The 115,343-nt window shown below is 38.5% G+C and carries 114 protein-coding genes, 10 tRNA genes and 3 riboswitches (1 of these 127 running past the window's edge); of the genes, 15 read left to right on the forward strand and 109 right to left on the reverse strand.

From position 1 onward, the window contains the following. Positions 1-284: 284 nt before the first annotated feature. The 7 genes from AC6UDB_RS00005 to ykzS form a co-directional block, all read right to left on the reverse strand. A complete protein-coding gene (locus tag AC6UDB_RS00005) occupies positions 285-2,345 on the reverse strand; it encodes an LTA synthase family protein (protein ID WP_500708822.1) in 2,061 nt (686 codons plus the stop codon). 1 nt (position 2,346) lies between these two features. Next, complete coding sequence (locus AC6UDB_RS00010; protein ID WP_500693602.1) at positions 2,347-3,411, reverse strand: lysylphosphatidylglycerol synthase transmembrane domain-containing protein; 1,065 nt, start codon at positions 3,409-3,411, stop codon at positions 2,347-2,349. A 4-nt stretch (positions 3,412-3,415) separates the two neighbouring features. Further along, positions 3,416-4,438 (reverse strand): glycosyltransferase family 4 protein, encoded by a 1,023-nt coding sequence (locus AC6UDB_RS00015; RefSeq protein WP_500693601.1) that lies wholly within the window; start codon positions 4,436-4,438, stop codon positions 3,416-3,418. 12 nt (positions 4,439-4,450) lie between these two features. Then, the gene (locus AC6UDB_RS00020; protein ID WP_500708823.1) at positions 4,451-5,635 is read right to left on the reverse strand and encodes a glycosyltransferase family 4 protein; all 1,185 of its coding nucleotides are present in this window, start codon (positions 5,633-5,635) and stop codon (positions 4,451-4,453) included. Between the two features lie 102 nt (positions 5,636-5,737). Then, entirely contained in the window at positions 5,738-7,468 is a 1,731-nt protein-coding gene (ptsP, locus tag AC6UDB_RS00025) for a phosphoenolpyruvate--protein phosphotransferase (protein WP_500708824.1), read from the reverse strand. Position 7,469: 1 nt separating this feature from the next. Next, positions 7,470-7,736 carry a phosphocarrier protein HPr gene (locus AC6UDB_RS00030; RefSeq protein ID WP_500693598.1) on the reverse strand — a complete coding sequence of 89 codons (267 nt, stop codon included), beginning with the start codon at positions 7,734-7,736 and terminating at the stop codon, positions 7,470-7,472. Between the two features lie 113 nt (positions 7,737-7,849). After that, positions 7,850-8,044, reverse strand: a complete 195-nt coding sequence (gene ykzS / locus AC6UDB_RS00035; protein WP_500699312.1) for a protein YkzS — start codon at positions 8,042-8,044, stop codon at positions 7,850-7,852. A 163-nt stretch (positions 8,045-8,207) separates the two neighbouring features. On the opposite strand from ykzS, the gene AC6UDB_RS00040 reads away from it, so the two are divergent. Then, complete coding sequence (locus AC6UDB_RS00040) at positions 8,208-10,223, forward strand: ATP-dependent Clp protease ATP-binding subunit (protein ID WP_500708825.1); 2,016 nt, start codon at positions 8,208-8,210, stop codon at positions 10,221-10,223. 90 nt (positions 10,224-10,313) lie between these two features. Then, positions 10,314-11,177, forward strand: a complete 864-nt coding sequence (locus AC6UDB_RS00045; RefSeq protein WP_500708826.1) for a MucBP domain-containing protein — start codon at positions 10,314-10,316, stop codon at positions 11,175-11,177. Between the two features lie 30 nt (positions 11,178-11,207). On the opposite strand, the gene AC6UDB_RS00050 is transcribed toward AC6UDB_RS00045, so the two are convergent. The 7 genes from AC6UDB_RS00050 to recX form a co-directional block, all read right to left on the reverse strand. Further along, positions 11,208-12,629 carry a C69 family dipeptidase gene (locus AC6UDB_RS00050; RefSeq protein WP_500708827.1) on the reverse strand — a complete coding sequence of 474 codons (1,422 nt, stop codon included), beginning with the start codon at positions 12,627-12,629 and terminating at the stop codon, positions 11,208-11,210. A gap of 58 nt (positions 12,630-12,687) precedes the next feature. Beyond that, on the reverse strand, positions 12,688-14,265 hold the full coding sequence (locus AC6UDB_RS00055) for a peptide chain release factor 3 (protein WP_500708828.1): 1,578 nt from the start codon (positions 14,263-14,265) through the stop codon (positions 12,688-12,690). A 75-nt stretch (positions 14,266-14,340) separates the two neighbouring features. Continuing rightward, entirely contained in the window at positions 14,341-16,365 is a 2,025-nt protein-coding gene (locus AC6UDB_RS00060; RefSeq protein ID WP_500708829.1) for a CDP-glycerol glycerophosphotransferase family protein, read from the reverse strand. A 9-nt stretch (positions 16,366-16,374) separates the two neighbouring features. After that, positions 16,375-17,250, reverse strand: coding sequence for a hypothetical protein (locus tag AC6UDB_RS00065; protein WP_500708830.1), 876 nt, complete (start codon positions 17,248-17,250; stop codon positions 16,375-16,377). 59 nt (positions 17,251-17,309) lie between these two features. Beyond that, positions 17,310-17,720 carry a glycerol-3-phosphate cytidylyltransferase gene (gene tagD, locus AC6UDB_RS00070; RefSeq protein ID WP_500693590.1) on the reverse strand — a complete coding sequence of 137 codons (411 nt, stop codon included), beginning with the start codon at positions 17,718-17,720 and terminating at the stop codon, positions 17,310-17,312. A 106-nt stretch (positions 17,721-17,826) separates the two neighbouring features. Beyond that, complete coding sequence (locus AC6UDB_RS00075) at positions 17,827-18,990, reverse strand: AI-2E family transporter (RefSeq protein WP_500693589.1); 1,164 nt, start codon at positions 18,988-18,990, stop codon at positions 17,827-17,829. Between the two features lie 14 nt (positions 18,991-19,004). After that, positions 19,005-19,820 carry a recombination regulator RecX gene (gene recX / locus AC6UDB_RS00080; protein WP_500708831.1) on the reverse strand — a complete coding sequence of 272 codons (816 nt, stop codon included), beginning with the start codon at positions 19,818-19,820 and terminating at the stop codon, positions 19,005-19,007. 84 nt (positions 19,821-19,904) lie between these two features. Between recX and AC6UDB_RS00085 the strand changes: the two genes are divergently transcribed. Beyond that, the gene (locus AC6UDB_RS00085; RefSeq protein WP_500708832.1) at positions 19,905-20,354 is read left to right on the forward strand and encodes a flavodoxin; all 450 of its coding nucleotides are present in this window, start codon (positions 19,905-19,907) and stop codon (positions 20,352-20,354) included. 21 nt (positions 20,355-20,375) lie between these two features. Here the strand turns inward: AC6UDB_RS00085 and AC6UDB_RS00090 are convergent, their stop codons facing one another. Together AC6UDB_RS00090 and wecB are read right to left on the reverse strand one after the other, a co-directional pair. After that, positions 20,376-21,299: a YihY/virulence factor BrkB family protein gene (locus tag AC6UDB_RS00090; protein ID WP_500695211.1), complete on the reverse strand. Its 924-nt coding sequence runs from the start codon at positions 21,297-21,299 to the stop codon at positions 20,376-20,378. A 3-nt stretch (positions 21,300-21,302) separates the two neighbouring features. Next, a complete protein-coding gene (wecB, locus tag AC6UDB_RS00095; protein ID WP_500706350.1) occupies positions 21,303-22,406 on the reverse strand; it encodes a non-hydrolyzing UDP-N-acetylglucosamine 2-epimerase in 1,104 nt (367 codons plus the stop codon). A gap of 192 nt (positions 22,407-22,598) precedes the next feature. Between wecB and AC6UDB_RS00100 the strand changes: the two genes are divergently transcribed. Then, a complete protein-coding gene (locus tag AC6UDB_RS00100; protein WP_500708833.1) occupies positions 22,599-23,537 on the forward strand; it encodes a glycosyltransferase family 2 protein in 939 nt (312 codons plus the stop codon). 96 nt (positions 23,538-23,633) lie between these two features. Here the strand turns inward: AC6UDB_RS00100 and AC6UDB_RS00105 are convergent, their stop codons facing one another. From AC6UDB_RS00105 to AC6UDB_RS00135, 7 genes are all read right to left on the reverse strand, one after another. Then, the gene (locus AC6UDB_RS00105) at positions 23,634-24,995 is read right to left on the reverse strand and encodes a gluconate:H+ symporter (RefSeq protein ID WP_500693612.1); all 1,362 of its coding nucleotides are present in this window, start codon (positions 24,993-24,995) and stop codon (positions 23,634-23,636) included. 134 nt (positions 24,996-25,129) lie between these two features. Continuing rightward, on the reverse strand, positions 25,130-26,017 hold the full coding sequence (locus tag AC6UDB_RS00110; protein ID WP_500708834.1) for a GRP family sugar transporter: 888 nt from the start codon (positions 26,015-26,017) through the stop codon (positions 25,130-25,132). A gap of 132 nt (positions 26,018-26,149) precedes the next feature. After that, positions 26,150-27,037: a GRP family sugar transporter gene (locus AC6UDB_RS00115; protein ID WP_500693583.1), complete on the reverse strand. Its 888-nt coding sequence runs from the start codon at positions 27,035-27,037 to the stop codon at positions 26,150-26,152. A gap of 144 nt (positions 27,038-27,181) precedes the next feature. Continuing rightward, a tRNA-Arg gene (locus AC6UDB_RS00120) sits at positions 27,182-27,254 on the reverse strand. A gap of 50 nt (positions 27,255-27,304) precedes the next feature. Next, complete coding sequence (locus AC6UDB_RS00125) at positions 27,305-28,573, reverse strand: DEAD/DEAH box helicase (protein ID WP_500708835.1); 1,269 nt, start codon at positions 28,571-28,573, stop codon at positions 27,305-27,307. Position 28,574: 1 nt separating this feature from the next. Then, positions 28,575-29,570 (reverse strand): Gfo/Idh/MocA family protein, encoded by a 996-nt coding sequence (locus tag AC6UDB_RS00130; protein WP_500708836.1) that lies wholly within the window; start codon positions 29,568-29,570, stop codon positions 28,575-28,577. Beyond that, positions 29,563-30,375 carry a GH25 family lysozyme gene (locus AC6UDB_RS00135; RefSeq protein ID WP_500708837.1) on the reverse strand — a complete coding sequence of 271 codons (813 nt, stop codon included), beginning with the start codon at positions 30,373-30,375 and terminating at the stop codon, positions 29,563-29,565. Before AC6UDB_RS00135 ends, AC6UDB_RS00130 begins: the two co-directional genes overlap by 8 nt. Positions 30,376-30,580: 205 nt before the next feature. Between AC6UDB_RS00135 and gntK the strand changes: the two genes are divergently transcribed. Both gntK and AC6UDB_RS00145 read left to right on the forward strand, forming a co-directional pair. Then, on the forward strand, positions 30,581-32,146 hold the full coding sequence (gene gntK, locus AC6UDB_RS00140) for a gluconokinase (RefSeq protein WP_500696546.1): 1,566 nt from the start codon (positions 30,581-30,583) through the stop codon (positions 32,144-32,146). Between the two features lie 107 nt (positions 32,147-32,253). After that, on the forward strand, positions 32,254-33,594 hold the full coding sequence (locus tag AC6UDB_RS00145) for an APC family permease (RefSeq protein ID WP_500708838.1): 1,341 nt from the start codon (positions 32,254-32,256) through the stop codon (positions 33,592-33,594). 26 nt (positions 33,595-33,620) lie between these two features. Here the strand turns inward: AC6UDB_RS00145 and rlmD are convergent, their stop codons facing one another. The 10 genes from rlmD to AC6UDB_RS00195 all read right to left on the reverse strand — a co-directional run bounded on the left by rlmD (position 33,621) and on the right by AC6UDB_RS00195 (position 46,600). Next, positions 33,621-34,997 carry a 23S rRNA (uracil(1939)-C(5))-methyltransferase RlmD gene (rlmD, locus tag AC6UDB_RS00150; RefSeq protein ID WP_500708839.1) on the reverse strand — a complete coding sequence of 459 codons (1,377 nt, stop codon included), beginning with the start codon at positions 34,995-34,997 and terminating at the stop codon, positions 33,621-33,623. Positions 34,998-35,039: 42 nt separating this feature from the next. Next, complete coding sequence (locus AC6UDB_RS00155) at positions 35,040-36,059, reverse strand: diacylglycerol kinase (protein WP_500708840.1); 1,020 nt, start codon at positions 36,057-36,059, stop codon at positions 35,040-35,042. A gap of 12 nt (positions 36,060-36,071) precedes the next feature. Next, on the reverse strand, positions 36,072-37,493 hold the full coding sequence (gatB, locus tag AC6UDB_RS00160; RefSeq protein ID WP_500693575.1) for an Asp-tRNA(Asn)/Glu-tRNA(Gln) amidotransferase subunit GatB: 1,422 nt from the start codon (positions 37,491-37,493) through the stop codon (positions 36,072-36,074). A 2-nt stretch (positions 37,494-37,495) separates the two neighbouring features. Next, the gene (gatA, locus tag AC6UDB_RS00165) at positions 37,496-38,950 is read right to left on the reverse strand and encodes an Asp-tRNA(Asn)/Glu-tRNA(Gln) amidotransferase subunit GatA (RefSeq protein WP_500708841.1); all 1,455 of its coding nucleotides are present in this window, start codon (positions 38,948-38,950) and stop codon (positions 37,496-37,498) included. A 2-nt stretch (positions 38,951-38,952) separates the two neighbouring features. Then, positions 38,953-39,261: an Asp-tRNA(Asn)/Glu-tRNA(Gln) amidotransferase subunit GatC gene (gene gatC, locus AC6UDB_RS00170; RefSeq protein ID WP_500693573.1), complete on the reverse strand. Its 309-nt coding sequence runs from the start codon at positions 39,259-39,261 to the stop codon at positions 38,953-38,955. A 31-nt stretch (positions 39,262-39,292) separates the two neighbouring features. Then, on the reverse strand, positions 39,293-40,450 hold the full coding sequence (locus AC6UDB_RS00175; RefSeq protein ID WP_500699295.1) for a CamS family sex pheromone protein: 1,158 nt from the start codon (positions 40,448-40,450) through the stop codon (positions 39,293-39,295). After that, positions 40,431-42,449 (reverse strand): NAD-dependent DNA ligase LigA, encoded by a 2,019-nt coding sequence (gene ligA / locus AC6UDB_RS00180; protein ID WP_500709025.1) that lies wholly within the window; start codon positions 42,447-42,449, stop codon positions 40,431-40,433. Before ligA ends, AC6UDB_RS00175 begins: the two co-directional genes overlap by 20 nt. A 22-nt stretch (positions 42,450-42,471) precedes the next feature. After that, complete coding sequence (gene pcrA, locus AC6UDB_RS00185) at positions 42,472-44,736, reverse strand: DNA helicase PcrA (RefSeq protein ID WP_500708842.1); 2,265 nt, start codon at positions 44,734-44,736, stop codon at positions 42,472-42,474. Between the two features lie 88 nt (positions 44,737-44,824). Then, complete coding sequence (locus AC6UDB_RS00190) at positions 44,825-45,958, reverse strand: ATP-grasp domain-containing protein (protein WP_500696541.1); 1,134 nt, start codon at positions 45,956-45,958, stop codon at positions 44,825-44,827. A gap of 30 nt (positions 45,959-45,988) precedes the next feature. Further along, a complete protein-coding gene (locus AC6UDB_RS00195) occupies positions 45,989-46,600 on the reverse strand; it encodes a glycoside hydrolase family 73 protein (protein ID WP_500708843.1) in 612 nt (203 codons plus the stop codon). 119 nt (positions 46,601-46,719) lie between these two features. Here AC6UDB_RS00195 and AC6UDB_RS00200 point away from each other — a divergent pair, with 119 nt between their 5' ends. Next, positions 46,720-47,031, forward strand: a complete 312-nt coding sequence (locus tag AC6UDB_RS00200) for a DUF2187 family protein (protein WP_500693568.1) — start codon at positions 46,720-46,722, stop codon at positions 47,029-47,031. 28 nt (positions 47,032-47,059) lie between these two features. Here the strand turns inward: AC6UDB_RS00200 and AC6UDB_RS00205 are convergent, their stop codons facing one another. From AC6UDB_RS00205 to rpsL, 39 genes are all read right to left on the reverse strand, one after another. Continuing rightward, positions 47,060-47,641: an ECF transporter S component gene (locus AC6UDB_RS00205; RefSeq protein WP_500696540.1), complete on the reverse strand. Its 582-nt coding sequence runs from the start codon at positions 47,639-47,641 to the stop codon at positions 47,060-47,062. Between the two features lie 66 nt (positions 47,642-47,707). Further along, the gene (gene rpsI, locus AC6UDB_RS00210) at positions 47,708-48,100 is read right to left on the reverse strand and encodes a 30S ribosomal protein S9 (protein ID WP_500696539.1); all 393 of its coding nucleotides are present in this window, start codon (positions 48,098-48,100) and stop codon (positions 47,708-47,710) included. Between the two features lie 13 nt (positions 48,101-48,113). Next, positions 48,114-48,557, reverse strand: a complete 444-nt coding sequence (rplM, locus tag AC6UDB_RS00215) for a 50S ribosomal protein L13 (RefSeq protein ID WP_500693566.1) — start codon at positions 48,555-48,557, stop codon at positions 48,114-48,116. 119 nt (positions 48,558-48,676) lie between these two features. Continuing rightward, positions 48,677-49,477: a tRNA pseudouridine(38-40) synthase TruA gene (gene truA / locus AC6UDB_RS00220; RefSeq protein ID WP_500696538.1), complete on the reverse strand. Its 801-nt coding sequence runs from the start codon at positions 49,475-49,477 to the stop codon at positions 48,677-48,679. Then, positions 49,478-50,260 (reverse strand): energy-coupling factor transporter transmembrane component T family protein, encoded by a 783-nt coding sequence (locus tag AC6UDB_RS00225; RefSeq protein ID WP_500708844.1) that lies wholly within the window; start codon positions 50,258-50,260, stop codon positions 49,478-49,480. It lies immediately after the preceding gene. Positions 50,261-50,273: 13 nt separating this feature from the next. Next, complete coding sequence (locus tag AC6UDB_RS00230; protein ID WP_500695227.1) at positions 50,274-51,137, reverse strand: energy-coupling factor transporter ATPase; 864 nt, start codon at positions 51,135-51,137, stop codon at positions 50,274-50,276. Further along, positions 51,116-51,949 carry an energy-coupling factor transporter ATPase gene (locus AC6UDB_RS00235; RefSeq protein WP_500708845.1) on the reverse strand — a complete coding sequence of 278 codons (834 nt, stop codon included), beginning with the start codon at positions 51,947-51,949 and terminating at the stop codon, positions 51,116-51,118. The genes AC6UDB_RS00230 and AC6UDB_RS00235 overlap by 22 nt, the downstream gene beginning before the upstream one ends. 175 nt (positions 51,950-52,124) lie before the next feature. Then, positions 52,125-52,508: a 50S ribosomal protein L17 gene (gene rplQ / locus AC6UDB_RS00240; RefSeq protein ID WP_500700794.1), complete on the reverse strand. Its 384-nt coding sequence runs from the start codon at positions 52,506-52,508 to the stop codon at positions 52,125-52,127. Positions 52,509-52,526: 18 nt separating this feature from the next. Next, complete coding sequence (locus AC6UDB_RS00245) at positions 52,527-53,477, reverse strand: DNA-directed RNA polymerase subunit alpha (protein WP_500693560.1); 951 nt, start codon at positions 53,475-53,477, stop codon at positions 52,527-52,529. Between the two features lie 61 nt (positions 53,478-53,538). Next, positions 53,539-53,928, reverse strand: a complete 390-nt coding sequence (rpsK, locus tag AC6UDB_RS00250) for a 30S ribosomal protein S11 (RefSeq protein WP_010022745.1) — start codon at positions 53,926-53,928, stop codon at positions 53,539-53,541. A 24-nt stretch (positions 53,929-53,952) separates the two neighbouring features. Then, complete coding sequence (gene rpsM / locus AC6UDB_RS00255) at positions 53,953-54,315, reverse strand: 30S ribosomal protein S13 (protein WP_500693559.1); 363 nt, start codon at positions 54,313-54,315, stop codon at positions 53,953-53,955. A 30-nt stretch (positions 54,316-54,345) separates the two neighbouring features. Then, on the reverse strand, positions 54,346-54,465 hold the full coding sequence (gene rpmJ / locus AC6UDB_RS00260) for a 50S ribosomal protein L36 (protein WP_010022743.1): 120 nt from the start codon (positions 54,463-54,465) through the stop codon (positions 54,346-54,348). A gap of 26 nt (positions 54,466-54,491) precedes the next feature. Beyond that, positions 54,492-54,710: a translation initiation factor IF-1 gene (infA, locus tag AC6UDB_RS00265; protein ID WP_010022742.1), complete on the reverse strand. Its 219-nt coding sequence runs from the start codon at positions 54,708-54,710 to the stop codon at positions 54,492-54,494. A gap of 105 nt (positions 54,711-54,815) precedes the next feature. Further along, positions 54,816-55,475 (reverse strand): adenylate kinase, encoded by a 660-nt coding sequence (locus tag AC6UDB_RS00270; RefSeq protein ID WP_500693558.1) that lies wholly within the window; start codon positions 55,473-55,475, stop codon positions 54,816-54,818. A gap of 13 nt (positions 55,476-55,488) precedes the next feature. Beyond that, the gene (secY, locus tag AC6UDB_RS00275) at positions 55,489-56,805 is read right to left on the reverse strand and encodes a preprotein translocase subunit SecY (RefSeq protein ID WP_500699280.1); all 1,317 of its coding nucleotides are present in this window, start codon (positions 56,803-56,805) and stop codon (positions 55,489-55,491) included. Then, positions 56,805-57,236: a 50S ribosomal protein L15 gene (gene rplO / locus AC6UDB_RS00280; protein ID WP_500693556.1), complete on the reverse strand. Its 432-nt coding sequence runs from the start codon at positions 57,234-57,236 to the stop codon at positions 56,805-56,807. Before rplO ends, secY begins: the two co-directional genes overlap by 1 nt. A 31-nt stretch (positions 57,237-57,267) precedes the next feature. Then, the gene (gene rpmD, locus AC6UDB_RS00285; RefSeq protein ID WP_500693555.1) at positions 57,268-57,450 is read right to left on the reverse strand and encodes a 50S ribosomal protein L30; all 183 of its coding nucleotides are present in this window, start codon (positions 57,448-57,450) and stop codon (positions 57,268-57,270) included. A 17-nt stretch (positions 57,451-57,467) separates the two neighbouring features. Then, positions 57,468-57,971, reverse strand: coding sequence for a 30S ribosomal protein S5 (rpsE, locus tag AC6UDB_RS00290; RefSeq protein WP_500693554.1), 504 nt, complete (start codon positions 57,969-57,971; stop codon positions 57,468-57,470). A gap of 21 nt (positions 57,972-57,992) precedes the next feature. After that, positions 57,993-58,349, reverse strand: coding sequence for a 50S ribosomal protein L18 (rplR, locus tag AC6UDB_RS00295; RefSeq protein WP_500693553.1), 357 nt, complete (start codon positions 58,347-58,349; stop codon positions 57,993-57,995). Between the two features lie 32 nt (positions 58,350-58,381). Continuing rightward, positions 58,382-58,921, reverse strand: a complete 540-nt coding sequence (gene rplF, locus AC6UDB_RS00300; protein WP_500693552.1) for a 50S ribosomal protein L6 — start codon at positions 58,919-58,921, stop codon at positions 58,382-58,384. Between the two features lie 28 nt (positions 58,922-58,949). Then, the gene (gene rpsH / locus AC6UDB_RS00305) at positions 58,950-59,348 is read right to left on the reverse strand and encodes a 30S ribosomal protein S8 (protein ID WP_010022729.1); all 399 of its coding nucleotides are present in this window, start codon (positions 59,346-59,348) and stop codon (positions 58,950-58,952) included. 32 nt (positions 59,349-59,380) lie between these two features. Then, the gene (locus tag AC6UDB_RS00310) at positions 59,381-59,566 is read right to left on the reverse strand and encodes a type Z 30S ribosomal protein S14 (protein WP_010022727.1); all 186 of its coding nucleotides are present in this window, start codon (positions 59,564-59,566) and stop codon (positions 59,381-59,383) included. 11 nt (positions 59,567-59,577) lie between these two features. Next, positions 59,578-60,120: a 50S ribosomal protein L5 gene (rplE, locus tag AC6UDB_RS00315; RefSeq protein WP_500693551.1), complete on the reverse strand. Its 543-nt coding sequence runs from the start codon at positions 60,118-60,120 to the stop codon at positions 59,578-59,580. A gap of 29 nt (positions 60,121-60,149) precedes the next feature. Further along, positions 60,150-60,458: a 50S ribosomal protein L24 gene (rplX, locus tag AC6UDB_RS00320; RefSeq protein ID WP_500693550.1), complete on the reverse strand. Its 309-nt coding sequence runs from the start codon at positions 60,456-60,458 to the stop codon at positions 60,150-60,152. Positions 60,459-60,489: 31 nt separating this feature from the next. Beyond that, complete coding sequence (rplN, locus tag AC6UDB_RS00325; RefSeq protein ID WP_039144780.1) at positions 60,490-60,858, reverse strand: 50S ribosomal protein L14; 369 nt, start codon at positions 60,856-60,858, stop codon at positions 60,490-60,492. Positions 60,859-60,908: 50 nt separating this feature from the next. Next, positions 60,909-61,175 (reverse strand): 30S ribosomal protein S17, encoded by a 267-nt coding sequence (rpsQ, locus tag AC6UDB_RS00330; RefSeq protein ID WP_039144781.1) that lies wholly within the window; start codon positions 61,173-61,175, stop codon positions 60,909-60,911. A gap of 29 nt (positions 61,176-61,204) precedes the next feature. Beyond that, entirely contained in the window at positions 61,205-61,399 is a 195-nt protein-coding gene (rpmC, locus tag AC6UDB_RS00335; RefSeq protein ID WP_010022719.1) for a 50S ribosomal protein L29, read from the reverse strand. Continuing rightward, positions 61,389-61,823: a 50S ribosomal protein L16 gene (rplP, locus tag AC6UDB_RS00340; protein ID WP_500693549.1), complete on the reverse strand. Its 435-nt coding sequence runs from the start codon at positions 61,821-61,823 to the stop codon at positions 61,389-61,391. Before rplP ends, rpmC begins: the two co-directional genes overlap by 11 nt. 2 nt (positions 61,824-61,825) lie before the next feature. Further along, a complete protein-coding gene (gene rpsC, locus AC6UDB_RS00345; RefSeq protein ID WP_500693548.1) occupies positions 61,826-62,491 on the reverse strand; it encodes a 30S ribosomal protein S3 in 666 nt (221 codons plus the stop codon). 11 nt (positions 62,492-62,502) lie between these two features. Next, positions 62,503-62,853 carry a 50S ribosomal protein L22 gene (rplV, locus tag AC6UDB_RS00350; RefSeq protein WP_010022715.1) on the reverse strand — a complete coding sequence of 117 codons (351 nt, stop codon included), beginning with the start codon at positions 62,851-62,853 and terminating at the stop codon, positions 62,503-62,505. A gap of 16 nt (positions 62,854-62,869) precedes the next feature. Further along, a complete protein-coding gene (gene rpsS, locus AC6UDB_RS00355) occupies positions 62,870-63,151 on the reverse strand; it encodes a 30S ribosomal protein S19 (RefSeq protein WP_010022714.1) in 282 nt (93 codons plus the stop codon). Between the two features lie 44 nt (positions 63,152-63,195). Beyond that, a complete protein-coding gene (gene rplB / locus AC6UDB_RS00360; RefSeq protein ID WP_500693547.1) occupies positions 63,196-64,035 on the reverse strand; it encodes a 50S ribosomal protein L2 in 840 nt (279 codons plus the stop codon). A gap of 23 nt (positions 64,036-64,058) precedes the next feature. Then, a complete protein-coding gene (gene rplW / locus AC6UDB_RS00365; RefSeq protein ID WP_500693546.1) occupies positions 64,059-64,346 on the reverse strand; it encodes a 50S ribosomal protein L23 in 288 nt (95 codons plus the stop codon). After that, the gene (rplD, locus tag AC6UDB_RS00370; protein WP_500693545.1) at positions 64,346-64,969 is read right to left on the reverse strand and encodes a 50S ribosomal protein L4; all 624 of its coding nucleotides are present in this window, start codon (positions 64,967-64,969) and stop codon (positions 64,346-64,348) included. The genes rplW and rplD overlap by 1 nt, the downstream gene beginning before the upstream one ends. A gap of 17 nt (positions 64,970-64,986) precedes the next feature. Then, positions 64,987-65,622 (reverse strand): 50S ribosomal protein L3, encoded by a 636-nt coding sequence (gene rplC / locus AC6UDB_RS00375; RefSeq protein WP_500708846.1) that lies wholly within the window; start codon positions 65,620-65,622, stop codon positions 64,987-64,989. A 27-nt stretch (positions 65,623-65,649) separates the two neighbouring features. Beyond that, positions 65,650-65,958 (reverse strand): 30S ribosomal protein S10, encoded by a 309-nt coding sequence (gene rpsJ, locus AC6UDB_RS00380; RefSeq protein ID WP_500693543.1) that lies wholly within the window; start codon positions 65,956-65,958, stop codon positions 65,650-65,652. A gap of 263 nt (positions 65,959-66,221) precedes the next feature. After that, the gene (gene fusA, locus AC6UDB_RS00385; protein ID WP_500708847.1) at positions 66,222-68,327 is read right to left on the reverse strand and encodes an elongation factor G; all 2,106 of its coding nucleotides are present in this window, start codon (positions 68,325-68,327) and stop codon (positions 66,222-66,224) included. Positions 68,328-68,422: 95 nt separating this feature from the next. Then, positions 68,423-68,893, reverse strand: a complete 471-nt coding sequence (rpsG, locus tag AC6UDB_RS00390; RefSeq protein WP_500693541.1) for a 30S ribosomal protein S7 — start codon at positions 68,891-68,893, stop codon at positions 68,423-68,425. Between the two features lie 36 nt (positions 68,894-68,929). Continuing rightward, positions 68,930-69,343, reverse strand: coding sequence for a 30S ribosomal protein S12 (gene rpsL, locus AC6UDB_RS00395; protein WP_010022704.1), 414 nt, complete (start codon positions 69,341-69,343; stop codon positions 68,930-68,932). A 183-nt stretch (positions 69,344-69,526) separates the two neighbouring features. Here rpsL and AC6UDB_RS00400 point away from each other — a divergent pair, with 183 nt between their 5' ends. Continuing rightward, positions 69,527-70,189 (forward strand): prepilin peptidase, encoded by a 663-nt coding sequence (locus AC6UDB_RS00400; protein ID WP_500708848.1) that lies wholly within the window; start codon positions 69,527-69,529, stop codon positions 70,187-70,189. Between the two features lie 21 nt (positions 70,190-70,210). Beyond that, positions 70,211-70,306, forward strand: a riboswitch (purine riboswitch). Between the two features lie 37 nt (positions 70,307-70,343). Continuing rightward, entirely contained in the window at positions 70,344-70,919 is a 576-nt protein-coding gene (locus AC6UDB_RS00405) for a xanthine phosphoribosyltransferase (protein ID WP_500693539.1), read from the forward strand. A 57-nt stretch (positions 70,920-70,976) separates the two neighbouring features. Here AC6UDB_RS00405 and rpoC read toward each other — a convergent pair whose 3' ends face one another. From rpoC to AC6UDB_RS00500, 19 genes are all read right to left on the reverse strand, one after another. Then, positions 70,977-74,627: a DNA-directed RNA polymerase subunit beta' gene (rpoC, locus tag AC6UDB_RS00410; RefSeq protein ID WP_500693538.1), complete on the reverse strand. Its 3,651-nt coding sequence runs from the start codon at positions 74,625-74,627 to the stop codon at positions 70,977-70,979. A 17-nt stretch (positions 74,628-74,644) separates the two neighbouring features. Continuing rightward, complete coding sequence (gene rpoB, locus AC6UDB_RS00415) at positions 74,645-78,283, reverse strand: DNA-directed RNA polymerase subunit beta (protein WP_500695232.1); 3,639 nt, start codon at positions 78,281-78,283, stop codon at positions 74,645-74,647. 258 nt (positions 78,284-78,541) lie between these two features. Beyond that, positions 78,542-81,040: an ATP-dependent Clp protease ATP-binding subunit gene (locus tag AC6UDB_RS00420; protein ID WP_500693536.1), complete on the reverse strand. Its 2,499-nt coding sequence runs from the start codon at positions 81,038-81,040 to the stop codon at positions 78,542-78,544. A 47-nt stretch (positions 81,041-81,087) separates the two neighbouring features. Further along, positions 81,088-81,561, reverse strand: coding sequence for a CtsR family transcriptional regulator (locus tag AC6UDB_RS00425; RefSeq protein WP_500708849.1), 474 nt, complete (start codon positions 81,559-81,561; stop codon positions 81,088-81,090). Positions 81,562-81,658: 97 nt separating this feature from the next. Then, positions 81,659-81,732: transfer RNA gene (locus tag AC6UDB_RS00430), tRNA-Pro, on the reverse strand. 29 nt (positions 81,733-81,761) lie between these two features. Further along, positions 81,762-81,835: transfer RNA gene (locus AC6UDB_RS00435), tRNA-Pro, on the reverse strand. A 5-nt stretch (positions 81,836-81,840) separates the two neighbouring features. Further along, positions 81,841-81,914 (reverse strand) — tRNA-Arg (locus AC6UDB_RS00440). A 109-nt stretch (positions 81,915-82,023) separates the two neighbouring features. Further along, on the reverse strand, positions 82,024-84,228 hold the full coding sequence (gene ppk1 / locus AC6UDB_RS00445) for a polyphosphate kinase 1 (RefSeq protein ID WP_500708850.1): 2,205 nt from the start codon (positions 84,226-84,228) through the stop codon (positions 82,024-82,026). 1 nt (position 84,229) lies between these two features. Next, entirely contained in the window at positions 84,230-85,624 is a 1,395-nt protein-coding gene (locus AC6UDB_RS00450; RefSeq protein ID WP_500708851.1) for a DUF2252 domain-containing protein, read from the reverse strand. Between the two features lie 204 nt (positions 85,625-85,828). Then, positions 85,829-85,914 (reverse strand) — tRNA-Leu (locus AC6UDB_RS00455). Positions 85,915-85,931: 17 nt separating this feature from the next. Next, positions 85,932-86,003: transfer RNA gene (locus AC6UDB_RS00460), tRNA-Gly, on the reverse strand. 3 nt (positions 86,004-86,006) lie between these two features. After that, positions 86,007-86,080: transfer RNA gene (locus AC6UDB_RS00465), tRNA-Thr, on the reverse strand. 10 nt (positions 86,081-86,090) lie between these two features. Further along, positions 86,091-86,172 (reverse strand) — tRNA-Leu (locus AC6UDB_RS00470). 21 nt (positions 86,173-86,193) lie between these two features. Next, positions 86,194-86,266, reverse strand: a tRNA-Lys gene (locus AC6UDB_RS00475). A gap of 3 nt (positions 86,267-86,269) precedes the next feature. After that, a tRNA-Val gene (locus AC6UDB_RS00480) sits at positions 86,270-86,342 on the reverse strand. A gap of 170 nt (positions 86,343-86,512) precedes the next feature. Continuing rightward, positions 86,513-87,802 carry a serine--tRNA ligase gene (gene serS, locus AC6UDB_RS00485; protein WP_500693532.1) on the reverse strand — a complete coding sequence of 430 codons (1,290 nt, stop codon included), beginning with the start codon at positions 87,800-87,802 and terminating at the stop codon, positions 86,513-86,515. A 252-nt stretch (positions 87,803-88,054) separates the two neighbouring features. After that, positions 88,055-88,693 carry a deoxynucleoside kinase gene (locus AC6UDB_RS00490; protein WP_500696526.1) on the reverse strand — a complete coding sequence of 213 codons (639 nt, stop codon included), beginning with the start codon at positions 88,691-88,693 and terminating at the stop codon, positions 88,055-88,057. A 74-nt stretch (positions 88,694-88,767) separates the two neighbouring features. After that, positions 88,768-90,243, reverse strand: a complete 1,476-nt coding sequence (locus tag AC6UDB_RS00495) for an amino acid permease (protein WP_500696525.1) — start codon at positions 90,241-90,243, stop codon at positions 88,768-88,770. Positions 90,244-90,349: 106 nt separating this feature from the next. Beyond that, a riboswitch (Lysine riboswitch) is annotated at positions 90,350-90,519 on the reverse strand. 63 nt (positions 90,520-90,582) lie between these two features. After that, on the reverse strand, positions 90,583-91,248 hold the full coding sequence (locus AC6UDB_RS00500; protein ID WP_500708852.1) for a phosphatase PAP2 family protein: 666 nt from the start codon (positions 91,246-91,248) through the stop codon (positions 90,583-90,585). 135 nt (positions 91,249-91,383) lie between these two features. Here AC6UDB_RS00500 and AC6UDB_RS00505 point away from each other — a divergent pair, with 135 nt between their 5' ends. Together AC6UDB_RS00505 and AC6UDB_RS00510 are read left to right on the forward strand one after the other, a co-directional pair. Further along, on the forward strand, positions 91,384-92,235 hold the full coding sequence (locus AC6UDB_RS00505; RefSeq protein WP_500693528.1) for a sulfite exporter TauE/SafE family protein: 852 nt from the start codon (positions 91,384-91,386) through the stop codon (positions 92,233-92,235). Beyond that, the gene (locus tag AC6UDB_RS00510; RefSeq protein ID WP_500708853.1) at positions 92,232-92,633 is read left to right on the forward strand and encodes a DUF1634 domain-containing protein; all 402 of its coding nucleotides are present in this window, start codon (positions 92,232-92,234) and stop codon (positions 92,631-92,633) included. The genes AC6UDB_RS00505 and AC6UDB_RS00510 overlap by 4 nt, the downstream gene beginning before the upstream one ends. Before the next feature lie 60 nt (positions 92,634-92,693). Here the strand turns inward: AC6UDB_RS00510 and AC6UDB_RS00515 are convergent, their stop codons facing one another. Genes AC6UDB_RS00515 through lysA form a run of 7 tightly spaced genes read right to left on the reverse strand, consistent with a single transcriptional unit; the run spans position 92,694 to position 99,864 of the window. After that, complete coding sequence (locus AC6UDB_RS00515) at positions 92,694-93,866, reverse strand: aminotransferase class I/II-fold pyridoxal phosphate-dependent enzyme (protein WP_500708854.1); 1,173 nt, start codon at positions 93,864-93,866, stop codon at positions 92,694-92,696. A 42-nt stretch (positions 93,867-93,908) separates the two neighbouring features. Continuing rightward, positions 93,909-94,961, reverse strand: coding sequence for an aspartate-semialdehyde dehydrogenase (locus AC6UDB_RS00520; protein WP_500708855.1), 1,053 nt, complete (start codon positions 94,959-94,961; stop codon positions 93,909-93,911). A 14-nt stretch (positions 94,962-94,975) separates the two neighbouring features. Further along, entirely contained in the window at positions 94,976-95,755 is a 780-nt protein-coding gene (gene dapB, locus AC6UDB_RS00525; RefSeq protein WP_500695240.1) for a 4-hydroxy-tetrahydrodipicolinate reductase, read from the reverse strand. Then, positions 95,748-96,644, reverse strand: a complete 897-nt coding sequence (dapA, locus tag AC6UDB_RS00530) for a 4-hydroxy-tetrahydrodipicolinate synthase (protein ID WP_500708856.1) — start codon at positions 96,642-96,644, stop codon at positions 95,748-95,750. Before dapA ends, dapB begins: the two co-directional genes overlap by 8 nt. Before the next feature lie 14 nt (positions 96,645-96,658). Then, positions 96,659-97,843 carry an N-acetyldiaminopimelate deacetylase gene (locus tag AC6UDB_RS00535; RefSeq protein WP_500708857.1) on the reverse strand — a complete coding sequence of 395 codons (1,185 nt, stop codon included), beginning with the start codon at positions 97,841-97,843 and terminating at the stop codon, positions 96,659-96,661. Beyond that, a complete protein-coding gene (gene dapD / locus AC6UDB_RS00540) occupies positions 97,843-98,550 on the reverse strand; it encodes a 2,3,4,5-tetrahydropyridine-2,6-dicarboxylate N-acetyltransferase (RefSeq protein ID WP_500708858.1) in 708 nt (235 codons plus the stop codon). The genes AC6UDB_RS00535 and dapD overlap by 1 nt, the downstream gene beginning before the upstream one ends. A 3-nt stretch (positions 98,551-98,553) precedes the next feature. Next, entirely contained in the window at positions 98,554-99,864 is a 1,311-nt protein-coding gene (lysA, locus tag AC6UDB_RS00545) for a diaminopimelate decarboxylase (protein ID WP_500708859.1), read from the reverse strand. Between the two features lie 98 nt (positions 99,865-99,962). Continuing rightward, positions 99,963-100,136: riboswitch (Lysine riboswitch) on the reverse strand. A gap of 147 nt (positions 100,137-100,283) precedes the next feature. Here lysA and AC6UDB_RS00550 point away from each other — a divergent pair. Together AC6UDB_RS00550 and dapF are read left to right on the forward strand one after the other, a co-directional pair. After that, positions 100,284-101,654: an aspartate kinase gene (locus AC6UDB_RS00550; RefSeq protein WP_500706305.1), complete on the forward strand. Its 1,371-nt coding sequence runs from the start codon at positions 100,284-100,286 to the stop codon at positions 101,652-101,654. An 11-nt stretch (positions 101,655-101,665) separates the two neighbouring features. Next, on the forward strand, positions 101,666-102,643 hold the full coding sequence (gene dapF / locus AC6UDB_RS00555; protein ID WP_500708860.1) for a diaminopimelate epimerase: 978 nt from the start codon (positions 101,666-101,668) through the stop codon (positions 102,641-102,643). Between the two features lie 41 nt (positions 102,644-102,684). On the opposite strand, the gene AC6UDB_RS00560 is transcribed toward dapF, so the two are convergent. Both AC6UDB_RS00560 and AC6UDB_RS00565 read right to left on the reverse strand, forming a co-directional pair. Then, positions 102,685-103,140, reverse strand: coding sequence for a threonine/serine exporter family protein (locus AC6UDB_RS00560; RefSeq protein WP_500693517.1), 456 nt, complete (start codon positions 103,138-103,140; stop codon positions 102,685-102,687). An 8-nt stretch (positions 103,141-103,148) separates the two neighbouring features. Further along, positions 103,149-103,934 carry a threonine/serine exporter family protein gene (locus AC6UDB_RS00565; RefSeq protein ID WP_500693516.1) on the reverse strand — a complete coding sequence of 262 codons (786 nt, stop codon included), beginning with the start codon at positions 103,932-103,934 and terminating at the stop codon, positions 103,149-103,151. A gap of 153 nt (positions 103,935-104,087) precedes the next feature. Here AC6UDB_RS00565 and AC6UDB_RS00570 point away from each other — a divergent pair, with 153 nt between their 5' ends. After that, positions 104,088-104,438, forward strand: coding sequence for a hypothetical protein (locus AC6UDB_RS00570; protein ID WP_500695246.1), 351 nt, complete (start codon positions 104,088-104,090; stop codon positions 104,436-104,438). Between the two features lie 57 nt (positions 104,439-104,495). On the opposite strand, the gene AC6UDB_RS00575 is transcribed toward AC6UDB_RS00570, so the two are convergent. The 9 genes from AC6UDB_RS00575 to helD all read right to left on the reverse strand — a co-directional run bounded on the left by AC6UDB_RS00575 (position 104,496) and on the right by helD (position 114,555). Further along, positions 104,496-105,389, reverse strand: a complete 894-nt coding sequence (locus AC6UDB_RS00575; RefSeq protein ID WP_500693514.1) for a cation diffusion facilitator family transporter — start codon at positions 105,387-105,389, stop codon at positions 104,496-104,498. Between the two features lie 22 nt (positions 105,390-105,411). Continuing rightward, complete coding sequence (locus AC6UDB_RS00580; protein WP_500693513.1) at positions 105,412-105,852, reverse strand: nucleoside 2-deoxyribosyltransferase; 441 nt, start codon at positions 105,850-105,852, stop codon at positions 105,412-105,414. A 21-nt stretch (positions 105,853-105,873) separates the two neighbouring features. Beyond that, positions 105,874-106,275, reverse strand: a complete 402-nt coding sequence (locus AC6UDB_RS00585; RefSeq protein WP_500693512.1) for a hypothetical protein — start codon at positions 106,273-106,275, stop codon at positions 105,874-105,876. Positions 106,276-106,332: 57 nt separating this feature from the next. Beyond that, positions 106,333-107,217: an RluA family pseudouridine synthase gene (locus AC6UDB_RS00590; protein ID WP_500708861.1), complete on the reverse strand. Its 885-nt coding sequence runs from the start codon at positions 107,215-107,217 to the stop codon at positions 106,333-106,335. 54 nt (positions 107,218-107,271) lie between these two features. Beyond that, the gene (locus AC6UDB_RS00595) at positions 107,272-108,459 is read right to left on the reverse strand and encodes an MFS transporter (protein ID WP_500693510.1); all 1,188 of its coding nucleotides are present in this window, start codon (positions 108,457-108,459) and stop codon (positions 107,272-107,274) included. A 106-nt stretch (positions 108,460-108,565) separates the two neighbouring features. Continuing rightward, positions 108,566-110,728 carry a heavy metal translocating P-type ATPase gene (locus AC6UDB_RS00600; protein WP_500708862.1) on the reverse strand — a complete coding sequence of 721 codons (2,163 nt, stop codon included), beginning with the start codon at positions 110,726-110,728 and terminating at the stop codon, positions 108,566-108,568. Positions 110,729-110,742: 14 nt separating this feature from the next. Then, positions 110,743-111,186 carry a CopY/TcrY family copper transport repressor gene (locus AC6UDB_RS00605; RefSeq protein WP_500708863.1) on the reverse strand — a complete coding sequence of 148 codons (444 nt, stop codon included), beginning with the start codon at positions 111,184-111,186 and terminating at the stop codon, positions 110,743-110,745. 143 nt (positions 111,187-111,329) lie between these two features. Further along, entirely contained in the window at positions 111,330-112,244 is a 915-nt protein-coding gene (gene coaA / locus AC6UDB_RS00610) for a type I pantothenate kinase (protein WP_500695250.1), read from the reverse strand. Positions 112,245-112,254: 10 nt separating this feature from the next. After that, positions 112,255-114,555, reverse strand: a complete 2,301-nt coding sequence (gene helD / locus AC6UDB_RS00615; RefSeq protein ID WP_500708864.1) for an RNA polymerase recycling motor HelD — start codon at positions 114,553-114,555, stop codon at positions 112,255-112,257. A 90-nt stretch (positions 114,556-114,645) separates the two neighbouring features. Here helD and AC6UDB_RS00620 point away from each other — a divergent pair, with 90 nt between their 5' ends. Beyond that, positions 114,646-115,343: the start of a cation:proton antiporter domain-containing protein gene (locus AC6UDB_RS00620; RefSeq protein ID WP_500708865.1), read on the forward strand. Its footprint extends 1,168 nt past the window's final position; only the first 698 of its 1,866 coding nucleotides appear in the window; its start codon is at positions 114,646-114,648; its stop codon lies beyond the right edge, outside the window.

The following is a 115,343-nucleotide window of genomic DNA, read 5'->3' on the forward strand; positions in this document are numbered from 1 at the left end:
TTAATTTTAAGTTCTACAACTTAAAATTACCTTACACTTGTAATCAAAATCTTGTTCAGTTTTCAAAGATCTACTCTGACGCAACGTCGTCTTATTGTACCTCAACGCCGCATATAATAATATACCATGTGGTTAATTTATTGTCAATAGAAAAGTTTGACTAATTTTAACCAAATTGTTTTGGCGCACTTAACGACAAGAACTACTATACCAAGGAAACAAAATTACGTCAAGACTTTTTTACAAAAAAAGCACTTAGATCTTTATCTAAATGCTTTTTCTAATTATTTTAGTTCAGGAGCATCAGTATGATACATCGGAACCGTGGATTTGCCACCATTCTGATCAATTAGATCAGTTTTACGTTCTTTGTCAGCCTTATCCAACTGTTCCATTGCATTCTTCGGCTTATAATTATAGTCTTTTCGATCCACAGGCTTAAATCCTTTAGGATGATAGAAACGAAGTAAATCACCATAGATAACTCTATCAGAAAGAGACAAATCACTAGTTACATAGTTCTGAATTCCATCTACTTCCTGTTGTTGTTGCTTATTCGGCTTAATAACTTGACCAGTCTTAGAATCATAGATTGTTCCCCCAACCTTAGTGTATTTAGGAGTTACAAAATCTCCATCCCTAAATGGAACAATTTGATTAGGATTATTCCCCAACAAATCATGTCCAAACTGGATCATATCATCATTCTTAATTCCTAATAAATGAAGCAGCGTTGGTAAGACATCGATTTCTCCACCATAAGTATGATCAACGTGCCCATCCAAATTATCAGCATGGATCATAAACGGCACCTTCTGAAAGTTAGCCAAATCATAGTTATTAACCGACTTTTTACCTAACATCTTAGCAATTGCAGGACGATGATTATTAGAAATCCCATAATGGTCACCGTATAAAACAATGACACTATTCTTCATTAATCCCGTTGCTTTTAGATATGTTTCAAACTCACCAAAAGATTGATCTAAATAATGAGCCGTTTGGACATAAGGATCAACGGTACTATCCCCCGTTTTAAGAGCAGGAAAAGAAACATTTTGTTTATCTAATTCATAAGGATAATGATTAGTCAAAGTGATAATTTTGGCATAAAACGGCTGTGGTAGCTTTTCAAGATAAGGAACTGAATCTTTAAACATAATCTTATCTTTCATTCCATATCCAACATTATACGAAGGTTTCTTCTTATAGTAGTTGCTATCGAAGAAGTACTGATATCCCCAAGACTTATAAGTATTATCTCTATTCCAAAAGCTCGGAACATCTCCATGAAAGACAGCCGTCGAATAACCCTTTTGGTCTAAAATTGCTGGAGCCGCCTGGAAAGTATTCTGCGAACCATAAGTAACCATCGCAGATCCCTGGGGCAATCCATACAATGAATTTTCAAGCATCATTTCAGCATCTGAAGTCTTACCTTGAGCAACTTGATGGTAAAAGTTATCAAACGAAATCGTATGCTTATCACTATAAAACTTATTAATATTCGGAGTAACTTCCTGTCCATCAACTTTATAGTTGATTAAGAACTGTTGAAAACTCTCCAAATGAATAATAAAAACGTTTTTACCTTTTTCTTTCCCAAAATATTTAACGCTTGGATACGTCTGATGTTGATTAATAAATTTCTTGACACTATTCAAATCTGAAGCTTTCGCCTTCGCTCGAGTGGAACTCTCTTGGTGAGTTTGATATGCATTAAAGGCAGCATATTCATTTAAGCCTAAATACTTAACGATATAATTATTGTCAAACGTCCGAGTTAAAAGACCACTCCGATCCGAATTAGCAAGAGAATATTCTCCCCCCATAAGCAAAATCGAAAGTAAAGTAATTCCAATGGCGTAGCGATACTTAAAGGGACGGTAATCGATTTTAATAATCTTGAAGACTAATAGTAAGATTAAAACCACAACATCCAAATAAATCAAAAAATCCGTTGGATGAAGAATTTCCATCATACTCTTGCCCAAATTATTTTGGACGTCTCCGGTTCCTTTAATAATACCAATTGACAAGAAGTCAGAGAATTCTCGATAATATAAAACATTAGCAAACATCCAAGTCGACTGTAGAAAATCAATTATTAGCATCAGCCAATAAGAAAGCTTGCCCCGAAAGTACAGTGCAATCCCAAACAAGAGCAGTCCTGATGGAATTGGATTAACAATCATCAAAAAGGTTTGCATGCCACCCTTAACACCCAAACTAAAGTCGACGTTATAAACAACCAAAGTAGTTATCCAATATAAAACGACTACCAGCACGAAGAAACCGATAGTAGTATTAAAAAAATTACGAATGCTTTTTAATATTCGAGACATTCTAGTTTCCTCCAAAACTCTTATGACTTTCGCTTTTTAGTATTTTCCTATTCTTTTGCGCCTTTTTACTTGGCTTCATCACGAGGGCAAAGGCTCCCAAAATCAAACCTAAGTAATACGTAAGAATCCGCCACAGGATCATCGCAAGTACTAGCTTACTTCCATTAGTAATATAACTTCTAAAAATCATCTCAAAGCTATACTCAGCTCCACCTGCTCCTCCAGGAATGGGAAAAATCGAGATAATCATCACAATCAAAATGTGGAGACTGGTTACCATTACCACATTAGCATTGGTATAACCTAACGAAAGCATAATAAAGTAGGGAATTAAGTAATAAAAAAGCAACTGAAAAAAAGTGATTATGAATATTTTAGCCATCAACTTCCCTTGGTGACCAATTCTCACACTCTCTTTATAAAAGTTATCAATCTTCTTATTTAATGTATTTACTAACTTATAAAATGTAGCATCTTTTACGAACCATTTCACTGGTTTGATACAAATATTAACAAATTTTTTAGTAAATGAATGCCAATACATGATCATAAGTAGTGAGACGATCACAAACATGTGAATTCCAAATCCGAACACAACAAACCATGCCAGAGCGTGCATTTTATCAATAACGTAGTTAAAACCGATTATTAACGCAATAAAAAAATTAATTACTATCATGGCTTGGTAAACAACAAACTTCATAAGTAGTGCAGAACTAGCCCGACCACCATCAACTCCCGATTGAATTAAAACAAATAGTTGAGCCGGTTGACCACCAGATGAAAACGGAGTGATCCCATTAAAAAGTTGCTCCACTAAGGGTACCCGGATTGCATCCCGAAAAGTAAAATTAGGATCACTATTTCGAACTAACATGTAAGTAATCACGGATTCAAGAGCAAAATAAAGCAAAATACACCCTAAAGCAACTAATAACCACCATGGATTAATCTCAACAATATCTCTTATAAGAACGCTAAACTTAATGTCTCTAGCTGCATACCATGAAATAAGTAATCCAAGGGCAATCATGATAAGTAGTGAGACTTTATTTCTCCTGGACATTCAATTACCCCTTTTTCGCCTGGTCAAAATAAAAATCATGCCAAATCTTGGCTAGATGATCCTCGGAATAATAATCAGATGCTTTAAGTGATTTTTCAGCATATGCTTTCAGAAGCTTAGGATCATTTAACAACATCTTAAGTTTTTTATCCATTTCAGCCTCATTATTTGCTGAAATATAATACCCGTCAATAATTTTTTTATAAAGGGATAAATCCCGCAACATAACAGGAATTCCACACGAGAATGCCTCTAAAACAGACATCGGGAATAACTCATTATACGACGGTAAAAGAAATAAATCAGCCATATTATAATAATTTACTAATTCTTTACGATCAACGATTCCGGGAAAACTCAGATTTTGAGGTGGATTATCAACCAATTCTTTCAACTCAGAATATCCAGCTGTCATTTTTCCAAATGAAAATCCTCCTGCCCAAACAAATTGAACGTTTGGATTTTGCATTGCTAATTTACCAAAATCTAGAACGCCCTTTCTGGTCTGAACTTGACCGGTTCCGAGCACCGTAAACCGTTTTGTTTGATAACCATAACTACTTCTAAGAGCTTCTTTCTGGCTCTTTGAAACCGGATAAAACTCTTTTTTACTTACAAAATTTGGAATATATGTAATTTTCTTTTTATCAATCCCATATTTTTCAAGTTTGGGTATAAAAGTTGGATTTACAACGACAATATGATCCATCCGTTTATAAAAGGCAATTACATACTTATAAAAAATTTGTCGAAATGGAGTAGGAATTTTTAAACTCCCCTCAAGCGTTTCCGGCAAAAAATGAACGTATCCAATCTTTCGTCCCATTTTTTTTGAAAATGTAGACAAATAAAACGTTGGATTAATGGTGTGATAATGACTAATGTTCGCTTGATTAAATTTATTAATCTCAATGTCAAACTCGTTTGGAAAATGTTTCTTTAACATCTTAATTAACTCAATGTATGCACTACCAACTCCTTGACCTTTTACTTTGTCAGCAGTTGAAAACATATCGATCTTTAACATCAACAAAACTCCTCAGTCAGATGTGTTAGTTTGCTTAGCTTTAGTTTGATCAAACTCTTTGATTGTATCATCATAAAAGCTCAACATCTGATCCACAAAATACTCAGCTGAAATTTCGTGTAATTTCTCTTCACGGACATTTTCGGAATCGGGGTATTCACCTCGGTGTTGCAAATAATCCACCGTTTCAGAAACAAACCTTTCTTCTGACTCAAACGTCATTCCAATTGATTTATCATCAATTAAGTCATCGGTGTACGGACTTCTTGCAACGACAACTTTGGTGCCAGCAGCAACTGCTTCAATGTACGTTAACCCCTGAGACTCAGAATTAGACGTAGAAACAAAAACATCTGCCATTCGATAATAATCATTGACATGATTATTATTAATTTCTCCGGTGAAAATAACATGGTCGTTAAGTTTCATGTCAGACACTTGCTTCATTAAATCATCTTCGGCAGGTCCTTCACCCACAATTACAAGCATAGCATTTGGAATTTGATCCAAAATTTTAGGTAGTGCATCGATCATTTCGGAGATGTTTTTTTCATACGCAACTCGACTAACGGAAACCATCAATGGGGTCTCATCACTAATGCCTAATTTTTTTCTAATATCAACATGGTCATTTTCTTCATAATGCTTAACGTCAATCCCAGTTGGAATAATTCGAATGGGACTCTTAACCCCATAATCAGTAAGCTTGTCCAAGACACGCTTACTTGGTGCCACCACACCATCCATGTGATGGCAAAAAGCTAACATCATTTCTTTTACGTGTACTGGTTTTAATAATTTGCCGTTAGCAACATAGTGCAAATAATCTTCATACATTGTGTGATAAGTGTGAATACAAGGAATATTCAAATTTTTAGCAACGAACTTCCCGATAATTCCAAGTGAAAATTCAGTTTGGGTATGAACGATATCTAATTTTAATTGCTTAGCAATTTGATAAGCCTGAAATATTCCTCTGACGGCGATTCTTCTTTCGGTAAAAGAAATAAAGGGAACACTTGAAAAACGGTAAATGTCTTTTTCATCGTCATCATTTTTTTCAACGTTAGGATCAGTTGTAGTAAAAATATAGACATGATTTCCACGCCTTTCTAACTCATCTTTTAACGTTTTGATTGACGTAGCAACTCCGCTAACTTGTGGAAAATAAGTATCTGTAAACAAACCAATATTCACGTTGTTTTCCCCTCTCTCTTTAACGTTAAACAAATGTAATTATATGGGTTTCCCGCATGGTTTGCAACTTTGTGCCTAACTACTCAAACCTAAGTAAACCATCTACTCTGGCATCTTAGAGATAAAGTCATCAATCATCTTATTAACGTCACCAGTGGTATCTGCATTTTTAACGACACTATCAGCTAACTTACTTGCTGATTTCGAATTAATTTTACTAATATATGCTTTAGTTTTTAAAATTTGAGTTGGAGTGGCTGATAATTCATCCACTCCTAACCCAATCAAAAAAGGAATCACCTGTGGATCACACGCAACCTCACCACAAACACCCACGGTCTTAGAAGCGCTATGAACGATCCTAACGACCCTTTCAATTAAACGAAGCACGGCTGGATCACAAGCTTGGTACAAATAGGAGACACGCTCATTTAAACGATCAACAGCAACCGTGTACTGAACTAGATCATTAGTGCCAATACTTACAAAATCTACTCTTGAAATGATCTTATCAATCATAATTGCTGCCGCTGGAACTTCAATCATCGTTCCTAATTGAACATCTCCAAGTTTAACTCCTCTATCAATCAAATTCTGGCGTTCTTCAGTGTAAATCGAAAGAACCTGATCCAGCTCTGAGACCGTTGATATCATAGGAAACATGATCCGAATTGGTCCATAAGCTGAAGATCTAAGGAGTGCCCTAATTTGAGTGCGAAAAACCTTGCTTTCACCTAAACTATAACGAATGGCACGATAGCCAAGAAAGGGATTCGTCTCATTATGGGAAATATTAGGCAAATAATTAACTAGTTTATCTCCACCAACATCCATTGTCCTAAAAGTTAACTGCTTTCCTTTTACTTTTGAAACAATGTTTTTGTATATCAAAAATTGTTCGTCTTCGCTCGGGAGATGGTCAGAATCCATGTAAATGTATTCGGTACGAAATAATCCAATTGAATCAGCCCCAACTTCTAAAGCATTATCAACTTCATTTTCGTTACTAACATTAGCCCCCAATAGCAGAGGGTGCTCATCTAATGTCTTGGTCGATTGGCCCTTGAACTTTTCCCATGACCTTTTTTGTTTTCTAAATTTTTCAAGCTTTGTCTGGAATTCCTCGATTTCATCTGAATTGGGACTTTCAATAACGTTTCCACTACTTCCGTCAACAATCAATTGTTCATCATTTTTTAAATGATTTAGGCTGTCCTGCAATCCTAGTACAGCTGGAACGTCCATACTTCTAGATATAATGGCTGCATGAGAATTCTTGGTTCCAACAGCTGTAACAATCCCTTTAATATTTTTCTTTTGAACTTGTGCAATCTGAGTTGGAGAAATGGAATTAGCAACAATAATAACTGGCTGGTTAATAAGTGATAGATCGGGAGTATCGACGCCAAGTAAACGTCCCAAAAGCTGGTCTCTGATATCTTCAATATCATGAACCCGTTCCCTTAAATACGGATCATTCATATTCAAAAAAATAGCTGCATATTGATTGAATACACGATTCAATGCAAATGCAGCATTCTTTTTTTCTTCTGTTATGACTCTTTTAACCTCATTAATCAACTCTGGATCAGATAAAACTTCTAAATAAAAATCTAAAATATCAAGATATTTTTTAGCCATTTCAACTCTATTACTTTGTTTGATTTTTATAATAGTAGTTTTGGTATCTTGAAACGTTTTTTTAAGGCGTGCTTTTTCTTCGTCTATACCCAAAAAGGCTTCTTTATTAAAAGTTAAATCTGGTTTAGTTAAACAATAAGCTTTTCCAAATGCGATCCCATCACTAACACCAATACCCTTAAAGGTAGTCATATTAGTCGATCAATCCTTCATCTTTCATGGTTTTAGCAATTGCATCAAGGGCTTCTTTAGCATCGTCACCATCGGCTGAAATAGTAATATCAGCACCTTGGCCAACTCCTAATGACATAACACCCATGATTGATTTTAAGTTTACAGATTTATCACCATATTCAAGACTAATATTTGAATCAAATTTGCTAGCGGTCTGAACTAACAAAGTTGCTGGACGAGCATGAATGCCAGTTTCTGCCGTGATTTTGAATTGACGTTTCTCCATAATGAACGCACTCCTTTAATCGTTTATTTAACTCTATTTACAGTTTAAGAATATCAATTTATCATCTAAAAAACAAGTAATTATCATAAATCGCTTACATAATTGTTATGACGCTAATTTTCAGACGAATAATGATAGGTTAAAATGCCCTTTTCGCTGGCTTTCCCTACGATTCTTTTCCGTGTTGGAAAGCTCATAAAAGCCTGCTGAAATTTCGGAAAATCCTTTGGTTCAACCGTCAAATCTTTGATTTTTCCATCCTTTAATTGGTTTAAGAGTTCGGTAAAGTCATTTTCGTTTTTATCCATAATTATTGCCTCCTAATCGGTTTCAATGTTACCACATTAAAATAATTTCTAGATCAGTCAAAATACTTGATTGAATGTTATTAGTGCGTATAATATTCATGAATGGTCAATAAAGGTCAGACTTTTGTCTGACAATTTAGTTAAGCAAAAGGAGGCTTAAACTATGGAAGGACAAGGTTCATACGGATTTGGTAGTCTAGATGACTTTCTTCGTGCCATGCAAAATGGCCAAGTCAATGATTATCAAGTTCCACCACAAAGTGGACGCGGTAACGGCCGAAATGGTTCAAAATCAATTCTTTCAACTTACGGAACTGATTTAACTAAAAAAGCTAAAGCCGGAAAACTTGACCCAGTAATCGGTCGTGATAAAGAAACGGCTCGAGCAATCGAGGTTTTAAATCGTAGAGGCAAGAATAACCCAGTCTTGATTGGTGAAGCCGGAGTTGGAAAAACAGCAATCGTTGAGGGCCTCGCTCAAAAAATTGCTGATGGTACTGTTCCAGAAAAACTTCAAAACAAACAGGTAATTCAATTAGACATGGTTTCAATGGTTCAAGGCACAGGTATTCGTGGTCAATTTGAAAAGCGAATGCAACAATTAATTAAAGAGGTTCAGTCAAACCGTAACATCATCTTATTCATTGATGAAATTCATGAAATCATGGGTGCAGGTAATGCTGAAGGTGGTATGGACGCAGGTAACGTCTTAAAACCCGCTCTTGCTCGTGGGGACTTTCAATTAATTGGAGCAACCACTCTAAAAGAATACCGTGACATTGAAAAAGACTCTGCTCTTTCAAGACGACTTCAACCAATCATGGTCAAAGAACCAACGGTTGATCAGTCTATCAAGATCCTAAAGGGTCTACAAAATCGTTATGAAAACTATCATCTAGTCAAGTATACCGATCAAGCAGTGAAAGCGGCAGCTACCCTTTCCGATCGTTATATCAGTGATCGTTACCTTCCGGACAAGGCAATTGATTTACTTGATGAAACTGGTTCCAGAAAGAATTTAACTTTAAACATTGTTGATCCAAAAACAATTGACAAAGAGATTGACAGTGCTGAAAACGAAAAGAAGACGGCTTTAGATAAAGAAGACTACGAACAGGCCGCTTACTACCGTGATAAGATCAAACGACTTCATCAAAATAAGGATAAGGGCGCTACAAGTGAGAAACACAACACCGTTACCGAAAAGGATATGCAACAAGTTGTTGAAGAAATGACCAATATCCCAGTTGGAGAACTACAAACCAAAGAACAACAACAATTAAAGGACTTAGCTCCAAATTTAAAGCAACATGTGATCGGACAGGACAAGGCTGTTGATTCAGTTGCTAAAGCCATTAAACGAAATCGAATTGGTTTTAATGGTAGCGGTCGTCCGATTGGTTCATTCCTATTCGTTGGATCCACTGGGATTGGTAAGACTGAGATGGCTAAACAACTTGCCAAAGAATTATTTGGATCCGAAGATTCAATGATTCGATTTGACATGTCAGAGTATCGTGAACCACAATCAGTTGCTAAATTGATTGGTTCACCGCCTGGCTACATTGGATACGATGAAGCTGGCCAATTAACCGAAAAAGTCCGTCGTAATCCTTACAGCTTGATTCTGTTAGATGAAGTTGAAAAAGCTCATCCAGACGTTCTTCACACATTCTTACAAATCTTAGATGACGGTCGTTTGACTGACTCACAAGGCCGAACGGTTTCCTTTAAGGACACTGTCATCATTATGACTAGTAACGCCGGAAGCGATGCCGAAGCAAGCGTTGGGTTTACACCAGAAGCAACTGGTAAAACTCATTCTGTGATGGATAAATTAGGACTTTATTTCAAGCCTGAATTTCTTAATCGTTTTGATGACATCGTTGAATTCAATCAACTTTCTAAAGATAACTTAAACCAAATTGTCGATCTGATGATTAAAGATATGAATAACATGTTAGCGTCAAGAAACGTTCACATTGATGTTTCCAAATCGGCCAAAGCAAAAATTGTCGAACTCGGTTACAATCCGTCAATGGGTGCCCGTCCGCTTCGACGAGTAATTCAAGAACAGTTAGAAGACCAAACGGCCGACTACTTCTTGAATCATCCAGAAACTAACAATCTTGTTGCTGATACAGACAAGAACAACAATATCGTTATTAGTACTAAGTAGTGAAAGAGACTTAGATTAGAATTCTAATCCAGGTCTTTTTTTATTTCCAGAAATGGTAAAATCAATATAAACCATCTTTGGAGGAAAATTATGTTTAATTGGATGAAAAAAATCTTTTCAAAAAATAATCATAACTACAAGCATTCAAAACATCGGATGAAAAGACCAATCAGACAAAACAACGTTAAAAAGACGACAACCTCCATAGATCCATCCGAAATTTCTTTAAACAAGCCAAAATCAATTCATACCACCACTCCATTACCTGCCGAAAATCATCAATCAACTCCTAAAAAAGAGGTTATCAGAACCCCAAGTACAGTTTTTATGGAATTTGTCGATCAAAACGGGAATCAATTAAAATCAACTGAAATCATTAGTGGTTCAGTTGGCGATCCAATTAATTTCATCGTTCCCAAAATAAAAAACTACATATTAGTTAGTGTTGATGGAATGACTAAAAAAATGCAAGCAAAAAAACAACTAATCAAGTTTCATTACATCCCTAAGTTAGGCCAACCAGTTAGCGTTTACTGCTTTGATTTTGATTCATTTCGCTTGCTTCTCCCTCCCAAAATCGTGAATGGTCCATTAAACCAGCAGTTTACACTAAAGTCTCCTGTGATTCCTAACTACCAGCTTCACCTATCGGTTGGTGACTTAACCGGTCAATTCACAAATAAAACCAAAAATATCATCTTATATTACCGACGTTCTAACTGGAAAGTGGTTCAGTCAGTCAATTATTTAGTCAAAATGAAAATCCCCACTTCCGTTTATGATTCACCCGTGCGAAAGCAAAGATACGATCAAATTTTGCCAGCTGGATCAACTTGGCGTGTCTTTACAGAAATTCGAACTAATCAAGATGATTGGTTAAATCTCGGCGGATCACAATGGATCAAAAAGCAATCCACGATTCGTACCCATAACAATGACAAACGTCTAACCTAAAAAAATCCCACTCTTATTGAGTGGGATTTTTTACAAATTTTTATCCATGTTATACGTCAATTTAGAGAGTGTAAGACCCTTTTCCATCAATTCATGCATAAATTGATAGGTTCGACTCCTCATTTCTTTGACCAATTGCTGATTCTGATCTTTCAAAAATTCAGATGCGTCCTGATCATTCATATTAGCAGCTTGACCCATCGTATCTGATATATGCCCTAAAAATAACTCGTTAGCATGTTTCTTAAAATCACGATCCTGTTGAATAAAATTACTGTAATGAGATTCAACGATCATCGATAGTTTACGATACATCCAGTATGCGCTCTTATCATCCATCGTGAGAGGAGTAACCTCATAACTTGGATCAGTCTCGTCAACGTTAGCAAAAAAAGGAACATATGGACTAAAGGCGGGAATTCCAAAATTTAGCCACATAATTGCCGAACATTTATCACTTACATCATTTCTAATTTGCAGAACATGTGAATTTTGGGTTCGATTCATTGAAATTGGTCTAAATTGAGTATTCGATTCTTTTGGATCTTTAGCCAATGGATCATATTTGGTCTCGTTATAATGAGAACTCAAAATAAACTGAACGTCACTAACTTCAATTTTACGGCTTGCTTTTCTAATAAACGGGAGATCATTTGAGGTTGGCTCCTGCTCAATCTCGGGATTCAGCACCTTTTGCCCATACCAAACTCGAGGTGTGTTGTAATGGTGATCAAATTCATTATGAGTCCCAAAGATATGTCGAAAGTTAAATCCCTCTTTATCAGGATTTAACTGGTACTTTTCAACAAACTCTTGTAACCCATCGGAATACATAAAGTTCTCTGGATCATCAAAATCAACCTGTTGAATTGCAACTTCGTTTGCTACGACCGCATAACAATCGTCAGGAATTCGTTGTGCAACCCAGTGGTGACCAGTAACGATCTCCATATACCAGACTTCGTTCTTGTCACTAAAAAGGACCCCATTTCCCTCTGGTGAACCATACTTTTTGATTAAATTTCCCAGATAAGTAACTCCATCCCTTGCAGAATTAATGTAAGGGAGAACCATCGATTGTAAAGAATCTTCAGCCAGTCCGTGCTGAACAAGCGGATCATGAGCTAAAGCATGCTCGTTTCCATAAACACTTTCAGTGGCACTCATTGCAACATTCTTTTCATTAAATCCACTTTCAGCATAAACGCCTTCTTTTTTAACGTCAGCGTTCGGTGTCATCAAAATTCGGTAACCCGACTTTGGCATTGGAGCAGTAAAGCCGTTTTGGTTGGATTTCCAAACTTTGTCCTCGTTATGATATGCAGGTTGAACATAAAAACGTTGAGGAGTTAATGGTAAAAAGGTATCATCATTTCTAGAAATCATCGTTGACCCATCAACACTAGCGTCTTTACCAACCATCACACTGGTACAAGCACTTAACTTTTTCATAATTCATATCCACCTTTCACAAAAACTAGTTTATATCGAATATTACGTCAATTCAATCCTAAAGATTGGCAGTTAACTTGACATCAGGATATTTATCTTTAAACCAGCGTTCTGCAAACTCATTTTCAAAAAGGAATAACGGATCCCCCTTTTGATCCCGTACTAAAATATTTCTAGACGAAGACATCTTTTCGTCCAGCTGGTCAGGGTCAATCCACCGGGCAATTTTATGCCCCATTGGTTCCATCACAACATCTGAGTTATATTCATTTTTCATTCGAAACTGAAATACTTCAAACTGAAGCTGACCAACTGCTCCCAAGATATACTGTCCCGTGCTGTAATTAGTGTAGAGCTGAATGGCTCCCTCTTGTACTAATTGTTGAATGCCCTTATGAAACGACTTCTGCTTCATAACGTTTTTGGCTGAAACTCTCATAAATAGTTCTGGAGTGAACTGTGGCAGCTTTTCAAACGCAATCGGTTTTTTGCCGGTATAAATGGTGTCGCCAATCTGAAAATTACCAGTATCATAAAGACCAATAATATCTCCAGCAACCGCTGTTTGAACGTTTTCACGCGTATTAGCCATAAATTCAGTAACGTTTGATAAACGGATCGGCTTCTGGGTACGATCAAGGGTAACATCCATGCCCTTTTGAAATTCACCAGAGCAAATTCGTACAAAGGCAATTCGATCACGATGACGTGGATTCATATTAGCCTGAATCTTAAACACGAATCCAGAAAATTCTGGTGCCGTTGGTTCAATTTCATTTCCTTGAAGAGTTTTGTGAGGACCTGGAGCTGGTGAGAGCTTCAAATAAGCGTCTAAAAAAGTTTTAACCCCAAAGTTAACCAACGCTGAGCCAAAGAATACTGGTGTTTGATCACCCTTGGCAATTTTTTCTCTGCTAAATTGATTCCCAGCTTCAGAGATTAAATCCATTTCACTTCTAGCATCTTGATAAATGCTATCGTCTGCTAGTGAGTTATCTCCAATAAGATTGCCATCATCATCTAGTTTAATAAAGTTCTGACCATCCGCTTCTGGTTTATAAAGTTCAACTCGATGATCATAACGGTCGTACAGCCCCTTTAAAATTCGACCAGAGCCAATGGGCCAGTTCATCGGATAAGCCTCAATTCCCAGTACATCTTCCAATTGATCGATTAATTCCATGGGATCCTTGCTATCACGATCAAGCTTATTCATGAAAGTAAAAATTGGAATTCCACGCATTTTACAAATTTTAAATAACTTTTTAGTTTGCGGTTCAATTCCCTTAGCGGCGTCAATCACCATCACGGCAGAATCCACTGCCATAAGAGTCCGGTATGTGTCTTCTGAAAAATCTTCATGTCCCGGTGTATCAAGAATGTTAATCCTTTTTCCCTGATAATCGAACTGCATAACCGAACTAGTAACTGAAATTCCACGCTTCTGTTCAATTTCCATCCAATCTGACTTAGCAAAATTTCCACTTTTTTTAGCTTTAACGGTTCCAGCTTCCCGAACAATCCCACCAAAGAGGAGTAGCTGTTCGGTGATAGTGGTTTTCCCAGCATCAGGATGGGAAATAATGGCAAACGTTCTTCGTTTATCGACTTCTTTTTCTAGGTCTGCTTTTTTCATCTTTACTTCCTTTCTGTTATAGATTAATTGTATACCATCAAACAAACAAAAAATCCGGAAAACTCCGGATTATTTTTAACGAATTTGTTGCATCACATAATCAATCGTCTTAATCGAACTAAGTCCATCGTTAATCCGACAGAAGCGATTGTAAAATTGCATAAATTTAGGATCGTTTTCAACGTTTTCGTCTTTTAAATCAGTTGAGATTCCCTTCATTAACTCATCAGAATCATAGACGATCCTTCCAGGCAAATCTCGTTCATAATTCAAGTAAAAGCCACGCAACTCATCTTTATACACGTGATAGTCATAAGGATAGAACAAAATTGGCCGTTTAAGGTAGGCGTAGTCAAAAAAGACTGAGGAATAGTCGGTTACCAGCAAATCTGAAATTAAATATAAATCAGAAATGTTGGAATAATTCGATAGGTCATAGACGAACCCTTTGTAATCAGAGACGTCTAATGCATTCGAAATCAAGTAGTGCATCCGTAGAATTAGGACAGTATCACTTCCAAAGTGTTGTTTGAACTCTTCCAAACTAAACGGTAGCTTAAAAGTATATTTCCCCTTGCTTTCAAACTGATTATCTCGGTAAGTAGGAGCATATAGGACAACTTTCTTGTCCCGTGGGATTCCCAATCGATCCTTAATCTTATTAATCTCAGTAGGATTATTCCCGTTAATCAATTCATCATTTCTTGGATATCCCACCTTTAAAATCTTGTTTTCATACCCGAAGGCACTTCTAAAGACCTTGGTTGAAAAATCATTTGGTGAAATCAATGCATCCCAACGATTAGCTTCTTTAACAAAGTTATCATGGTACTTATTGGTTGTCGTACCAGGCATTGAAACTCGTTCAATATCTAACCCTAACTTCTTTAATGGTGTGCCATGCCAAGTTTGAACATACGTTACATAGTCTGGTTTAACGACCCAGGCAGGAAATCTAGCATTGCTAATCCATACCTTAGCCTTTCCCATGGTACGAACCCAACGTCCCGTATTTTTAATTACATAGTTAATGTTATGGTCTTTACAAAATTGCCTTTGTGACTTTTGAATGGACCACACAAAGTTAATCTTAGGATGTAATTTTTTAAACACCTGATAGATAGCATAAGGACTATCACTCACCTGACGTCCACCAAAGCTCTCAAACACGATCGTCGTAGTAGCAAATGGTGTATGCCCCCGTTTAAACAACTTTCGTAAGCGCAAACGATTAACTTTACTTAATAAGATTTTAAACGATTTCCACAAATGCTTAGCTTTTCCGTAAAACTTAGTAAGTCTTTTTGTAGGAGACGGCCGTCTTCTTTTAATAACACGAAGTTGACCTTGCTTTCCCGCTTTTAATACTAATTCACGATTATCACCTAAGTGAGAAACGGTTTTAAACGATGAAAGCGAAACATCCATCACCAATCTTTGCTGAAAATGCTTACCATGATAATTATACCTGATATACAAACGATATGTATCTTCATCCTTTAGCTCTTTAAGCGGAATGGTAATCGCAAAAATCCCTTGAAAAGGTGAATCGGTAATCGGATAAAGTCGTTTGCTTTGATCACTGGCTTGCTTAATCATAATTGCCATCTGATCAAGTTTTTTACCGTCAATGTGGTTAAACCCCGTTAATCGTAAATTACCGCCACCAAGCAAATTAACCGAGTTCATCACAAATTGCTTTTTAGATCGGTTCGTTCTGACATAAAAGACCGCCATGCCAGAAGGGTCAATCTCATATTGATAATAAGCATTTAACCCAATCCGCCGAACGGCACTCACGTATTCACTTTCAACTTGAATAAGGGTTCGACGGTCACTATTACCACACGAATAATAGAGTTGCCATTCAAATTCATCCTGTCCGACGGAGTCAAAGTGAAATTTATTTGGATCAATTATAATTGCTGCCTCATTGCCACTTACATCCCCTTTAAGAATAGGGACGGTGATTGAGGCTAAGCTTTCTTTTTCAATCAAAGTAACAGTTGCATCTTCATCAGCGTAACTAGGATTAATTAACTCAAATTCAATTTTCAACTTTGTTTGTTTTGGTATAACGTTAGAAAGTATTGCTCGCATTATTTCTCCTTAATAGTTGAAAATCACGTTTTGACCAAGATATTTAGAAAAGTTAACCATATCATCCAAATCGATAAAAATGGTAGTCTCCTTACCTTCAGCATACTTATTAACTAAAGCAACGTTAAATGCTGAAATATCACTATAACGGCTTGCATTGCCATAGTCTGAAATGACATATGATCGAGCATCTGAACCTTTAGACAAATACTTCAAATTACCAAGATTAACATCATAATCGATTAAATCACTAGTTGGTCTAGCAATCTTTAAACTTGTTTCTGGAGGTGAAACAACCGAGGTTTTACTAAGATAAAAAATCTGAGCTGCTCCACCGTTACTTTGATCCACCCGACATGCCACGTCACCACGTTGATTTAAAAATTTAATTACTTTATGTTCATCATTAATCCGTTTGAAAACAGCAGTAGCGTTATCATGATTGTCATAATAAATCGTTTTACTAACGTAGGGTCCATCATAAAAGATCACTTTGAATAAACCTGACCCAGCCAAAATTTCCTTTCGTTCAGCTCGAACCACCCCATTATGGTTACTGTATACTTGAACGGACTGACCCTTAACCACTCTGTCGTGAACGTCAAATTGGGTTAAATCGTTATTTAAATCATGATTTTGATCAAAAATTCCACGTTGTTTACTAAAAACGTCAAACAATTGGATGATTTCTAATTGCACTTGCTGATGAAAAGAATCAGATAACTTCCTAATCAAAGTGGCCACGTACTGTGATTGATCATAGTTTAAAATGGAAATTACAACTTTAACTGAATTCCCGTCATCGATCATTCTTTCCAATCGTTCTTTAAATCGGGGCTTTTCAGCTCCATGAACTGAAGTTACCAAAAAAAGTGCTTGTTTCATTTTGCTCCCCTTAAACTAAAACATTCTAAGAAATAAAACGAAGAATCCTTGGACTCAAACTAATCTTTCCAATCCTTTTGGCTCGTGACGCCTAAATCAGACTTGATCTTAGACGTTGAAATTCCTTGGGTTCGCGGCAAATAAATTACTTTACAATACTCTTTAAGAAAGTCAAACTTACCCTTCCAATCGTCACCCATCACAAAGATATCAATCTTATGATCTTTAATATCTTGAATCTTCTGGTTCCATCCCTTTTCAGGAATTACTTCGTCAACGTAGCGGATAGCGTCTAAAATGTACTTACGATCCTCATAAGAATTATAAGCACGTTTCCCCTTTACGGCATTAAACTCATCCGTCGAAAGACCTACCGTCAATGAATCACCTAATTCACGAGCACGTTTTAATAAACGCACATGACCCTTGTGAAGCAGATCAAATGTGCCATACGTAATTACTTTCGTCATAATATCTCCTGTCAGAAGACCATAATTAATACTCCTATTTATCAACAACTAAATGTTAGCATATCTTCCATTATCGTCAATAAAATTCACGATCCATAACTAAAGTTTAATTTGGTTCATTTTCAGATGAATTAGTTTTTGCTGAATTAGTGGAGTTCGAATCGTCATGTTGAACTAACCAAATATTGTAACAATATTCAATCACAACCTTCGCAATCGCATAAACTGGAATGGCTAGAATCATCCCAAACAACCCAGCAATGTGACCAGCTGCAAGTAAAATGATAATAATAGTTAGTGGATGAATCTTTAACGATTTCCCAATCACATTCGGGTACACCAAGTTTCCATCAATTTGTTGAACAATAATGACTACCACAATTACCCAGATAACTTGCATAATATTATCTGAAAAAGCAACAAAAAGTGATGGAATAATTCCAATGTAGGGACCAACGTATGGGATGATATTACATAATCCGGCAAAGACCCCGAGCAAAAGAGCATACTTTTGTCCGATCAGAAAGTATCCTAAAGTGGTAAACGTTCCAACAAACAGACACTCAATGACTTGGCCACCGATGTAACGTGAGAGGGTATGATTCATTTTTTTAAGTAGCGTTACCGTTTGTTTCCTGTGGTGTTTGGAAAGTCCGGGAGTTAACTTTTCAATGCTTGGAAGTAGTTTGTTTCCATCCTTTAACATGTAAAACAGAATGACGGGAACAGTAATTGCCGTGATAACCACGTTCGTTGCCATCGAAATAATCGTTCCCGCACTATTCGTCAAATTAGCCAGAACTGTTTTCAAATACGATGAATATGAGGACTGAATCTTGTCAACAATGGGACGCCAGTCCACTTTTTTTAAAAATCCATAACGTGTGATTTTAGTTAGTAATGTCTGCCCTTGTTTAGCAAATTCAGGCGCTGCCCCTACCATGTTAGCCACCTGAGTAATCAACCGTGGTACAAATGAAAACGCCATGTAAACAATAACCCCAATCACAATCAAAAATACGATGGCGGTGGCCCAGGTACGATTAATGTGTTTTGTTTTTGTGATTTTTATTTTCATTAGAAGGTTAACGATCGGATTCAACATGTAATACAAGAATCCCGCTAACAAGAGTGGAACGAAGATCGTTGACACAAAAATTACAATCGGCGAAAAAACAAAACTAATTTTGGAACATAAATAAACGATTCCAACTGCAATCAGAATCTCAACCGTCCAAAAAAATAAAGCCGAATTTTTAAATCTATTCATTTGATTCACTCCAATTAATTTTCTTTTGTGTCCAAGAATTGATCAATATCATCAAGATCAAAGCCCTTTCGATATAACGACTGCTTGACTTTCTGACGTCGACTCATATCATTATACTTTTTATACTTATTCCAAACCTTGTTACCCTCTTTAGCAAGTAACTCATTTTGATGATCAACATCACTTTGAAAGTCTAATTCACTAATGATTGTATCAATATCATCAAATGAGTATCCCTTTCGGTATAAAGCCGTCTTAGTTTTTTGCATCCGTTTGTTAAAGGGATATCGCTGATTATGAGCAAAGATTTTTTGGGCCTGCTTTTTACCATTTTTAAGCGTCATTTCGCTCGAATAATTAACTAAAATTGCCTCATTTATGTATTCATCTGCAATTCCCTTTTGTTTTAAATACCTTGAAACAGCCATGGGACCCTTATTCTGTTGTTCAACAATTCCTTTGGCATAGGTGTCAGCATAATGTTCATCATTAAGTAGATTAATCTGTTCTAGTTTTTCAACCGCTTCATCGACTGCTTCAAGGTTGTCTGAATATGATTTTAACTTATCTCTAACCTCTTTTTTTGAACGAGTCTGATACGAAATAAAATCAATAGCCTTATTATATAACTTTGAAACATCGTCCGCCGCCTTAATTTTGTCAATCTCACTTTGGCTTAACTCAGATCCCTTAAAGATCCCAAACTGAATCATTACTTCTTCACTCACAGGAAAAGCATAATGATCATTGATGTATACGTTATATCTCCCCGGTCTTTTTTGCGAAACAACCTTAGTGACCCTTAATTTATTTGCATTTTGCTTATCCATCAGCGCTAACTCCCATCAAATTAACAATTTGAAACTATTCTGATATACTTATTTGAAAACACTACAAAGGAAGTGGTTTCACTCATGCCAAAAGCACACGTGATTTACGCCACCATTACTGGTAATAACGAAGACGTTGCTGATATCGTCACCGAGGGACTTGAGGACCTTGGCGTAGATGTCGAAGAATCTGAAATTTCTCAAACCGACGCGGACGAACTTAAAGATACCGATATTATTGTTATATGTCCATACACCTACGACGAAGGAGCTCTCCCTGAAGAAGGGATGGACTTTTTTGAAGATTTAGATTCACTGAACCTAAAAGGAAAAGTTTTTGGAGTGGCTGGTTCTGGAGACGTTTTTTATCAAGAATATTATAACGTTGCCGTCGACGCATTTACCAAAGTTTTAAGGAAAACTAACGCTACTCAAGGAGCTAAAAGCGTCAAAATCAATCTTGAACCTGATGAAGATGACATCAAAGTTCTTGACCAGTTTTCTCGTGAACTGGTGAAATCCAGCGAAAAATAATTTAGCAAAAAACATCACCACCTAATTCTGGGTGGTGTTTTTCTTTTTGGAACGAAATTTACGTGCACTAGAAATAATAGACCGAACGGATCCGTTTGTTGATTCAATGTTACCAGTAAAGTACTCTTGTATACTGGCATTAATAACGGCCCCAAACATCAGCACGAGTCCAATAAAATATAACCACAACATCACTACTATAAAAGTTCCTAACGTCTTATAAGCGGTAATATTTCTAAAAAAGTACTCAATGATTAGCGAAAAAGCTTGTGACAAAATCATTAAACCAAGCACAGATATCGCTGATCCTAGAATTGTATAACGAATCTTGGTCTTAACACTTGGCACAAAATAGTACAAAAGCATCACAACTATGAAAGACCCAGAAATAATAAATGGAATTCGAATGGATGCAACCACTTGCGTTGCAATGGTTGAAAGATGCAGAATTGGTCTCAAGTACGTGATAATTTCTTGACCAAACCCTTGCAAAATCATTAAAACAATCAATAAGAGTACCAGTAAAAGCATCCACACAAATGAAATTAAACGATTCGTGATGGCATTCTGAGTGTCAGCTACTCCGTAAGTTCGGTTAACCGTTCGTTGAAATGCTGCCATCGCCTGACTAGCTGACCAAATTACCAGCAACAACCCAATCGATAAGCTACCACCACTATTATTATTATCAAAAGCTGACTTAATCATGGGCAAAAGCATCGTATAAATCGATGACGGAACCGCGGTTCTGATATACATTAAGATATCATTAGGATCTCCATGTAAAAGTTTAATGATGCTACCAATCATAATTAAAATTGGAAACAGTGATAAGAGGGAATAATACGCCAAGACGATGGCAGAATCAGAAACGTTCCCCATCTTAAAATGTTTCATAACTAACTTAACAAATGAAATTACTTTTTGATTTGTTTTTAGTTCCACAAGCTAGGACTCTCCTTTAAAAGTTGCCTCAATTGCAGATAAAATTTGCTTAGCTGCCGTTCCATCCCCATAAGGATTATGAGCATCAGCCATCTTTCGGTATTCATCTGGATTATCAAGTAAGTCCTCCATCGCATCTTTAATGGCCTTAGGATCAGTCCCAACTAATCTCAAAGTGCCCGCTTTAACTCCTTCGGGGCGTTCAGTCGATTCTCTAAGAACCAAAACGGGCTTTCCAAGTGAAGGAGCTTCTTCTTGAACCCCACCAGAGTCAGACATAATAAAATAACTCCGAGCAGCCATATTATGAAAATCAACCACATCTAAAGGTGCAATCAAATGGATACGAGAATCGCCCTTAAAAATCTGTTGGGCCATCTTTTGAACCACTGGATTAAGATGAACCGGGTAAACCACGTCCACATCAGGATGTGAATCAACAACTTGTTTAATTGCCTGAAACGTTCGTTTCATTGGTTCACCTAGATTTTCGCGCCGATGCATTGTAAGTAAGATGATCCGCTGTCCATCATCAATGTTATCTAAGATCGAATGATGATAATCATCACTCACCGTTTGATGAAGAGCATCAATGGCAGTATTTCCTGTAACAAAGATGTTTGACCCCGGATGATTCTCTTTTATTAAATTTTGCTTACTTAACTCCGTGGGTGCAAAGTACAAGTCAGCTAAAACATCCGTTAATTGACGATTCATTTCCTCTGGATATGGGGAATATTTATTATGAGTACGCAGTCCTGCTTCAACGTGACCTAACATTTTTTTATGATAAAAAGCAACCACTGAAGCGGCAAACGTACTCGTAGTATCACCATGAACTAGAATAATATCTGGATTAGTTTTAGAAATAATTGGACCTAACTTAGTGATCACAGAAACAGTAATATCTCCAAGTGTTTGATCATTCTTCATAATGTTTAAATTATAATCGGGAGTGATTTTGAAAATATCGAGAACCTGCTGCAGCATTTCACGATGTTGACCCGTGACCACTGTGATTGGTTTAAACTTGTTTCGATTTCGCTTCATCTCTAAAATAATTGGAGCCATCTTAATGGCCTCCGGTCGAGTTCCAAAAACAGTCATAATTTTAATTGGTCTGGTCACATTTAATCCCTCCCATTTGCCTAGTACCTTAAGTATATCAAAAGATTTACCCAATTCCGATGCCAAACCACTTTAAATAATGATAAAATGATATTAAACAATCTGTAAATAATTGGTAATGTATTTTTGAATTTAAAAGTTTAATTGCCAAGTACTAAGGAGTAATTAATTTTGGAAAAAATTAGTCTGATTGTTCCTTGTTATAATGAACAGGAATCAATTGAACTTTTCTACAAAACTGTGGAAAAGGTTTTTGCACAAATGAATAAAGACGGTGAAAAGTATGAGCCTGATTACCTTTTTATAAATGATGGATCAAGTGACAATACCTTTAAGATCATTAAAAATCTTCACGAAAAACATCCTGACACCGTTCACTTCATCTCATTTTCAAGAAACTTCGGGAAAGAAGCTGGAATGGCTGCTGGGCTAAGAAATGCCAAAGGCAATTACATTGCATTAATGGACGTTGATCTCCAAGATCCGCCGGAACTCCTTCCTAAAATGCTCAAAATTATTCAGACCCAGGACTATGATTGCGTTGGGTGTGTCCAAACAAGCAGAAAGCAGAATCCAGTTCGAGCTTTCTGTTCTTCGATGTTTTATAAAGTCATCGATAAAATGTCAGACGTTAAAATTAAACCTAACGTTCGAGATTATCGTTTAATGTCTCGACGTTACGTCGATGCAGTAAATGAACTAACAGAATACAATCGATTCTCAAAAGGAATCTTTGCTTGGGTTGGTTTTAACACCAAATATTTAGAGTATCAGGGTGTCCCTCGGGCTGCTGGAGAAACTCATTGGTCTTTCTCACAATTGGTAGAATACTCGATGGAAGGAATTATTGATTTCTCTGATGCCCCACTAACCTTTGCCACTTACGTTGGGATAATCTCATTTTTACTCTCACTCGTTGGGATTGCTTTTGTCGTTATCAGGGCATTATTCTTTGGAGGAGCCGTATCTGGTTGGCCTTCTTTAGTATCAATTATTCTCCTAATCGGTGGAATCCAACTCTTCTGTGTGGGCATTCTAGGAAAATACATTGGAAAAATTTATTTAGAAACGAAACACCGTCCTCAGTACATCATTAAGGACGAAGCATAGTTTAACCGGTAGCCACCTATAAAATTATAGGTGGCTTTTTTATACAAAAAAGACTTCACATCATAAAGTGAAGTCTTTTTGAATTTATTAACTAACTTAGAACATTCCCAGAATTCCATTCAGAATCAAGACCATTATTAGCCCCACAACTGAAATCACAGTTTCTAACACCGTCCAAATTGAGAAAGTTTGTTTCATAGTTAAGTCAAAGTATTCTTTGAACATCCAGAATCCGGCATCGTTAACGTGTGATGCGGCAAGTGATCCAGCACCAATGGCTAATGCCATCATTACTGGGTTAACGTTCAATGAAGACATCAGTGGCATAACAAGCCCGGCAGCAGTCATTCCAGCCACCGTAGCTGAACCTAGCGATACACGAAGAATAACGGCAACTAACCATCCAAGGATGATTGGAGATAATGATGAGTGCATCATGATGTTCTTAACGGCATCACCAACACCACCATCAATCAAGACTTGCTTGAAAGCACCACCACCACCAATAACCAATAGAAGCATGGCAATTGATTTAACGGAGGCTTCAATACTCTTAGAAACGTCACTCATTTTCTTACCACGATGGAAGCCCATTGACCAGATGGCAAATACTAAAGCGATTACCATGGCAATCATTGGGTTACCTAACATCGAGATAATAGCATCAAATCCTGATGGCTTAGCAACTGCTTTCCCACCATGAAAAACTAACTGGTAAATGGTATTAACCGCCATGAAAATAGCTGGTAATAATGAAGTTAAAACCGAAAGACCAAAACTAGGAGTTTCATCTAACTTGTATTCTTTAACTTCACCAAAAGCTGGCAGGCTCTTCTTGACTACGAACGCGCTCGGAACAAACTTCTCAGCAAACTTCGTAAAGACAGGACCCGCAATTAAAACAGCTGGAATTGCAACAATGATACCAAAGAGCAATACCTCACCAATATTAGCGCCCAAGGCTGTGGCAACAGCAGTTGGAGCAGGTTGTGGTGGTAAGAATCCCTGGGTTGCTGACAATGCAGCCGCCATTGGAATTCCTAGATAAACAAATGGTACATCGGCTTCAAGGGCAACCGCGAAGACGATTGGAGTAAGTAATACCAATCCAACTTCGAAGAACAATGACATTCCGATAATGAACGAAGCAATTACGATTGCAATCTGTAATCGCTTCTTTCCAAATTTGTCGATCAGCGTCTTGGCGATTCGATACGAACCACCAGAATCAGAAACCAAACGACCGATCATGGCACCGAATCCGAAGACGATGGCCAATTCACCTAATGTACTACCAATACCAGTCTTAATGGCATCGGCAATTGATGCTGGGTTCATTCCTAATCCAAGCGCAACTAAAATAGCTGTGATGATCAAGGAAACAAAAGTATTTAGCTTAAGTTTGATGATCATGAAAAGGAGAAGTGCGATTCCTAAAATCAACACTATGAAGGGCATGTATGACATTTCTTTTCCTCTTTCCAATTATTAAATTAAAACAACGCTATAAATTAATTGTATACGGTTTCATGCCAGTTTTCAACACCATCTTTTAAAATTAAGCTTCAAAATAGCATTGGCCACCTCTTCTTTTACTTAATAAAACTAGTAATGACCCCGCCAATAATGACGAAAATCATTCCAATGGTAATATATAAAAGTTCTCTTTTAGTTTTGTGTTCGTGTAAAAAGATGATTCCACCAAAGGTTGATATGACAACACACATTTGCGAAATTGTAAATCCAGTTGCTACTCCATTTAATTCGGTTGAAATCAAATAGGTTAAAGCACCAAATCCAAACAAGAAACCACTGATAATATTTTTATAGGTAGCCACTTCTTTAAATGGATTAACCTTGGTTTTAAATATTATAAAGCAGGCAAAGATAGTTCCCATCACGACCATTCCAATGGTTTGAGGGAGAAACGCTGCCCATCCATTAGTATTAGCAACTTTTGGGAATGCCGAATAGCCAACATACCCAAAAGTTCCGATGATTAAAACTAAAACACCCTTTCTAATATTAACCTGTTGCTTTTCTTCCTCAGTTTTTGGTGCTAACGTTCTGTCTTTTTTGGTAGTTAGTAAAACACCCAAAATGATTAAAATAATCGATCCGAATCCAGCTAACTTTGGAATCAAACCCGCCCATTCACCAAAAACAATTACTCCAGTTAATGAATTGCCAATCAACTGAAGACCAGTTGACACTGGCATGGATAGCGAAACTCCCATCAGTGAAAATGCCGTGTACTGAGTATATTGTCCAATTGCCCATGCCATCCCAGACAGAAGACAAAGCCAAAAAACTTCTTTTGAAATCACTGGTTGCTTAATGAAATAGACAATAACAGCAATTAAAATGGCTCCATATGTAGAACCCATTAGTTGATTAATTGGCTTTCCACCTAGCAAACCGATTGAAATTGGTAAAATACCCCAAGCAATCGCTGGTAATAATGCAATTATAATATTCAAACTTAATCCCCCGAATTAAAATAATTTCTAACCATTCTCTTCAAGTTCAATATACTACCTTTTAAATCAAACCGATATTCAACTTCACAAAAAAAGGACACTAAATGTGTCCTTTTTTGAAAAGATAAAATTTTAAATAAAACTTGTAATGACACCACCAAGAATGACACAAATCATTCCAAGTGTGACAAATACTAGTTCTTTCTTTGTCTTGTGTTCGTGAAGAATTATAATTCCACCAAAGGTTGAAATGACAACACACATCTGTGAAATCGTAAATCCAGTGGCCACTCCGTTTAATTCAGTCGAGATTAGATAGAAGAAGGCACCAAATCCGAACAAAAATCCGGTAATAATGTTTTTATATGAAACAGCTTGTTTAAACGGATTAACCTTGGTTTTGTAAGCACTAATAATAACAAAGATCGTTCCCATGATGACCATCCCGATCGTCTGGGGCAGAAAGGCTGACCAACCATTGGTATTAGCAATCCTTGGAAAATCAGAGTAACCGATATATCCAAACATGCCAATTACTAACAGAATTAAACCATTCCGAGTATGCTGAGCGGCATTCTCTTCAGCCGTCTTGGGTTCATTACTGCCATTGTCTTTCAAAGTTGTTAGTAAGACCCCAATGATAATCAAAATAATTGATCCAAAACCAGCTAGCTTGGGAATTAAGCCAGCCCATTCACCAAAGAAGATTACTCCGGTAACTGAAGTACCAACTAACTGCAAACCAGTTGAAATTGGCATCGTTCGTGATACACCAATTTGAGTAAAGGCCATGTACTGAGTCATTTGACCAACTGCCCAAGCCATCCCTGAAAGTAAACACCACCAAAAGTCCTGCATGGTGATCACTGGCTGTTTAAAAATAAACACAAGGATGGCAATAATTAACGCTCCATATGTAGTTCCCATCAACTGATTAACTGGTTTACCACCGATTAACCCAGTTGCAATAGGAAGAAGACCCCAACCTAACGCTGGGAGTAAAGCAATTAAGATATTCAATATAATTTCCTCCTAAAATATAAATCCGTGTAGAACCTATTATAATCGCCCATAAGCCCAAAAATCAATTAATTAATTGTCATCACCAACATTTGCCCAAATAAAAAACACCTCATTTAAATGAAGTGTTTTAACGCTTATAGATGACCCCACTCAGACTCGAACTGAGATCGACCGCTTAGGAGGCGGTTGCCCTATCCAGTTGTGCTATGGGGCCAAAAACATTTTCTATTCTCTCACGAATAAAAAATTTAGTAAAGAACCAAACTAATGGTGATTTTTATGACTACTTGGTTTACCCTTATCTTTTTGTTTTCGTTTTCGGTGTTTATTCTTTTTTGGTTTAGCCTGGATAGCTTCGTGCACCTGTCTTTTTTTAGTCAGTGCCTGTTGTTTGATTTCTTTTTGATGTTCTAACTGTGAATCATCAATGTGATCAACGATCTCCCCATTGAAATAATAAATTGGTTTTAATTCATATTCACTATTATCTAAAACGTGCTTTAAATCGCGAAGATCATGGTCATCTCCAAAATTAATTACTAACCCTGGCTCACCCATTCGGCCCGTTCGACCAACACGATGAATGTAGGTATTCGATTCATTTGGCAAATCATAATTAATCACAGCTGGTAATTTTGCAATGTCAAGTCCCCTTGCAGCCACGTCAGTCGTTAATAATAATTTAATTCTTCCCAAACGAAAATCATCCAGCGCCTTTTTGCGGCTCTGTTTACTTTCACCTGCGGCTAATTTTTGTACCTTGCCATTTCCCTCGTGTTTGAAGAAATTAAAAGCCCGATTAAGCGTATCAGTCTGATTAAAAAATACTAATGCTTTAAATCCTTGAATTTTAGATAACCGGTTTAACATCTCATTTCGTTTGGCACGCGAAATTTGAAAGAGGCCATGGGTTACCTTACCCCTGGTTTGATCAACATCCCTAACGTCAATTATGTCGGCACTTTTACCCATTTTTTCCTTTAGATGATACAAAACATCAGTGTCTGTAGCAGAAAAGTAGGCAGCCTGAGCATCTCTAGGAACTGCAGCAATAATATTTTTAACCTGATCTAAAGAAGTATCGTTGAGCAAATCATCAGCTTCGTCAATGACCACTGTTTCAACGTCATTAACCTTTAATTTTCGTTCATTAATCAAGCTAAGAATTCTTCCGGGAGTTCCCACAACAATCTCTGGATGTTTTTTTAACTGTTCCTGTTGCCGTTTAACATTTGCTCCACCAATCAATGGCAAAATTTTCACTTTAAAAGGAACCGCCCAATCTCTAATCACACCTGCCACTTGCATCGCCAGTTCTTGAGTAGGTTCGATCACAATGACCTGTGTGCCAACCCCTGGCATCGAATTAGCCAAAATCGGCATTGTAAACGCCACGGTCTTGCCAGAACCAGTTGGTGATAGTGCGACAATGTCATTTTCACCCTCAATCATTGGTGCATAGACAGCTTTTTGGATGGGCGTCTGGTCCTTATATCCTAATTTTTCAAAACGTTTAACAAATTGTTCGAGCACACTATTCTCCTATTTGTAAATAATGAATTCCAGCACTATCAGCAAGACGTCCCATTAAAGCATTAACTTTCTGCATTAAATTCAGTCCTCCAACGTATCGATTCTCGTAAACAGGATTCCCTGGATGATTTATGACTTCAGCAAAATCATTTGCTTCTGGAATCATCGGATTGTCGGTATAAAGAGGAGAAATCTCACTTTCTTTACCCTCATTCATTAATTTAGCTGCCGTAAACTCACCAGCATTATCAATTAAGACCGTTTGCTTTCCACAGTAGATCTCTGATTGTTGATACGAAGTAATCACCTTACTAAAGTTTAAAGTAACATCAAAAGTACCATAGTTTAAAACAGCGACTCCACCACCATCAGCTCCGGTTTCAATGAATTTAGGATAGTACATCTGTGTTCTTGGTAATCCAAATAGAGCAACGGCATCATACACAGGATAAACTCCGAGGTCTTCCAAGGCTCCGCCACCAAATTTAAGGTTAAAGACATTCGGAACTTCACCCTTAAGAACCTTATCGTATCGAGAAGAATATTTGCTAAAAGTAAATTCTGCCCCATCAATTTTAATATCATCAATTTGATCTTGAACCGCTTTAAAAGCGGGCATGTGAATGTTCCGTGCTGCTTCCATTAAGCGAGCTTTGGGATGTTGCTTTAACGTGTCGATGGCAGACTGGAATTGATATGGTCCAATAAAAGCAGGCTTTTCAACAATGACATTCTTGTCATGCTTAAGTGCTTCAATGACTTGTTGATAGTGAATGGCATTTGGTGAAGCAATATAAACGGTGTCGAATTTGTCAGATTCAAAGAAAACCTGTAAATCATCAAAAATGTTGTCACAATCATTTGGCTGAGCAAATTTCCGCGCCGTATCTAATTTTCTTGAATAAACAGCGTTCAACTTATACTTGCCAGTACTAACAGCAGCATCAACAAACTTTTGTGTGATCCAGTTAGTTCCAATTATTCCTAATTTAATCATTATAATTCTCCCATTGTACTTCTTCATTATTCACAATATTTACCTGACCTAGATACTGATTCCACTGCTTCTGGTTCCCATTAAAAGCTACGGAATCAAAGCTTCCCTTCTGCCCATCAATGTTTAAATGATCGGAAGAATTCATGTTGATAAAGCGCACGTGCGGTTTCTTTGCATCGCTTTCACTATTTAACCAAAAAGCGGCGTGTGGAATTGATCTAAATTCTCGGTACATCTTCTCGTTAGTATTAATAATAACAGGTCGATCGTATCTCTGGTACAAAAACTGAACGAATTCATTAATCCGTTTCTTTTGTTGCTTTAAATTCACGTTGTTTTCATCATACGGATAGTAATATTGAACTTGAATGACGATTGGAAGCGTCCCGGTATTATCTTTGACTTGAGTTATAAAATTACTCTCCTGGTCCTCAATACTACTCTTAAATCCATAGGTATGATAAACCCCAATCTTTAACCCAGATCCCTGACTGCGATTGTAATTATTGTCAAAATTATCGTCAGCAAAGCTTGCTCCTTGAGTAGAACGAATGTACACGAACTTTTGGCCTTTCTGTTTAAGTGCCGTAAAATCGATGTACCCATCGTCTTGATTTACCGTCACACCCTGAACTGGATACTTTTTCAAAAGCAATTCGCGATCACGATTTTTATGGGCAAAGTACATCCAAACGGAAATAACGATAACTAGTAGCAGTACACTAGCCAGTCCAATTAATGCCCACCTAGTTAATTTTTCTTTTCTTGCTTTTTTTCGAAGGTTGGACCGGTTAATCTCAGTCATTTGGACCTCCTCAATCATTTCTTATAATTAGTATAATTATAAATCAATATTATCACTATTTATTGATATTCGCTTGAATTCAAACGTTGATTTCAATATAATGAAAGCGTTATAAGTAGTATAATTTTTTTACTCGATCACTTAATAAAGTTGGCATGAAATCTGTCATAGAGTGCATCAACTAGCATGGAAGGGAAAGATTATAATGGAAAACGTAATTGGGGTCGACATCGGAACTACAAGTGTCAAAACCGTTTTATACGATGACAAAGGTGAAGTTAAAGGTTATTCAAACGATGGATATACTTTGTATCAAGACACTGCCGACATGGCAGAAGAAGATCCAGAGGAGATTTTCTCAGCGATGATTCAAGGTCTACAAAATGTTCTTAAAAAAGTAGACCCTAAAAAAGACACCATCAAGGGAGTTTCATATTCGTGTGCGATGCACAGTTTGATCCTCTTGGATGAGAACCACAAGCCACTCACCCGCGCAATCACTTGGGCAGATAATCGTGCCGTTGAATACGCAGATAAATTAAAAGAAAACGGCATTGGAATGGAACTTTACAAAAAGACTGGTGTTCCAACTCATCCAATGACACCACTTGTAAAGGCCATGTGGCTCAGAAATGAAAAGCCTGAATTGTTTAAAAAAGCCCGTTATTTTGTTGGTGTTAAAGAATACATCAACTATAAATTATTTGGGGTTCTAAAAGAAGACTATTCGATCGCTAATGCAACTGGCCTATTCAATATTTTTGACATGGACTGGGACGATGAAGCATTAAAAGTTGCTGGCATCAAGCGTGATCAACTGCCTGAATTAGTAGACACCACTTATCAATTAAAGGGCTTAAACGAAGAATACGCCAATAAAATTGGAATTGATAAAGATACACCATTTATCATTGGTGCTTCTGACGGTCCTCTGGCTAACTTAGGGGTAGACGCCATTAAACCAGGTGTAGTAGCTGTCACAATTGGAACTTCTGGTGCCGTTCGTGTCGTTAACGACAAGCCAACGATTGATCCTAAGGGTCGTGTATTCTGTTACTACCTAGCTAAGAATATGTGGGTTGTCGGTGGACCCGTTAATAACGGTGGAATTGTCTTCCGTTGGGTTCGTGATCAACTTTGCTTGCCAGAAAAAGTCACTGCCGAACAGATGAATATTGATGCTTACGATCTTCTAACTGAAATTGCTTCTAAGATTCCAGCAGGATCCGAAGGGTTAATCTTCTTACCGTTCTTGGGTGGTGAAAGAGCTCCAATCTGGGATGCCGACGCTCGTGGAACATACTTCGGTTTGACCAGAAAACACACTCGTGCTCACATGATTCGATCTGCTCTTGAAGGAATCGTGTATAACCTCTACACCGTTATGTTAGCCCTTGAAGAAGTTGTTGGCGAACCAAAGAGTATTCAAGCAACTGGTGGTTTTGCTCGTTCAGAACTTTGGCGCCAAATGTTAGCCGACATCTTTGAACAAGACGTCAACATTCCAGAAAGCTTCGAAGGTACGGCTCTTGGAGCTGCTACCCTTGGAATGTACAGTTTAGGCATGATTGACAGCCTTTACGACGTCAGCAAGTTTGTTGGGGTTACCAATACTCATAAACCAAATCCAAAGAATTACCAAGCTTATCGTGAATTGATCCCAATTTACATTCGTCTAAGTCGTCATCTTCAACCAGAATACAAGAACATTGCTAATTACCAACGTGAACATGAAAATGATTGGAAAACCGGTCCAAAAGACGAAGACTAAATCAATATCACTAAAAAGCATCCAATTGGATGCTTTTTTATTTTATGTACTGACTTCGATTTGGCCCCATGCTATAATTAACCATTACGCAAAAAGGAGTGGATCAAATGCCTCAAAGCAACTTAAAGAAAAACATTGGAATCGGTGCTGCCCTGTCAACTGTCATGGGAACCGTGATCGGTGCTGGAGTCTTTTTCAAAACTGCCAGTGTCGTATCTAATACTCATTCTGTCACTCTCACCATCCTAGCATGGATCATTGGTGGCCTTTTAACAATTTGTGGTGGACTAACGGTTTCAGAATTGGCTGCGGCCATTCCTAAAACTGGAGGAACCATTCAATACTTAAAGTATACTTATGGACCGCTAACTGGATTCCTACTGGGATGGGCCGAAATCCTTGTGTATTTTCCGGCCAACTTAGCGGCTCTCTCAATTGTTTTCTCCACTCAACTAATTAATTTGTTTCACTTATCAACATCACTCTCAATTACCATTGCAATTATTTGTGCATTAAGTGTTACGTTAATTAACCTTTTAGGATCAAAAGTGGCCGGAAGAGTCCAATCTTTGACACTAATTGTCAAATTAATTCCTATCTTTATCATTGTAATTGCTGGAATATTACTCCCGGGTCACGTTGATGTATCTTTTTGGCCTCCAATCCAGAACCATGGCTCCACTAAACTATTAACTGCTTTTGGTGGCGGATTACTGGCCACAATGTTTGCCTATGATGGATGGATCAACATCGGAAGCATCGCCGGCGAAATGAAAAATCCCCAAAAGGACCTGCCTAAGGCCATTATTTTGGGTTTAACTTTTATTATGATCATCTACGTTTTGGTAAACTGGGTTTTCTTAAAAAATATGCCACTTGACCAAATTGCAGGAAATCAAAACACCGCCTATGAAGTTGCCATGAAACTATTTGGTGGCATTGGCGGAAAACTAGTGACCATTGGCATCTTAATTTCCGTTTATGGCGCTATGAATGGTTACATCTTAACCGGGATCAGAGTTCCGTATGCAATGGGTAAAGACGATCAATTACCATTTAGTAAATACTTTGCAAAACTTTCTAAACACACTGCTACCCCCTATATTTCGGGATTATTTATGTTTATGATCGCTGTCGTTATGATTTTCATGGGTAGTTTTGATATGCTAACTGATATGTTAGTTTTCGTGATGTGGATATTTAATTGCCTTTTGTTCGTTGCTTTATTCATCTTAAGAAAGCGTGAACCGGAGTTGGTTCGCCCATACAAAGTACCTTGGTATCCAATTGTCCCAATTCTCGCACTAGTCGGGGGGATCTTTATCTTAGTTTCAACGATCCTGACCCAAACCGTTTTGGCTATCATTGGTATCATAGCCACTTTAATAGGAATTCCAGTTTATTACTGGCATAAAATGATGAAAAACAAAACTTCAACTGAAAAATAAAAAGAATCTAGCTAGCTAGATTCTTTTTATTTACTCTTTTCCAACACCGTTACACTTTCAACATGCGGTGTTTGCGGAAATTGATCCACTGGTTGAACGGGTTGTTTAATTTCATAGCCACCATCAATTAAAGCCTGACAATCCCGTACAAGAGTAGCAGGATTACATGAAACATATACTAATCGTTCTGGCTTCATCTCTAAGACACTAGCAATAAAGGTTGGATCAAGGCCCTTTCTTGGCGGATCAACTACCACGACATCTGGTCGAATGTCCTGCTCTACCCACTTCTTCATCTGGTCCTCAGCCTTTGCAACCACAAAGCTAACATTATCAATATGATTTAATTTAGCGTTCTTTCGGGCATCTTCAATTGCCTCAGCAACTACATCAACTCCGTACACATGCTTAACTTTTGGTGCCATTGCCAGTGAAATTGTCCCAATCCCGCAATACGCATCAACCACCACATCATTTTTCGATAATTGCGCCTTATCGATGGCCAAAGAATAAAGTTTTTCAGTCTGAACCGGATTAACCTGGTAAAACGACATTGGTGAAATCAAAAACTTGGTGTTTAAGAGTTCATCCTTGATGTAAGCTTTACCTGATAACAGGATGTTCGTGTCCCCCATCAGTCGATTCCCGTGAGAATCATTAACATTTTGAATTAAACTATCTAAATCAGGCAACTGATCATTAATGGATTTAATAATTTCATCTTTATGTGGCAAGTTTTTACCATTGGTAACCAAAACTACCATCATCTCGCCGGTTGCTTTTCCATAACGGACCATAATATTCCTGATACAACCCTTGTGAGTTCCCTCATTGTAAGCACTAACATGATAATCTCGTAAAACATCCCTAACTTTAATAATGGCTTCATCGATGTGAGGATCTTGAATGTAAAAATCTTCAATTGGAATTAAATCATGACTGTGGCGCCGATAAAAACCCGTTTCCAATTGACCATTCATCTTCCTAACCGGAATCTGAGCCTTATTTCGGTATTTTGATGGATTATCCATTCCAATTGTTTGAGCAACAGCAACGTTTAAATGAGCCTTCTTAAACAATTCCTCAATCTGATGTTGTTTAAACTCTAATTGTTTTGGATATGCAAGGTGTTGTAATGGAGCAATCCCAGACTGCGTATACCGTCGATCAATTGCTTGAACTCGATTGGGACTTGGTTCGATAATCTTTTCTAATTTTCCAAAGGCGAAGTTCTTTTTAACTTTAATCACCCTGATCTGGACTTTCTCACCTGGAAGAGCATCCTCAATGAAAATCGGAAAATCGGAAACCTTACCAACCCCCATTCCCTGGTAAGTCAAATCAATCACGTTTACCGTGAGGTCTTGGTTTTTCTGTACTGGAGCTTCTTTTTTAGCGCTCATTTGTTCTCCTTACTAAAAAGTTTTGCCGTTACACGGCAAAACTTATTTTTTACTATCAGATGGAAGTTCATCGACTTTTCTGACAAACTTCTTTTCAACATTTTTGACCTGAGGAGCGACACTAGCCGACTCACTGATATCATCAGTCTTAAGGTTGGAATAAATACTAATTCGCTGCTTTAGATCGACAAACTTCATCGGAGCATCACCACCGTATTCGCCATCAAGATTAATCTGTAAGCGACTATCATCCCCAGGAAAAGCCTCAAATGTATTGGTCTTTTTGTATATAATCCTAGGATCATCAATGTGCCGACCGCCATTAAACGCTTTAGCAATTAATTGCAACATTTCAACTAAATTACCGGTTTTAACAATAATCATGGTAAATTTACCATCATCCATGGTTGCGTTTGGAACAATTTGTTCAAAACCACCCACTGAATTAGTCATGGCTAAAAAAAACATTGAAGCCTTCCCACGATATTCTCCACCATCATACTTTAATAACATCGGAACTGGCTTCACATTTGGCAACATTTCTGCTCCTTTTACCAGGTATGCAAGATACCCAAAAATAGTCTTTAAATCAGAAGGAACATTGTAAGTTAATTCTGTCATAAACCCACCAGCCGCAATATTAATGAAATAATTAGTCACTTCATCATTGTATGCCTTACCAACGTCCATCTTTGAAACATTGCCCTTAGTGATCACTTTAGCAGCTTCAACGTAATCATCTCGAGGAATGTGCAATGCACGCGCAAAATCATTGGTAGTTCCAGCGGGAATGATTCCTAATTGTGGTCGATAATCACGTGGAGCAATGCCATTAATTACTTCATTGATGGTCCCATCTCCACCTGCCGCAATGATGAGATCAAATCCCTCTTCAGATGCACGGGCGGCTTCATCACGTGCTGAATGTGGTTTGGGAGTGGTCGCAAAAGCACTGGCTTCATATCCATCATTCTCCAAAACATCCAAAATATTAACCAACTGCGGTTTTAACATTTCACGTCCAGACGTTGGATTGTAAATTACTCGTGCTTTTTTGACCATTCTTACATCACCCTATTTATCTAAAGAACCTTTCAATAATTTGTTTACAACTTGCGGATTAGCTTGTCCATGAGTTTGTTTCATAATTTGTCCAACCAAATACCCAACAGCTCGATCTTTACCATTATGATAATCATCAACTGACTGTTGATTATCTTTTAAGACCCCATCAATAATTGGTTGCAGTTTTTTAGGATCAGATAATTGGACCAGTCCTTTTTCTTCAACGAATTTCTTTGGATCTTGCCCCTTAGTAACTGCCTTAAATACTTTTTTAGCCATTTTACTTGAGATGGTATCGTCCATAATCATTTTAATCATGGTAGCCATCGCTTCAGGCGTGATTTTGGTGTCTTCCAAGTTAGCTTGATTATCGTTCAAGTACGCATTGACGTTATCTTGAAGGTAGTTAGCGGCTAATTTAGGATCAGCACCTAATTTAACCATTTTATCATAAAAATCAGACATTTCTTTGGTCTGAGTGATAACCATTGCATCATAATCAGTGATCCCTAATTCATTAACGTAACGATTACGACGTTTGATAGGCATCTCAGGCATGGATTCTTTTAATTCATTAATCCATTCATCAGAAATACTCAAAGTTGGAAGATCTGGTTCTGGGAAGTAACGATAATCATCTTTTCCCTCTTTGACACGCATTAACTCAGTTTTACCAGTAGATTCATCAAAACGACGACTCTCAGAATTAATCTGACCGCCGGACATCAACACCTGTTGTTGACGTTGTTCTTCGTACTCAAGTGATTTTCTGACATGATTAAATGAATTTAAGTTCTTTAATTCAATCTTTTGACCTAATTCTTTGCTACCAATGGGTCGAACTGAGATATTAACATCAACCCGCATTGACCCTTCTTCCATCTTGACATCAGAAATTCCGGTAAATTGAATCCGTTGTCTTAATCCTTCCAGATAATCATATGCCTGTTGCGGAGTTGTCATCTCAGGCTTAGAGACAATTTCAATAAGCGGAGTCCCCTGACGGTTTAAGTCAACGTAAGAATATTTTTGTTCATGGGTATTCTTACCAGCGTCTTCTTCAATATGCATCTCTTCGATTCCAATTTTTTTCTTACCATTTTCGGTCTCGACTTCAATCCATCCGTTTCTAGCAGTGGGTCTCTCGTTTTGAGTAATCTGATACCCCTTCGGATTATCCGGGTAGAAATAATTTTTACGATCAAAATGAGGGTGCTTTTCAATATGAGCATGTAAAGCTAGAGCCGCGGTGATACCATCCGCAACGACCTGCTTGTTAACGACTGGGAGCGTTCCAGGATAACCCCAGTCAATCACGTTAGTATTACTATTGGGCTTGTCCCCAAACTGTGCAGCAGATGGACTGTAAATTTTTGAATTAGTTTTAAGCTCAACGTGGACTTCTAGACCAATGGTCGTTTCAAAATTCATGACTATTTACCTCCCATCTTTGGTGTTTGCTTGTGAAAATCAGTATTCTGTTCAAAAGCGTATCCTGCTTTATAAATGGTACTCTCATCAAACGGTTTCCCCATTAATTGCATTCCGATTGGCAAACCGTTACTGGATCCAGCAATTTGTGACATAGCAGGAACTCCAGCCATATTGGCTGGAATCGTCAAAATATCATTCATATACATTTCAATGGGATCTTGATCTTCTACTCCAATTGTAAAGGCAGTAACTCGAGATGTTGGACTCAAAATTAAATCATGGTCAGCAAAAACCTTTTTAAAATCATTGATGATTAAAGTCCGAATTTTAGCAGCCTGTTTGTAATATTTATCAACATTATCGTAAGAAAGCGATAAGGTACCTAGCATAATCCGTCGCTTAACCTCATCCCCAAACCCTTCTGATCGTGATTTAACGTACAATTCATCAAGTGTTTGAGCATCTGATGCTCGATATCCATAACGAATTCCATCGAATCTTTCTAGGTTAGAAGATGCTTCAGCGGTTTGAAGCGCATTATAAGCAATAACACCATATTTAGAATTAGGCATCGAAACCCAGTCAACCTTTGCACCTAATTTTTTAAACGTTTCTGCGGCATTTTTGATTGCTTTTGAAACATCAGGAGATAACTTATTAACGTATTCCTTGGGAATGCCAATTCTCATCCCCTCGACCCCATCTTTAATGTGTTCGGTGAAATCAGGAACTTCCCGTTTTGAACTAGTTGAATCGTGTTCGTCATGACCTGAAATTGCGTTTAAAACCAGAGCATTGTCAAAGACACTTCTAGTAAGAGGTCCAATTTGATCAAAACTTGAAGCCATCGCAATAAGTCCAAAACGTGATACTCGACCATAGGTTGGCTTCATTCCAACAATTCCCGTGAATGAAGCTGGTTGTCTAATTGAACCTCCGGTATCTGATCCAAGTGCAACTGGAACTTCACCGGAAGCAACTGCGGCAGCCGAACCACCGGACGAACCGCCAGGAACTTTGCTATAATCCCACGGATTGTGAGTGGTTTTAAGGGCTGAATTTTCAGTTGAACTTCCCATTGCAAATTCATCCATGTTGGTTTTACCAACGTTAATGGTACCAGCATTAGAAAGTTTCTTGGCCACCGTTGCATCATAAATTGAAGTGAAATTTTCTAGCATTTTTGAAGATGCAGTAGTTGGTAATTCTTTAGTAATGATATTATCTTTCAAAGCCAACGGAATCCCATCTAAAATATTATTAGGATCAATCCCACGTTCATCAATGGCTTTAGCATTTTCAAGCGCTTTATCATTTAGATTATTAAAAGCATCAATGTTTTGGTCAGTAGTTTTGATGTTGTCCATGGTCTCTTTTACTAAGTCAACGGCCGAAATTTCCTTATTTACCAACATCTGGTGAAGTGAACGCAAATCCTTATCTAAATAGTTCATTATTATTCATCCTCACTTTCGTCAATAATTACTGGAACTTTAATTAAGTCATCTTGAATATCAGGAGCATTCTTTAACAAAGCATCTTGTTCGTGCCAATCTTCTGCCACGTCTTTTCTAGTAACGTCAATTCGATCCGTTACCGTATAAGTGGGCTCAACACCCGATGTATCAACTTTTTCAAGTGTATCCAACATTTTCAACAAATCATTTAATTGTTGGGTGAATTCAGGTAATTCATCTTTTTTTAATTCAAGCTTAGCTAACCCAGCAATATGTTGGGTTTGTTCTTCCGTAATCTTATCAGCCATTTTATCCCCTCTTTTACTAAATCACTAAATCTTAATAGCTATTAAACACATGCGAACTGAAGGACTTTCCTCCCGCATTTCGGTTCAAATAACTTTGAATTCCATCAGTTGATTTTACGGTAATATCAATTGGTACACTGCCAGGAAGATATTTTTGAGCAGCATTCTGTAGGTATTGAGTAAAACTGATGATTTCAGTTTGACTATAAAATTGAGTTGTAATGTTAATGTGCATTCCTTGAAGTTGCTTACCCTTGTATTGAGCCTGTGCAGTAATCCCACTCAAGTTAGGGAAGAAATTTTGAACCTGTGACTTAAATTGATTAAACGCAGATAAATCATTCGTATTAGGTCCCTTAGAACCATTGGCAATCGGGAACACATATGATTTTTCATTAATTGGTTTCCATGAGTTTACAGACGTCGTGCCCGGATTGTTAACCGATGAGGCAAAGAAATTACCACCAGTCAAACTATCGTTTGGAGCTTGCTTGTACAATGCAATCACGATTGGAATATTCTTTAATTCTTTATTCTGTCTCAATCGTTTAAGGATCGTGTTAGCCATCTCCTTACCTTGTTTCTCAACCACATCATCGGGGATCTTCTGTTGATACTGGCTCCCATACTTCTGTTTAGTGTAGTAGTACACTGAATTGATCCCAAGGCCAATGGTCATACCCTTCATGGTCATTTTATTACCATTTGGAACTAAGAAGTCTTGTTCATCCATTTGTTGCAAGTACATTGGGGTTACTTTTCCCTTTTGTTGCGATGGATTTAGTCCCTCCGGGTTTTGCTTTGACTTACGATCAAGCCACTTCTCGGCAGTGTCAGTAGAGATGTATTGTCCCTCCTGAAAAACATACTTATCAGTCGAAAAATTCTGCTTGGAAATTCCAAGCAAACCGTTCTGAAATCCTTTCAAGTTAAACTGATTATCATTTTGTTGAATGTCAACTCCACGCGATTTACTGGTTTGATAATGTCCATCCTTAATAACACTCTGATAATTCTTACCACCAGTTTCCCCGGTTAATTGTGTATTCTTATTATTTGTATTAGTGGTACTCTTGTTAGTACTCCCACAAGCTACTAACATTAATGCGCTAGCCGCCACCATTAAAATTACTTTTAAGCGTCTCAACTTAAATTCCTCCGACTTCTTATCATTCTTTTTGCATTTCATTTTTAAAATGATCTTCATCCCAAACCGGAACCGAAAGAGATTGAGCTTTGGTTAGCTTACTACCTGCATCCTCTCCCGCAATTACTAGGTCGGTATTTTTAGAAACACTACTTGTGACATCCGCTCCATGGTTTTCAAGCCATTCACTGGCTTGACCCCTAGTTAAATCAACCAACTTTCCGGTCAATACAACTCGTTTACCATTGAAAAAGTTATCTGGTTGTACTATCTCTTCATTATTTACATAGTCCATATTAACACCAACATCAACGAGTTCGCCAATTAATTCTCTACTATCAGCGTTTTCAAAATAAGTATGAACACTATCAGCAATAACTTGACCAATGGTGTCAATTGAGGCGATTTCTTCGACACTTGATTTCATGAGAGCATCCATGGTTTTAAAGTGGGCAGCAATTAATCGCGCTGCTTTAGCACCGACGTGTCTGATGCCTAAGCCAAAAAGCAATCTTTCAAGTGAATTGCTCCGACTACTATCAATGGCAGAAAGTAAATTGTTAGCAGACTTGTCACCAAACTTATCAAGAGTGAGTAGTTCATCATAACTAAGGTGATACAAGCTGGCCACCTCCGAGACCATTTTTTTATCAAACAACTGCTTCACAATCTTAGGACCCAAACCATCAATATCCATTGCATTTCTAGAAGCAAAATGATTAATTTGTTCCACCAGCTGTGCTGGACACTTCGGATTAATACAACGTAAGGCAACCTCACCATCTAAGTGGACTAATTTAGCACCACATGAAGGACATCGATCTGGGATAACATATGGCTTAGAATCTTTTGGCCTTAAATCAGGAAGATACCTTTCAACCTCCGGAATAATGTCGCCAGCTTTATACAAAACCACTGTATCATCGACACGGATATCTTTTTTCTCAATATAATCAGGATTATGAAGTGACGCTCTTGAAACGGTAGTACCGGCCAATTGCACTGGATCCATGATTGCGGTAGGAGTTACCACTCCCGTTCTTCCAACGGTCCACTCAATCTTTTTAATTTTAGTATGAACTTCTTCTGGCGGAAACTTGTAAGCGATCGCCCACTTCGGGACTTTAACCGTATGCCCAATTTCCATTTGTAAAGGAAGCGAATTGGTCTTAATCACAATGCCATCGATACCAAAGGTGAGATTATCTCTTGCTGCTGAATACTTTTTAATGTAAGCATCAATCTGATCCATATTGTCAGCCACTTGATAATGCTCATTGATGGTAAAGCCTAATTCTTTTAGTTCCTCTAAAAGTCCACTTTGAGTGGTAGCCTTTAAATCGTCATAATTAGCAACATTATACATAAAAGTACTTAAGTGGCGATCCTTAGTAACTTTTGGATCCAATTGTCGAAGACTCCCGGCAGCAGCATTTCTCGGATTAGCAAACGTTGGTTTTCCGTCATCTTGTCGTCGTTCATTTAACTTTAAAAAGGCTTCTTTTCCCATATAACATTCGCCACGTACTTCAATATCAATGGGTCGACTTAATTTTTTAGGGATTGATGGGATGGTTTTTAAATTTTCAGTGATATCCTCACCAATTTGTCCATTTCCCCTAGTCGATCCCTGCACGAACACCCCATGCTCATAACGAAGTGAAATAGCTAGTCCATCGATCTTCAACTCACAATTATACTCAGTATCTTGAGGATAGTTGTGCTTGAGTCGAACCACAAAATCCTTAAGCTCTTGGGGTGAAAATACGTCACCTAGTGAAAGCATTGGAATCTCGTGATTGACCTTTGTAAATTCATTCGAAGTTGCCCCACCAACGTGCTGAGTCGGTGAATCAGGAGTGATAATTGCTGGAAACTTGGCTTCCAGATCCTGCAAGCGAGCATAGTTTCGATCATATTCCGCATCTTCTACGGTTGGCTGATCCTGTTCATAGTACTGTTTTCCCCACTTAATTAACTTTGGTCTTAGTTCTGAGGCCTCTTTTTTTGCTTCACTTTCATTAACCTGATCCATTGGAATCTTAAACAATCTTACCACTCCCTTACTTAATCGATTGAATTTTTGTTATGGGTGCAAATGCAGCTAATAGACGTTTAATTCCTTTTTCTGGAAAGGCAATGTCAAGTTCCATATCTTCACCGGTTCCATTAATTTTAACAACAGTTCCAGTTCCCCACGCCTTGTGTTTGACTTTATCACCAATATTCCATGACTTCTTGTCAGCACCAGTTCCTTGGGGTTTTTCGGCTCGTTTGTTAGGGCGATGATATGGTTTACTAAAGGCTCGATTGGTTCGTTTATTATACTCACTACTGGTGTCAAATGGAGTCTTAGGTCCCGTTGGAATTGAACTCTCATTATCCAATACATCCGAATTAATTTCATCCATAAATCGTGACTCGGGATTATTTTGCATTCTACCATATAACATTCGTGAATATGCATTTGTCATATAGAGTTTGGTCTGAGCCCGCGTAATTCCTACATAGGCTAACCGTCGTTCTTCTTCTAACTCACTTTCCTTTTCAGTAGCTCGACTAAGAGGAAAAATTCCTTCTTCCATCCCAACCATAAAGACGACTGGAAATTCAAGTCCCTTAGCAGCATGCAAAGTCATTAAAGTCACCTGTTTAGCCGATTCATCAACATCGTCTTGAGCCGATACAAGGGCCAGATCCGCCAAAAAATCTGTCAAACGACTATCACTACTACCAGTCTGTTCATCATACTTTAAATCAGAATCTTTTGTGACAGAAAGAAATTCTTCAATATTCTCAATCCGTGTCTGTGACTCCAGTGAATTGGTTTTCTTTAGATCAGCCATATATCCAGATTGATCCAAAAGGGCTTCGGTAATTTCCGTAACGGTCATATCCTTTTGCTTTTTTTGAACGTTTGATATGACATTAGCAAAATTAGCAATGGCATTTCGAGCACGACTGGAGATATTATTGGCCAAGTCAACATTTTGAGCTGCTTCTAGTAGATTCCATCCATTATCTGCTGCAAACATTCTCAACTTTTCCACACTTGAACTACCAATTCCGCGCTTAGGAACGTTAACAACCCGTTCAAAACTTAATGAATCACTAGGATTAGCAATGAGGGTTAAATACGAAAGAATGTCCCGGATTTCCTTACGGTCGTAGAATTTATGCCCACCAACCATCGTGTACGGAATATTTGATTTTAAGAAGGTCTCTTCGATTACACGCGACTGGGCATTCGTCCGGTACAAGACCGCAAAATCATTATAAGAATAATGATGTTTACTGACCTCATCTTTAATCTTAGACACCACGTAATGGGCCTCACTAGCCTCACTTTGAGCACGATAGTACGTTACCTTTTCGCCAGTATCATTTTCCGTCCACAAATTCTTATCTTTTCTCTCGGCATTGTTTTGAATAACGTCGTTTGCGGCACTTAAAATATTCTTAGTTGAACGATAATTCTGTTCCAGTTTCACAACGTGTGCATTTTTATAGTCATTTTCAAAATCCAAGATATTATTCATGTTAGCACCACGCCAACCATAAATGCTCTGATCAGCGTCACCCACTACACATAAATTCTGATACTTTTTGGCAAGCATTGATACTAATTTATACTGTGCTTCATTGGTATCCTGATATTCATCGACATGGATGTAATGAAACTTATCTTGATAATAATTCAAAACCTCTGGATACTGTTTAAACAATCTAATCGTAAGCATAATCAAATCATCAAAATCGACAGCTTGATTTTCTTGAAGTCGCTTTTGATATTCGAAATATACCTGTGAAACCACTTCTTCAAATGGACTGTTAGCTGAATGTGACTTTTGATAATCTCGTGGAGTCTGTAAATTATTCTTAGCGTTTGAAATGGCATTTAAAATAGCCCTTGGATCATTCTTTTTCGGGTCTAGATCTAAGTCTTTTAAAATTCGTTTTACAAGGGTCTTTTGTTCTCCTGAATCAGTGATAGAAAAAGCACGATTATAACCTAATTTATCAATGTCACGTCTCAAGATTCTCACGCCAAGTGCGTGAAAAGTTGATACCCAAACATCGTCACCACCAACGCCAAGTAATTTACTAACACGTTCCTTCATTTCGCGAGCAGCTTTGTTGGTAAATGTAATCGCCAAAATATTCCATGGCATCACACCTTTTTTCTCAATTAGATAAGCAATTCGATGAGTGAGCACCCTGGTCTTACCACTTCCAGCACCAGCCATAATCAAAAGTGGACCTTCAGTTTGTTCTACCGCCTCTTGTTGCTTATCGTTCATTGTCTTTAGTAGGTCTGTCTTTGACACGTTAACCAATCCTCTCGCTTTGTAAATCCATCATTAATTATAGCAAAATAGAGCCGACAAATTGCCGACTCTTCAATTTTAATAACATTTAATTTTTGGTCCAAATTCCTGTATTCACAATTCGATTAAACGTCTCTTCGACCGAATTGGTTGGAATTAAAATCACTCCAACCACATCATCATCACGTGCATTACTGTGATAATTAAAATAAAATTGCCAGTTTGGTTGAAGGATTCGTTGTCTAAGAACCTGTTCATATTGCTTTTTCGTAAACAAGCGAGCAACCACATCACTAATCTTATTAATCTTAGCTAATGGCAACCCTGAAATGGCCCGAAGATGTTGATCATACTCGCTGATATCAGTAGCTAAATTAAACAAAAAACCGGCATTATTAACGGTTGGATCAATGTTTGTAACGTAAATGTTTTGATCAGCCGTTACACCGAACGATACCTCAAATGAACCAACGTATTTAACATTTTTGCCGATTTGATTAACAATTCTAATCATTTCGTTAATAACGTTAGAATCTGTTTTGGAAGTATCAGTACTTACCGTTTGGAGCATGTTCCCTAAATAACTGGTTTTAACGGCGGGAAATTGTTGTAAATCTTCTTTTACTGATTTAGTAGCAATAATTGCGTATTCGGAACGATAGGGAACGTAAGACTCAAGGATATAAGGCCCTCTTTTTAACATGTCGGACGCAAGTGCAATATCATTTGATTCATTAATAACAAGTTGTTGGTTATTAGTCATATGTCGTTGAATTGGTTTTAAAATCGCAGGATACCCAATTGAATCGATTGCTTGGTAGATATCTTCCAAATTAATAATAGTGACGTATGGTGACGTATTGACGTTAATTTGATCAAAAAAGGCTCTCTCCATCACACGGTCCTGACTAATCTCTAAAAGGGATTCGCCTTGAGGAACATAAGTATACTTTTCGATTTCACTAATAACCTGAGGATCAATGTCATTTGAAACGTATGTAACTAAATCACACTTCTCAGAAAATTCCCTTAAAGTATCAACATCATTAACGTCACCTGTAAATGCGTAATCAGATTGTCTAGCGATCTCGCTATCTGAATTAGAACTATAGGTGGCAATTTTCAATCCCGCGTCGCGGGCCACGTTAACTAGTTGCGTACTACTAAAATAGTCACCAATAATTCCAATTGTGCTTCCTGGGTAGAGTAATACTGAATCCATAGTTTAACCTCCAATAAATCTTTTGCTACATCATTGTTTATCGTATTGATTAAGATGATACTTTTTAATGATTTTAATTATTTTGTCTGCATAAGCCGGGTCTGTTGCATATCCATCGGTACTGAGAGCCTTGGCAGAATCAACGTAATTGTCCGCCGACACAACTTCTTTATATTGCATGGGGTTCCAGTCTGTTCCATGAGCTAGTAAAACAGCATGATCTTCAATTGACTCATCCCAATTATCGTAAACGCGAAAACTTCCGTGAACCATTGCGGGTGATCCACTCGTATATTCAGTCGTGTCCAAAGTGACACTCTTTTGTCCAGCACCCGCTTTAACACCAAAAAGATTATTATACTTTGAAGCCAAAGTACTCTGGCCCCAATCTGATTCTAAAATAGCCTGAGCAAGGGTAATGCTAGTCAAAATTTTATACTTCCGTTGCATCTCAACTGACTTCGGTAAAATCTTGTTGATAAATTCCTTATGTTGAACACTAACATTATTTTGTTCATACCGCGGATTAAAATGAGAATTGCCTAAAATCATCACAGCACCAACGAACATGACTAACAGGATTAGCACGGTCAGGACATAAGCAACTAACTTATTTTGCTTTTGCTTCTTTTTCCTAGCCAAACTAACCCTCCTTACAAATAAATTTACTGTTTAAATTGTACTACAAAAATGTTAAAAATTGACAAATGTTAATTATTCGTTTATATTTCATTAGTTGAATACAATTGGAGGTGGTCAGTTTGGCAAAGAAACACGATGAACAAACGGAGACCGAAAAATCACCCTTTGAAGTTGGCGATGAAGTATCGTTTAAACTTGAAAAGAATGATTTTACCGGTTATATCGATAAAGCTTACAATAATGCCTTTTTGATTACATTTGAATCTGATGATCCAGAAATAATTGATAAGTATCATAACAAGACCGTTATTAATCACAAAGATCTTAAAATGATTAAGCAAGCTCCACGAATTCAAAAAGATCCTGATGAGGGACCAGATGACGATTCAAAACAAGATGGTGACAAAAAATCATCGGACGCATCAAAGTAACAAAAAGCAGATCGTAATGATCTGCTTTTTATTTTTGGATTACTTTATCTAACGAAATAATGATAATTGGACAAACAATTGCTGTAATAATCATTTCTATCAGACCATTGGTTCCAACTACCCCTAATAAGGCATAGATAATTTTGTCAACACTCACATGGTATAGGATTGGGGCTTGCTTTCGATTAAAAATATAAATAAATAACAGCACTAAAATTGTATTGGTCATGGAACCCAAAGCGCATGCAATCACAAGTGAAAGCTTATTATTAAGTAATTTTTTTAACCATTTGTAGGAAAAGTAAGCAACTACCGGGATTAGGGCCCGCGGTAAAATGGCCGTAATCGGATTCTCAAAGACAAGTGGAGCAATTGGACTAGTAGGCCACGTAAAGGCCCTGACAAACACAATTACACCCCAGAGCGTGCCAAGAATAAAGCCATCCTTTAAACCAAGCACTAAAGTCGCTACAATCACGGTAATGGGAATTAACGTAATGCTTAGTGGACCAACCGGAATATATCCTAAAATAGGAACAAAGTTTTGAATCAAAATAATGGCAATAAAAACTGACAAAATTGCAATATGATAATTTCGTGTCTTTTTCATTTTAAATTCACCCATTTAATAAAAAAGCGCTCATGCGGACATGAGCGACAAAATATAATCTTCTGATTAACGTTTTGAGAATTGACCAGCCTTACGAGCTTTCTTAAGGCCGGGTTTCTTACGTTCCTTCATACGAGGGTCACGTGTTAATAAACCAGCCTTCTTGAGGGCTTCTCTAAAGTCTGGATCAACTTCAAGTAAAGCACGTGCAATTCCTAAACGAACAGCACCAGCTTGTCCTGAATATCCACCACCATTAACGTTAGCTAATGTGTCATAGTTACCAAGTGTCTCAGTAACATTGTATGGTTGTAAAATGATTTCTCTTAAATTAGGAAATGGAATGTAATCTTCAACATCTTTGTCATTGATTACAACTTTTCCAGTACCTGGTACTAAGCGTACACGAGCAACTGAATCTTTACGGCGACCTGTGCCGGTATATTGTACTTTAGCCAATTGTGTTTCCTCCTTAAATTAGGTTCTTAATATCAAGAACTTCTGGTTTTTGAGCTTCATGAGTGTGATCTTCACCTGCATAAACGTGAAGTTTCTTAGCGATTTGACGACCTAATGTACCGTGAGGAAGCATACCTTTAACTGAAGTTTCGATAAGTCGATCAGGCTTCTCTGCTCTCATTTGACCAGCAGTAATTGACTTAAGTCCACCAATGTAAGATGTGTGGTGATAATAAATCTTGCCACTAGCTTTCTTACCAGACAATGCAACTTTAGATGCATTGATTACAATAACATTGTCACCTGTATCTACGTTTGGCGTAAATGTAGGTTTGTTTTTTCCGCGTAGAATAGAAGCAACGACACTTGAGAGACGACCTAATTCAACGCCATCTGCGTCAATAACGTACCACTTGCGATCTACTTCGCCGGGTTTAGCCATATATGTTGTATGCACTTTTAATTCCTCCATGTTTCCGTGTTTGTTCGACACCTAATAAGTTTCCGGGGCTTATCGTGGGGCAAACAATACCAGTTACAATAGTACTAACATTTCTTCTGAAAGTCAAATTCATTTTAATCATCTGGATGATGTTTTCGTTTCGAATGTTTTGGATCATCTCCTGGATAATAAACCCTTTTTAAGTACAAGCCATTAGCTGGCATTGTTAAACGTGCTTCGTTTCGATCCTTCACTTTGAACAATCGTTGGATATCATGAACTGGCCGCTTTCCCCGTCCAATCTCCATCAGCACCCCAACCATAATCCGAATTTGATTATACATAAAACCATCACCATAAAACTCGAACTGCATCTCATTAGTAACTTTATCTAAGTTAGCATCAACCGAGAAAATTGTACGAACCCGACTTCCTTCCTTTGCACCAGAAGCAACAAAAGACGAAAAGTCATGTTTGCCAACGTAATCATGAATGGCCTCTTCGATCCAATTGAAATTAACGGGAAAACGCCAATGAGCAGTATAATTTCTTTTAAATGGATTGGTAAAGCGCCCCAAATCCAACCGATACAAGTACTTTTTCCCCGTTACATCATAACGAGCATGAAAGTCAGCATTAACCTTTTGCACACTTATTATTTCAATATCCAAGGGACACATACTGTTTAACCCCTTTAACATACTTTCCTCACCTAAATCATAGGGAAAGTCAAAATGGGCAACCTGACCTAGGGCATGAACACCTGCGTCAGTTCTGCCAGATCCATAAAGTAAAACATGCTTGCCACTTTTTTGGGCCATTTTGTTAATAATATTAGTTAAAGTTCCCTCCACCGTTCGCTGCTTGGGCTGCGTTTGAAAGCCAGCAAATTTAGTCCCATCATATGCAAATGTAATTTTATACCGAGTTTTCATCTAATTCCTCACTAAAATAATTACAACCGTTAAAACCATCATGACCCCTAAGGCAACCCAATCAAGGACCGTCCAAGAGACGAGCTGATAATGAGTTCGCTTGACCTCATCAGAATATCCACGAGCTTCCATGGCATCTGCAAGGTGTTCAGCATGACGAAAAGAAGAAACAAACAAAGGAATAATCAGCGATATTAGGCTTTTAGCCCTTTTCATTAATTTACCCTTACCAAAATCGACGCCCCGTGCTCTCTGAGCGTTCATAATGTCATTTAACTCATCAATGAGGGTGGGGATGAATTGCAGTGCAATTGAAACCATCATCCCAATCGTTTCAGTGGGAACCTTAACCCACTTAAGCGGTCTCAGAATCGTCTCAACTCCAAGTGCAATCATCGATGGACTGGTTGTGATGGTCAAAATAGTAGCAATCGTGATAATGAGGACCAATCGAATAAATATCATGACCGCATTAATAATTCCTGACGAAGTGATGGAAATAAACCATAAATGAAAATAAACCGTTCCGCCATGACCAAAAAACACTTGAATCAAGACCGTAAAAATAATTAGCCACAGAATGGGTTTGATCCCCTTTAGAAGCATCTTAATTCGAGAATGAGATAAGTATATCAGTACCAATGTAAAAAGCGTCATACATCCATAACTTACCCAATTATTGCACATCAAAATAAGCGTAATAATGATAACGGAGCCTAAGATCTTAAAAGCTGGATTTAAACGATGAATGAATGAATTTCCAGGAAAGTATTTTCCAAACACAAATTGATCGATTCTACTTCACTCCACTTCGTTTTTGCGTAATTTCGTTAACAACTTCATCCGCTGTTAACGGAATCTTTTTTAATCTGATGCCTCGATTAATTAAATCATAGTATATCTGAACAGAATCAGGAAGCGCTAATGAATTTTGATCGATTAACTTGTAATTGCTGAATAATTCCCTAGGAGTTGAATCAGAACACACTTTTCCATCATTCATAACCACAACACGGGTAGCATTTTGTGCCACCACATCCATATCGTGAGTAACCATGATGATGGTTACTCCATTTTTGTTTAGTTGCTTGATAATCTTTAATATCTCAGTCTTGCCACTAGGATCCAATCCCACCGTTGGTTCATCTAAAATGAGAACGGTTGGATCACATGCAATCGTTCCAGCAATTGCGACCCGACGCATTTGACCGCCAGACAACTCAAAGGGTGAACGAGAATACAGTTCTTTATTAATGCCAACAATCGAAAGCGCCTGAATGGCTCTCTTTTTTGCAACTGCTTCATTTTCGCCAAAATTAAGTGGACCAAAAGATACATCTTTTAGAACATTATCTTCAAACAGTTGTTTTTCCGGAAACTGGAAAATCATCCCGACTTTTTTTCTGAGCTCACTTAGGTTATGGTTGTTAGTTTCACTGTTAATTTTGATTTTGCCAACGGTAACACTCCCTGAAGTCGGTTTCAATAATCCGTTAATCATCTGAACTAACGTTGACTTTCCGCTACCAGTTTTTCCAACAACACCCAAAAATTCACCCTTATTAATCTTTAAACTGACATTACTTAAAGCCTGTCTTTCTGATGGCAGACCGGGTTGATAGACAAAATCAACGTTACTTAAAATAATGTGCTTATCCATTGGCTCATCCCCTCCTCATCCATGTACTTGTCAGTAATGTCATATCCTGCATCAAGGAATTTCTGCCTTAACTTCTCACTAAAAGGAAGATCTAGATCCATATCAGCAATTAATTGATGCTTCTGAAAGAAAGCACTTGGTTTTCCGTCAAATACAATTTTATTATTATTAAGTGCTAATATCCGATCGGATTTAGCCGTCACATTGATATCATGCGTAATGGAGAGAATTGTCATATTTTGTTTTTGATTTAATTTGTTGACAACTTGATGAATTTGTCTAGTAGCTAAAGGATCTAGCATACTTGTCGCTTCATCTAGAATTAAAATTTTAGGATCAAGCACAATTGCTCCTGCAATTGCGACCCGTTGCTTCTGTCCACCAGAAAGACTACTAGGAATCTCGTCTCGATATTCCCACATTCCTACCTTTTCTAACGCCGATTTAACTTTTGGCTTCATCGCTTCTCTTGGAACCGCCCGATTTTCAAGTCCAAACGCAACGTCACTTGCTACCGTGGCACCAACAAATTGATCATCTGGATTTTGAAAAACTAAGCCAATTGCTTTTCTTGTTTCGCGGTCATTACCATGAGAGTCCAACCTGATCCCATCTACCACAATTTCTCCCTCACTAGGAGTTAGAAGACCATCAACCAGTTTGGCAATGGTACTTTTACCACTCCCGTTCCGACCGATTAATGAAATATATTCACCCCTTTCGCACTGAAAAGAGACATCATCTAATACCTTATGATCATCTTCATTATTATACCTAAAAGAAAGATTGGAAACATTAATGATTGGATTCATGGAATCAGCTCTCCTATTATTAAAATTATGTATAAAAAAATCACTAAAAGATTAAGGCGCATGGAGTTAACCACATTCAAGCTAGACTTGGAAAATCCATCATCGTAACACTTTATACCTTTAACCTTAGTGATTCCTATAGTGAAATATTTATTATTCTTAACAAATATCGAAATTATTCGACAAATTGCAAGATTACCATTGGTGCACCGTCACCACGACGAGGCATTGTTTTAAGAATACGTGTGTAACCACCGTTTCGGTCCGCATACTTTGGTGCTACTTCGTCAAATAACTTTTGTAATGCACTAGTTACTTTGATACTATCTCCGTCTTCTTTTACATCAGCAATGGTGTTTTGCAAGTAAGCTGCAGCTTGACGACGAGCATTCAAGTCACCCTTCTTGCCCAAGGTAACCATCTTGTCGGCTAATGATCTAACATCCTTAGCGCGAGCTTCTGTTGTTTTGATTTGACCGTTAACAATTAAGTCAGTAGTCAAATTACGAAGCAAAGCACGACGTTGAGCACTCGTACGTTGTAATTTGCGATAACTCATAACCGGATATCCTCCTTTTTAGTCTTCTTTACGTAAAGATAGTCCTAATGCTGCTAATTTTTCTTTAACTTCATCGAGTGACTTACGGCCAAGATTTCTAACCTTCATCATGTCAGCTTCAGACTTATCAGTTAATTCTTGAACAGTATTAATTCCAGCACGTTTCAAACAATTGTAAGAACGAACTGAAAGATCCAATTCTTCAATTGACATTTCAAGCATTTTTTCTTTATGGCTTTCTTCCTTCTCAACCATAACATTAGCATTCTTTGCTCTGTCAGTTAAATCAATAAATAATTGGAAATGTTGATTTAAGATCTTAGCTGCCAAACTAATTGCATCAGAAGGTGTAATTGAACCATTAGTCCAAACGTCTAACGTCAATTTGTCGTAATCATCACGTTGACCAACACGTGCATCTTCTACTTGATAATTAACACGTTCGATTGGGGTATAAATAGAATCAACTGGTAGAACACCAATTGGCATACCATCGTTTTTGGCTTTGTTTTCTTCAGCAGAAACGTAGCCGCGACCTTTGTTGGCAGTCATGTTCATGTGGAATGTAGTTCCGTCAGCAACCGTTGCAATGTGCAAATCCGGATTTAAAATTTCAACATCACTATCAGTTACGATATCACCTGCGGTTACATCGGCTGGTCCAGTTACATTAATACTCATTGACTTTGTTTCATTGTCATCTGAGTTAATTTTCAAATTAATCTTTTTAACGTTTAAGATAATTTGAGTAACATCTTCAACTACACCCTTTACAGTTGAAAATTCGTGTAGAACACCATCAATTTGGATGCTAGTAACCGCAGCTCCTGGTAATGAAGCCAACAAGACACGTCTAAGTGAATTGCCTAAAGTGGTACCATATCCTCTTTCGAGTGGTTCTACAACTATTTCACCATAGTTGTCTGTTTCTTCAATTTTGTGAATGTTTGGCTTTTCAAATTCAATCATTGTAGTCTCTACCCCTTTCAAAACGCATTGAGTAATTTAAAACTTTAACGTTCATTAAATATTAAACTCTACGACGTTTTGGAGGACGAGAACCATTGTGTGGAACTGGAGTTACATCACGAATTGCAGCAACTTCCAAACCAGTACTTTGTAAAGCACGAATAGCTGACTCACGACCAGATCCAGGACCCTTAACAGCAACTTCTACTGATTTCATTCCATGTTCCATTGCAGTCTTAGCAGCTGCTTCAGCAGCCATTTGAGCAGCAAATGGGGTAGACTTACGACTTCCACGGAATCCCAATGCACCAGCTGATGACCAAGCAATAGCATTCCCTTGAACATCGGTAATCATAACCAAAGTGTTATTAAAGGTTGAGTGAATGTGTGCTACACCAGACTCAACGTTTTTTCTTGCTTTACGCTTACGAGTATTTTTAGTTTTAGCCATAGAAACTGATAGCCTCCTTCTTTATTATTTTTTACCAGCGATTGTGGTTTTCTTACCTTTTCTTGTACGTGCGTTATTTTTCGTGTGTTGACCTCTAACAGGTAAACCGCGACGATGACGCATCCCACGATATGAACCGATTTCTTGAAGAGTCTTGATACTCATAGTAACTTCTCTACGTAAGTCACCTTCGATTGTGTAACCATCAAGAGCTTCTCTGATCTTATCTTCTTGATCAGGTGTTAAATCACGTACACGAACGTCTTCTGATACCCCAGCTTTTTTCAAAACTTGCTGAGCAGTTGTGTTTCCAACACCATAAATGTATGTTAACGCAATAACAATTCGCTTATCACGTGGTAAATCAACTCCGGCAATACGAGCCATTAAAGTCCACCTCCTATAATTTTAATTTATTTATTTTCCTTGTCTTTGCTTGTGCTTAGGGTTTACAGGGCAAACCACCATCACACGGCCTTTTCTCTTAATAATCTTACAATGTTCACACATTTTTTTTACTGATGGACGTACTTTCATTTTTTATAACCTCCTATATGAAGGGTTTACTTAAATCGATAAGTAATTCGACCCTTTGTTAAATCATACGGTGACATTTCAACGGTTACACGATCTCCTGGTAGGATCCGAATGTAATGCATTCTGATCTTGCCAGAAACGTGTGCCAAAATTTCATGACCATTTTCAAGCTCGACCTTAAACATTGCATTAGGTAAAGTCTCTGAAACCTTACCCTCAACTTCAATTACATTATTTTTAGACACGAATAATCCTCCAAAATTACTAAACTCGTAAGTATCACTTACAAATAGACATACAAACTATAATATACCACATCACTGACATTCCAGCAATCAAACGACAATTTACTAATTTAAATTGCTTAGAATTTTTTCAATGTCGTTACTAACGTCTGCAATATCTCGATCACCCTTAACTGAATGCAAAATGCCGCGATCCTTGTAAAAGTCAATTAAAGGAGCATTACTCTTTTCATTGATTTTCAAACGATTCTTGACAGTTTCAGGTTTATCATCACTTCTTTGATAGAAGACGTGAGCACCGCAAACATCACAAGTACCATCAACTATAGGTTTTTTATATAATTTATGATAAGTTGCGCCACAGTTTTTGCAGATGAAACGACCCGATAAACGTTTGATTAAAACACTTGGATCGACTTCAATATTAATAACTGCATTCAACTCTTTGCTCATTTTCCTAGTCATTTCCTCAAGGCTTTTAGCCTGATCAATGTTTCTAGGAAAACCATCTAACAAATAACCTTTGTCAGTATCAGGTTGTTTAAGACGATCCTCAACAATCCCACAGGTAACATCATTAGGAACTAATTCACCCTTATCGATGTATTGTTGAGCCTTAATTCCCATGGGAGTTTTGTTTTTCATTGCTGCCCTAAATATGTCTCCAGTTGAAATATGTGGAATCCCATATTTTTCAACAATGAATTCAGCTTGAGTACCTTTTCCAGCTCCTGGAAGACCCATTAGTAATAAATTCATTGACATTTAAATTCCTCCACTACTTGTTATCATCCGGAGTACTTTGAATAAATCCAACGTACTCTTTTCTCATCATTAATCCTCTAATTTGTTGAATGGTTTCAATAGCAACTCCAACGATAATCAAGAGGTTAGTACCACCTAGTCCAATTGATTCGTTTAAGTTCCAAACATTTTGTGCAATCAATGGGATTAGAGAAACAACACCCAAGAACAAAGCACCAACGGTACTAAGTCTCATCAACAATCGAGAAATATATAACTGAGTTTCACGACCAGGCCATACTCCTGGAATGTAGCTACCTTGTTTTTGTAAGTTTTCCGACAATTTCTGTGGATTAACTTGAACAAACGCATAGAAGAAAGTAAATACAACAATTAAGAGGGTGTAAAACGCAGCTCCAAGTGGGGTCTGCATGTTAAACAACTTACTTAAAAATTCATACCATCCGGATCCTTGAAAGTTTTTGGTGAAAAACATCAAAATCGTTTGAGGAGTGGAAATAAATGCACTTGCGAAAATAACTGGAATAACTCCAGCGACGTTAACCTTCAAGGGAAGGTAACTGCTGTCTGGTGAACCTGATGTTCTTCTAGTATATTGAATTGGAATTCTACGTTCAGCTTGTTGTACCCAAGTAACAAAGGTAACAATAATCAAAATTACAATAATCAAGGCAATAATGAAAAGAGCTGGCTTCCAAATTTCATTCATTGGTGTACCTTCAACGTATTGACGATAAACACTCATAATTCCACTTGGCATTTCAGCAACAATTCCAGCAAAGATGATCATTGAAACTCCCTGACCAATTCCTTTGTCAGTAATCATGTCGCCCATCCACGTAGTGAGCATTGTACCAGCAGTCAAAATTAAACCAATACTAATGTAAGTTCCCATTCCAGGGTTCTTAACTAAATGAAGACTACTCAAAGCATTAAATCCAGCCGTAATACCAATTGACTGGACAAATGCTAAAACAATCGTTAACCATCTTGTTACCTGATCCAGTTTTTGCCTTCCAACTTCACCTTGTTTCCCCCATTCAACGAATCGAGGAACGATATCCATCTGAAGTAACTGAACAACAATTTGTGCAGTAATGTATGGTGAAACTCCCATTGCAAACAATGAGTAATTAGTTAATCCACCACCACTAAACATATTCAATACATTAACTAAACCTGAAGATGCAACACTTTGCAAAGCTTCCGCATTGATTCCAGGCACAGTAATGTAAGCACCTAAACGGAAAACTGCCAATATAAAAAGGGTAAATAAAATCCTTTTTCTAATATCTTTTTCTTCAAAGGCATTCTTTAAGGTAGTGAACATTAAATCACCTCAGCTTTACCGCCGGCATCTTCAATTGCTTTTTCAGCACTCTTTGAGAATTTGTTAGCTTTAACAGTGAGCTTCTTAGTTAACTTGCCATCTGCAAGAACTTTAACGCCATCATTTGAGCCCTTAATCATTCCAGCTTGAATCAATACATCTGGAGTTACCTCTGAGCCATCATCAAAATTATCTAAATCAGCTAAGTTAACGATCGCTAAAACTTTTCTGTTGAAGTTGGTAAATCCACGTTTTGGAATTTGACGGTATAAAGGCATTTGGCCACCTTCAAAACCAACACGAGTTTTGCCACGAGCCTTTTGACCCTTCTGGCCACGACCTGAAGTCTTACCTTTACTACCAAGACCACGACCTAAACGAGTTCTTGATGAACGTGAACCGTTAGCAGCTTTTAATTCATTTAACTTCATTGAATTGCACCTCCCTATCTTTTAAAGAATATTAATCAACTTGTTCAACCTTAATTAAATGAGCAATCTTGAATAGAGCTCCACGAGTTGCTTCATTATCAGGTTTAATAACACTACTATTTACTCGTCCCAATCCAAGGGCCTTAACAATCTTACGTTGTTTAGGGAGACGGTGAGCAGCACTATGAACTAAAGTAATCTTTAATTGAGCCATCTTCTAACCCCTCCTTATTATTCGGTTAAGTGATCTGATGAGACACCACGTAATGATGAAATTTCTTCAGCATTCTTAAGTTCCTTAAGACCTTCAAATGTTGCACGAATTACGTTTACTGGTGTATCAGAGCCTAAACGCTTACTAGTAACATCGTTTACACCAGCTAATTCCATAACTGAGCGAACGGCCCCACCGGCAGCAACTCCGGAACCTTCTTCAGCAGGCTTCAACATAATCTTTCCACCGCCGAAACGACCGATAACTTCGTGAGGGATAGTAGTTCCAACGATTGGAACTTCAATTAAGTTCTTTTGGGCACTATCAACGGCTTTTCTGATCGCTTCAGGAACTTCTTGAGCTTTACCAGTACCAAAGCCAACGTGGCCATTCTTGTCACCAACAACAACTAATGCAGCAAAACGTAGTCGACGACCACCCTTAACAACCTTAGTAATTCGATTGATAGCAACAACGTTATCTTCTAAGTCCAGTTTGTCTGGATTAATAAACTTTGCCATGTGCGTTATATTCCTCCTTTTTTAAAATTCAAGTCCATTTTCACGTGCTGCATCTGCAAGGGCTTGTACACGTCCGTGATATAAGTATCCACCACGATCAAAAACAACATTCTTAACATTCTTTTCAACTGCACGCTTAGCAACTAAAGCACCAACGCTTGCGGCTTGTTCTGATTTGTTGTCTCCGGAAACTTCCTTGTCAACAGTTGAGGCACTAGCTAGCGTTACACCCTTTACGTCATCAATAACTTGAGCGTAAATGTTTTTATTAGAACGGAAAACGTTCAAACGTGGGCACTCAGCAGTACCAGAAATTTTACTTCTAACACGATTATGACGAACTTTACGTGTTTTATTCTTGTCTGGTTTGGAAATCAAAATAGTCACCTCTTATTTTTTATATTGTTAAATTACTTACCAGTCTTACCTTCCTTGAGGGTAATATGTTCATTTTCATATCTAATTCCTTTACCCTTGTAAGGTTCTGGTGAACGGTATGAACGAACTTCGGCAGCAAAATCACCAACATGTTGCTTGTTGATCCCACTAATGTTAATAGTAGTGTTATCTGGAACAGCTACGGTAAGATCTTCTGGAACTTGAACTTCAACGGGGTTTGAGTAACCAACGTTTAGAGTCAAAGTACTACCTTTTAATTGAGCACGATATCCAACTCCAACTAGCTTAAGTGTCTTGTGGAATCCATTTGTAACACCTTCAACCATGTTATTGAAGTTAGCACGTGTTGTACCGTGTAGGGCACGTTCTTTGTTGTCATACTTACCAGTTGGAGTAAAGTTCACTTCGTTACCTTTAACTTGCATTTTAATTTCTGGTGAAATTGTAGCATTTAAAGTACCCTTTGGTCCTTTAACAGTTACGTTAGTACCTCTATGATTTACTTCAACACCGTCTGGAAGATCAACAGTTTTATAACCAATTCTACTCATATTAACACCTCCAATTCTTTTTTAATTTTTACCAAACGTATGCTAATACTTCGCCACCGACTTTTTTGTCTCTAGCTTCTTTATCAGTAATAACACCATCTGAAGTTGAAATGATAGCAATTCCTAAACCGTTTAAAACTTTAGGAACATCATCTGATTTAACATATGAACGTAATCCTGGCTTTGAAATTCGCTTCAAACCAGTGATTACACGTTGATTATCTTTTCCATACTTAAGGTATACACGGATAACACCTTGTTTATCGTCATCGATGTATTCCACATCGCGTACAAAGCCTTCACGCTTCAAAATTTCGGCAATGTTTCTTTTGATTTTTGATGCAGGAACGTCAACTGAATCGTGTCTTGCCATATTGGCATTACGAATTCGAGTTAAAAAGTCTGCAATTGGATCTGTCATGGACATAAACGTGAAACCTCCTTTTCAGTTTTATTATTTTACCAACTAGCTTTTTTCATGCCAGGAATTTGACCCTTATGGGCAAGTTGTCTTAAACAAATTCGGCATAAGTGAAACTTTTGGTAAACCGCACGAGGTCGACCACAACGTTCACAACGAGTGTAATTCTGTGTTGAGAACTTAGCTGGACGTTCACTTTTTTTAATTAATGATTTTTTAGCCAATATTAAACCTCCTATTTAGCGAATGGCATTCCGAATTGAGCTAACAATTCATGTGATTCTTCATCCGTATTAGCGGTTGTTACAAGTACGATATCTAAACCTCTAACACGGTTAACATCATCGTAATTAATTTCTGGGAAAATTAGTTGTTCTTTGATACCCAATGTGTAATTTCCACGACCATCAAATGATTTGTTGCTTACACCGTGGAAATCTCGAACACGTGGCAATGAAACGTTAACTAACTTATCCAAGAAGTCATACATTCTTTCTCCTCTTAATGTAACTTTGGCACCAATTGGCATTCCTTCTCTAAGACGGAAACCGGCAATTGATTTTTTAGCCTTAGTTACGATAGGCTTTTGTCCAGAAATTAAACTTAATTCATGAACCGCCTCATCAAGGTTTTTAGAATTTGTTACAGCATCACCAACACCCATGTTTAAAACGATCTTGTCAAGTTTTGGGGCTTCCATAACTGATGAGTAATCAAATTTCTTAACGAGCGTTGGGAGAATATCTTCTTTGTATCTTTCTTCTAAGCGAGCTGCCATGCGATTAATTTCCTCCTTTCAGTTCCAATCTAATCGATTGGTTTTTGTGATTTCTTTGAAATACGAACTTTTTTACCATCTTTAACCACGAAACTTACTTTTGTAGGTTCGTTAGTAGATGGATCAATTAACATTACATTTGAAGCATCAATTGGAGCATCAACGTCAGCAATTCCACCTTGGGGATTGTCTTGTGAAGCTTTTTGATGTTTCTTGATCTTGTTGATTCCTTCAACAACTACACGGTTCTTAGCAGCAATGGTTTTAACGACTTTGCCGTCTTTACCCTTGTCTTTACCACTAATAACACGAACTTTGTCACCAGTTTTCAAGAACATAATCCTGGCACCTCCTTGTTTTCCAATAGTATTAAAGTACTTCAGGCGCTAATGAAACGATCTTCATAAAATTATTACTACGTAATTCACGAGCTACCGGACCGAAAATACGGGTACCTTTAGGACTCTTATCATCGTTAATCAAAACAGCGGCATTTTCGTCGAAACGAATATATGAACCGTCAGTTCTATGTGCAGCAGATTTAGTTCTAACTACAACAGCCTTAACGACGTCTCCCTTTTTGACAACGCCACCTGGTGTTGCTTGTTTAACAGTAGCAACAATCACATCACCGATACCTGCATATCTAACTCTTGAACCACCTAGGACTTTGATAGTCAAAAGTTCACGTGCTCCAGAGTTGTCAGCAACCTTTAAACGACTCTCTTGTTGGATCATGGTTAGTGTCCTCCCTTCAACTTAAAATCAGAATACGATAGATAAAAAAGCTAGATAATAACTGCCTTTTCAACAACGTCTACTAGACGGAAGCGCTTAGTCTTAGACAATGGACGAGTTTCCATGATGTCAACAATATCGTTAACTTTTGCTTCGTTATTTTCATCTTGAACTTTATATTTCTTAGAATATTTAATACGTTTCCCGTAAGTTGGATGAGTCTTGTAAGTTTCAACGACAACAGTAATGGTTTTGTCCATCTTATCTGAAACCACACGACCTCTGTAACTTTTACGTTCGTTACGTTCTTCGCTCATAAAGTATTAACCTTCCTTTCTATCGTATTCTATTTCTTCAGTTCTTGTTGTCTAAGTGCTGTCTTGATTCTAGCGATTGTCTTTCTGACAGTCTTCAATCTAGCAGTATTTTCCAATTGACCAGTGGCTAATTGAAAACGAAGATTAAACAATTCTTTCTTGTAATCTTGTTCCTTAGCCCGCATTTCATCAGTGGTTAATTCATTAATTTCTTTAGCCTTCATTTGATTCGCCACCTACTTCCTCACGTTTAATAACTCGGGTTCTAACAGGTAACTTCATTGAAGCTAAACGTAAAGCTTCTTCAGCAGTTTCTTTGGAAACACCACCAACTTCGAAAAGAACCTTTCCGCGCTTGACAGTTGAAACCCAACCAGCTGGGGTACCTTTACCTTTACCCATTCGAACACCGATACCTTTTTCAGTATATGATTTTTGAGGGAAAATTTTGATCCAAACTTTTCCACCACGTTTCATATAACGAGTCATGGCAACACGGCAAGCTTCGATTTGTCGGTTACTGATCCAATGTGAATCAAGTGCTTGCAAACCATAATCACCAAAAGTAACAGTGTTTCCACCCTTTGAGTGACCACGCAACTTACCTCTGTGCTGTCTTCTGAACTTAACACGTTTAGGTACTAGCATGCTTATTTCCCTCCTTTTTCAGTTTTTTCCTCCGGTTTATCGGGCAAAACTTCACCACGGTTGATCCAAGTCTTAACACCGATTTTACCGTAAGTAGTATCTGCTTCATTCCATGAATAGTCAATATCAGCTCTAAGTGTATGAAGTGGAACACTTCCGTCTGAATATCTTTCAATTCGTGTCATATCAGCACCATTTAAACGACCTGAAGATTGAACTTTAACACCCTTAGCTCCAGAACGCATAACTCTTTGCATTGCCTGACGCATTGCACGACGGAATGCTACCCGACCTTCAAGCTGACTTGCAACGTTTTCACCAACAAGATCAGCTTCTAAATCAGGTTTTTTAACTTCAACAATATTGACATGAACCCGACGTCCCGTCAATTTGTTTAATTCTTTACGAAGACTTTCAACTTCTGCTCCACCTTTACCGATAACCATTCCTGGTTTGGCAGTATGGATAGAAACATTAACACGTTTTGCAGCACGCTCAATGTCAACACTTGATACAGAAGCATCAGCGAGTCTCTTTGCTAGATAGTTACGAATTTTTAAATCTTCGTTTAAGTATGAAGCGAATTTATCGTCGTTAGCATACCATTTAGCTTGCCAACCACGGTTAACGCCAATTCGTAAACCATTTGGATTAATTTTTTGACCCACGTTTATCCCTCCTACTTTTCTGACACTACAATTGTAATGTGACTAGTTCTTTTGTTGATTGGTGAAGCAGAACCCTTAGCACGGGGACGGAAACGTTTTAAAGTTGGTCCTTCGTTAACATATGCTTCACTAACAACTAGATCTTGACGATCTAAATCAAAATTATTTTCTGCATTTGCTACAGCTGACATCAAAACCTTTTCTACAACTGGTGAAGCACCTCTAGGGGTGAATTTCAAAATTGCAGTAGCTTCTGATACGCTTTTACCTCTAATAAGATCTACAACAAGGCGAACCTTACGAGCGGCGATACGAACAGTCTTTGCAGTAGCTTTTGCTGATGTAACTTGTTGTTCAGCCATTGGTTATCCTCCTTGCTTAAACTGTTTTTTTATCTGCGTCGCCATTTCCATGTCCATGGAAAGTACGCGTAGGTACGAATTCTCCGAGCTTGTGGCCCACCATGTCTTCTTGAATATAAACTGGGACATGTTTTCTACCATTGTAAACAGCAATGGTGTATCCAATAAAACTTGGGAAAATGGTTGAACGACGTGACCATGTTTTAATTACCGATTTTTTATCTTGATCTTTTTGTGCATCGATCTTTTTTAATAATGATTGATCGGCAAAAGGTCCCTTTTTTAAACTTCGACTCATTATGAAACCTCCTCTGCGATTACTCAATAAATAAATAATTCAGACTACATCTTTGAACCTTTACGGTGTCTAACAATAAACTTGTTTGAACGTGCTTTCTTTGATCTAGTCTTCTTACCAGTTGTCTTCTTATGCCATGGAGACAATGGACTTGGGTAACCAACTGGAGCCTTACCTTCACCACCACCATGTGGGTGATCGTTAGGGTTCATAACAGATCCACGTACGTGAGGTCTTTGACCACGGTAACGAGTTCTACCAGCTTTACCCCATACAACTAATCCATGTTCATCATTACCAACACTACCAATAGTAGCTCGGCAAACTGAAAGTACCATTCTAACTTCACCAGATGGTAATTTAACTAATGCATACTTTCCTTCGTTACCAAGTAACTGTGCTGAAGCTCCAGCAGAACGAACAAGTTGTCCACCTTTGCCAGGTTTCAATTCAATGTTAAAGATGGTTGAACCGACAGGAATATCAGCTAATTGAAGGGTGTTACCAGCCTTAATATCAGCATCCTTACCAGATTCAACAACGTCTCCGACTTTTAATCCTTTAGGTGCAATGATGTATGATTTAATTCCGTCTTCATAAACGATTAAAGCAATATTTGCAGTTCTATTTGGATCATATTCGATGGTTTTAACGGTTGCAGGAACACCATCATGATCACGTTTGAAATCGATAAGACGGTATCGATGCTTGTTTCCGCCACCACGATGTCTAACAGTCATCTTACCTTGACTATTACGACCACCGCTGTGAGCATTTGACTCAACTAAACTTTTTTCTGGCACGTTAGTAGTAATTTCACTATAGTCAATACTAGTCATATTACGACGGCCATTAGTAGTTGGTTTGTACTTTTTTAGAGCCACGTTATTTCCCTCCTATTCAAAGATTATTCTTCTGAGAAAATTTTAATTTCGTCAGAATCGTTGGACAAAGTAACAATAGCCTTACGACGTTTCTTAGTACGTCCAACATATTGACCTTGTCGCTTTTTCTTACCTTTTACATTCATAATATTAACTTTAACAACTTTAACGTTAAAAATCTCTTCAACAGCATTTTTAACTTGAGTCTTAGTTGCTCGTACATCAACATCAAAAGTATATTTTTTGTCGTCCATTACATCAGTTGAAGCTTCAGTAACTACCGGACGTAAAATGATATCTCGTGCTTCCATTATGCGAGCACCTCCTCTACTTGAGAAAGAGCAGCCTTTGTAATAACAACCTTGTTGTTGTTTAATACATCAAGTGTGTTAACACCTTTAGCATTAATAACTTGCACATTTTCGATGTTTCTTGCAGAACGTGCAGCATTTTCATTGTTATCTTCCAAAACTACTAATGTTTTAGTTGATGCGTCAAGTTTCTTCAAAAGATCTGATAAATCTTTAGTTTTTGGAGCCTTGTAGTCTAATGAATCTACTACTACTAAATCACCATTAGCAACTTTTTCAGAAAGAACTGACTTAACAGCTAATCTAGTAACCTTCTTTGGAAGGTGATATGCATATGAACGAGTAGTTGGTCCGAAAACAACTCCACCGCCAACCCATTGTGGGGCACGGATAGAACCTTGACGAGCACGACCAGTACCCTTTTGACGCCATGGTTTCTTACCACCACCACGCACTTTACCTCTAGATTTAACACCATTAGTACCTTGGCGTTGTGATGCTCTTTGCATTACGACAGTATCGTAAACAACGTTTTCATTTGGTTCAACGGCAAAAACAGCATCGTTTAAATCAACTGTTCCTTGTTTACTACCATCTTGTTTGTATAATGTTACGCTTGCCATCTACGGTTCCTCCTTTCTTATTTTCTTGATTCGATAACAGAAGTCTTAACTGTTACTAATGATTTATTTGCACCAGGAACGTTACCCTTGATCAATAATACGTTGTTATCAACATCAGCATTAACGATTTTAAGGTCTTGAATGGTAACGCGATTGTTACCCATTCGTCCTGGTAATTTCATTCCTTTAACAACTCGGTTAATAATGACACCTAATGAACCGGGACGACGGTGATATCTTGATCCGTGGGTTTCAGGTCCACGACGTTGTCCATTTTTGTGGATGTTACCTTGGTAACCATGACCTTTAGTAGTACCCGTTACGTCAACGACGTCACCTGGTTGAAATACGTCAGCTTTAACTTCGTCTCCAACTTTGTAATCTCCCAAGTCAACATCTCTGATTTCACGAATGAAGCGCTTAGGAGTAGTTTTTGCTTTTTTAACATGACCTTGTTCAGGTTTGTTGCTTAATACTGGACGCTTGTCATCGAATCCAAGTTGAATTGCATCGTAACCATCTGATTTGCTGTTCTTAACCTGTAAGACAACATTAGGAGTTACATCAACAACAGTAACTGGAACGAGTTCTCCGTTATCAGTAAAAACTTGAGTCATTCCGACTTTTTTACCTAAGATTCCTTTTTTAGCCATGAGTACACCTCCGATATTCTGTAATTATTATAGTTTGATCTCGATGTCAACACCACTTGGCAAGTCTAACTTCATTAATGAATCAACAGTTTTAGGTGTTGGATTCAAAATATCAATCAAACGCTTGTGAGTTAACATTTCAAATTGTTCTTGAGCTTTACTGTACTTAAATGGTGATGCCAATACGGTATATAGAGTTCTGTCCGTTGGTAATGGAATTGGACCAGAAATAGTAGCACCAGTACGTTGTGCGGTTGCCACAATCTTGTCAGCAGCTTGATCTAAAATACGGTGTTCATAAGCTTTCAAACGAATACGAATCTTCTCTTTTGCCATGTTTTTCCCTCCTTCGTCTATTTTCAAAATAAGACTAGCTCCGTGGAAATTACCGGCACATCCTCGCATGGCAAAGCGGCCGGGTGTGTCGCAACCTCCCACATCAAAGCTAAATGTTGTACTAATTTTGGACAGTCTATCCCCCCAAAACCGAGTACTTAACTATCATACCCGATATTCTCTTATTTTTCAAGGCTTCTCATCACATTAAGTATAAAAAAAGTTCCAGAAACTTTTTCAATTTCTAGAACTTTTACAAAAAATTACTTTTCTTCTTTACTATTTCCACCATTTTTCTTAATGATGTCTTCTTGGATGCTCTTAGGAACAGCACTGTAATGATCAAAACTCATAACAAATGTTCCACGTCCCTGAGAAGCAGAACGTAAATCGGTAGCATAACCAAACATTTCTGATAGTGGAACCATTGCATGAATGTTTTGTGCCTTGTCTTGAGCTTCCATACCTTCAACGTTTCCACGTCGTGCGGTAACTTGTCCCATGACGTCACCCATGTATTCTTCTGGAACACGAATATCAACTTTCATGATTGGTTCAAGAATAACTGGATCAGCCTTCTTAGCAGCTTCCCTCAAAGCAATGGAAGCAGCGATCTTAAAGGCAGCTTCACTTGAATCGACTTCATGATAACTACCATCATATAATTTAGCTTTCAAATCAATCAATGGATATCCGGCTAATACACCATTTTCCATGGCTTCTTTTAGACCTTGTTCAACTGAAGGAATGAATTCTCTTGGAACAACTCCACCAACGATGGCGTCTTCAAATTCGAATCCTTTTCCTTCGTCATTTGGTGTAAATTCAATCCAAACATCACCATATTGACCTTTACCACCAGACTGACGAATAAACTTACCTTCGGCCTTAACTGGTTTAGTAAATGCTTCACGGTAGGCAACTTGGGGAGCACCAATGTTAGCTTCAACATTAAATTCACGTCTCATCCGTTCAATCAAAATGTTTAACTGAAGTTCACCCATTCCGGCAATCAAAGTTTGGCCAGTTTCTGGATTAGTTTCAGCTCTAAAAGTTGGATCTTCTTCAGATAACTTTTGCAAAGCATCATTCATCTTATCCTGATCAGCCTTAGTCTTAGGTTCAACGGCAACTTGGATAACTGGTTCTGGGAATTCCATTGATTCAAGACGTAATGGATGGTCTGGATCGGTTAAAGAATCACCAGTAGTGGTATTCTTCAAACCAATTGCAGCTGCAATATCACCTGAGAATACTTCTGGAATTTCTTGACGATTATTTGAGTGCATTTGTAGTAAACGACCAACACGTTCACGTTTGCTATTCGTAGCATTCAAAACGTATGAACCAGCCTTTAAGGTACCACGATAGACACGGATATAAGTTAAACGACCAACGTATGGATCGGTAGCAATCTTAAATGCTAATGAAGCAAATGGTTCCTTATCGTTAGCACGGATGTCAACTTGTTTGTCGTCATCATCTGGGTCAGTAGCAGTGTAAGGACGAACATCAAGTGGTGATGGTAAGTAGTCAACCACTCCATCCATCAACATCTGAACACCCTTGTTCTTGAAAGCTGAACCAGCAAAGACTGGGTAGAAATCAAGATTTAAAGTGGCACGACGAATTCCAGCTTTAAGATCTTCTTGTGAAATTTCTTTACCATCAAGGAACTTCTCCATTACGGCGTCATCAACGTCTGCAACGGCTTCAATCAAAGCATCATGACGCTTTTGAGCTTCCTCTTGCATGTCAGCTGGAATCTCATCAACATCCCATTCTGAACCTTCTTTATCTTCATCATAAACATAGGCTTGCATGGTAATTAAATCAATTACACCAGCAAAGTCAGCTTCAGCACCAATTGGCATCTGAACGGCCTGGGCGTTAGCACCTAAACGGTCATGCAAACTTTTAACTGACATATCAAAGTCAGCACCAACTTTATCCATCTTATTAATGAAGACAATTCGTGGAACAGCAAAGTCTGATGACTGACGCCATACGGTTTCAGTCTGTGGTTCAACACCGGCTTGACCATCCAAAACAACAATACCGCCATCTAGCACACGTAATGAACGTTCAACTTCGGCAGTAAAATCAACGTGTCCTGGGGTATCAATGATGTTAACACGGTAACCCTTCCATTCAGCAGTGGTAGCAGCTGAAGTAATAGTAATTCCACGTTCTTTTTCTTCTTCCATCCAGTCCATTTGTGAATCCCCTTCATGGGTTTCACCAATTTTGTGGATACGACCGGTATAGTACAAGATACGTTCAGTAGTAGTAGTTTTACCGGCATCAATATGGGCAACAATACCAATATTACGAGTTTTGTCTAACGGAAATTCTCGCTTGTTAGCCATTATTTAACTCCTCTCAATCATTCACAATTTCATTATTTTAAAAAAGTGGCTAAATCGCTTTAGCCACCCACTTACAGTTAAAAACTAAAAGCTGATTACCAACGATAATGCGCAAAGGCACGGTTAGCTTCGGCCATTTTGTGAGTATCCTCACGCTTCTTAACTGCTGCACCGGTGTTATTTGAAGCATCGATGATTTCTTTTGCAAGACGTTCAGTCATGGTGTGTTCACCACGAAGTCTTGCATAGTTAACAATCCAACGTAAGCCTAAAGTAGTTCTTCGATCAGGACGAACTTCAATTGGAACTTGGTAGTTAGATCCACCAACACGACGGGCCTTAACTTCAAGAACTGGCATAACATTTTTCATTGCTTCTTCAAATACATCAACTGGATCGTTACCAGTTTGTTCTTTGATCATATCAAAGGCACCATATAAAATTTCTGATGCAGTCCCTCTTTTACCATCTAACATCAAATGGTTAATTAATTTAGAAACCAATTTTGAGTTGTAGATTGGATCAGGAAGGATTTCTCTTTTTTGCACTTTTCCTTTTCTAGGCATGTAAAAGTCCTCCTCAATAATAACTTAATTAATTGTCTATTCCTTAGGTTTCTTAGTACCGTATTTAGAACGACCTTGGCGACGATCACTTACACCCGCAGTATCTAATGCACCACGAACAACATGATATCTAACACCAGGCAAATCCTTAACACGTCCACCACGAATTAAAACAACACTATGTTCTTGCAAGTTATGTCCAATTCCGGGAATGTATGCAGTAACTTCAATCAAGTTAGAAAGTCTAACACGAGCATACTTACGTAAAGCTGAGTTAGGCTTTTTAGGAGTCATAGTACCAACACGAGTTGCAACTCCACGTTTCTGAGGTGCAGGGTTCTGTGTGTTTTTCTTTTTGTAACTGTTATATCCGAAGCCTAAAGCTGGGGATTTTGATTTAGAAGTTCTAGATTTACGACCTTTACGAACCAATTGGTTAATTGTAGGCATCTAAAAAGTCCTCCCTTTCCTAATATAATATATTTTTTAAGTCCACACATCCAGGCGGTTCTTTTTTGAAGTTAAAAAAATCGCTTAGTTGTTTATAAGCACAATAAGTAGAATACCACGTAGAAAAAGACGTGTCAACAAGACTTCAATTAATTTCCGTACTTTTTGGTGGAGGTTTTGTTGATGATCATTTATTGGTTTATTGTAGGTAGCATTGTTGGATCTTTTATAAACGTTATGGTTGATCGAACCATTACGCACGAAAACTTTGTCTTCGGTCATTCTAAGTGTAGTAACTGTGGCAAGTTTCTAAAGTGGTACGAACTCATCCCGATTGTGAGTTACATGATTCAATTCGGAAGGTGTCGGATATGTTCAACTCGATTACCACTTTATTTACTGTATTTTGAAGTAACCGGAGCCACCGCTTTTACTATATTTCCACCTGTTTGTTTGGATAACATCGAAAATTTATTGCTACTTTTAGTCATGCAGGTTATGGCAGCTTTTGATTTGTTAACCTACCATTTTCCTACGGCATATTCACTGATTGCAGTAATGATAGCTCTTATAATTTCTAATCCTCCAACAAAGATGACTGGAATTTATATTATTGGATATTTAATATTGATAATAATAAATCATTACTTCCATTTCATTGGCAACGGAGATTTGGATCTCTTCTTAATCCTTTTAATTGCATACGGAATTACGGTTACCAATCTAGTCGTTTTAACCGGGTCAATCATAGCGATCATTTATGCCATCTTATTTAAAAAACGTGCGATTGCTTTTATTCCATTCATTTACATTGCCACTCTAATTATATTAATTTGGTTTGCTTAAAGTTAGAAATTAAATTATGATTAACGTAATAAGTGAAGCTCTAATATATAGTCGTAATGGGTCGACAGTCTCTACTTGGAACCATAATTCCAAACTATTAGGAAAAAAGACCCTAAACTTCTATATTAGGGTCTTTTTAAATGGGAGAGTAATCATGAAAGAATTAGAAGAAGCAATCAAAAATAAAGGCCAAGTCCTTCCTGGAAATATTTTAAAGGTCAACTCGTTTTTAAATCATCAAATTGATCCTAATTTGATGTACGAAGTTGGCAAAGAATTCGTCAAACGCTTCTCAAACGATAATATTACTAAAGTCATCACGGTTGAATCATCGGGAATTGCTCCAGCCGTTATGACTGGCTTAGTATTGGGTGTTCCCGTCGTTTTTGCGCGAAAGAAAAAGCCATCAACTTTAAACGATGCAGCCTATTCGGCTGACGTATATTCATACACCAAACAAAAAACTAACCGCATTTTTATTGAGAAAAAATTCCTTTCACCTGACGATAACGTCTTAATCATTGATGATTTCTTAGCAAATGGCGAAGCCACTAAAGGGATGATTAAGATCGTTGAAGCAGCTCAAGCCAATCTAGTTGGAGTCGGCATTGTAATTGAAAAATCATTTCAACCGGGCGCTAAGTGGATCAAGGATCATGGAATCCACTTAGAATCGCTTGCTCGTATTTCATCCCTTGATAATAATGAAGTAAGTTTTAAAAAAGATTGATTAATATGTATCAAAAAGGGAGTTCATCAATGATGAACTCCCTTTTTAGTTTAATAACTAGTTTTTACTTGAATCTTTTTGTTGCATTTCTTTTTCGACATCACTTAATGAAGTAACACCCTTGGTATCAGTCTTACCCTCTTCTTCTGGTTCAATGTTTTCATATTTCCCAACACCAGTACCAGCAGGTAATAACTTACCAATGATAACATTTTCCTTCAAACCAACTAATGGATCAACTTTACCACGAATTGCGGCATCAGTAAGAACACGAGTGGTTTCCTGGAATGATGCAGCAGACAAGAAACTGTTAGTCTCAAGTGCAGCCTTAGTAATTCCAAGTAATACCGGACGGGCCGTTGCGGGTGTTTTACCACTAATCACAGCATCCTTATTACGATCCTTGAAATCATCAATATCCATCAAAGTACCAGGGAGGATGTCAGTGTCACCTGGGTCCATAACACGAACCTTACGCAACATCTGTCTTACCATGATCTCGGCATGCTTATCGTTAACTTCAACACCCTGTCTTCTATAAACTTCTTGAACCGCAGTTAACAAGTAAGTTTCAGTTGACAAAACATCTCGAACTTTAAGCAATTCCTTAGGATCAATTGAACCTTCGTTCAAAGCATCACCACGACGAACCTGATCGCCTTCTGAAACCTTCATTCGGGCCTTAATTGGAACCTTATATTTACGAGTATCGGACTTCCCTTTAATGGTAACTTCCTTGATACCTTCAGCAGGATCTTCTTCAATTAATTCAACCGTACCAGTAACTTCACTGATGATTGCCTTACCTTTAGGATTACGTGCTTCCATAATTTCCTGAACACGAGGAAGTCCTTGGGTAATATCTGAACTACTTGCAACACCACCGGTATGGAAAGTACGAAGAGTTAACTGAGTACCTGGTTCACCAATTGATTGGGCCGCAATGGTACCAACAGCTTCACCAACCTCAACTTCGTCACCAGTAGCAAGGTTTCGACCATAACACTTCTCACAAACACCATGAGCAGTATTACATGTGAAGGCGGAACGAATTTCAACTGAATCAATTCCAGCGTCCACAATTTCTTGAGCAACGTCTTCATCGATCATTTCATTCTTTTTAACAATCACTTTACCAGTCTTAGGGTTCTTAACGGTCTTCATTGCGTTACGACCAAGGATTCGATCATACAATGGTTCGATCATTTCGTCCCCTTCGGTAATGGCACGAACAACAAGACCACGGTCAGTTCCACAGTCTTCTTCTCTAACAATGACATCTTGGGCAACATCAACAAGTCGACGAGTCAAGTAACCAGAGTTAGCAGTCTTAAGTGCCGTATCGGTCATACCCTTACGAGCACCGTGGGTTGAAATGAACATTTCCAAGACTGAAAGTCCTTCTTTAAAGTTAGAGGTAATTGGAAGTTCCATGATTTCACCATTAGGTGAAGCCATCAAACCACGCATCCCAGCTAACTGAGTAAAGTTCGAAATGTTACCACGAGCACCAGAATCACTCATCATAAAGATTGGGTTCTGAGGATCGAAGTTTTTCATTAATTTGTTTTGAATTTCGTCTTTGGCATCATTCCAAACACTAACAACTCGTTCATAACGTTCTTGGTTAGTAATTAAACCACGACGGAATTGTTTAGTGATGGTATCAACTTTCTTATGAGCGTTAGCAACAATTTCTGGCTTTTCCTTCAAATCAGTAATGTCAGAAATACCAACCGTCAAACCAGATTTAGTTGATTTATCATTACCTAAATCTTTGATTCGATCAAGAAGTTCTGAAGTTTCAGTAACTTGGTATTGACTGTAAACTTCAGCAATGATGTCACTTAAAAAGCCCTTCTTAAACGGTTTAACCAATTCAGCGTTCTTCAAGTGTTCATGAATGTCTTCACCAGGCTTCAAGAAATACTTGTCAGGAACGTATCCGTGCAAGTTAGTTGAAGTTGGTTCGTTCAAATAGGTAAATTTCTTTGGAAGAATCCCATTGAAAATAACCTTTCCAACCGTCGTTACTAAAATCTTATCTTTTTGATCGTCAGTAAACGGTTTGTCTGGGAAGGCGCTCGCTGGAATACCAATTCTGGTATGCCAATGAACCTTTCCATCACGGTAAGCTAATTCAACTTCATCAGGATCGTTGAATACCATTCCTTCACCTTCAGCCCCTGCTTCTTCAAGGGTTAAATAGTAGTTACCAATAACCATATCCTGTGAAGGAGTAACAACTGGTTTACCATCTTTAGGAGCCAAAATGTGTCCAGCAGCAGCCATCAATAATCTTGATTCAGCTTGAGCCTCATCAGATAGTGGAACGTGAATGGCCATTTGGTCACCATCAAAGTCAGCGTTATACGCAGCACAAACTAATGGATGCAAACGCATTGATTTCCCACTAACCAGAACTGGTTCAAAAGCCTGAATTCCAAGTCGATGCAAAGTAGGAGCACGGTTCAAAAGAACCGGATGTTCCTTAATGACATCAGGGAGAACCTCAAAGACAGCGTCGTCTTGACGTTCGATCTGCCGTTTAGCATTTTTAATGTTAGAAGCTAGACCACGTTTTACTAGCGCATGCATAATGAAGGGTTTAAATAATTCCAATGCCATTGATACTGGAAGCCCCATCTGACTTAGTTTTAAATTAGGACCAACGTCAATAACTGAACGACCAGAATAATCAACACGCTTACCTAACAAGTTCTGTCTGAATCGACCTTGTTTACCCTTTAATAGGTGAGAAAGTGATTTAAGGGGACGGTTACCAGGTCCTGCAACAGGACGACCACGACGACCATTATCAATCAAAGCGTCGACAGCTTCCTGGAGCATTCTCTTTTCGTTTTGAACAATAATGCCAGGAGCGTTCAAGTCTAACAATCGTTTTAATCGGTTATTTCGGTTAATAACCCGACGATATAAATCATTTAAATCAGAAGTAGCAAAACGACCACCTTCAAGTTGAACCATTGGTCGTAAGTCAGGCGGCATAACTGGAATCGCATCCATTACCATCCATGACAACTGATTGCCAGAAGTAGCAAAGGCCTCAAGAATATCTAGACGACGAACGGCACGAGTTCGCTTTTGTCCCGTTGCTTTCTTAAGCGTATCTTTTAACTCTTTGACTTCTTTATCGATGTCAACGTCGTTTAATAAAGTTCTGATGGCTTCCGCACCAATTTCAGCGTGGAAACGATTGCCGTATTCACGCTTTTTGTCACGGTATTCTTGTTCTGAAAGCAACTGCTTCTTCTCCATTGGTGTGTTACCTGGATCGGTAACAACGTATGAAGCAAAGTAGATGATTTCTTCAAGAGCCCGTGGACTCATGTCAAGAACTAGTCCCATTCGACTAGGGATTCCCTTGAAATACCAAATGTGGGTTACAGGAGCTGCTAATTCGATGTGTCCCATTCGTTCACGTCTAACTTTTGAACGAGTGACTTCAACACCACAGCGATCACAAACGATGCCCTTATATCTGACACCCTTGTATTTTCCACAGGCACATTTCCAGTCCTTAGTTGGACCAAAAATTCTTTCATCAAACAATCCATCCTTTTCAGGCTTTAAAGTTCGATAGTTAATCGTTTCTGGTTTTTTAACTTCTCCATATGACCAACTACGAATGGTCTCAGGTGAAGCTAAACCAATTTGCATACTTTTGAATTTATTAACATCAACCATTGGCGTACCCTCCTTTATTATTTATTGTCGTCATTTGTATCATTTTTTGAGTCGGCATCAGATGAAGTTGGAGTTTGTTTCTCATTTTCATCTTTCTTTTCTTTATCCTTCTCATTTTTATCATCTTGTTTTTGAGCAAACTTACTCAATGCGTTCACGTTAACAACGTCTTCGTCATCGTCCATGTCACGCAAATCAATTTGTTTGTTTTCGGCATCGAGAACCTTCATGTCCAGTCCCAATGCTTGTAATTCTTTAACTAATACTCGGAATGACTCAGGAACACCTGGTTTAGGAATTGGATCACCTTTGACAATTGCTTCGTAGGTCTTAACCCGTCCGACAACATCATCTGACTTGTAAGTCAAGATTTCTTGGAGGGTGTGTGCGGCACCATAAGCTTCAAGAGCCCAAACTTCCATTTCACCAAAACGCTGTCCACCAAATTGAGCTTTACCACCAAGTGGTTGTTGCGTAACTAGTGAGTAAGGTCCAATGGCTCTTGCATGAATCTTGTCTTCAGCCATATGGTTAAGTTTCAAGTAACCCATAACTCCAACAGCAATTCGTTTGTCAAATGGTTCACCGGTTCTACCATCATACAGAACCGTCTTACCATCAGCTGGCATACCAGCTTCCTTTAAAGCGTCGGTAATATCTTCACTACGAGCACCATCAAAGACTGGGGTGGCAACGTGAATTCCAAGCTTCTTAGCAGCCATTCCAAGATGCAATTCAAGCACCTGTCCAATGTTCATCCGTGATGGAACACCCATGGGGCTCAATAAGATGTCGATTGGGGTACCATCTGGCATATATGGCATGTCTTCTTCAGGAATAATGACGGAAACAGTACCTTTATTACCATGTTTTCCAGCCATCTTATCTCCAACTTGAAGTTTACGTTTCTGGGCAATGTAAACTCGAACCATCTTATTTACACCAGGCTTTAATTCATCGCCGTTTTCCCTAGTAAAGACTTTAACGTCTTGAACAATTCCACCGGCACCATGAGGTACTCGAAGTGACGTGTCACGAACTTCTCGAGCCTTTTCACCAAAGATAGCGTGAAGTAGTCGCTCTTCAGAAGATAATTCAGTAACACCCTTAGGGGTTACCTTGCCAACCAAAATATCGTTGTCATGAACTTCGGCACCGACTCTAATAATTCCATCTTCGTCAAGATCCTTTAGAGCATCTTCACCAACGTTAGGAATTTCTCTAGTCATTTCTTCAGGTCCCAGTTTGGTATCTCTAGTTTCTGACTCATACTCTTCAATATGAATTGAAGTGTAAGCATCATCTTTAACTAGTCGTTCGGAAATAGCAATGGCATCTTCAAAGTTATAACCCTGCCATGTCATAAAGGCAACGGTTGGGTTTTGACCTAAGGCCAATTCACCATTTTCCATTGCTGGGCCATCAGCGATAATTTCATCAGCATCAACATGATCTCCAATTTTTACAATTGGAGTTTGGTTATAGTTTTTACCACCGTTAGAACGCATAAACTTCATCAATTTGTACGTATCTAAAGTGCCATTATCACGTCTTACCCGAATTTCTCTTGCATCAACATACTCAACGGTTCCAGGATACTTAGCAATCTTAGCAACTCCAGAATCATGAGCAGCTTGATATTCCATCCCAGTTCCAACAAGTGGTGCGTGTGGTCTGATCAAAGGAACAGCCTGACGCTGCATGTTAGCACCCATTAGGGCCCGGTTTGAGTCATCATTTTCTAGGAACGGAATACATGCCGTTGCCACCGCAACAACTTGCTTTGGTGAAACGTCCATGTAGTCAACGTTCTTTGAATTAGTTTCAACGTATTGGGACTTATCACGTGCCATAACTTGATCGTCTTGAAAGGTTGCGTCTTCATTTAATGGAGAGTTCGCCTGTGCAATCACGTATTTATCTTCATCATTAGCAGTTAGGTAATCAATCTTGTCGGTAACCTTATGAGTAGTCCAATCAACACGACGGTATGGGGTTTCGATAAATCCATACTTGTTAACCCGAGCATAACTTGAAAGTGAGTTAATCAATCCAATGTTAGGACCTTCGGGAGTTTCAATTGGACAAATTCGACCATAGTGAGTGTAGTTAACATCACGAACTTCATATCCAGCACGGTCTCTAGTAATACCGCCAGGTCCTAAAGCAGATAATCGACGTTTATGGGTCAATTCACCTAACGGGTTCGTTTGATCCATGAATTGTGAAAGCTGTGATGAACCAAAGAATTCTTTAACAGAGGCCACCACTGGTCTAATATTAATTAGTTGTTGCGGCGTTACCGTTGAAGCATCCTGAATGGACATTCTTTCTCTAACAACTCGTTCCATCCGTGAAAGACCAATTCGGAATTGGTTTTGAAGTAATTCACCAACTGATCGAACACGACGGTTCCCCAAGTGGTCAATATCATCAACAGATCCAATTCCCTCTTGAAGATCCAAGAAGTAATTGATTTCAGCCAAGATGTCCGCTGGGGTAATGTGTTTATAGTCCAGATCAATATTGTCATTACCAATTACAGGAACGACTTTGTCTGGATCTGTATTTGAATATACTTTAATTACTTGAACAGTAACTGGATCAGTTACGACAGCTTGATCGGAAGGATTAAAGGTGTAAGCCTTAAAATCTTTGTTAGCCAAGTACGGCTTCAACTTTTCCATCAATTCTTTGTCAATCACATCACCTTTGTTAGCGATGATTTCACCAGTATCTGGGTCAGCTAGGGTTTCGGCCAAAGCTAATCCCATTAAACGAGTCTTCATGCTCAATTTTTGGTTTGTTTTGTAACGACCAACCGGTGCCATGTCGTAACGTTTTGGATCAAAGAATCTTTGGGTTAACAAGTTTCTTGCTGACTCAGCTGTCTTTGGTTCACCAGGACGCAAGCGTTCGTAAATATCCTTTAATGATTCCTCAACACGAGAATCATCGGCATCCTTATGAACGTCTTTTTCAAGGGTAAGTGAGAGACTATCATTAGTATTTCCAAAAATCTCAGTAATTTCATCATCTGATCCAAAACCAAGGGCACGAACTAATTCAGTCAAAGGAATCTTTCTAGTACGATCAATTCGAACGTATGAAATATTCTTCGCATCAGTTTCAAATTCCATCCAAGCACCACGGTTGGGGATCACAGTTGAACTGTAAATTTCACGACCATTTTTGTCGAGATCTTTATGGTAATAAACACCTGGTGATCGCACTAATTGAGAAACGATAACACGCTCTGCACCGTTAATGATGAAAGTTCCTTGGTCAGTCATAAGTGGAAAGTCACCAAAGAAAACATCTTGAGTCTTAATCTCACCGGTTTCATGGTTGGTTAACTTGAGAGTAACGTGTAATGGGGCTGAATAATTTGCCTCATGAGCACGTGCTTCATCAACCGTGTACTTAGGTTCCAATAGTTTATAATCAACGAAATCTAGTGAAAGCTTTCCCTGAAAATCCTCAATTGGCATAATATCTTTAAACATTTGACGCAAACCTTCGTCTAAGAACCAGTTATAAGAATTTGTTTGAATCTCAATCAAATTTGGAAGATCCAATACCTTCTTAATTCTGGAATAACTTCTACGGGTCCTGTGTTTTCCATACTTTACAATGTGTCCTGCCAAGTTATTCACCTCTCCCTAAAATTCCACGAAAAAGAAATGTTACGTTTTTGTTACAAAAAGCCATATTGCTGGTTTTTGAGCAAAAAAAATCCAAAAATAAGATCTAAATCTTACTTTTGGTTCTTATAAACGCCATCACGGACAATAGATCGCAACGACTCATTTCAATTCCCAGTTGCATACTCTACACATAATACAAAGAATCAAAGTAAAAGTCAATTAATATGCACAAAAACTCTCAGTAAAAATTTACTGAGAGTTTTAACGTTATTTACTTAGAATTTCTTCTTTGGGATTCTTAACTTCACGTCTATTGATCGTAATCTTGTTTTTATGCGCACCGATCGTAATCTGATCACCGGGTTTGAACTTGCCCGCTAATAAGTCTTCACTCAATGGATCTTCAACTTTATCCTGCAAAGCTCTTCGAATTGGTCGAGCACCATAGGTTGGATTGTAGCCAACTTCAGCAACTAAATCAATGGCAGCTGGAGTCATTCTAACTTTGTAACCCAATCCATTGGCACGATCAATCAGTTCTTGAGACATTAACTTAACGATCCGATGTAATTCCGACTTAGTCAAGGAATGGAAGATCACCGTATCATCAATTCGGTTCAAGAATTCTGGTTTAAAGAATTTCTTCAACTGTTCTTGAATCGTGGCCTTCATAGCATCGTAATTATCATCATTACCCGATTTTTCAGCGGCAAATCCAACGGTGTTCTTGTATTGAAGCTCGGTGGCACCAATGTTGGAAGTCATAATGATAACCGTGTTTCGAAAGTCTACCTTTCGGCCCTTGGCATCGGTTAAGTACCCATCATCTAGAACCTGAAGTAGCAAGTTAAAGACGTCAGGATGAGCCTTTTCAACCTCATCAAGTAGAACAACTGAGTAGGGATGCTTTCGAACTTTTTCGGTAAGTTGACCACCCTCATCATAGCCAACGTAACCAGGAGCGGATCCAACCATCCGACTAGTCGAATATTTTTCCATGAATTCACTCATGTCAACTCTGATCATGTCATCTTCTGAGCCAAACATTGCTTTTGCCAAATCCTTGGCAAGTTCAGTTTTACCAACTCCGGTTGGTCCAAGAAACATGAATGACCCAATGGGACGGTTTGGATCTTTAAGTCCACTTCGTGCCCGACGAATTGCTCTTGCAACTGCCGAAACAGCTTCATCTTGTCCCACAACTCGTTCGTGTAAAATCTTTTCCAAGTTTACCAAACGCTTCTTGTCAGACTGTTTCAAATGAGTAACGGGAATCCCGGTCCATTCAGAAACAATTTGAGCAATATCTTCAGCATTTTCTTTTAATTGATAATTATGGGTCTTGTTAGCGTCATTTTCTTTAATGCGCTGTTTTTGGGTTAAATCAGCAATCTCTTTTTGTAACTTTTGTTCTTGCTTACGAATTGAAACCGCATCTTCAAAGCGCTGTTCCTCAATGGCTTTGTCCTTATCATTTTTAACGGAACTAAGTTTTGATTCAGCGCTTGCTAACTTGTCATCTTTTCCAGTTGAATCCAGTCTAACTTTAGCTGCACCTTCATCCATCAAGTCAATTGCTTTGTCAGGAAGGTAACGATCACTAATGTAACGACTAGATAAATCAACGGCTGCATTAATGGCATCATCGGTGATTTGAACGTGATGGTGTTCTTCGTATTTGGGACGTAATCCCTTAAGAATCTTACGTGATTCATCCTTACTTGGTTCTTCAACTTCAACCGTTGCAAAACGACGTTCTAATGCTTCATCAGATTCAATGTACTTCTGATATTCATCTAAGGTAGTAGCACCAATAACTTGAACCTGACCACGAGCAAGAGATGGCTTTAAAATATTTGAAGCATCAACTGATCCCTCAGTTCCACCAGCACCAATCAAGGTATGCAACTCATCAATAAAGAGAATGACATTGCCACTATCTTCGACTTCCTTTAAGACCTTCTTTAAACGATCTTCAAATTGGCCACGATACTTAGTGCCAGCAACCAGTGATCCCATGTCTAATTCCATTACCCGCTTATTTTGCATATCCGCAGGAACAGATTTATTCACAATTTTTTCCGCTAAACCTTCAGCAATGGCAGTCTTACCAACACCGGGTTCACCAATTAAAACTGGATTATTTTTAGTTCTTCGGCTTAAAACCTGGATGACACGACGAACTTCAGCGGTGCGTCCAACCACTGGATCGAGCTGATTATCTCGAGCAGCTTTAGTCAAATCACGTGCCAGTGAATCTAAAGTTGGAGTTTCACTTTGTTCTGACTCACCATTCGAATTATTTTCAGAAGCCATATTAGTATCTGCAACCCCCATCTTTCGGATCGTTACTTTTCGGACTTGTTCTGGGCTAACTCCCAAGTTAGTCAAAATTCTTGAAGAGAGCATCGCATCATCACTAGTTAAAGCTAGCAAAATGTGCTCAGTACCCACTTTAGTTGATCCATACTGCTTGGCAATCTTTCCAGCTAAAGCTAAAATTTCTTTCATCTTTGGAGAATACGGCAGATACGTGTTTCCATCGACCTTTAAATTACCGTATCCAGCCAACTGCTCAATTTCTTCTCTAACGTCCGCCTCGCTGACGGCAAGTTGTTGGAGAGTTTGATAAGCAATCCCATTCTTCTCAATGGTAAGTGCCAGTAACATGTGTTCGGTTCCGACAGCTTGATGCTGGAAACTCTTAGCTTGTTCTTGGGCAATTACCAAAACGTTTTTTGCACTAGGGGTAAATAAATTATGCATATGCAAATCTCCCTTCATTTCTCTTTAAATCATAATCCATAATCAAACTAACACTCATATTTAAGCCGGTAAAGTAAAGCCTCTAAAACACTCGCTCTAACCTGATATTCCATTGCTTGATCAGGCAGTCTAATTGCCTCTTTCTTTAAAATAGCAGCGATCATGTTCTCCTCTTTCTCGGTAATGACTCCATTAGCATATAAGGTGGTTAAAATTGATTCTTCATCCCTTTCGGAAATTTCATCACCAATTGAATCAATCAAACTGTCTAGGACATCCGAATTATCCATTAAGTTGATTTTTTCAATCCTGATGTAACCACCACCACCACGTTTGCTCTCAACTAAATAACCATTACGCAACGTAAAACGTGTTTTAATTACATAGTTAATTTGCGAGGGCACCACGTCAAAATGATTGGCAATGTCTGATCGACGAATTTCGACTCGTTCTTGATCATTATCACCTAGCATATCCTTCAAATAATCTTCAATAATGTCCGATATATTACGGCTTGCCATAAACTCATCTCATCTCTGACTAATGTTGACTATTATTATACAAAGAAGATTTGTAAATTCCAAGTAAATACTCTTGGAAACCAAGGTAATAAAAAAATCGGGAAAACAAGATTCGAACTTGCGACCTCCACGTCCCGAACGTGGCGCTCTACCAAGCTGAGCTATTTCCCGATGCTTAAATATTAAAAAGTATATAAAAATCGGGAAGACAGGATTCGAACCTGCGACCCCCTGGTCCCAAACCAGGTGCTCTACCAAGCTGAGCTACTTCCCGATGAATGCACCTAGTAGGAGTCGAACCTACAACCTTCTGATTCGTAGTCAGACACTCTATCCAATTGCGCTATAGGTGCATATAAGCATTAAACGTTCACATTCATCAGCGAACATATATTATTATACCAGAAGTATCCGATTTTGGAAAAGAAAAATAAAAAAATAACCAGAAACATCTGGTTATTTTCACCACCACAATAGCACGCCCACTACTACGATAATCGTAACGACTAGAATCGAAACATAAAACCACTCGTTTTTTAATTTGGAATCGTTTTTAACGTTAATCCGAATGTCATGACGTTTAGAAACGTGCTTTTTATTATTTAATTTGGGATCATCGATAATCTTTAAGAAGGTCTGTTGGGCGGACTTCCCTTTGGGATGCTTGAATTTAAAGTACTCACCATCAGGCTTTAAAAAACTCCCATCCACATCATCTTGAGCGTAAATGTCGATGATGTTTAAAAGCTGTTGTTTTAGTTTTGAATCGAGAATTGGCGCCGCTAGCTCGACACGGTTATCCATGTTTCTTGTCATTAAATCAGCAGAAGATATCCACAATTTAGAATCATCCTGAGTGAAGAATCCATAAATTCGACTATGTTCCAAAAACTCACCAACAATGCTTGAAACCACGATTTTTTCTTTTTTCCCGCAAATTCCAAGTTTAAGACAGCAAGCTCCTCTAACAACGAGCCTAAATGGTACACCCACTCTGGCTGCATCATAAATGGCTGAAATCACTTCTACATCAGTCAACGAGTTAATCTTTAAAAAGACTGCTCCTTTGCCGGTTCTTAAATAACTTTCTTTAACTTCCTGGATCCCATCAATCACTTGATCTTGAATTTGATGGGGAGAAGCTGATAAAACCTGATAACTGGGTTGAGCGGCATCTGGAGCTTGCAAGTAATCGAAAAATTTTGATAGGTCTTGAACATAATCATCCTTACTGGTAAAGAAACTGAGATCAACAAATCCCTTCGCGGTTTGCATGTTGTAGTTTCCCGTTCCAACCTGGATATAGCCCTTGGGGTGATTGCCCTCTTTTGTTAACACCAAACAAGTTTTACTATGAACTTTCATGTCTTTTTTTCCAAAAATAACATGAACACCAGCATTCTTCAGTTTTTCAGTTACTTTCAAGTTGTTCTTTTCATCAAAACGAGCTCTTAATTCAACCACAACGGTGGTTTTAATTCCCTTTTGAGCGGCTTTTGCTAGTAAATCAACCACTTCAGAGTGTTTTGAAACCCGATACAGGGTTTGTTTAATCGCAACAGTTTTAGGATTTTCGACTGCTTCTTTTAAGAACTGCAAAAACTGACTAAACGAATCATATGGATATTGGATAAGGAGATCCTTTTGATCCAAGTACGAAAGGATTGAGGCGGAAGTCGGCCAAGTTCGAGGATTAAATTTTGCGTAACAATATTCTGGATAATCAGGCGAATACTTACTGACGATCTCAAATAGATAAGTTAAATCAACGGGACCAGGAATCTTAAAAATAGCGTTCTTTTCAATCTTAAACTTATCAATAAAATCATTTAAGAAATCATCGTCAGTATTACCATCAAATTCCTCAACTTCAAATCGAGTTACCTTTCCTTTTTCCCGGTCAACAAGATACTGACGCATCCGAGAAATTGTTTCAAAATTATTATCCTCTTTTTCAACATCTAAGGTGGCATCAAGGTCTCTCGTGACTCTAAAAACGACCGTTCCAGTAATTTCTTTTCCATTAAAGAGACGCTTGAGGTTATGATTAATCAAATCTTCAAGTAAGATATACGTATCAATCCCGTTCGATTTAACCGAAAGCAAGCGGTCAAACTTAGAAGGAATGGGAATAATCCGAATGGCTTTTTTATCATCACCCTTGACTAAGACGCCAATCGCAATTTGCTTGTTAGAAAGAAACTTTAAATCATAATTTTCATCAAACTCTTTAAAGGAAAGTGATGGTTGAATCTTCTTAATAAAGTATTGATTGACTTGATCCTTTTGTTTGTCATTAAGGTCTGCATAAGACTCAATCGAACAAACATCTCTCTCCTTTAATTCTTGATTTAATTTATCGTAATCATTGTATTGGATCTTAAAATTTTCATCATTACGATCATGAATCTGATCGAGGATCTGACTATAGTGAAGTCCAGACTTCTTTTCAATCCCATTATCACTAAGCTCCATTTGCCCTTGAACGCTTGGAACCCTGACACTATAAAACTCATCTAAATTATTTGACCCAATTGCTAAAAACTTCAGCTTTTCCAAAAACGGAGTGAACGATTCAGTGGCTAGATTAATCACTCTTCGATTAAATAAAGTCCAACTCAAATCCCGGTTATAGCACGAGTCAACATACTCTTCATTTATCTTCATGTTATTTCAAATCCTTAATAAACGTATCATAATCAATCTCAACTTGTTTCATGTATTCATTGGCGAACTCAATGAATGACTTTTTGAACTTGTCGCTATTTTTTAGGTACCCGATAATCATCGGAAACGTTGGTGATTGACTGTGTGCCCGTGCAAGTAAGATCACACAAACTAACACGTAATCCTTAAAAGCGTCTAAATCCAACTTATTAAGATTTACGGAACCCTTCATATCCTTAAATTGACGCACGTAGTAACTCTTATTACTAGTATTAAACCATCCTAAAAATGGGTCAGATGCAGTTTGAAGAATCAGCTGACAATCAACAATATTTTCACCCAATGAATCATTTTTGTTCATACCAATAACATTGTTTTTATAAATTGGAAGGGCTTGCTTAATCTGCAAAACCAAGTAATTATTGTTAGCGTCCTCTAGTAAAACTAAAAAGCAAAGGGTGCCAACACTTCCCACTCCCACACTGTGTCTTACAATGTCGACGATCTGGAAGTTAGAGAGAAAGAAACGGATATCACTTTTAGTATGATTGTAGTAACGATCGAGTCCATCACTAATTTTTTGATAATCTTTTTTCCCAATGTGAACCGTAACCGGTTCATTATCAATAAAGCGCCGTTCCCCGTTTTTAAGAACGGTTGTATACTTTTCCACAGCGTAGTCAGAAGTACTTCTAAGGGCCTTGTTAATACTCTTAGCGGTAATTTTTTGAAACGATTTTTTAAAATGCTTCTCACCGTCTTTTAATGTACCAAAAATCTTAGAAATATTTCTGATGGAATTAGGCAATGTCAGTTTATCCATGGCTGGAATCTCCGTCATCCTGACCAAGGCACTACGATAAGCCTCCAAGACATCCCTTAAAAACGGATTAACTTCATTTGTGATGTCAAATCCTTGTTGCTTCGCGACCAATAAAGCACTTACTAGAAAACGTAATAAGTCATCTTCAAAGTGACCTACGTGAGATTCGTCAAAATCATTTAAATCGAACAAAAGTTGATGCTCTGGAGAACCATAAAAACCAAAGTTGCCAAGGTGAGCGTCACCTGCAATCAACAGATTGATATCACTCATGGGAATAGTACCTAAATCATGATTCATCAGCTCAACGCTTCCCCGATAAAAAGAAAATGGATTTTTGGCCATTCGTTCTCGTTTTAATCCTAAAAGTCCACTAAGTAGCAGTGAATCACGCTCAGTCAAAATTGGTTTAATGTCCCGCTTTCTAGCTTTGAAATTCCGCATGGCTTCCATGTTGGCATCATTACTCATCTTCTCACCAACATGAATTAATTGATCATCATTCATTGAAACGTCATTAAGTAAAGCACTTACGTTGTTAAGCCCATAAGGCGATTTTTTCTCGAGTTTCATATCGCTTCTCCTTTATTTGATCAATCATACCGTTATCGTAATTCTAACTTGTCATGTAAATGGAAATCAACTTATTACCCACATCACAACATCAATTTAACTCTATGATAGCGCTGTCGGACCCGTATTTCTACCTTGAATCAATATTTTAAACAAAAAAGAGAGTCCTAGTAATAGGACTCTCTTACTGTTTTAAATTTTAAATGCCGGGGACCGGGATCGAACCGGTACGGTCATCACTGACCGCAGGATTTTAAGTCCTGTGCGTCTGCCAATTCCGCCACTCCGGCAGTATGATAACAAAAAAAGCGGAAGACGGGATTCGAACCCGCGACCTCCACCATGGCAAGGTGGCGTTCTACCACTGAACTACTTCCGCATATGCCGACTATAGGATTCGAACCTACGACCTCTTCATTACTAGTGAAGCGCTCTAGCCAACTGAGCTAAGTCGGCGAAAAATCAATGCGGGCGAAGGGATTCGAACCCCCACGTCCTAAGACACTAGAACCTAAATCTAGCGCGTCTGCCAGTTCCGCCACGCCCGCATAATAATGTGTTACTGGCAATGAGCCGTGGCGGGTTCGAACCGCCGACCCTCTGATTAAAAGTCAGATGCTCTACCAACTGAGCTAACGGCTCAAATGGAGAATACAGGGATCGAACCTGTGACCTCCTGCTTGTAAGGCAGATGCTCTCCCAGCTGAGCTAATCCTCCATTGATAGATATCATTGCAATGAAGCGCAACGACAACTATTAAATAATATCATTTTGATGTTTAAGCGTCAAGAACAAATTGGTTACGCTTCAACGATCAATTCTTCTCAAACCAGTCATACAACAAATATTATTATACCGGAATGTCTTATTGATTTCTACTATTTTTGTTAAAATTTTTCATTTTTTACAATCTTCTTCATCCCATGCATATAAGGTTGAAGAACTTCGGGCACATTCACCGTTCCATCTTCATTTTGATAGTTTTCAAGGATAGCGGCAACCGTTCTACCAACGGCTAAGCCAGAACCATTTAACGTATGAACGTACTGCAATTTACCGTTCTCATCTCTGTATTGGATGTGAGCTCGTCTTGCCTGAAAATCAAGCGTGTTAGAACAACTTGAAATTTCGCGGTACCGATTTTGAGCTGGCATCCAAACTTCAAGATCATGGGTTTCGGCGGCAGTGAAGCTCATGTCACTTGATGTTAGCGTGATGACATGATAAGGCAGACCGAGTTTCTGAAGTAATGTCTCTGCTTGATGCGTAATTTCCTTTAAAGCATCCCAAGACTCCTCGGGCTTAGTAAACTGAACCATTTCAACTTTGTTAAACTGATGCAATCGAATTAAGCCCCGGGTATCTTTTCCGGCACTTCCTGCTTCTGATCTAAACGCTGGGGTCAAGGCTGTGAATTTCACTGGTAACTTCTCTTCAGAAATGACTTCGTCGCGATAGAAATTAACCAGTGGAACTTCAGCAGTCGGAATCATGGTCAAGTCACTATCTTTAATCTCAAATCCAGCCTTATTTTCTAGGAATTTAGGAAACTGCCCGGTCCCAAACATTGAATCAGAATTAACCATGTATGGGGGTAAGACTTCGGTGTATCCAGCATCGGTGTTTTGATCCAAATAGAAATTATATACCGCACGTTCTAATTTGGCTCCTGCACCTAGATAGTATACGAAGCGACTTCCTGATACCTTAGCACTTCGCTTGAAATCTAAAATATCTAAGTCTTCGCCAATTTCCCAGTGGGGTTTAGGGGTGAAATCAAACTTCCGTGGTTCACCAATTCGTCTTAACTCTTTTGAACCCTCTTCGGTGAGACTAACGGGAACTTCATCAGCAGGAACATTGGGTAAATGAGCCTCAATATCATGTTGTTCGGCTTTGATAGTTTCTAGCTTTTCATCCAGCGCCTTGATCTCTTTTCCAACTTCACGCATTCTGGTAATTTGATCATTTGCGTCCTCTTTATTGCGCTTGAGCTGTGAAATTTTCTCAGATACCTCATTTCGTTCCGCTTTAAGCGACTCACTTTTAACGATTAGATCACGCCGTTCTGAATCTTTTCTAAGTAAATTGTCAATCACTTCGCCAGGCACATTTCGCTCGGCTAGCTTTCCTTTATACCAGTCTGGATTACTTCTAATCAACTTCATATCTAACATTTTAATTTCCTCCCTTAAAAAACACAAAAAGACCCTCGTCATATTGGGACGAAAGTCTTTTCGCGGTACCACCCAAGTTCCAATTAAGGCACTCGATTAATTAATAACGGTAATTGCCGTGCGGGATTGGCCGCCCGAAATACGTGCTGGAATTTTCAAATGACAATTTTCACCAACATTGTCTCTCTGTGATTCTACTTAATGGGCACGTCACGTTTATTTGTTGCGTCAATTATACAATAATCTCTTAAATTATCCTAATACTTCTTGAATTTTGTCAGAAAGTCTCTTTAAAACTTTGTTTCTGGCGTCCGCATCTTCGACAAAATCATACTTATCCCCGTTAATCCTAATCTTAGGAGATAAGTTATAATCCTCGTACCATTTCGAATATCTCTGGTTTAACTCACGATAATATTCATACAAACTAGCGTCATTATCGATCTGTTCGTATTTTCTTCCACGCTTTTTAATTCTTTTAAGCATCGTATCAAAAGAAATATCAATATAAATCAGTAGGTCCGGTATTTTCTTATATTTACCGTTAGGGATCGGTTCCATCATGTTCTTTAATAAAGAATCATAAATTTGAACTTCTGTTTCAGTTGCTCGACCAAGGTCAGCATTTAGATGAAACAGTAATGAATCTTCAAAGATTGAACGATCCATCACACTGTACTTATCAGAAGAAGCTTCTTTAATGCTGTCCAAACGTTTATTTAAAAAATAAATCTGAAGCAAAAAAGCATACTTTTTTGGGTCTTTGTAAAACAACGGAAGAATCTTATTATCATCAACGGACTCGTAATATGCTGGTGAGTTTAGTTTCTCAGCCAATAATGTCGTTAACGTGGTCTTCCCTGCTCCAATAGTTCCTGATAATACAATCATTTATTTGATCCCCTTAGACTAATTTAAAGAATTTGCAATTGTAATTGTACCATTTAAAAATCATGAATTTAAGACTAGCTTTCATTCTTTTTAATTTCATCCGTATAATCTTCTGAAGGTGAGACATCCACTTTATCGAGAGGAATGATATGGGTATGATGAACAAATTTGTACCCAAAATACAAGATGATAACCAACGGAACACTCATATACGTGACCGCAATCTCAAATAAGTTGAAGTGAGCAAAGGCACCAATATCTTGACCACAAATAACAACGATACACAGGATTAAAGTGATAATTGGACCGACCGGGAACCAAGTCGCATGGTATTTAAGTTCTGAAACTTTGTGTCCTTGTTTTATAAACGCCCTTCTAAATCGATAATGTGAAAGAGCAATCCCGAACCAAGCAATAAATCCAGTCAACCCGGAAGCAGCCACTAACCACATGTAAATCTTAGATCCAAAGATACTTGTCATAAAAGTCAACAACGAAATCACCATGGTTGCTAGGAGCGCTAACACTGGAATTCCACGCTTAGATACTTTGCCAAAAACTTTTGGAGCATAACCTTCATCGGCCATCGAATACAACATTCGCGTTGAGGCATACATCCCAGAGTTGGCTGAAGAAATCACGGAGGTCAAGATGACCGCGTTCATAATACTTGCAGCTCCAGCTAATCCGGCACGTTCAAACACAATCGTGAACGGACTAATGGCAACATCTGAAGCACTTGATCCCAACAAATCGGGACTAGTATATGGAATAATTGCAGCAATCACAACAATTGCCAGAATATAGAATAAAATGATGCGCCAAAATACTTCATGAATCGCTTTTGGAACCGTCTCCCGCGGGTTTTCTGACTCTCCAGCTGTAATTCCAACTAACTCAGTTCCTTGAAATGAGAATCCAGCAATTACGAAAACACTCAGAATGCCGGGAATCCCGTTTACGAAGGGAGCCTGCTTATAGGTAAAGTTCCTCATTCCAATAAAGTGACCACCCATAATTCCAAAAATGGTCAAAATTCCGACGGCTAGAAAGATAAAAATCGTGATCACTTTGATCAAAGACATCCAGAACTCAGTTTCTCCAAACGCCTTGACGGATAAGATGTTAATCAACAAAATCAGTGACAGAGCCGCTAAACTCCAAATCCAACTCGGAAAATGTGGCAGCCAGAATTGCATGACGATTGCCACCGTACTAACGTCAACCGCCACCGTAATTGCCCAGTTAAACCAGTAGTTCCAACCCATTGCAAACCCTAAAGCTGGATCAACGTACTTAGCTGAATATGTAGCAAATGATCCAGAGACTGGCATATTAGTGGCCATTTCTCCCAAACTAGTCATCAAAAAATAAACCATGATTCCCATACATACATATGCTACTAACGCACCACCGGGACCAGCATTGTGAATTGCTCCACCACTAGTCACAAAAAGACCGGTTCCAATACAACCACCAAGGGCGATCATAGACACATGACGAGACTTTAATCCCCGCTTCACCTGTCCGTTTCCATTTTTTTCAGACATAAATTCTCCTCCTAAATAATTAAGAAGAAACCCAATAACAAAACGACAAAGAAAAAGACCCTCTTGAATAACTTCCAAAAGAGTCCACAAATTCTTACTAATCGTAATCTTAGAAAGCTCTCCGTGCAACACACGACAGTCCTTGACTTATTAAATCAAAACCCAACCAATCATTTACCACGTGATCAGTTTCGGCAACTTTCCCTTTCATAAGCCCTCATCGATTAAGTGAATCTCTGGCAAATTACTGATAAAAGTCGCGCCTCTTCTTAGAATTCATATTTCATTATAAGTAAAGTATAAGTGATAAGTTAACGATTATCAATCACTTTCATGAAATTAGTAAATTGTATTCTGAAAAATCTTTGTTGTACTTAGCTTCTTGGCCCACTTTACGTACCCATATTCACAAACTTGAAGCCATGTGTAAGCAATTAAGGCGGCACCAACGGTATCTGAAGGAAAATGGGCATTCAGATAAACCCGTGAGATCATCACTAGGAAAAGAACAATTGCTAAAATAGTTCTAATAATCCATTTAGTTGATTGTCGATTAATCATTGGAACCACTATGATCCACAGGACGCTAATCACTAGAAAAGCTCCTAAAACATGTCCACTAGGATAACTAAAGCCAGTGTCCCCCGGCAAATGCATTGAAGGACGGGGCTTGGCTACGATGTGTTTAATCACAAATCCAATGGCATCTCCACCAAAAACCAGTACCAACGAAAAGAATGCCGGTATTTTATACTTAAACCACCACAACAAAACAGCAATTATAAGTATCCACACAATATCCATCTTGGGACTCGCGACAAAACTAATCATTGAGAAAATTGTTTCTTCAAATGAAGACGGGTACCCTTGAATGGTTCCAATTATCATTGAATCTAAAAAGTCAACGTAGCCAAAACTCATTTTGACTCCAATCGTCAGGATTAACGATAAGAGAAACGCAATTGTTAATTTGTACGGACGACTAACGTCCCTTCCAATCATCATAAATGCCATACCTCCAAGAATTCATATAAAAAAAGTATAACATAATATCGATTAGCCGATTGAGAGAAGCACCAAAATCGCCGTGATTAGTGTGATATAATTGCACCATGAATTTTACAGATTGGAGTTTTATTAATGATTCATAGCCTTATTATCATGTTACTGGTAGGAGTTTTTGCGGGTGTTCTGGGTTCAATCCTAGGAATCGGTGGTGGGATGATCATTACACCGGTTTTAACCATCGGATTTAATCTCGACATTAAGTATGCGATTGGTGCAAGTATCATTGCCGTGATTGCTACCAGTTCAGGAGCAACGATCGCCTATCTAAAAGACAACGTCTTAAACTTACGGGTAGCCATGTTTCTAGAAATTGCTACTTCCATTGGGGCCGTTGCCGGTGCTTTACTAACTGGAGTGATCAATCCAATCTTTCTCTACATTTTATTTGGCCTGTTACTCTTCTTTTCCGGTTTAAATATGGTTAAAAAGATTTGGGGCAAACAGGTTCAAACGAATACAACCAGTGAAGATAAAATTGCAAAAGAACTCAAGCTAAATGGTTCTTACTACGATAAAAACCTAAAAAAGCAGATTGACTATAAGGTAACAAACGTTCCAGCTGGTTTAACCGTAATGTTTGGTGCTGGAATTGCCAGTGGTTTACTGGGAATTGGATCAGGTGCCTTTAAGGTGATTGCGATGGACACTTTCATGAAGATGCCACTCAAACCATCAAGTTCCACCAGTAATTTAATGATGGGGGTCACGGCAGCAGCGAGTGCCACCATTTACTTTTTTAACGGATCAATTTTGCCTCAGATTGCCGTCCCACTGGCGCTTGGAATTATCGTTGGAGCAACCGTCGGGTCGCGTGTGATGCAAATCATGCCTTCCAAATTAATTCGAATTATTTTTATTCCCATCCTAATTTACCTTGGCGTTCAAATGATTCTTAAAGGATTTGGGGTGAACTTCTTATCATGAGCACTCAAAATAATGTAAATCAAAGTGAGAAAAATCAAGAAGCTGAAAATATTCGAATCGAAAAAATTATCGGAAAAATCATGCGTATCGGCGTGATTATTTCCGTCATCATCATGGTCTTTGGACTTTTCTTGTACCTTGTTACCGGAACAACGGGGTTTGGCAGTCACTATTACCTAACCTCCTTTGGTCAACTGCTAAAGGGAATCATTCAATTAAAACCCTATTCCATCATGATGTTAGGCGTTTTTGCTTTGATCCTAACGCCGGTTCTAAGGGTGGTCGTATCAATCTATTCATTCTATAAAGAACACGATAAGATGTACGTCATCATTACTACCATCGTCTTCATCATCTTGATGATTAGTTTTTTCCTTGGAACGTACCTGCACCTTTAAACAATTTTAAACAAAAGCGGAATTAGACAAATGTCTAATTCCGCTTTTTTAATAATTACATTAACTTAAATAATTTCCCATCCGACTTAGTGCTTCCTTTAAATCATCACTAGAAGCAGCGTAGGAAATCCGAACGTGGCCTTTACCACCGTCACCAAACGCTGATCCGGGAATTACCCCAACTTTAGCGTTTTGCGCTAAATCCTTGGCAAAACGAACGTCATCATTTCCATAATTTGCTGGAATTTTTACGAAAATATAAAACGCTCCGGTAGGATCAATCGGATCAAGCCCCATCTTCTTTAGCCGGAAAATGGCCTCATCCCGATTCTTTTGGTATTCATCTCGCATCGAAAAAGCATCATCCATCCCATTCTTAAGTGCCTCAAGTGCACCATACTGAGCAGGGTCTGATGGTGACGAAACTAAATAACCATGCATCTTATTAGCCTGAGTGATAAATTCAGCGGGTCCAACCGTGAACCCCAGTCGATAACCAGTCATTGCGTGAGATTTAGACACTCCATTAATTACAATCGTTTGATCAGGTAAATACTCTGCCAGTGAATGATGTTTAATACCATAGGTTAACTCACTATAGATCTCATCGGTAATCACAAAGAGTGAATGTTGTTTCAGAATTGGGACAAGGGCTTTTAACTGCTCTGGTGTGTATTCAACCCCCGTTGGATTATTTGGATAATTTAAGATCAACGCTTTAGCACTGGGATGATTTGAGAGTGCCTCATCCAATTCTTTAGGTGTTAAAACAAAATCAGAAGTGGACGTATCAATAAACACGGGTTTCCCACCAGCAAAACGTACTAATGACTCGTATAGGGGATAGAAAGGTGCTGGAATCAAAACTTCATCGCCAGGATTAACCGTGGAAAGAATCGACGAAGCAAGCGCTTCGGTTGCTCCCATATTAACCATTACTTCAGTATTAGGATCATACTTTAAATTATATTTCTTTGCCATAAAGTTGCTGATGGCATCTCTTAAAGATTTGATTCCTTTATGAGGAGAATAATGCGAGTGATTATCTTCAATACTCTTCATCATTGCTTTTTTAACGTGTTCAGGGGTGTTAAATCCTGGTTCTCCCACTGATAGCATAATCAACCCGTCAATATCAGATATCGACTCCGAAAAAGCTCGAATTGCTGATGGTTGCAGTTGAGTTAAATTCTTGTTAAACCGATTTTGCAAGTTTTCATTTAAAGTAGGCATGTTAATCCTCTTCCCTATCATCATCGTCAAGAAATTCAATCATTAAATTAAATCTCTTTTAACTAATTCTTCGCCAATTTCAACCGTATTTAGTGCAGCACCCTTTAATAAATTGTCGGCTACTACCCACATATTATAGGCATCACCATTTTCTTGGTCCGGTCGAACTCTTCCGACATATGTATCTTCTTTGCCAGCAGCGTCGATTGGTTGTGGGTAGAGTTGTTTTTTGGGATCATCTTTAAGAGTTACTCCCGGAGCATCATTTAAAATCATTTGGATCTTTTCACGACTGGCGGCTTTTTCATCCTTGACCGTGAAATAAACTGACTCACCGTGACAAATCTCCACTGGAACTCTGACACAGGTAGCGGTCACCTTAATATCTCCAGAATCCATATCATTCAGCATGATTTTCTTCGTTTCGTGAATCATCTTCCACTCTTCGTGAGTATAACCGTCTTTTTCAAACACATCGATTTGGGGCAAGAGGTTGAACGCTAGCGGATAATGTTCCTTTTCACCTTTGACCGGGAAAATGTGAGCATCCATCTTTTTGCCATCAAGGTGTTCTTGCGCTTCATCTTTTAATTCATCAAGTCCACTCTGACCGGCACCTGAAGCAGCTTGATAAGTAGAAACAATAATTTGTTTCAACCCAAACTGCTTTCTAACCGGCTCTAACGCTACTACCATTTGAATGGTGGAACAGTTTGGATTGGCAATGATCCCATGATGATTCTCTAAAGCATCTGGGTTCACTTCTGGCACAACCAGGGGAACATCCGGGTCCATTCGAAACGCACTCGTGTTGTCAACTGCAACGGCACCACGCTTCACGGCTTCCGGTAACAATTTTTTGGAAACCGAACCGCCAGCTGAAGCAAGGACTAAATCAACACCGTTAAATGAGTCGGGAGTAGCCTCTTCGACGGTTAACTCGTCACCTTGATACTCGAGCTTTTTCCCAGCGGATCTTGTAGAAGCCAACAATTTCAGACTTTTAACCGGGATACTTGATTCAGCTAACTTATCCATGAGACGTGTTCCAACGGCACCAGTGGCACCTAAAATTGCGACATTATACTCTTTCATTACTACTTGCCCCTCTATAAAATATTTTCTAATCCAACAACTAACCCATCTAAACCGTCAACTCTCTCAATGGCAACTTTTAAACCATTCATAAATGAATCACGATCAAAAGAATCTTGACGAATAGTGAGTGCTTCACCATCTCCGCCAAACAGCACCTGTTCATGAGCAACATATCCGGGAAGTCGAACGGAATGAATCGGAACTCCATCATACTCAGCTCCGCGAGCACCCTTTAGGGTTTCCTCAGTGGATAAAGCTTTGGGTCGTTTCTTTCTTCCCTCACTGATTAACTTTGCGGTATTAATGGCGGTCCCAGACGGAGCATCTTTTTTATCCTGATGATGCATCTCGATCACCTCTGCATTAGGGAAATACTGAGCTGCCTCTTTAGCAAATTTCATTAACAATACCGCTGAAATTCCAAAGTTCGGTGCAATAATCCCACTCACATTTTCATTGTCCGCTAATTTTTGCAACTCAGCTAGTTGATCATCACTTAACCCACTGGTTCCAATAACCGGATGAATCCCATGATCCAAGGCAAATTTAGTGTTTGGATAAGCTGCTTTTGGAACCGTAAAATCAACCCAAACGTCTACATCTGGTCCCTTAATCTGATCAAAATCGTTATAAACTTTTACGTCTTTTGGTAAATCATAACTTTCAGGACTCAAATCGTTCGCTTTCGGGTCATATACGCCTATCAAATTAAAATCACCATTCTTTTCAATCATCTTAACGGCCTTTTGGCCCATTGAGCCACGAAAGCCCGCTACTAATACTTTAATCATTTAAAATGTCTCCTAAAGAATCAACGTCTAGTGCTTTTGCCAATTCATTTTTCTCATCTTGATTTAGGGTTGCAATTGGTAAACGACAACCACCCACATTTAAACCATTAGCATTTAAAGCGGCTTTAGTTGGTGACGGGGAAGGATACATAAATAAAGCTTGCATCTTTGGCGTTAACCAACGCTGTAGTTTCCCGGCAGCTTTAAAGTCACCTTGATCTAAATCATCGTACATTTCCCTTAATTGCTTACCATAGACATGAGAAGCAACCGAAATCACTCCATCACCACCAAGCATCTTAGTTGCTAGTGCTTGTGGATCTTCACCACTGTAAACCAGAAAATCATCTGGAGTGTTGGAAATGATGTATTCCATATCAGGAAGTGAGCCACACTGCTTAATTCCAGCAATGTTATTGTATTCGGATAATTCCACGACCGTTTCCTTATTCATGTTCACGCCCGTTCGTCCAGGAATGTTATAGATGATGATTGGTTTATCTGAATGATCGGCAACGTACTTAAAGTGTTCCTTCATGCCCCGTTGGTCGGGTTTGTTGTAATAAGGCACAACCACCAAGCCATAATCAATCCCATCTAATTGCATCACTTTCTGGTTAAACTCAGCCGTTTGTCGGGTATTGTTTGAACCAGTCCCTGCAATTACCGGATACTGATCGCCCACAATCTTGCCAAATTCACCGTACAGTTTTAATTTTTCGTCTTCAGATAATGTCGGAGTTTCACCAGTCGTTCCGCCGACCACAAATCCATTGGTCCCCGTATCAACCAAATGTTTAATCAGCTTCTTAAGCCGTGTAATATCAACCTCACCGTCATTGCCAAACGGGGTGACGATGGCCGTTAATAAATCTGCTTTTTCTACCATGATTATGATCTCCCCTATTTTTTTGTTCCTTGTTGCATTCGATAATTCAAAAATCCGATAATGGCTCTACTTCCAATCGCAATTGCCTTTGGATTGGGGGTAAGCGTCGCCTCATGAAGCTGAGACTTTGGGTCACCAATTCCCAACCAAAACATTGTTCCGGGGATTTTTGACAACAAATAACCAAAATCTTCTCCCGTCATTGCGGGCATCGTGTTAATAAAATCAACGTTTTTTTGCTTTTCCATGTAATCAATAAAATTACTGGTTAACTTCGGATTATTCTCAACTGGCAAATAACCGCCCTGATTCAGGTTGAGTTTAACCTGACAGTCGTAACTCACTGAAATCCCATTAGCGACTTCTTTTAACCGCTTATCAATCAACTCAATCATTTTCTGGGTCAGACCCCGAATCGTTCCTTCAATTCGAGCATGACCAGCGATCACATTTCGAATGGTACCGGCTTCCATTTTTCCAAAGGTAACAACCCCGCCTTCAATCGGATCAACACTCCTTGATACAATCGTCTGAACCTGATTAATAAACTGACTGGCGGCCACAATCATGTCGTTTGCATCCTGCGGATAAGCAGCATGACCACTTTTTCCGATCAGGTCAACGTTGACCTCGGTTGTCCCAGCGAACAGTGTACCCATCCGACAACCGATTGCCCCAACAGGAAGCTGGGGGTTGTCATGTAGACCATAAAATTCATCTGGATGCCACTTCCCGGTAAAAATACCGTCCTCGTATGCCACTTTACCGCCATTTTCACTTTCTTCAGCTGGTTGAAAAAAAACTAACAAATTATCTTGGGGTTGATGAGCAGCATAGTAATTCAGGATACTCAACGCAACCGTCATGTGGATATCATGACCACACGCATGCATCACGCCATCATTTTTTGACACAAACGTTAAATTCGTTTTTTCATTAACTGGTAACGCATCAATATCCGTTCGGTATCCAATGGTACGCTTGGGATCAGTTCCATGGACCAGCACCAAAATCGCCGTTGGTAACTTTTCTGGTACATTAACTTCCATGTAGTCCGTTTTAAACTTATCAATGACTTCTTTTAGATATTCATGGGTCTGAAACTCATGCATTGCTAATTCTGGGATTTGGTGAAGATGACGATAAATTTCAAGAAGATCATCGTCACTCAACTTGGTCGGGTTATCTGACACATTCATCACTTCCTTAAGTCGTCTTCAAGTTTAGTCTTAGACTTGGTCTGAGTGTCGATGTCCTTGATCTTTTTAGCAGGAACCCCGGCTACCATGGTATTAGGTTCAACATCATGCAAAACCACTGAGCCAGCAGCAATCACTGCACCCTCACCAACATGAACGCCTTCAATCACAACTGCATTAGCACCAACTAAGACGTTATCGTCAATTCGAACCGGTTTAGCACTAGCTGGTTCAATCACACCGGCCAAAACAGCACCAGCACCGATGTGACAATGCTTTCCAACGATCGCACGACCACCCAGGATGGTCCCCATGTCAATCATGGAATCATCACCAATCTCAGCTCCAATGTTGATTAATGCTCCCATCATTATGACAACATGCTTTCCAATTGAAACCTGATCACGAATAATCGCACCGGGTTCAATCCGAGCGTCCAAATTCTTGGTATCAAGTAATGGAACGGCAGAATTTCTAGCGTCACTTTCGATTTCATAATTACTAATTAATTTTTTATTTTTTTTCAGAAATTTTGAAACGTTGGTCCAGTCACCAAAAATGACACCAGTTTTGTTAGTGGTAAAATTCTCAATTCCCCTAGGAAATTTGATTTTTCCTAACTTGCCTTTCAAATAAACCTTGACTGGGGTCTTTTTGTCTGAGTTAGAAATAAATTTAATGATTGATTGTGCATCTAATTGTACCATCTTCTAGTTCTCCTTTAATTTCTTATCTAAGTGGATCAGGTCCGCATAACTCTCACGTTGGACCGCTAATTGTGCTTTACCATTTTCAACAAACACAACGGCTGGCCGTGGATTTCGATTATAGTTGGAAGCCATTGAGTAGCCATAAGCCCCGGTGTTAAAGATTACAAAAATGTCTCCCAGTTGGCTCTTTGGGAGCGGTTGATTCTTAATCAAGATATCACCTGATTCACAGTATTTCCCGGCAATTCGGACGGTTTCAACCGGCTTTCCATCAACATTGCCTGCAAGAGCGCCTTCATAGTCTGCTTCATATAAAGCTGGCCGAATGTTATCACCCATCCCACCATCAACGGAAACGTACGACTTAATCCCGGGGACATCTTTTCTGGAACCAATTGTGTACAAACTATAACCTGCTGAACCGACGATTGAACGGCCCGGTTCAATCCAAATTGATGGAGTTGGTAAATCAGCCTCAATCGTTTTTTCTTTAATCTCATCCACAATGGCTGAAACGAAGTCCTCTGGGGCGACGGGATGTTCTTCGTCGGTGTATTGAATACCAAAACCACCACCAACGTTGATTACTTTCGCCGTGTAATCAAAATCGTCATGCCAGTGCTTCATTACATCAACAAGTTTATCGGCAGCTCCCACAAAGCCTTCGGGTGAAAAAATCTGAGACCCAATGTGAGCATGAACCCCTTTCATATTCATTCGCTTCTCAGAAAGGACCTTTTGTAAAGCTTCATCAGCTTGTCCTGATGCCAGATCGAATCCAAACTTACTGTCGACCTGACCCGTTTGGATGTACTCATGAGTATGAGCTGAAATACCAGGGGTAATCCGTAACATCACGTCGATGTTTTTATCTTGCTCTTCTAGCACGTCGTGGAGTAACTCAATTTCATGGAAATTATCCAACATAATCGTTCCCACTCCGTTTTTGACAGCCATCGTTAGTTCGTCTTTTGATTTATTGTTGCCGTGAAAACTGACCCGTGCCATCGGAAAATCAGCTTGAAGCGCAGTGTACAACTCACCACCGGAAACTACGTCAATTCCAGCTCCCTCTTGCTTCACAATTTGATACATTCCAACCGTGGCAAACGCCTTACTAGCATAATTAACCGAGTATTTAACTTTACGGTCCTCAAAAACCCGTTTAAATTTTTCAATTTGACTCCTGATCTTACTAACGTCATAAACCTCTAGGGGTGTTCCATATTCTTTTGCTAAATCACTGGCCTTAATCCCACCAATGTACAAATCATGATTTCTTATGTCTTGCTTATCAATAACCGACTTCATCTCACACCTCTTAAATAATTTATAAAAAAAGATCTTTTTGCTCAGGAGTTGAACAAAAAGATCTAAAAATAATTAATTTGACATTATTTGATCAAATATTCTTGAATAGCTCCCCGCAGAATATCTGCGACAGTCCGCGATTTATTAAATCACGTCCCAGCACCAGTGCCACTACTCTGACAGAGTGCTTCGGCAAACAACCCTTTCACTAACTTCTTCGACGAGTAAATCTCCATTAGCTAATCTTGTTACCTGCAACCTCTATTTAAATTTGTTAAAAATATAACCCATTTTGACCTATTCGTCAATTAATATCATCTAAATTAATAATTATTTCACATATTTTGGGTTCCAAGATTGATAAATTAAAAATTAATGCTACAATTCAACTTAATTAAATTCTTAAGGATGAATAATTCATGAAAGTAACCAAATTCGGCGGAAGCTCACTAGCTAACGGAACCCAATTTCAAAAGGTAATTAATATCATCAAATCAGATCCAGATCGGAAGGCAGTCGTTGTTTCTGCTCCCGGAACTCGCTTCAAGGGTGACGTAAAAGTTACCGACTTATTAATCGAGTACGCTAACAAAGTTCTTGACCATGAAGACTTTTCTGACATTCTTAATCAAATTATTGATCGCTATCAAGAAATTGGTGAATCATTTAACGTTCAGACGAAACAGATTAACCAAATTGTCTCACAGTTAAGAGAATTACCTAATCAATCGTTTCTGGATTCTGCTCATCTAATGAGTACCTTTAAAGCTCAGGGAGAGTACCTCAACGCGCAAATGTTGACGATGATTTTAAACCAACTTAAAATTCCTGCAAGATTTATGGATCCAAAAGAAATTGGTTTTAAAGTCACCGGCGACGTTGCCGATGCGCAAATCAATCCAGTTACCTACGGAAACATCAGAAGATTTCGTGACGTTAAAGAAAAAATGATCTTTCCAGGATTTTTTGGGGTCAATGACGATAATCAAATCGCTACCTTTTCAAGAGGTGGTTCCGATATTACCGGCTCAATCGTAGCTCGTGGGCTTCAAGCTGATCTATACGAAAACTTTACCGATGTCAACGCGATCTATTCGGTTGACCCGCGGGTGGTTAAAAACCCGAAAGCTATCGACGTAATGACTTATAGAGAAATGAGAGAACTCTCGTATGCTGGTTTCTCAGTCTTTCATGATGAAGCCATCATTCCAGCAATTCAGGTCGGAATTCCGATCAACGTGAAAAATACATCGGCCCCTGATTTACCCGGAACCTTGATTGTTCCTGAAAATAAATTTCAGCCAACTCGCGTAATTACCGGGGTAGCCAGTGCCAAGCACTTCTCAGCACTGTACATTCATCGCTACCTGCTTAACAAACAAGTGGGTTTTACCCTTAAGATTCTCAAAATTCTGTACAAATACAACGTGTCGTACGAACACATGCCTTCTGGAATCGATGACCTGACCATTATCTTTGATAAGGCCCAACTAAATGACCATATCGTCAAAGAAATTACGAGAGAAATCAAAGATGCCCTTCATCCCGATCAAATTCGTTGGATTAATGACTATGCCATTATTATGATCGTTGGCGAGGGAATGCAGTCTGATAATCACACCATTGAAAAAATCATTCGGCCCCTAACCGACAATGGCATCTCCATTCATATGATTAATCAAGGAGCTTCCAAGATTTCCGTGATGCTTGGAACTGACATTAAAGATTCAGATAAAGCCGTCAAGCTAATTTACAGAAACTTCTTTGACAACAACCGACTAATTTATTAGGAGACTAAATTATGACTAAATTACTTAAAGTACACGGATCCGAAAATCAATTCTTTATTTTGGATCAAACCGAATTAGACCAAAAACTAACTGACTCGGAACTTAAAAAACTTGCTCAAACCATTTCAGACCCCAAAAATCACATTTTAAACGGCGCCGATGGGGTCTTGGTGGTTGATTCATCAAGCCATCCCAATGCACTGGGAAAAATGCGAGTCTTTAACGCCGATGGCAGTGAAGCTTCAATGTGTGGAAATGGACTTCGGACCGTTTCTCGGTACTTGTCACAAAAGTTTGGTCAGGATGCTTTCAAGGTTGAAACCAACGATGCAGATCTAGATGTGACAAAAGAAAGCGACATTGCACCTGGGGTTCCCGCCTTTAGTGTCCAGATCTCACCAATTTCATTTGACGCTAAGAGTCTGCCCCTTGAAAATATCAAAACACCACTGTTAGATCAGCCAGTCAATGATTTCATTTCTGGATTAGATTATTCAGCGGTCGCAGTGCCTAATCCTCATCTCATTAGTTTTATGAGTATGGATCAAGTTAAATCAGACGATTTAGTTAAGCTAGGCAAAATGCTAAACGGAAAAAACAAGTACTTTACGGACGGCGTCAACGTTAGTTTTGCTAACGTTATGGATCAAAATGAACTTTTCGTTCGAACCTTCGAACGGGGTGTAGGTCTTACAAATGCCTGTGGGACTGGAATGACGGCCACCAGTCTAATTTACGAAATCTTAACTCATGATTCGGACTTTGACGAAACCGTCAATATTTATAATCCAGGTGGGATGGTAAAAACTCACATAAAACGCAGTGGGGTTCACTACGATCTTCATTTGATTGGAAATGCGACTTTTACTAATGAGTTAAATATTAGTGAAGGTGACCTAAGAAACGCCAACCTCGATAATATTCAAATCACCGATACCGGTGAGGAGCAGGATTATCAAGACTTTGTCAAACAGCTTCAAACTAACTAAAAACCACATTGGCCGCTTGTCAATGTGGTTTTTACTTTCAATTAAGATACGATTCCTTTCAAAAGATGGGTGATGTGAAAGAACAGTTGAATCGCCAACTCGGCTAGTAAGAACCCAATCGCCAACGCTCCTGCAATCATCGCGACTTGCATTAAGTAAACAAACGCTAAGTGCGTGTTGCCCGTTGCAATGTATTTCATAACTTCATACGCCTGTCCACCGGGAACAAGCGGAACTAACGCTGGAATGTTAAAAACGATGATTGGCATTTTTTTGTACCGAGCTGCCAGCATTCCCAAGATCCCAATCGTAAACGCTCCAAAGACGTTTCCACCAACGTAACCACCAAAAATCGAATTGTAGGTTAGGTACACTAAATAGCTGGCAACCCCCACCAATCCACCTAGATTAAGAGCACGCGGTGGCACGTTGATCAAAATTGCAAAACAAAGGGTGGCAACGTAAACTCCAATTATTTTCACTAAAATTTCAATCATAAACACCCCTATCCAAACCACTTCAAAGCAAGTGCCACTCCAAATCCTAAAGCACACGCTCCCATAATGGCTTCCATTGCTCTAGCTGGTCCACTAACAAGGTTGCCAGACATTAAATCTCGGACCGCATTAGTAATTTGGACGCCAGGAACAAGCGGCATCACACTCCCAATAATCATATTATCCACACCACTTCCAAGTCCCAACTTTCGGGCTAGCATGGCTAACATGCCAATTGAAATGGCCGCAGTAAATTCGTTTATAAACTCAACTTTCACGATACGATTCAAATAGTCAAAAATAATCCAACCTAACATCCCAATCAGACAGGTAATAAAGAATACCGAATAATCACCACGAAAAACCACTTCAATGGATCCTGAAAGGACCGCAGCCGCTAACATTTTCATCCAATACGGAAAATAAGTATCCAGATCACTAACGTGTTGCAATTCTTGATAGAACTGCTCTAACGTTGTCTTGTGTTCCGCAAAGCGTCGCGATAAATCGTTCACAGCCGTGATTTTTCTTAAGTCAAAAGCCCGCTTATCAATCTCAGTAATCTGAGTTTCTGAATTATCATTAACGGAAATCATAATTCCAGTAATCGTAATGTAAGTCTTCAAGTTTGGCATCCCAGCATTTCGTGCGATTCGCTTAATGGTGTCATTAACTCGTGTCATTTCTGACCCATTTTCAATCATGATTTTACCCGCCAACATACAGGTCTTAATGACCAAGTCACTATAATTACGAAAACGAGAATCCGGATCCAGTTGATTCTTCCCAAACATGCGACTCACCCCTTTTCTTTAATATTTCTAGCATATCAAAATATAAGTAAAAAATCTCATTGAGTTTTCGTTACAAAAAAACTATTTTACGAATGGTATCCAGACAGATATAATTAAATTAGATTTGTAACGGTATCATACAGGAGGAAAAATATGAGTGACAATGTAAAGTTTAGTGATTTAAGTGAGCAGGGCCAAAAAAAGGTTGTTAACGATTTTGTTCCTTTCTACATCAAACTATTTAGGAACAACAACCTGGAAGTTATGAGTACTTTTGACGGTGAATCTGGTGTAATTGCTGATTTAAACCGTGAAATCGTCACTCTGAGTAATAATAGTCCACGAGACGTTGTCGCTGACATCATTGAACTTGACTATGGTGATTTCGCAATCCTTTTAAGTAAATTAAGTCAGACTTACTTTGAAAACGGTAACCCCACCACTGATTGGTCAGAATGGTATGTTAACGAAACCAATAAATTAGATCCAGACAGCACTTTATAGATCACTTTAAAATCACAAAAAAACAGTTTCTTTCTCTAGTAGAAAGAAACTGTTTTTTTATATGTCTTTGCCGTTATCGTAAAATAAATCATCATGTCTTCCCCGGTCAACTTCTGGTTGAATCGTGACATGGTCAATGTGATACTTACTCTTCAATAATTTATTAATCTTATCGTAAATTAATTGGACCTGATCTAAGGGCATATTTTTCATATTAACGTGAGCCGAAAAAACGATGCTGTTTTCATCCACCATCATCGCATGCACGTGGTGAACACCAGTCACCCCATCAATTTTTAATAGATCTTTTTTAATGGCAGCATAATTCAGTTTGGGTGCACTTTCCATCAAAATCCCCACCGTTTTCCTAATGATGGGCCAACTCTCCCACATAATGTAAAGTGCCACTAGGATGGTCACAATTGGATCCACAATTGTCCAATTCAAGAAAGCAATTAAGATTCCACCAATGATAATTCCAAGCGATGACAACGAATCACTCAACAAGTGGAGGTAGGTGGCTCTCATGTTCAAGTTGTGCTTAGCGCCTTTATTTAACAAAAAAGCAGAAAAGAAGTTGGCCACAGTTCCGACAACTGCAACCACCAGCATTACTGGCCCATTAATTGTTTCTGGATGTGAAATTCGCTTAACAGCTTCAATAATCAAAAAAAGCGAAATTAAAATCAAAAACAATGAATTCAAGAACGCCGAAATAATTTCAGCTCGTTTAAAGCCATAAGTGTTCTGTTTGGTTTGTTGTTTTTTACTTATTCGATGAGCAATATAGCTTAATACAATTGAAATGGAATCCCCCAAATTATGGAAGGCGTCCGAAAGAAGTGACAAACTTCCCGAAAAGATCCCACCCAAAAATTCAAGAATCGTAATGACTGCATTTAATACCGTTACTTCGAAAAATCTCATTCCAGATAATTGATCATTATTCATAATCTTTCTCCTTTAATTCGACTTAAAAAATGTTCCCTGTATAGTGACTCTCTGGCATCTTAGTAAAATCATAAGCCTGGAGTTGCTCGCCGTTTTTCAGGTAAGCATGCAAACTTTCTGAGATCATTAGGTTAAGTGGTTCATCCTTTTGCTGAAAGACCACAACGGGCTTTCCCATTTGAACCCCCGCACCAATCTCATACGCAGTGCCACTATCAACATTACTACCACCAAAATCAACCACAGCCACCACTGCTTTAGCTGCTTCTAGATTTTCCATGTCACGATGATAGATCTCGTTCGCCCACGGAAGGGTAAACTGCTCATTTTCAGCGTCCTGATGTTTACGTGGCGAATAAAAATCAGTCACCGTTGGATTTGCCTCTAATGCGTGTTCAACAACTTCAATTCTTTGAATTTGTTCGTTACTAAAAAATGGACTTGCTAAATAAATTTGAGCCATGTTAACTCTCCTATTTTCTGTTTAGTCTTCTACCATTCGCCATTCACCCTCGCCAGCTTTTGAAATTAAATTCAAAAAGTGAAGAGCTTCTTTCGCTTGGTCCTGATCGTGTTTATATAATTCGTTTAATCCGGCACCCGTATTAACTGGTCGTGACAGATCAAACTGACCTTTTTTACCAGACTGACCAGTTGCCATTGCTACCACAATCTCGCCACTATTAACCCTGGTGACAATGAAAAAAATGGTAAAATCATCGTCTTTTTTCATGTAAGCAGGCATTGCCCAAATGTCATCAGCAATTTGCTGCATCTCATAATCTTTGAACTTATAGTCAAGGTGATTCTTCTCATTCACCGGCTTATTAAGTACAAACATCATTTTATCAAAGGATTTTTCACCTAACTGGATGTTATCTTCCACGGAACATTCTCCTTACTTTACTAACTTTATTGTAGCAAATTTTAAAAAATTTACATACTAATTTTTGGAAATTACCTTTTCCATATCATCAGGCAACTTGGCTTCAAAACTTAACTGCCGTCCTTGAAACGGATCAAAGAAAGAAAGCGTAAAAGCATGTAACGCCTGGCGTTTAATTCCCCGATCAAGTGGACCATGATAAAGTCCATCACCAAGTAGCTGGTGACCAATCGATGTCATGTGAACCCGAATCTGATGGGTACGCCCAGTGTGAAGTTTAATTTCTAATAGTGATGCATCACTTAAGTCTTTTTTAACCCAGTATTCCGTCTGTGCGGCTTTTCCCAACGTAGTCACTTGTCTCGCAAAGTTATCACCAATTCGCCCAATTGGTTGGTCAATGATTCCGTGCTTTTGTGTCATTTTGCCAGAAACGATTGCTAGGTATCGCTTATCAATTTCATGACGATTCAGCTCTTCATTGGCATAACTATTTGCCAAACGATTTTTAGCAACTAAGACCACTCCACTAGTAAACCGATCCAAACGTGTAATAATGTGTGGTCGTAAATTTGCGGCCTCTTCGTTTATTAAATAGCCCTTAATCCGATTCACCAGTGTATCGGATTGGTTGCTTGGGCCTGGAACCGACGTTAACCCAGCTTCTTTATTAACCACTAGCCAATTCTCATCTTCGTAAATTACATTAATTGGTTCAAAACTAACCGCAATTCGTGGATCAGATAATTCATTTGGGAGAAAGACAGAGACGACATCATCAAAGGAAACGTTAACCGACGGCTTGACGGTCTTAGCATTAATCTTAAAAGCATTTTTCGCTCGCTTTAAGTCTGCATACATCCGATGACTAATCCCATGTTGACTCAAAAAGGCCTTGAGCGATATGGGACTAGTATGAGAACTTTTAAAATTAACTTTCATGGTTTTTTGCTCCTTTGACCAAAATAAATAAGGCGATGCATCAGATGCACTGCCCTAATTAAATATTTTTCTGCGTAAAAATTTAATATCCCATACACCAACGGCTCCCATAGCTAGTAGAATAATTCCACAAACCACAAAGGTTAATGCGGGCTTATTGGAACTAAATACCGAATCAATCCCACCTAAAGCAATCGGCGCTAAAAAGATTCCACAATTACTACCAATCAACAAGATGGAAGTGGTTAAGTTCAGAGTTCCTTTGGATGAAATTTCAGTTGCAATGTTTAAAATGTAGGAAACCACAATCGCATCAAGAAAAGTTACTAGGAAAAAGCCAAGCGCCGCACTAAAGAACGAGTGTGATAACCCAATCCATAGCTGACAAAATCCACTAGCAATAATTCCGACGGGCAATAAATATTTCTTCAACTTCATCAGTGCCATACTGAAGACTATACCACCAACTAAACCAAAGATTGGCGCAATACTGATAACAACCGCTGACTGTTGTGTGGAACCAATCCCGGTTCCTTCAATAAATTCAGCAATTCGAACGGTGGCACCCACATACGTAATTTGATATCCAGCAAGTAGCATGGTCCAGAAAAGAACATCAGTATTAATCTTTGGAAAGTATTTGTTTTTTCGTTCCGCTTGATAATGTTCCACTTTTGGTGGTGACGGAACAAAGAAGAAAAACAAGATGGCAACCGGAAATGCCAAGGTATAAATTAGAAAAGCACTATGCCAACCAAAATCAACTAGTAATGCACCAGCAACGTACGCTGAAATGGCATTACCCAACATCTCAAATCCACTTCTAACTCCCATCAGTTGATTCTTTTCTTTTCCCTTAAAGAAGGTTCCAATCAGACTAACGGCCAGTCCATTCAACAAACCAAGTCCAATTCCAAAAGCAAATCGTGAAATAAGCATTACATAATAATTAGTAACAAAAATAGGAATCACTCCAGCGATTCCGCTGACCAGCAACCCGAGTATAACGGTTCTTTTGGCACCAATCTTTTTAGCAATCCAACTACTTCCAAGCAAGAAGATGATCACTGCTAAAGCTGGCATGGTGGCAATTAACTCAATACTTGAATATGAATGCCCTGGAAATGCACGCTGCCATTGTGGTACTTCCGCTGAAACTGACAGTGATGACGCTAAAACTAACGAAACCGCCAACAACGAAAACTTCATCATCGGGGAATACTTTTTCTTTTGTTGATCCATGAACACCCACCATCCCTTGTTACTTAATTTATTACTTAATGGATCGATTATACAAAAAAAGAGTGGCAAATGAAAGCCACTCTTGCTTAATCGACTAATTAATTGTTTATTCTTTAATCTTTCCCATATGAAGGGTGAAAGCATTCACAGCCACAATGATGGTTGAAGCTGACATAATCAAGGCCCCAACGGCTGGCGAAAGGATAATTCCAATTGGAGCTAAGATCCCAGCAGCAAGTGGCATTGCAATGATATTGTAGCCAGCTCCCCACCAGAGGTTTTCAACCATTTTCCGGTTAGTTGCTCTGGCAAGATCCAAGAAGTCAATGATATCTTCTGGATCACTTCTAACCAAAACAACGTCAGCTGATTCGATGGCAATATCAGTTCCAGCACCGATAGCCACTCCAATGTTAGCACGTGACAAACTGGGAGCGTCATTGATACCATCACCAACCATCATGACATCATTGCCTTTGCTCTGGTACTCTTTGATGATTTCTTCCTTGTTTTGAGGGAGAAGTTCCGAACGGTAATCAATATCACCCAACTGATGAGCAACTCGCTTAGCGGCCAAGTCATTATCACCAGTGAGCATCACAGGAGTAATGTTCATTCTTCTAAGTGCCTTAATTAAGTCAATTGACTTAGGACGAAGAACATCTCCCTGAGCAATCACCCCAAGTACTTTATCATCACTTACCAAGTAACTAATCGAATTGCCCTGACTAGCAAGATTATCAAATTGTTTATGATCGTAGTCCAAGTGATTATCAGTCAGATACTTAGCGGTTACAATCTTATACTCTTTTCCATCAATTTGTCCCGTTAGTCCAACTCCCTGAATGGCTTGGACGTTTTTGGCTGGGACGACGGAAACTTGCTCCTTTTTAGCCTTAGCTAGGATTCCAGCAGCTAAAGGATGACTAGAATTAGCTTCAAGATCAGCAAATTTAGTCAAAAGTTCTTCGTTACTCATATCGGAATCAGAGATTACATCATTGACTTGAAAGACTCCTTCAGTCAGAGTCCCAGTCTTATCCATAAAGACGTAATCCAAACGTTTAACCTCTTCAATTGACTGACGATTTCTGATTAACAGTCCATTCTGAGCGGCAATTGAGGTACTTCTGGCCACAACTAGTGGGATCGCTAATCCTAAAGCGTGAGGACATGCGATAACTAGGACCGTAATCATTCGTTGCAGTCCATAACTTAATCCACTTAGGATCGTCCAAACGACCAATGCTAGGATTCCAATGATCAGGGCACCATAGAACAACCAGCGTGAAACCTTGTCAGCTAACGTTTCCGCCTTTGACTTTTCCTTTTGGGCGGCTTGCACCATTTTAATAACTTGAGCTAAGTATCCATCTTTTGCAGTGGCAGTAACCTTGACTTGCATACTACCATCACCGTTGACGGATCCACCAATTACTTTACTTCCCTTTTTCTTAGTGACTGCCTTCGATTCACCAGTTACTAAGGCTTCGTTTACAGCACTAGTTCCAGAATCAACCACGCCGTCAGCTGGAACTTTTTCACCCGGTTGCACCAAAACAATGTCGCCAGCTTTTAACTGGTCTAGTTGAATATCCTTAGTTTCTCCGTTAGATTCAACCAAATGGGCTGTGCTTGGAAGGAGTGCAGCCATCTTTTTAAGCGCATCGCCAGCATTCATGACCGCATCCATTTCAATCCAGTGACCTAGTAGCATAATGACAATCAAGCTTGCTAGTTCCCAGAAGAAATTCATCACATGACCGTTTGGATTAATGAAGGTATTCATAATAAAAGCATACAAACTATAAAAGTACGAAGCTGAAATACCTAGTGTAATCAACGTCATCATTGCTGGAGCATGACTTTTCAACTCATTTTTGGCTCCACTAAAGAATGGTTGACCACCATAAAAGAACAGAATGGTTGAAAGAATCATTACAATCCAATCAGACCCCGGAAAAGTAATCTGAAACGGCAACTTCATCCCCATAAACGGAGAAAGTAATAAGATGGGAATCGTAATAATCAATGAAATCCAAAAGCGCCGTTTGAAGTTTCCCATGTTCATCATGTGGCCGCCGCCCATATCCATTGAACCGTTTCCCATGTTCATAGATCCATGATCCATTTTCATTTTAGAATTACCCTTCATGTTCATTTGACTATTATCATTGTCTTTGGGGTTCATATTTTTCATATTATGGTTATCATGATTCATATTCATTTTCCCCATTGAATCATGTTTTCCATTGTCCATATCCTTCATTAAAAAGCTCCTTTCTATTGACAATCCATGCCCATATCGCCTGGTAAACAGTTACAATCCACTTTATCGGGGGCGGTTTTTAGCTTTTGTCTCAAAACTTCACCCAACTTGTGAATATCACTCTTACTAATCTTACTTTGGCTAATCAAATCCATAATGGTCTGGCCTTTACGCATGTCGCACATTTGTTCAAAAAGTTCTTCAGCACTTAGATTCATCGCATTCTGTTCGTTAACAGTGGGCGAATAAACGAAATAGCCTCCCTTTTTAGAACGAGTTAACAAACCTTTCTTAACCAATCGACTAAGTAACGTTTTAATCGTTGACTCTTTCCAATCACGTTTTTTCGTAATCGTGTCAATGATTTTTCGTGATGAGCTATCTCCCATCGTCCAAATCAACCGCATAATTTGCCATTCAGCGGGCGTAATTTCTTCAATTTTTTTGGTTTGATCCAAATAATTCACCTCCAATTCATGGTTTACATCTGTAAATTCAATGTTAATCATAATCTACATCTGTAAACTTTGCAACCATTTAATCTATTTCTCAATAAAAAATCGCTCAATCATTGAATTATAACGATCGAGCGATTTTTATTTTAATATTTCCTAAGATAAACTTTATCAACGATATGCCCCACACCTTTATGAATAATAAGGTTGGCTCTTTCACGTGTTGGTAAAATGTACTCCTTTAAGTTCGGTAAATTGACGGTTTTCCAAACGTTTCCCGCCATTTTAACCGCCTGTTCTGGCTCCTCTTTTGCGTACTTATAGTAATAATTAGTTGGATCCTGAAAAGCCGTTTTCATTAACTTCTTAAAACGATTAAGGTACCAAGTCTCAATCAGATCTGGATTAGCATCGATATAGATCGAAAAATCAGTAAAATCACCAATATAGAGTTTCTGATGATCAGGAATTTGAAGCGTGTTAATTCCTTCAATGATTAAAATGTCGGGATTAGTGATGACATCATAACGATGAGGAATAATGTCATACGTTTGATGAGAGTAAACTGGTGCTTTTACTTCTTTCACACCGGCCTTAATCTTAACCAAAAATTGAATCAATGATTCCATGTCATAGCTTTCAGGAAACCCTTTACGATCAAGAATGCCTTTTTCTTTTAAGACTTTCGTTGGATACAAAAAACCATCAGTCGTGATTAGTTGCGTCTTCATATCTGGTAATAAATCGGTAAAAAGGTATTGAAGCAAACGCGCTGCGGTTGATTTCCCCACAGCTACACTTCCCGAAATTCCGATGATAAATGGAATTTTAGGCGTTTTACGTTTTAGAAAATCACTTTCAGTAAGCTCCCAATCTTGGTAATGCTTAGAAGCCAGTTCTAATAAACGTACCAATGGCATGTAAATATCAGAAACATCATCAAGTGAGATCTGATCATTAAAGGCCTTTAATCTTTCCAAGTTAGCCTGTGTAATTGGAGCAGATTCATTTGGATAAAACTGTTTCCATTCATTTTTACTGAATTCATAGAAATCCTTCAACAAAACTCACCTACTTGGTTACTAAATCATACTCATCCTTTGGAACGTCCTTAAACGTTGGTGATAACTCCCCAACTGAAATCACGTCCAGGCGGTGCATAGCACGACTACAAATTGTGTACACTAACTGGTCATCACGCTCCGTTGGATATTCTTCTTTAGAACCATTCCACATTACAACGGCGTCAAACTCAAGTCCCTTAGCTAGATAGGCCGGAACAACAATAACACCCTTGACCAACCGCTGATTTTCGGTTTGAATCAACGTGGATTTAATCCCATCTTTTTTTAGCTCATCATGAACTCGTCGACACTCGTCTAACGATTTAGCAATGACGGCCGTGGTATCACTCGCCTGATCATTTACCTGAATCGTATTCTTTAAAACGTTTATTCCCTTATTAAAATCTTTGACAACGTTAACTTTAGGAAGTTCACCACTTCTAGCAAACGACTGGATCTTACTGCCATCTGGGATCAAATGCTTGGTAAAATCAGTGATTTGTTCAGTTGAACGATAAGACTTATTAAGTTCGATTACCTTGGTCCTCTCAGGATCAAACATCGTCTTCATTTCACGCAAAAGGCTGTTACTACTCTCATGCGTGAAGATCGCTTGGTTGAGGTCTCCCAGCAAAGTAAACTTAGCCCTTGGAAAATTAAACTTGAGGTAAGCCAACTGAAATGGGGTATAGTCTTGAACTTCATCGACAAACAAATAACGCATGTGAATATCAGGACGTTTCCCAGATATTAAATCATACAAATAAAGATAAATTGAAATATCAGCATCACTAATTTTGCCATTCTTTAATCGCTCAATTGATTTTTCAACCCCGTCATTCCATTCTTGTTCATCAATTCCATACTTGCTCAAGTCGGTAATTCTAGGAACGTTTCTGATTAGATTAACGAACTGGCGATTGATACTAACAAATCGACCGCGAGTAATGGCTTTTCTAACGTTTCTAAAAGCGTTTTGGACAATCTTTTTAGCCAAAAAGTTATATTCCTTATCGGGATTATCCATACTTTCGCCATATTTAGCGTAAATGGCCTGAAGTTGTTGCTGGTCAAGTCCTTCAATGGTTTCTTCGACCCACTTCTTTTTCATCTCACTCCCAATGTGACGATTTAAAATCTTATTCAGTTCTTCCTTGGTAGCTTCCAAACGATTCCGTAAGTTATAGTTTTCGTTAAAACGATAGTAGATTTCACTAATATCTTCCTTAGAAATAAAGATATTATCTTCAAATTTAATGTCTTTAAACTGAAAGTTTTCCTTATTTAAATGGTGAGCGTACGTTCCAACTAGATCAAAGAAATCCAAGCTGTTTTTGAAGTCAACCACCTTTTGTTGGTGTTTTTCATGAGTTTCGACAAAACGTTCACCAATGGTTTCAACCTCCAAGTGGGGAACTCGTCGGTTGGTGTATTGGTAGTACGTCATCTGAACCATATTTTGTTCCCCTAACTCAGGTAAGACCTCATTGATGTAGTCATTAAAAAGTTGGTTGGGGGAAAATAAGATTACCTGGCCCGAATTCAAATTACCACGATAACGATAAAGTAAGTATGCAATTCGTTGCAAAACAGCAGCTGTTTTTCCTGACCCGGCCGCTCCTTGAACAAAAAGCAAATCAGAATCAGTATCACGAATGATCTGGTTCTGCTCTTTTTGAATCGTGGTAACGATGCTCTTCATTTTGGTATCAGACTGATGACTGAGATTTTCTAGAAGTAAGTTGTCTCCAAGGGCTTCGTCTGTATCAAAGATGGTTTCAATCTTACCGTTCTTGATCTCAATCTGTCGCTTTAACTTGACGTCAACCTTTTGGGGACCAGCCGGTGAATCATACGTCATTTCACCAATTCCACTATCATAGTAAATACTGGAAATAGGTGCCCGCCAGTCGTACACCAGATAATCGTCAGGATTATCGGTAAATGACGCTAGGCCAATGTAAATGGTTTCAGTGTGTTTCTCGCCTTCTTCGTGAAAATCAATTCGAGCAAAGTAGGGATTTTGATCCAGCCGTTTTAGTGTATCAAGATCCCTTGCGGCGTTCTTCCAGCGGTTCTCACGTTCCGAAAGTAATTGCTGTTGCTGTCTAACCGAGACACCCGTCTCCATCTGTCCACTATATGTACTTGTCTTTAAACGAACATCGTTAAAAAAGTTCTTTTGGATTTCCGATTGGTCACCCTTCGCTTTTTTAATTTTTTTAGCAGCATCGACCTCTGCCATTTCAATTTTGCTTTCAACAAAATCAAGGTGCTTCTGTTCTTCATCTTTAATTGAATTTTCCAACGGATAATCCCTCCTGCTTGCTAAACTTGATTAAATATTCTAACATATTAACTCAACTGAACAAAATATATAAACCAAGGTGATCGTAATATGGACTCAATCTCATTAGTAATTGTTTTACTTGCAGCCCTAATAACTCCATTAGTGATGGCACGATTCCACATTTCAATGCTGCCAACCGCAGTCGTTGAAATTTTAGTTGGAATCATATTAGGACCCAGTTTATTCAACATCGTTTCCGACTCAAACATTTTATCCATTCTTTCCAAGATTGGTGTAATCGTCCTACTGTTTTTGAGTGGAATGGAAATCGATTTTTCCTTATTTAAACCCAAAAACAAAAATCCCAGTGAACTAGAAAAAAAATCAAGCAAAACTGCTCCACGATTTTCATCCGTTCAACTAGCCTTTATGGGGTATGCAACGGTTATCATTCTAGCATTAATCCTAGGATACTTCTGTAAACTAACTGGACTATTCAGTGACTTCTGGTTAGCTTCAATCTTGTTTGCTACCATTTCACTTGGCGTGGTCATCGCATCCTTAAAGGAAAAAGACGTCACTGGAAGCGCCTTTGGCCAAACCATTCTGTTAATTGCTGCTCTTGGTGAAGTTTTACCGATCTTTGCCCTGACGATCTACGCCTCGGTATTTGGATCCGACAGTAAGTCACTATGGCTCATCCTGATTCTATTTGTGGTAGCGGGCTTTTTATTGTGGTGGTTTAAACGTTTCTTCAAGGTTTCAGACCAAATCAATAAATCAACCACTCAGATTGACATTCGGCT

Source organism: Fructilactobacillus sp. X3R2C1 (genome assembly GCF_059901235.1).

Coding starts and splice junctions, on each gene's coding strand:
- AC6UDB_RS00270 (WP_500693558.1), bottom strand. CDS start 55,475: ATGTCAATGAATTTATTACTAATGGGTCTTCCAGGAGCTGGAAAAGGT.
- serS (WP_500693532.1), bottom strand. CDS start 87,802: ATGTTAGATATGAAGTTGATTAGAAGTAATCCAGACTGGTATAAAGGA.
- gatB (WP_500693575.1), bottom strand. CDS start 37,493: ATGAATTTTGAAACGACCATTGGTCTAGAAGTCCACGTTGAGCTTAAA.
- tagD (WP_500693590.1), bottom strand. CDS start 17,720: ATGACGAAAGTAATTACGTATGGCACATTTGATCTGCTTCACAAGGGT.
- AC6UDB_RS00500 (WP_500708852.1), bottom strand. CDS start 91,248: ATGATGATTGGAAGGGACGTTAGTCGTCCGTACAAATTAACAATTGCG.
- AC6UDB_RS00510 (WP_500708853.1), top strand. CDS start 92,232: ATGAGCACTCAAAATAATGTAAATCAAAGTGAGAAAAATCAAGAAGCT.
- AC6UDB_RS00400 (WP_500708848.1), top strand. CDS start 69,527: ATGATCATTTATTGGTTTATTGTAGGTAGCATTGTTGGATCTTTTATA.
- rplO (WP_500693556.1), bottom strand. CDS start 57,236: ATGAAGTTAAATGAATTAAAAGCTGCTAACGGTTCACGTTCATCAAGA.
- AC6UDB_RS00560 (WP_500693517.1), bottom strand. CDS start 103,140: ATGATTGAAATTTTAGTGAAAATAATTGGAGTTTACGTTGCCACCCTT.
- ykzS (WP_500699312.1), bottom strand. CDS start 8,044: ATGGATAAAAACGAAAATGACTTTACCGAACTCTTAAACCAATTAAAG.
- AC6UDB_RS00205 (WP_500696540.1), bottom strand. CDS start 47,641: ATGAAAAAGACACGAAATTATCATATTGCAATTTTGTCAGTTTTTATT.
- dapD (WP_500708858.1), bottom strand. CDS start 98,550: ATGGTACAATTAGATGCACAATCAATCATTAAATTTATTTCTAACTCA.
- fusA (WP_500708847.1), bottom strand. CDS start 68,327: ATGGCTAACAAGCGAGAATTTCCGTTAGACAAAACTCGTAATATTGGT.
- rpmD (WP_500693555.1), bottom strand. CDS start 57,450: ATGGCTCAATTAAAGATTACTTTAGTTCATAGTGCTGCTCACCGTCTC.
- rpsQ (WP_039144781.1), bottom strand. CDS start 61,175: ATGAGCGAAGAACGTAACGAACGTAAAAGTTACAGAGGTCGTGTGGTT.
- rplD (WP_500693545.1), bottom strand. CDS start 64,969: ATGGCAAGCGTAACATTATACAAACAAGATGGTAGTAAACAAGGAACA.
- AC6UDB_RS00565 (WP_500693516.1), bottom strand. CDS start 103,934: ATGTTTGGGAAGAATCAACTGGATCCGGATTCTCGTTTTCGTAATTAT.
- rplP (WP_500693549.1), bottom strand. CDS start 61,823: ATGCTAGTACCTAAACGTGTTAAGTTCAGAAGACAGCACAGAGGTAAG.
- rpsE (WP_500693554.1), bottom strand. CDS start 57,971: ATGGCAAAGTTTATTAATCCAGACAAACTGGACTTAGAAGATAACGTT.
- AC6UDB_RS00570 (WP_500695246.1), top strand. CDS start 104,088: ATGAGTGACAATGTAAAGTTTAGTGATTTAAGTGAGCAGGGCCAAAAA.
- rplE (WP_500693551.1), bottom strand. CDS start 60,120: ATGGCAGCTCGCTTAGAAGAAAGATACAAAGAAGATATTCTCCCAACG.
- AC6UDB_RS00405 (WP_500693539.1), top strand. CDS start 70,344: ATGAAAGAATTAGAAGAAGCAATCAAAAATAAAGGCCAAGTCCTTCCT.
- gatC (WP_500693573.1), bottom strand. CDS start 39,261: ATGGCTGATAAGATTACGGAAGAACAAACCCAACATATTGCTGGGTTA.
- gatA (WP_500708841.1), bottom strand. CDS start 38,950: ATGAACTATTTAGATAAGGATTTGCGTTCACTTCACCAGATGTTGGTA.
- AC6UDB_RS00425 (WP_500708849.1), bottom strand. CDS start 81,561: ATGGCAAGCCGTAATATATCGGACATTATTGAAGATTATTTGAAGGAT.
- AC6UDB_RS00230 (WP_500695227.1), bottom strand. CDS start 51,137: ATGGATAAGCACATTATTTTAAGTAACGTTGATTTTGTCTATCAACCC.
- AC6UDB_RS00065 (WP_500708830.1), bottom strand. CDS start 17,250: ATGAAACAAGCACTTTTTTTGGTAACTTCAGTTCATGGAGCTGAAAAG.
- AC6UDB_RS00040 (WP_500708825.1), top strand. CDS start 8,208: ATGGAAGGACAAGGTTCATACGGATTTGGTAGTCTAGATGACTTTCTT.
- AC6UDB_RS00580 (WP_500693513.1), bottom strand. CDS start 105,852: ATGGCTCAAATTTATTTAGCAAGTCCATTTTTTAGTAACGAACAAATT.
- rpmC (WP_010022719.1), bottom strand. CDS start 61,399: ATGAAGGCTAAAGAAATTAATGAATTAACCACTGATGAAATGCGGGCT.
- lysA (WP_500708859.1), bottom strand. CDS start 99,864: ATGAAGTCGGTTATTGATAAGCAAGACATAAGAAATCATGATTTGTAC.
- AC6UDB_RS00030 (WP_500693598.1), bottom strand. CDS start 7,736: ATGGAGAAACGTCAATTCAAAATCACGGCAGAAACTGGCATTCATGCT.
- secY (WP_500699280.1), bottom strand. CDS start 56,805: ATGTTCACTACCTTAAAGAATGCCTTTGAAGAAAAAGATATTAGAAAA.
- AC6UDB_RS00420 (WP_500693536.1), bottom strand. CDS start 81,040: ATGCATAATTTATTTACCCCTAGTGCAAAAAACGTTTTGGTAATTGCC.
- AC6UDB_RS00505 (WP_500693528.1), top strand. CDS start 91,384: ATGATTCATAGCCTTATTATCATGTTACTGGTAGGAGTTTTTGCGGGT.
- ppk1 (WP_500708850.1), bottom strand. CDS start 84,228: ATGAAGATAAATGAAGAGTATGTTGACTCGTGCTATAACCGGGATTTG.
- AC6UDB_RS00190 (WP_500696541.1), bottom strand. CDS start 45,958: ATGGATTCAGTATTACTCTACCCAGGAAGCACAATTGGAATTATTGGT.
- AC6UDB_RS00005 (WP_500708822.1), bottom strand. CDS start 2,345: ATGTCTCGAATATTAAAAAGCATTCGTAATTTTTTTAATACTACTATC.
- rlmD (WP_500708839.1), bottom strand. CDS start 34,997: ATGAGCGCTAAAAAAGAAGCTCCAGTACAGAAAAACCAAGACCTCACG.
- rplN (WP_039144780.1), bottom strand. CDS start 60,858: ATGATCCAACAAGAGAGTCGTTTAAAGGTTGCTGACAACTCTGGAGCA.
- rpmJ (WP_010022743.1), bottom strand. CDS start 54,465: ATGAAAGTACGTCCATCAGTAAAAAAAATGTGTGAACATTGTAAGATT.
- rpsM (WP_500693559.1), bottom strand. CDS start 54,315: ATGGCTCGTATTGCCGGAGTTGATTTACCACGTGATAAGCGAATTGTT.
- dapF (WP_500708860.1), top strand. CDS start 101,666: ATGACTAAATTACTTAAAGTACACGGATCCGAAAATCAATTCTTTATT.
- AC6UDB_RS00495 (WP_500696525.1), bottom strand. CDS start 90,243: ATGTCTGAAAAAAATGGAAACGGACAGGTGAAGCGGGGATTAAAGTCT.
- AC6UDB_RS00060 (WP_500708829.1), bottom strand. CDS start 16,365: ATGCGAGCAATACTTTCTAACGTTATACCAAAACAAACAAAGTTGAAA.
- rpsG (WP_500693541.1), bottom strand. CDS start 68,893: ATGCCTAGAAAAGGAAAAGTGCAAAAAAGAGAAATCCTTCCTGATCCA.
- AC6UDB_RS00050 (WP_500708827.1), bottom strand. CDS start 12,629: ATGAAAAAGTTAAGTGCTTGTACCAGTGTGATGGTTGGTAAAGACGCT.
- AC6UDB_RS00590 (WP_500708861.1), bottom strand. CDS start 107,217: ATGAAAGTTAATTTTAAAAGTTCTCATACTAGTCCCATATCGCTCAAG.
- AC6UDB_RS00155 (WP_500708840.1), bottom strand. CDS start 36,059: ATGGTCAAAAAAGCACGAGTAATTTACAATCCAACGTCTGGACGTGAA.
- wecB (WP_500706350.1), bottom strand. CDS start 22,406: ATGACTGTTTTTGGAACTCGACCGGAGGCCATTAAGATGGCTCCAATT.
- AC6UDB_RS00595 (WP_500693510.1), bottom strand. CDS start 108,459: ATGGATCAACAAAAGAAAAAGTATTCCCCGATGATGAAGTTTTCGTTG.
- dapB (WP_500695240.1), bottom strand. CDS start 95,755: ATGATTAAAGTATTAGTAGCGGGCTTTCGTGGCTCAATGGGCCAAAAG.
- AC6UDB_RS00575 (WP_500693514.1), bottom strand. CDS start 105,389: ATGAATAATGATCAATTATCTGGAATGAGATTTTTCGAAGTAACGGTA.
- rplC (WP_500708846.1), bottom strand. CDS start 65,622: ATGGCTAAAAAAGGAATCTTAGGTAAAAAAGTCGGAATGACTCAAGTT.
- AC6UDB_RS00515 (WP_500708854.1), bottom strand. CDS start 93,866: ATGCCTACTTTAAATGAAAACTTGCAAAATCGGTTTAACAAGAATTTA.
- AC6UDB_RS00175 (WP_500699295.1), bottom strand. CDS start 40,450: ATGAAATGCAAAAAGAATGATAAGAAGTCGGAGGAATTTAAGTTGAGA.
- rpsJ (WP_500693543.1), bottom strand. CDS start 65,958: ATGGCAAAAGAGAAGATTCGTATTCGTTTGAAAGCTTATGAACACCGT.
- AC6UDB_RS00085 (WP_500708832.1), top strand. CDS start 19,905: ATGCCAAAAGCACACGTGATTTACGCCACCATTACTGGTAATAACGAA.
- rplF (WP_500693552.1), bottom strand. CDS start 58,921: ATGAGTAGAATTGGTTATAAAACTGTTGATCTTCCAGACGGTGTTGAA.
- AC6UDB_RS00105 (WP_500693612.1), bottom strand. CDS start 24,995: ATGCCCTTCATAGTGTTGATTTTAGGAATCGCACTTCTCCTTTTCATG.
- AC6UDB_RS00520 (WP_500708855.1), bottom strand. CDS start 94,961: ATGAAAGAGTATAATGTCGCAATTTTAGGTGCCACTGGTGCCGTTGGA.
- AC6UDB_RS00145 (WP_500708838.1), top strand. CDS start 32,254: ATGCCTCAAAGCAACTTAAAGAAAAACATTGGAATCGGTGCTGCCCTG.
- AC6UDB_RS00550 (WP_500706305.1), top strand. CDS start 100,284: ATGAAAGTAACCAAATTCGGCGGAAGCTCACTAGCTAACGGAACCCAA.
- recX (WP_500708831.1), bottom strand. CDS start 19,820: ATGGATAAGCAAAATGCAAATAAATTAAGGGTCACTAAGGTTGTTTCG.
- AC6UDB_RS00010 (WP_500693602.1), bottom strand. CDS start 3,411: ATGTCCAGGAGAAATAAAGTCTCACTACTTATCATGATTGCCCTTGGA.
- rplX (WP_500693550.1), bottom strand. CDS start 60,458: ATGTTCTTGAAAACTGGTGACAAAGTTCGTGTTATTAGTGGTAAAGAC.
- AC6UDB_RS00535 (WP_500708857.1), bottom strand. CDS start 97,843: ATGAATGTGTCAGATAACCCGACCAAGTTGAGTGACGATGATCTTCTT.
- AC6UDB_RS00075 (WP_500693589.1), bottom strand. CDS start 18,990: ATGAATAGATTTAAAAATTCGGCTTTATTTTTTTGGACGGTTGAGATT.
- AC6UDB_RS00600 (WP_500708862.1), bottom strand. CDS start 110,728: ATGAAGGATATGGACAATGGAAAACATGATTCAATGGGGAAAATGAAT.
- AC6UDB_RS00055 (WP_500708828.1), bottom strand. CDS start 14,265: ATGAAAAAAGCAGACCTAGAAAAAGAAGTCGATAAACGAAGAACGTTT.
- rplV (WP_010022715.1), bottom strand. CDS start 62,853: ATGGCTGAACAACAAGTTACATCAGCAAAAGCTACTGCAAAGACTGTT.
- truA (WP_500696538.1), bottom strand. CDS start 49,477: ATGAAAACTCGGTATAAAATTACATTTGCATATGATGGGACTAAATTT.
- rpoC (WP_500693538.1), bottom strand. CDS start 74,627: ATGGTTGATGTTAATAAATTCAAAAGTATGCAAATTGGTTTAGCTTCA.
- AC6UDB_RS00450 (WP_500708851.1), bottom strand. CDS start 85,624: ATGAAACTCGAGAAAAAATCGCCTTATGGGCTTAACAACGTAAGTGCT.
- ptsP (WP_500708824.1), bottom strand. CDS start 7,468: ATGACTACCTTTAAGGGTATTGGTGTTAGTGATGGGATCGCATTTGGA.
- rplW (WP_500693546.1), bottom strand. CDS start 64,346: ATGGAAGCACGAGATATCATTTTACGTCCGGTAGTTACTGAAGCTTCA.
- AC6UDB_RS00245 (WP_500693560.1), bottom strand. CDS start 53,477: ATGATTGAATTTGAAAAGCCAAACATTCACAAAATTGAAGAAACAGAC.
- rpsL (WP_010022704.1), bottom strand. CDS start 69,343: ATGCCTACAATTAACCAATTGGTTCGTAAAGGTCGTAAATCTAGAACT.
- dapA (WP_500708856.1), bottom strand. CDS start 96,644: ATGGTAGAAAAAGCAGATTTATTAACGGCCATCGTCACCCCGTTTGGC.
- rpsH (WP_010022729.1), bottom strand. CDS start 59,348: ATGTCCATGACAGATCCAATTGCAGACTTTTTAACTCGAATTCGTAAT.
- AC6UDB_RS00130 (WP_500708836.1), bottom strand. CDS start 29,570: ATGATTAAATTAGGAATAATTGGAACTAACTGGATCACACAAAAGTTT.
- AC6UDB_RS00235 (WP_500708845.1), bottom strand. CDS start 51,949: ATGAATCCAATCATTAATGTTTCCAATCTTTCTTTTAGGTATAATAAT.
- AC6UDB_RS00490 (WP_500696526.1), bottom strand. CDS start 88,693: ATGATTGTATTATCAGGAACTATTGGAGCAGGGAAGACCACGTTAACG.
- rplQ (WP_500700794.1), bottom strand. CDS start 52,508: ATGAGTTATCGCAAATTACAACGTACGAGTGCTCAACGTCGTGCTTTG.
- gntK (WP_500696546.1), top strand. CDS start 30,581: ATGGAAAACGTAATTGGGGTCGACATCGGAACTACAAGTGTCAAAACC.
- rpsK (WP_010022745.1), bottom strand. CDS start 53,928: ATGGCTAAAACTAAAAATACTCGTAAGCGTAAAGCAAGAAAAAACGTT.
- AC6UDB_RS00135 (WP_500708837.1), bottom strand. CDS start 30,375: ATGACTGAGATTAACCGGTCCAACCTTCGAAAAAAAGCAAGAAAAGAA.
- AC6UDB_RS00015 (WP_500693601.1), bottom strand. CDS start 4,438: ATGTTAAAGATCGATATGTTTTCAACTGCTGACAAAGTAAAAGGTCAA.
- AC6UDB_RS00045 (WP_500708826.1), top strand. CDS start 10,314: ATGTTTAATTGGATGAAAAAAATCTTTTCAAAAAATAATCATAACTAC.
- rpsS (WP_010022714.1), bottom strand. CDS start 63,151: ATGAGTCGAAGTTTAAAAAAGGGACCTTTTGCCGATCAATCATTATTA.